This window comes from Kribbella qitaiheensis, from assembly GCF_014217565.1.
GTDB classification, from domain to species: Bacteria; Actinomycetota; Actinomycetes; order Propionibacteriales; family Kribbellaceae; genus Kribbella; species Kribbella qitaiheensis_A.
Map to the genome: position 1 here is coordinate 7,312,463 of NZ_CP043661.1, position 114,440 is coordinate 7,426,902.

At 68.1% G+C, this 114,440-nt stretch carries 106 protein-coding genes and 9 pseudogenes (2 of these 115 running past the window's edge); 66 read left to right on the plus strand and 49 right to left on the minus strand.

Annotated features, from left to right (window positions below):
- Nucleotides 1–1,179, minus strand: a pseudogene (locus tag F1D05_RS42650) (AAA family ATPase); its annotated part reaches 894 nt to the left of the window's first position; the annotation flags it as partial.
- Between the two features lie 385 nt (nt 1,180–1,564).
- Entirely contained in the window at nt 1,565–3,361 is a 1,797-nt protein-coding gene (locus tag F1D05_RS34690) for an AMP-dependent synthetase/ligase (protein WP_185444511.1), read from the minus strand.
- A 575-nt stretch (nt 3,362–3,936) separates the two neighbouring features.
- Here F1D05_RS34690 and F1D05_RS34695 point away from each other — a divergent pair.
- The 6 genes and pseudogenes from F1D05_RS34695 (at nt 3,937) to F1D05_RS34720 (ending at nt 9,001) form a co-directional block, all read left to right on the plus strand.
- Complete coding sequence (locus F1D05_RS34695) at nt 3,937–4,368, plus strand: SRPBCC family protein (protein WP_185444512.1); 432 nt, start codon at nt 3,937–3,939, stop codon at nt 4,366–4,368.
- Nucleotides 4,369–4,373: 5 nt separating this feature from the next.
- Nucleotides 4,374–5,645 (plus strand): ArsA family ATPase, encoded by a 1,272-nt coding sequence (locus tag F1D05_RS34700; RefSeq protein ID WP_185444513.1) that lies wholly within the window; start codon nt 4,374–4,376, stop codon nt 5,643–5,645.
- Nucleotides 5,642–6,127: a hypothetical protein gene (locus F1D05_RS34705; protein WP_185444514.1), complete on the plus strand. Its 486-nt coding sequence runs from the start codon at nt 5,642–5,644 to the stop codon at nt 6,125–6,127. Before F1D05_RS34700 ends, F1D05_RS34705 begins: the two co-directional genes overlap by 4 nt.
- On the plus strand, nt 6,118–7,089 hold the full coding sequence (locus F1D05_RS34710; protein WP_185444515.1) for an ROK family glucokinase: 972 nt from the start codon (nt 6,118–6,120) through the stop codon (nt 7,087–7,089). Before F1D05_RS34705 ends, F1D05_RS34710 begins: the two co-directional genes overlap by 10 nt.
- A 58-nt stretch (nt 7,090–7,147) precedes the next feature.
- Nucleotides 7,148–8,291, plus strand: a pseudogene (locus F1D05_RS34715) (ROK family glucokinase).
- On the plus strand, nt 8,288–9,001 hold the full coding sequence (locus F1D05_RS34720) for an endonuclease/exonuclease/phosphatase family protein (protein ID WP_185444516.1): 714 nt from the start codon (nt 8,288–8,290) through the stop codon (nt 8,999–9,001). Before F1D05_RS34715 ends, F1D05_RS34720 begins: the two are co-directional and overlap by 4 nt.
- Before the next feature lie 12 nt (nt 9,002–9,013).
- On the opposite strand, the gene F1D05_RS34725 is transcribed toward F1D05_RS34720, so the two are convergent.
- The 6 genes and pseudogenes from F1D05_RS34725 to F1D05_RS34745 all read right to left on the minus strand — a co-directional run bounded on the left by F1D05_RS34725 (nt 9,014) and on the right by F1D05_RS34745 (nt 14,367).
- Entirely contained in the window at nt 9,014–9,763 is a 750-nt protein-coding gene (locus tag F1D05_RS34725) for an enoyl-CoA hydratase-related protein (RefSeq protein ID WP_343066548.1), read from the minus strand.
- A 1,193-nt stretch (nt 9,764–10,956) separates the two neighbouring features.
- Complete coding sequence (locus tag F1D05_RS34730; RefSeq protein ID WP_185444518.1) at nt 10,957–11,340, minus strand: VOC family protein; 384 nt, start codon at nt 11,338–11,340, stop codon at nt 10,957–10,959.
- A 155-nt stretch (nt 11,341–11,495) separates the two neighbouring features.
- Nucleotides 11,496–12,038: a hypothetical protein gene (locus F1D05_RS42655; RefSeq protein WP_343066658.1), complete on the minus strand. Its 543-nt coding sequence runs from the start codon at nt 12,036–12,038 to the stop codon at nt 11,496–11,498.
- Between the two features lie 196 nt (nt 12,039–12,234).
- Nucleotides 12,235–12,687, minus strand: a pseudogene (locus F1D05_RS42660) (TIGR00300 family protein); the annotation flags it as partial.
- Complete coding sequence (locus F1D05_RS34740; RefSeq protein ID WP_246486210.1) at nt 12,687–13,595, minus strand: hypothetical protein; 909 nt, start codon at nt 13,593–13,595, stop codon at nt 12,687–12,689. The pseudogene F1D05_RS42660 and the gene F1D05_RS34740, both read right to left, overlap by 1 nt.
- Nucleotides 13,588–14,367: an alpha/beta hydrolase gene (locus F1D05_RS34745; protein ID WP_246486211.1), complete on the minus strand. Its 780-nt coding sequence runs from the start codon at nt 14,365–14,367 to the stop codon at nt 13,588–13,590. Before F1D05_RS34745 ends, F1D05_RS34740 begins: the two co-directional genes overlap by 8 nt.
- A gap of 217 nt (nt 14,368–14,584) precedes the next feature.
- Between F1D05_RS34745 and F1D05_RS34750 the strand changes: the two genes are divergently transcribed.
- The 6 genes and pseudogenes from F1D05_RS34750 (at nt 14,585) to F1D05_RS34770 (ending at nt 19,669) form a co-directional block, all read left to right on the plus strand.
- Nucleotides 14,585–15,361 carry a lysophospholipid acyltransferase family protein gene (locus F1D05_RS34750; protein ID WP_206685961.1) on the plus strand — a complete coding sequence of 259 codons (777 nt, stop codon included), beginning with the start codon at nt 14,585–14,587 and terminating at the stop codon, nt 15,359–15,361.
- A gap of 8 nt (nt 15,362–15,369) precedes the next feature.
- Complete coding sequence (locus F1D05_RS34755) at nt 15,370–15,762, plus strand: DUF2237 family protein (RefSeq protein WP_185444519.1); 393 nt, start codon at nt 15,370–15,372, stop codon at nt 15,760–15,762.
- 58 nt (nt 15,763–15,820) lie between these two features.
- On the plus strand, nt 15,821–17,179 hold the full coding sequence (locus tag F1D05_RS34760) for a class II 3-deoxy-7-phosphoheptulonate synthase (protein ID WP_246486212.1): 1,359 nt from the start codon (nt 15,821–15,823) through the stop codon (nt 17,177–17,179).
- A gap of 59 nt (nt 17,180–17,238) precedes the next feature.
- Nucleotides 17,239–17,388: pseudogene (locus F1D05_RS42400) on the plus strand (beta-eliminating lyase-related protein); the annotation flags it as partial.
- 121 nt (nt 17,389–17,509) lie between these two features.
- Nucleotides 17,510–18,205, plus strand: a complete 696-nt coding sequence (locus F1D05_RS34765) for a beta-eliminating lyase-related protein (protein ID WP_281389000.1) — start codon at nt 17,510–17,512, stop codon at nt 18,203–18,205.
- Nucleotides 18,206–18,691: 486 nt separating this feature from the next.
- Nucleotides 18,692–19,669: a ribose-phosphate diphosphokinase gene (locus tag F1D05_RS34770; RefSeq protein WP_185444520.1), complete on the plus strand. Its 978-nt coding sequence runs from the start codon at nt 18,692–18,694 to the stop codon at nt 19,667–19,669.
- A gap of 269 nt (nt 19,670–19,938) precedes the next feature.
- On the opposite strand, the gene F1D05_RS34775 is transcribed toward F1D05_RS34770, so the two are convergent.
- The gene (locus F1D05_RS34775; protein WP_185444521.1) at nt 19,939–20,571 is read right to left on the minus strand and encodes a TetR/AcrR family transcriptional regulator; all 633 of its coding nucleotides are present in this window, start codon (nt 20,569–20,571) and stop codon (nt 19,939–19,941) included.
- Nucleotides 20,572–20,654: 83 nt separating this feature from the next.
- Between F1D05_RS34775 and F1D05_RS43310 the strand changes: the two are divergent.
- From F1D05_RS43310 to F1D05_RS34785, 3 genes and pseudogenes are all read left to right on the plus strand, one after another.
- Nucleotides 20,655–21,074 (plus strand): annotated as a pseudogene (locus tag F1D05_RS43310) (MFS transporter); the annotation flags it as partial.
- A 4-nt stretch (nt 21,075–21,078) separates the two neighbouring features.
- Nucleotides 21,079–22,077, plus strand: a complete 999-nt coding sequence (locus F1D05_RS34780) for an MFS transporter (protein ID WP_206686437.1) — start codon at nt 21,079–21,081, stop codon at nt 22,075–22,077.
- A gap of 26 nt (nt 22,078–22,103) precedes the next feature.
- On the plus strand, nt 22,104–23,252 hold the full coding sequence (locus F1D05_RS34785; RefSeq protein ID WP_185444522.1) for a flavin-containing monooxygenase: 1,149 nt from the start codon (nt 22,104–22,106) through the stop codon (nt 23,250–23,252).
- A gap of 587 nt (nt 23,253–23,839) precedes the next feature.
- On the opposite strand, the gene F1D05_RS34790 is transcribed toward F1D05_RS34785, so the two are convergent.
- Nucleotides 23,840–24,490 carry a TetR/AcrR family transcriptional regulator gene (locus tag F1D05_RS34790; RefSeq protein WP_206685962.1) on the minus strand — a complete coding sequence of 217 codons (651 nt, stop codon included), beginning with the start codon at nt 24,488–24,490 and terminating at the stop codon, nt 23,840–23,842.
- Nucleotides 24,491–24,519: 29 nt separating this feature from the next.
- Between F1D05_RS34790 and F1D05_RS34795 the strand changes: the two genes are divergently transcribed.
- A complete protein-coding gene (locus F1D05_RS34795) occupies nt 24,520–25,683 on the plus strand; it encodes an FAD-dependent monooxygenase (protein ID WP_185444524.1) in 1,164 nt (387 codons plus the stop codon).
- Between the two features lie 46 nt (nt 25,684–25,729).
- Here the strand turns inward: F1D05_RS34795 and F1D05_RS34800 are convergent, their stop codons facing one another.
- The 4 genes from F1D05_RS34800 to F1D05_RS34815 all read right to left on the minus strand — a co-directional run bounded on the left by F1D05_RS34800 (nt 25,730) and on the right by F1D05_RS34815 (nt 28,049).
- On the minus strand, nt 25,730–26,158 hold the full coding sequence (locus F1D05_RS34800; protein WP_185444525.1) for a hypothetical protein: 429 nt from the start codon (nt 26,156–26,158) through the stop codon (nt 25,730–25,732).
- Nucleotides 26,159–26,234: 76 nt separating this feature from the next.
- Nucleotides 26,235–26,705, minus strand: a complete 471-nt coding sequence (locus tag F1D05_RS34805; RefSeq protein ID WP_206685963.1) for an SRPBCC family protein — start codon at nt 26,703–26,705, stop codon at nt 26,235–26,237.
- 161 nt (nt 26,706–26,866) lie between these two features.
- Entirely contained in the window at nt 26,867–27,175 is a 309-nt protein-coding gene (locus tag F1D05_RS43315) for a zinc-binding dehydrogenase (protein ID WP_185444526.1), read from the minus strand.
- Between the two features lie 427 nt (nt 27,176–27,602).
- Entirely contained in the window at nt 27,603–28,049 is a 447-nt protein-coding gene (locus tag F1D05_RS34815; protein WP_185444527.1) for a hypothetical protein, read from the minus strand.
- Between the two features lie 129 nt (nt 28,050–28,178).
- Between F1D05_RS34815 and F1D05_RS34820 the strand changes: the two genes are divergently transcribed.
- Nucleotides 28,179–28,799: a TetR/AcrR family transcriptional regulator gene (locus F1D05_RS34820; protein WP_185444528.1), complete on the plus strand. Its 621-nt coding sequence runs from the start codon at nt 28,179–28,181 to the stop codon at nt 28,797–28,799.
- A gap of 27 nt (nt 28,800–28,826) precedes the next feature.
- On the opposite strand, the gene F1D05_RS34825 is transcribed toward F1D05_RS34820, so the two are convergent.
- The gene (locus tag F1D05_RS34825) at nt 28,827–29,642 is read right to left on the minus strand and encodes an MBL fold metallo-hydrolase (RefSeq protein ID WP_185444529.1); all 816 of its coding nucleotides are present in this window, start codon (nt 29,640–29,642) and stop codon (nt 28,827–28,829) included.
- A gap of 192 nt (nt 29,643–29,834) precedes the next feature.
- Between F1D05_RS34825 and F1D05_RS34830 the strand changes: the two genes are divergently transcribed.
- Nucleotides 29,835–30,437, plus strand: a complete 603-nt coding sequence (locus F1D05_RS34830; protein ID WP_185444530.1) for a helix-turn-helix domain-containing protein — start codon at nt 29,835–29,837, stop codon at nt 30,435–30,437.
- A 53-nt stretch (nt 30,438–30,490) separates the two neighbouring features.
- Here F1D05_RS34830 and F1D05_RS43320 read toward each other — a convergent pair.
- Nucleotides 30,491–30,634 (minus strand): annotated as a pseudogene (locus tag F1D05_RS43320) (IS1380 family transposase); the annotation flags it as partial.
- 104 nt (nt 30,635–30,738) lie between these two features.
- A complete protein-coding gene (locus F1D05_RS34835) occupies nt 30,739–31,521 on the minus strand; it encodes a GNAT family N-acetyltransferase (protein WP_206685964.1) in 783 nt (260 codons plus the stop codon).
- A 123-nt stretch (nt 31,522–31,644) separates the two neighbouring features.
- On the opposite strand from F1D05_RS34835, the gene F1D05_RS34840 reads away from it, so the two are divergent.
- Nucleotides 31,645–32,199: a hypothetical protein gene (locus F1D05_RS34840; protein ID WP_246486213.1), complete on the plus strand. Its 555-nt coding sequence runs from the start codon at nt 31,645–31,647 to the stop codon at nt 32,197–32,199.
- On the opposite strand, the gene F1D05_RS34845 is transcribed toward F1D05_RS34840, so the two are convergent.
- Both F1D05_RS34845 and F1D05_RS34850 read right to left on the minus strand, forming a co-directional pair.
- On the minus strand, nt 32,196–33,254 hold the full coding sequence (locus F1D05_RS34845; protein WP_185444531.1) for a hypothetical protein: 1,059 nt from the start codon (nt 33,252–33,254) through the stop codon (nt 32,196–32,198). The two genes, F1D05_RS34840 and F1D05_RS34845, sit on opposite strands and share 4 nt — an antisense overlap.
- Complete coding sequence (locus F1D05_RS34850) at nt 33,244–33,759, minus strand: SigE family RNA polymerase sigma factor (RefSeq protein ID WP_185444532.1); 516 nt, start codon at nt 33,757–33,759, stop codon at nt 33,244–33,246. The genes F1D05_RS34845 and F1D05_RS34850 overlap by 11 nt, the downstream gene beginning before the upstream one ends.
- A gap of 148 nt (nt 33,760–33,907) precedes the next feature.
- Here F1D05_RS34850 and F1D05_RS34855 point away from each other — a divergent pair, with 148 nt between their 5' ends.
- Nucleotides 33,908–34,978, plus strand: coding sequence for a glycoside hydrolase family 172 protein (locus tag F1D05_RS34855; RefSeq protein WP_185444533.1), 1,071 nt, complete (start codon nt 33,908–33,910; stop codon nt 34,976–34,978).
- A 549-nt stretch (nt 34,979–35,527) separates the two neighbouring features.
- Here F1D05_RS34855 and F1D05_RS34860 read toward each other — a convergent pair.
- The 8 genes from F1D05_RS34860 to thiO form a co-directional block, all read right to left on the minus strand.
- Nucleotides 35,528–36,721 (minus strand): glucoamylase, encoded by a 1,194-nt coding sequence (locus tag F1D05_RS34860; RefSeq protein ID WP_185444534.1) that lies wholly within the window; start codon nt 36,719–36,721, stop codon nt 35,528–35,530.
- 10 nt (nt 36,722–36,731) lie between these two features.
- Entirely contained in the window at nt 36,732–37,613 is an 882-nt protein-coding gene (locus F1D05_RS34865; protein ID WP_185444535.1) for a DMT family transporter, read from the minus strand.
- 42 nt (nt 37,614–37,655) lie between these two features.
- Complete coding sequence (locus F1D05_RS39280) at nt 37,656–38,381, minus strand: PASTA domain-containing protein (RefSeq protein WP_343066659.1); 726 nt, start codon at nt 38,379–38,381, stop codon at nt 37,656–37,658.
- Nucleotides 38,382–38,388: 7 nt separating this feature from the next.
- Nucleotides 38,389–39,627 (minus strand): protein kinase domain-containing protein, encoded by a 1,239-nt coding sequence (locus tag F1D05_RS39285; RefSeq protein WP_246486215.1) that lies wholly within the window; start codon nt 39,625–39,627, stop codon nt 38,389–38,391.
- A 123-nt stretch (nt 39,628–39,750) separates the two neighbouring features.
- On the minus strand, nt 39,751–40,719 hold the full coding sequence (locus F1D05_RS34875; RefSeq protein ID WP_185444536.1) for a LysM peptidoglycan-binding domain-containing protein: 969 nt from the start codon (nt 40,717–40,719) through the stop codon (nt 39,751–39,753).
- A 263-nt stretch (nt 40,720–40,982) separates the two neighbouring features.
- A complete protein-coding gene (locus tag F1D05_RS34880; protein WP_185444537.1) occupies nt 40,983–41,759 on the minus strand; it encodes a thiazole synthase in 777 nt (258 codons plus the stop codon).
- A gap of 9 nt (nt 41,760–41,768) precedes the next feature.
- Nucleotides 41,769–41,981 carry a sulfur carrier protein ThiS gene (gene thiS, locus F1D05_RS34885; protein WP_246486216.1) on the minus strand — a complete coding sequence of 71 codons (213 nt, stop codon included), beginning with the start codon at nt 41,979–41,981 and terminating at the stop codon, nt 41,769–41,771.
- Nucleotides 41,978–43,144, minus strand: a complete 1,167-nt coding sequence (gene thiO / locus F1D05_RS34890; RefSeq protein WP_185444538.1) for a glycine oxidase ThiO — start codon at nt 43,142–43,144, stop codon at nt 41,978–41,980. Before thiO ends, thiS begins: the two co-directional genes overlap by 4 nt.
- Nucleotides 43,145–43,203: 59 nt before the next feature.
- On the opposite strand from thiO, the gene thiE reads away from it, so the two are divergent.
- The 3 genes from thiE to F1D05_RS34905 are packed head-to-tail and all read left to right on the plus strand — an operon-like array spanning nt 43,204 to nt 44,725.
- Nucleotides 43,204–43,869, plus strand: a complete 666-nt coding sequence (thiE, locus tag F1D05_RS34895; protein WP_185444539.1) for a thiamine phosphate synthase — start codon at nt 43,204–43,206, stop codon at nt 43,867–43,869.
- Complete coding sequence (locus tag F1D05_RS34900; protein ID WP_246486217.1) at nt 43,866–44,297, plus strand: ribonuclease domain-containing protein; 432 nt, start codon at nt 43,866–43,868, stop codon at nt 44,295–44,297. Before thiE ends, F1D05_RS34900 begins: the two co-directional genes overlap by 4 nt.
- Nucleotides 44,294–44,725, plus strand: a complete 432-nt coding sequence (locus F1D05_RS34905; RefSeq protein ID WP_185444540.1) for a barstar family protein — start codon at nt 44,294–44,296, stop codon at nt 44,723–44,725. The genes F1D05_RS34900 and F1D05_RS34905 overlap by 4 nt, the downstream gene beginning before the upstream one ends.
- Here F1D05_RS34905 and F1D05_RS34910 read toward each other — a convergent pair.
- Both F1D05_RS34910 and F1D05_RS34915 read right to left on the minus strand, forming a co-directional pair.
- Nucleotides 44,703–45,458: a YqjF family protein gene (locus F1D05_RS34910; protein WP_185444541.1), complete on the minus strand. Its 756-nt coding sequence runs from the start codon at nt 45,456–45,458 to the stop codon at nt 44,703–44,705. The two genes, F1D05_RS34905 and F1D05_RS34910, sit on opposite strands and share 23 nt — an antisense overlap.
- Before the next feature lie 54 nt (nt 45,459–45,512).
- Entirely contained in the window at nt 45,513–46,583 is a 1,071-nt protein-coding gene (locus tag F1D05_RS34915; RefSeq protein WP_185444542.1) for a polyprenyl synthetase family protein, read from the minus strand.
- Nucleotides 46,584–46,639: 56 nt separating this feature from the next.
- Between F1D05_RS34915 and metF the strand changes: the two genes are divergently transcribed.
- Together metF and F1D05_RS34925 are read left to right on the plus strand one after the other, a co-directional pair.
- A complete protein-coding gene (gene metF / locus F1D05_RS34920; RefSeq protein WP_185444543.1) occupies nt 46,640–47,554 on the plus strand; it encodes a methylenetetrahydrofolate reductase [NAD(P)H] in 915 nt (304 codons plus the stop codon).
- A 27-nt stretch (nt 47,555–47,581) separates the two neighbouring features.
- Nucleotides 47,582–48,112: a SixA phosphatase family protein gene (locus F1D05_RS34925; protein WP_185444544.1), complete on the plus strand. Its 531-nt coding sequence runs from the start codon at nt 47,582–47,584 to the stop codon at nt 48,110–48,112.
- Between the two features lie 36 nt (nt 48,113–48,148).
- Here the strand turns inward: F1D05_RS34925 and F1D05_RS34930 are convergent, their stop codons facing one another.
- The 3 genes from F1D05_RS34930 to F1D05_RS34940 all read right to left on the minus strand — a co-directional run bounded on the left by F1D05_RS34930 (nt 48,149) and on the right by F1D05_RS34940 (nt 52,381).
- A complete protein-coding gene (locus tag F1D05_RS34930) occupies nt 48,149–50,356 on the minus strand; it encodes a HelD family protein (RefSeq protein ID WP_185444545.1) in 2,208 nt (735 codons plus the stop codon).
- Nucleotides 50,357–50,461: 105 nt separating this feature from the next.
- On the minus strand, nt 50,462–51,712 hold the full coding sequence (locus F1D05_RS34935) for a phytoene desaturase family protein (RefSeq protein WP_246486943.1): 1,251 nt from the start codon (nt 51,710–51,712) through the stop codon (nt 50,462–50,464).
- Between the two features lie 57 nt (nt 51,713–51,769).
- Nucleotides 51,770–52,381, minus strand: coding sequence for a DUF4126 domain-containing protein (locus tag F1D05_RS34940; protein ID WP_185444546.1), 612 nt, complete (start codon nt 52,379–52,381; stop codon nt 51,770–51,772).
- Between the two features lie 182 nt (nt 52,382–52,563).
- Here F1D05_RS34940 and F1D05_RS34945 point away from each other — a divergent pair, with 182 nt between their 5' ends.
- Entirely contained in the window at nt 52,564–54,486 is a 1,923-nt protein-coding gene (locus F1D05_RS34945) for an N-acetylmuramoyl-L-alanine amidase (RefSeq protein ID WP_185444547.1), read from the plus strand.
- Between the two features lie 10 nt (nt 54,487–54,496).
- Entirely contained in the window at nt 54,497–55,237 is a 741-nt protein-coding gene (locus F1D05_RS34950; RefSeq protein WP_185444548.1) for a nucleotidyltransferase, read from the plus strand.
- 1 nt (nt 55,238) lies between these two features.
- Here F1D05_RS34950 and F1D05_RS34955 read toward each other — a convergent pair whose 3' ends face one another.
- The 4 genes from F1D05_RS34955 to F1D05_RS34970 form a co-directional block, all read right to left on the minus strand.
- A complete protein-coding gene (locus F1D05_RS34955) occupies nt 55,239–55,517 on the minus strand; it encodes a DUF1905 domain-containing protein (protein WP_185444549.1) in 279 nt (92 codons plus the stop codon).
- A 75-nt stretch (nt 55,518–55,592) separates the two neighbouring features.
- Nucleotides 55,593–56,063, minus strand: a complete 471-nt coding sequence (locus tag F1D05_RS34960) for a YbaK/EbsC family protein (protein ID WP_185444550.1) — start codon at nt 56,061–56,063, stop codon at nt 55,593–55,595.
- 10 nt (nt 56,064–56,073) lie between these two features.
- On the minus strand, nt 56,074–57,108 hold the full coding sequence (locus tag F1D05_RS34965; RefSeq protein WP_246486218.1) for a DUF4037 domain-containing protein: 1,035 nt from the start codon (nt 57,106–57,108) through the stop codon (nt 56,074–56,076).
- Nucleotides 57,109–57,167: 59 nt separating this feature from the next.
- Complete coding sequence (locus F1D05_RS34970; RefSeq protein WP_185444551.1) at nt 57,168–57,749, minus strand: DM13 domain-containing protein; 582 nt, start codon at nt 57,747–57,749, stop codon at nt 57,168–57,170.
- 361 nt (nt 57,750–58,110) lie between these two features.
- On the opposite strand from F1D05_RS34970, the gene F1D05_RS41520 reads away from it, so the two are divergent.
- The 4 genes from F1D05_RS41520 (at nt 58,111) to F1D05_RS34990 (ending at nt 60,529) form a co-directional block, all read left to right on the plus strand.
- Nucleotides 58,111–58,341 carry a DUF6504 family protein gene (locus F1D05_RS41520; RefSeq protein ID WP_246486219.1) on the plus strand — a complete coding sequence of 77 codons (231 nt, stop codon included), beginning with the start codon at nt 58,111–58,113 and terminating at the stop codon, nt 58,339–58,341.
- A gap of 126 nt (nt 58,342–58,467) precedes the next feature.
- Nucleotides 58,468–58,941: an SAV_6107 family HEPN domain-containing protein gene (locus tag F1D05_RS34980; protein WP_185444552.1), complete on the plus strand. Its 474-nt coding sequence runs from the start codon at nt 58,468–58,470 to the stop codon at nt 58,939–58,941.
- Nucleotides 58,942–59,019: 78 nt separating this feature from the next.
- Nucleotides 59,020–59,766: a class I SAM-dependent methyltransferase gene (locus F1D05_RS34985; protein ID WP_185444553.1), complete on the plus strand. Its 747-nt coding sequence runs from the start codon at nt 59,020–59,022 to the stop codon at nt 59,764–59,766.
- A 289-nt stretch (nt 59,767–60,055) separates the two neighbouring features.
- On the plus strand, nt 60,056–60,529 hold the full coding sequence (locus tag F1D05_RS34990; RefSeq protein ID WP_246486220.1) for a DUF3040 domain-containing protein: 474 nt from the start codon (nt 60,056–60,058) through the stop codon (nt 60,527–60,529).
- Nucleotides 60,530–60,768: 239 nt separating this feature from the next.
- Here F1D05_RS34990 and F1D05_RS34995 read toward each other — a convergent pair whose 3' ends face one another.
- From F1D05_RS34995 to F1D05_RS35005, 3 genes are read right to left on the minus strand one after another with little or no spacing between them, the layout of a single operon-like run.
- Complete coding sequence (locus F1D05_RS34995) at nt 60,769–63,132, minus strand: DUF3488 and transglutaminase-like domain-containing protein (protein ID WP_185444555.1); 2,364 nt, start codon at nt 63,130–63,132, stop codon at nt 60,769–60,771.
- A complete protein-coding gene (locus F1D05_RS35000; RefSeq protein ID WP_185444556.1) occupies nt 63,129–64,415 on the minus strand; it encodes a DUF58 domain-containing protein in 1,287 nt (428 codons plus the stop codon). The genes F1D05_RS34995 and F1D05_RS35000 overlap by 4 nt, the downstream gene beginning before the upstream one ends.
- 3 nt (nt 64,416–64,418) lie before the next feature.
- Entirely contained in the window at nt 64,419–65,372 is a 954-nt protein-coding gene (locus F1D05_RS35005; protein WP_185449750.1) for an AAA family ATPase, read from the minus strand.
- Between the two features lie 313 nt (nt 65,373–65,685).
- Between F1D05_RS35005 and mraZ the strand changes: the two genes are divergently transcribed.
- The 14 genes and pseudogenes from mraZ (at nt 65,686) to ftsZ (ending at nt 82,103) form a co-directional block, all read left to right on the plus strand.
- Nucleotides 65,686–66,117, plus strand: a complete 432-nt coding sequence (gene mraZ / locus F1D05_RS35010; protein WP_185444557.1) for a division/cell wall cluster transcriptional repressor MraZ — start codon at nt 65,686–65,688, stop codon at nt 66,115–66,117.
- A gap of 289 nt (nt 66,118–66,406) precedes the next feature.
- Nucleotides 66,407–67,396: a 16S rRNA (cytosine(1402)-N(4))-methyltransferase RsmH gene (gene rsmH / locus F1D05_RS35015; RefSeq protein ID WP_185444558.1), complete on the plus strand. Its 990-nt coding sequence runs from the start codon at nt 66,407–66,409 to the stop codon at nt 67,394–67,396.
- On the plus strand, nt 67,396–68,052 hold the full coding sequence (locus tag F1D05_RS35020) for a hypothetical protein (protein ID WP_185444559.1): 657 nt from the start codon (nt 67,396–67,398) through the stop codon (nt 68,050–68,052). Before rsmH ends, F1D05_RS35020 begins: the two co-directional genes overlap by 1 nt.
- A 136-nt stretch (nt 68,053–68,188) precedes the next feature.
- On the plus strand, nt 68,189–70,261 hold the full coding sequence (locus F1D05_RS35025; RefSeq protein ID WP_246486222.1) for a peptidoglycan D,D-transpeptidase FtsI family protein: 2,073 nt from the start codon (nt 68,189–68,191) through the stop codon (nt 70,259–70,261).
- Nucleotides 70,262–70,350: 89 nt separating this feature from the next.
- On the plus strand, nt 70,351–71,859 hold the full coding sequence (locus F1D05_RS35030; protein ID WP_428995045.1) for a UDP-N-acetylmuramoyl-L-alanyl-D-glutamate--2,6-diaminopimelate ligase: 1,509 nt from the start codon (nt 70,351–70,353) through the stop codon (nt 71,857–71,859).
- The gene (locus F1D05_RS35035; protein WP_185444561.1) at nt 71,856–73,250 is read left to right on the plus strand and encodes a UDP-N-acetylmuramoyl-tripeptide--D-alanyl-D-alanine ligase; all 1,395 of its coding nucleotides are present in this window, start codon (nt 71,856–71,858) and stop codon (nt 73,248–73,250) included. The genes F1D05_RS35030 and F1D05_RS35035 overlap by 4 nt, the downstream gene beginning before the upstream one ends.
- On the plus strand, nt 73,247–74,323 hold the full coding sequence (gene mraY / locus F1D05_RS35040) for a phospho-N-acetylmuramoyl-pentapeptide-transferase (protein ID WP_185444562.1): 1,077 nt from the start codon (nt 73,247–73,249) through the stop codon (nt 74,321–74,323). Before F1D05_RS35035 ends, mraY begins: the two co-directional genes overlap by 4 nt.
- Nucleotides 74,320–75,760: pseudogene (gene murD / locus F1D05_RS35045) on the plus strand (UDP-N-acetylmuramoyl-L-alanine--D-glutamate ligase). Before mraY ends, murD begins: the two are co-directional and overlap by 4 nt.
- Before the next feature lie 15 nt (nt 75,761–75,775).
- Nucleotides 75,776–77,059 carry a putative lipid II flippase FtsW gene (gene ftsW / locus F1D05_RS35050; RefSeq protein ID WP_185444563.1) on the plus strand — a complete coding sequence of 428 codons (1,284 nt, stop codon included), beginning with the start codon at nt 75,776–75,778 and terminating at the stop codon, nt 77,057–77,059.
- A 24-nt stretch (nt 77,060–77,083) separates the two neighbouring features.
- Nucleotides 77,084–78,172, plus strand: coding sequence for an undecaprenyldiphospho-muramoylpentapeptide beta-N-acetylglucosaminyltransferase (gene murG / locus F1D05_RS35055; RefSeq protein ID WP_185444564.1), 1,089 nt, complete (start codon nt 77,084–77,086; stop codon nt 78,170–78,172).
- The gene (gene murC, locus F1D05_RS35060) at nt 78,169–79,608 is read left to right on the plus strand and encodes a UDP-N-acetylmuramate--L-alanine ligase (protein WP_185444565.1); all 1,440 of its coding nucleotides are present in this window, start codon (nt 78,169–78,171) and stop codon (nt 79,606–79,608) included. The genes murG and murC overlap by 4 nt, the downstream gene beginning before the upstream one ends.
- Nucleotides 79,609–79,627: 19 nt before the next feature.
- A pseudogene (locus tag F1D05_RS41525) lies at nt 79,628–79,891 on the plus strand (cell division protein FtsQ/DivIB); the annotation flags it as partial.
- Nucleotides 79,892–79,973: 82 nt separating this feature from the next.
- Nucleotides 79,974–80,369, plus strand: a complete 396-nt coding sequence (locus tag F1D05_RS41530; RefSeq protein ID WP_246486223.1) for a cell division protein FtsQ/DivIB — start codon at nt 79,974–79,976, stop codon at nt 80,367–80,369.
- Nucleotides 80,370–80,639: 270 nt separating this feature from the next.
- Nucleotides 80,640–82,103, plus strand: coding sequence for a cell division protein FtsZ (ftsZ, locus tag F1D05_RS35070; RefSeq protein WP_185444566.1), 1,464 nt, complete (start codon nt 80,640–80,642; stop codon nt 82,101–82,103).
- 53 nt (nt 82,104–82,156) lie between these two features.
- On the opposite strand, the gene F1D05_RS35075 is transcribed toward ftsZ, so the two are convergent.
- A complete protein-coding gene (locus tag F1D05_RS35075) occupies nt 82,157–82,663 on the minus strand; it encodes an ArsR/SmtB family transcription factor (protein ID WP_185444567.1) in 507 nt (168 codons plus the stop codon).
- A 57-nt stretch (nt 82,664–82,720) separates the two neighbouring features.
- Between F1D05_RS35075 and F1D05_RS35080 the strand changes: the two genes are divergently transcribed.
- The 6 genes from F1D05_RS35080 (at nt 82,721) to F1D05_RS35105 (ending at nt 86,993) form a co-directional block, all read left to right on the plus strand.
- Entirely contained in the window at nt 82,721–83,701 is a 981-nt protein-coding gene (locus F1D05_RS35080) for a S41 family peptidase (RefSeq protein WP_185444568.1), read from the plus strand.
- 9 nt (nt 83,702–83,710) lie between these two features.
- On the plus strand, nt 83,711–84,442 hold the full coding sequence (locus F1D05_RS35085; protein WP_185444569.1) for a polyphenol oxidase family protein: 732 nt from the start codon (nt 83,711–83,713) through the stop codon (nt 84,440–84,442).
- Nucleotides 84,439–85,149, plus strand: a complete 711-nt coding sequence (locus F1D05_RS35090) for a YggS family pyridoxal phosphate-dependent enzyme (protein WP_185444570.1) — start codon at nt 84,439–84,441, stop codon at nt 85,147–85,149. The genes F1D05_RS35085 and F1D05_RS35090 overlap by 4 nt, the downstream gene beginning before the upstream one ends.
- Nucleotides 85,150–85,186: 37 nt before the next feature.
- Nucleotides 85,187–85,702, plus strand: a complete 516-nt coding sequence (locus tag F1D05_RS35095; RefSeq protein WP_185444571.1) for a cell division protein SepF — start codon at nt 85,187–85,189, stop codon at nt 85,700–85,702.
- 38 nt (nt 85,703–85,740) lie between these two features.
- Nucleotides 85,741–86,046 (plus strand): YggT family protein, encoded by a 306-nt coding sequence (locus F1D05_RS35100; RefSeq protein WP_185444572.1) that lies wholly within the window; start codon nt 85,741–85,743, stop codon nt 86,044–86,046.
- 176 nt (nt 86,047–86,222) lie between these two features.
- Nucleotides 86,223–86,993, plus strand: coding sequence for a DivIVA domain-containing protein (locus F1D05_RS35105; RefSeq protein WP_185444573.1), 771 nt, complete (start codon nt 86,223–86,225; stop codon nt 86,991–86,993).
- 188 nt (nt 86,994–87,181) lie between these two features.
- On the opposite strand, the pseudogene ileS reads toward F1D05_RS35105, so the two are convergent.
- Nucleotides 87,182–90,335 (minus strand): annotated as a pseudogene (gene ileS / locus F1D05_RS35110) (isoleucine--tRNA ligase).
- A gap of 490 nt (nt 90,336–90,825) precedes the next feature.
- On the opposite strand from ileS, the gene F1D05_RS35115 reads away from it, so the two are divergent.
- The 7 genes from F1D05_RS35115 to F1D05_RS43325 all read left to right on the plus strand — a co-directional run bounded on the left by F1D05_RS35115 (nt 90,826) and on the right by F1D05_RS43325 (nt 99,610).
- A complete protein-coding gene (locus F1D05_RS35115) occupies nt 90,826–91,422 on the plus strand; it encodes a TraR/DksA C4-type zinc finger protein (RefSeq protein WP_185444574.1) in 597 nt (198 codons plus the stop codon).
- A 176-nt stretch (nt 91,423–91,598) separates the two neighbouring features.
- Nucleotides 91,599–92,117 carry a signal peptidase II gene (gene lspA / locus F1D05_RS35120; protein ID WP_246486224.1) on the plus strand — a complete coding sequence of 173 codons (519 nt, stop codon included), beginning with the start codon at nt 91,599–91,601 and terminating at the stop codon, nt 92,115–92,117.
- 20 nt (nt 92,118–92,137) lie between these two features.
- A complete protein-coding gene (locus F1D05_RS35125) occupies nt 92,138–93,046 on the plus strand; it encodes an RluA family pseudouridine synthase (RefSeq protein WP_185449754.1) in 909 nt (302 codons plus the stop codon).
- A 188-nt stretch (nt 93,047–93,234) separates the two neighbouring features.
- On the plus strand, nt 93,235–96,780 hold the full coding sequence (gene dnaE, locus F1D05_RS35130) for a DNA polymerase III subunit alpha (RefSeq protein ID WP_185444576.1): 3,546 nt from the start codon (nt 93,235–93,237) through the stop codon (nt 96,778–96,780).
- A gap of 46 nt (nt 96,781–96,826) precedes the next feature.
- Nucleotides 96,827–97,435, plus strand: a complete 609-nt coding sequence (locus tag F1D05_RS35135) for a hypothetical protein (protein ID WP_246486225.1) — start codon at nt 96,827–96,829, stop codon at nt 97,433–97,435.
- Between the two features lie 48 nt (nt 97,436–97,483).
- Entirely contained in the window at nt 97,484–99,199 is a 1,716-nt protein-coding gene (locus F1D05_RS35140) for a DUF3352 domain-containing protein (protein ID WP_246486226.1), read from the plus strand.
- A 132-nt stretch (nt 99,200–99,331) separates the two neighbouring features.
- Nucleotides 99,332–99,610, plus strand: coding sequence for a hypothetical protein (locus tag F1D05_RS43325; protein ID WP_206685966.1), 279 nt, complete (start codon nt 99,332–99,334; stop codon nt 99,608–99,610).
- 8 nt (nt 99,611–99,618) lie between these two features.
- Here the strand turns inward: F1D05_RS43325 and recQ are convergent, their stop codons facing one another.
- Together recQ and F1D05_RS35155 are read right to left on the minus strand one after the other, a co-directional pair.
- Nucleotides 99,619–101,475: a DNA helicase RecQ gene (recQ, locus tag F1D05_RS35150; protein WP_185444578.1), complete on the minus strand. Its 1,857-nt coding sequence runs from the start codon at nt 101,473–101,475 to the stop codon at nt 99,619–99,621.
- Between the two features lie 138 nt (nt 101,476–101,613).
- Nucleotides 101,614–102,447, minus strand: a complete 834-nt coding sequence (locus F1D05_RS35155) for a helix-turn-helix domain-containing protein (protein WP_185444579.1) — start codon at nt 102,445–102,447, stop codon at nt 101,614–101,616.
- Nucleotides 102,448–102,610: 163 nt separating this feature from the next.
- On the opposite strand from F1D05_RS35155, the gene ilvD reads away from it, so the two are divergent.
- Nucleotides 102,611–104,461 carry a dihydroxy-acid dehydratase gene (gene ilvD, locus F1D05_RS35160; RefSeq protein WP_185444580.1) on the plus strand — a complete coding sequence of 617 codons (1,851 nt, stop codon included), beginning with the start codon at nt 102,611–102,613 and terminating at the stop codon, nt 104,459–104,461.
- A 1-nt stretch (nt 104,462) separates the two neighbouring features.
- On the opposite strand, the gene F1D05_RS35165 is transcribed toward ilvD, so the two are convergent.
- Genes F1D05_RS35165 through F1D05_RS35175 form a run of 3 tightly spaced genes read right to left on the minus strand, consistent with a single transcriptional unit; the run spans nt 104,463 to nt 105,766 of the window.
- Complete coding sequence (locus F1D05_RS35165) at nt 104,463–104,771, minus strand: type II toxin-antitoxin system PemK/MazF family toxin (RefSeq protein ID WP_185444581.1); 309 nt, start codon at nt 104,769–104,771, stop codon at nt 104,463–104,465.
- Nucleotides 104,772–104,775: 4 nt separating this feature from the next.
- Nucleotides 104,776–105,048 (minus strand): ribbon-helix-helix domain-containing protein, encoded by a 273-nt coding sequence (locus F1D05_RS35170; protein WP_185444582.1) that lies wholly within the window; start codon nt 105,046–105,048, stop codon nt 104,776–104,778.
- 49 nt (nt 105,049–105,097) lie between these two features.
- On the minus strand, nt 105,098–105,766 hold the full coding sequence (locus tag F1D05_RS35175; protein WP_185444583.1) for an LON peptidase substrate-binding domain-containing protein: 669 nt from the start codon (nt 105,764–105,766) through the stop codon (nt 105,098–105,100).
- A gap of 91 nt (nt 105,767–105,857) precedes the next feature.
- Between F1D05_RS35175 and hisD the strand changes: the two genes are divergently transcribed.
- The 5 genes from hisD (at nt 105,858) to F1D05_RS35200 (ending at nt 110,539) form a co-directional block, all read left to right on the plus strand.
- On the plus strand, nt 105,858–107,207 hold the full coding sequence (hisD, locus tag F1D05_RS35180) for a histidinol dehydrogenase (protein ID WP_185444584.1): 1,350 nt from the start codon (nt 105,858–105,860) through the stop codon (nt 107,205–107,207).
- Nucleotides 107,200–108,318, plus strand: coding sequence for a histidinol-phosphate transaminase (locus F1D05_RS35185; protein WP_185444585.1), 1,119 nt, complete (start codon nt 107,200–107,202; stop codon nt 108,316–108,318). Before hisD ends, F1D05_RS35185 begins: the two co-directional genes overlap by 8 nt.
- Entirely contained in the window at nt 108,315–108,914 is a 600-nt protein-coding gene (gene hisB / locus F1D05_RS35190) for an imidazoleglycerol-phosphate dehydratase HisB (protein WP_185444586.1), read from the plus strand. Before F1D05_RS35185 ends, hisB begins: the two co-directional genes overlap by 4 nt.
- Nucleotides 108,911–109,552, plus strand: a complete 642-nt coding sequence (gene hisH / locus F1D05_RS35195; protein ID WP_185444587.1) for an imidazole glycerol phosphate synthase subunit HisH — start codon at nt 108,911–108,913, stop codon at nt 109,550–109,552. The genes hisB and hisH overlap by 4 nt, the downstream gene beginning before the upstream one ends.
- A gap of 78 nt (nt 109,553–109,630) precedes the next feature.
- A complete protein-coding gene (locus F1D05_RS35200) occupies nt 109,631–110,539 on the plus strand; it encodes an alkaline phosphatase PhoX (protein ID WP_219732982.1) in 909 nt (302 codons plus the stop codon).
- A 65-nt stretch (nt 110,540–110,604) separates the two neighbouring features.
- On the opposite strand, the gene F1D05_RS35205 is transcribed toward F1D05_RS35200, so the two are convergent.
- Nucleotides 110,605–111,579, minus strand: coding sequence for a helix-turn-helix transcriptional regulator (locus F1D05_RS35205; protein WP_185444588.1), 975 nt, complete (start codon nt 111,577–111,579; stop codon nt 110,605–110,607).
- A gap of 127 nt (nt 111,580–111,706) precedes the next feature.
- Between F1D05_RS35205 and F1D05_RS35210 the strand changes: the two genes are divergently transcribed.
- Together F1D05_RS35210 and F1D05_RS35215 are read left to right on the plus strand one after the other, a co-directional pair.
- Nucleotides 111,707–112,102 (plus strand): RidA family protein, encoded by a 396-nt coding sequence (locus F1D05_RS35210; RefSeq protein ID WP_185449756.1) that lies wholly within the window; start codon nt 111,707–111,709, stop codon nt 112,100–112,102.
- 43 nt (nt 112,103–112,145) lie between these two features.
- Entirely contained in the window at nt 112,146–112,787 is a 642-nt protein-coding gene (locus F1D05_RS35215; protein WP_246486945.1) for a DUF488 domain-containing protein, read from the plus strand.
- 48 nt (nt 112,788–112,835) lie between these two features.
- Here the strand turns inward: F1D05_RS35215 and F1D05_RS35220 are convergent, their stop codons facing one another.
- Nucleotides 112,836–114,074: an ATP-grasp domain-containing protein gene (locus F1D05_RS35220; RefSeq protein ID WP_185444589.1), complete on the minus strand. Its 1,239-nt coding sequence runs from the start codon at nt 114,072–114,074 to the stop codon at nt 112,836–112,838.
- A gap of 9 nt (nt 114,075–114,083) precedes the next feature.
- Nucleotides 114,084–114,440 carry the end of an MFS transporter gene (locus F1D05_RS35225; protein ID WP_185444590.1) on the minus strand. Its footprint extends 939 nt past the window's final position, so 357 of the gene's 1,296 nt are visible here — the last part of the coding sequence; the start codon falls outside the window, past its right edge; it ends in the stop codon at nt 114,084–114,086.

Here is a 114,440-nt window from a genome sequence, read left to right on the forward strand (position 1 = left end):
GGTCACCTTCTCAGGAGCCCGTACGTCGTCGCCCGCTGTCTCGTGTACTTCGTTTGCCGCAGGCATCCGTTCGGAGTCCCGAGCAGGTGGGAGCGGAGCAGCCCGACCGGCCGCCGACCCGAAACGCTGCTGGTCGAGGACCTGGAAGAACGCCCCCAGATCGGGCACCTCCGGCTCCGGCCACGACCCGTTCTCGAGCACGCCGGCCAGGTGAACCGACACGCGCGTCGCCGCAGCCGCCCACGACCGCGCCGACTGCTGCTGCCCCTGCCCAACCGCGCGCTCAAGCCACTCGGCATTGCGCTTCAGCCAACCCTGCGGGTCGAAGCCGTGCCGGATTTCAGCGAGCGCGTGCTCAACGTCCCACCCAGCGATACCGAGGACCTGACCCACGGCCGGCGGTTGGCTCGCGAGACCGGCGACCCGGATCAGCCGAGCCAGCAACTGCGAGAAGTCCCGGCCATCGTCGTACGGAATCACCACGGACAACTCGGCGTGGACATCCCGCAACATGTCGAGCGAGTACCTCAGAGCCGATTGGGCCCCAGCCAACTCCGGCAGTACTGCGCGTTCGGCATCACTCAATACGGTGGTCTGCCAAAACTGGACGATCGTCTCGTAGTCCGCCAGCACATGCATCCGGGTCGCCTCGCGGTCACCCAGCACGCGATCGAACGCGGTCGTCAACGCCCGGGCCCGAGCCGCCATCGGAGGCGCATCCACAAACAGACTCACCGCGTCCCGCGACAGCTGCAACGCCTGCCGCCGCCCAGCCTCGTTGAGCCCCCGCGCCCCACCGACCGCCACCAACGGCCAATCAGTAGAGGCGACCCGTACGACGTACCCGTCGCCCCCGAACCGCACCGGCGCCCGATGAAAGTCCCTCGTCAGCACGGCCGCGATATCGGCGTACTCACCCCGCAGTACGGGAATCCACCCGCCGAGCAGAGGCGCCACCTGATGCACGAACCACACCGCAGCCGGCGTCCCCTCCACAAACTCCGGAAACACCCCCGGCCCGCAACGCCTTGGCATCGTCGGCCCACTCACGAAGCTGTCCGCGAACCCCGGCCACCCACTCATCCGGCACATCCCACGGCTGATCGGCACCAAGTACGTCAAGCACGCGCGGTCCCCGGATGTGGTCAGCCACAGATTTCCTCTCCACCCGTCGGCCATCTGGCCCAGCTACACGGCACACCACCTTGTACGCCCACCACGGCGCCGATCCGGCGGCGTCACAGACTCGACCGCGGCGGCGGCATCACGCCAGCCCACCTTAGTGGGTCGACGGCCCACACCACGCGCTACCTCCGCCTTGTGGTCACGCCGTATCCATCCGACGGATTCCCTGTCAGCATCGCGCTATGGATGCTCGGGTGCCGCTACCAGACCGCGCCCTAGCCCCCCGGTCCAGCTTCATGTAGCTAGCCGGACTCCGCCCACACCTCGCCGTTGTCAGCCGCGACGTAGACATCCCAGGGGTTAAGGGTGTCGAGCGGCGAGCGGCGTGCCCGGGTGGGTGGGTGAGTGACGACGTAGGAGGAGCAAAAGGGCGCCTTACCTACTTGGCGTACAGGGCCTCTACGTCGGCTTCGTGCTTCTTCATCACGATATGCCGGCGGAGGGAGAGTTTCAGGGAGAGTTCGCCGTTTTCCTGGGTCCAGTCGGTGGGGAGGATGGCGAACTTCTTGATCTCCTCCGCCTTGGAGACGGCGCTGTTGGCGTCGTTGATGGCGGTCTGGATCTCGGCGATCAGGTCTTCGTCGTGGATCAAGGACGGGACGTCGGAGGACTTGCCATGCGACTTGGCCCAGGCGCCGATGGTTTCCGGGTCGATCGTCACCAAAGCTGCGATGAAGGGTTTGCCGTCGCCAACGACCATGCACTGGCTGACCAGGGGGTGCAGGCGGATGCGGTCTTCCAGGACGGCGGGGGCGACGTTCTTGCCGCCGGCGGTGACGAGGATTTCCTTCTTGCGGCCGGTGATCCGGATGAAGCCGTCGGCGTCGAATTCGCCGAGATCGCCGGTGTGGAACCAGCCGTCGGAATCGATCGCGGCGGCGGTGGCCTCATCGTCCTTCCAGTAGCCGAGCATGACCTGGCCGCCCTTGAAGCAGAGCTCGCCGTCCGAAGCAACTCCGACGGAGACACCCGGCAGCGGGCGGCCGACAGTGCCGATGCGGATGTCGTCGGGGAGGTTCACGGCGAGGGCAGCGGTGGTTTCGGTCAACCCATAACCCTCGAGCACCGGTACGCCGATGCCGCGGAAGAAGTGGCCGAGACGATCACCGAGTGGCGCGCCACCAGAGACGGCGTACTCGACATTGCCGCCCAACACATCCCGCAGCTTGCCGTAGACGAGCCGATCGAACAAAGCGTGCTTGGCCCGAAGCCCAAAGCCAGGCCCGCCGCCGTCCCGGTTGCCAACCGCGGTGGAGTAAGCGATCGCCGTCTCCGCGGCGGCGTCGAAGATCTTGCCCTTGCCCGAGGCATGCGCGGTCTGGCTGGCCGTGTTGAAGACCTTCTCGAACACCCGCGGCACACTCAAGATGAACGTCGGCTTGAAGGACCCAAGATCCGGCACCAGGTTCTTCACGTCAGCCGTGTGCCCGAGCTTGACCCGCATCATCACGCACCCGACCTGGATGATCCGGGCGAAGACATGAGCCAACGGCAGGAAGAGCAACGTCGAAGCGCCCTCGGCGAACAACCCGTCGAGGATCTTCACCGCCGTGCCCAGTTCGTCCATGAAGTTGGAGTGGGTGATCTTGCAGCCCTTGGGGCGACCGGTGGTTCCCGAGGTGTAGATGAGCGTCGCGAGATCGCCCGGCACCACCGCCGTACGGCGCTTGTCGTACTCCGCGTCGGAGATCTGCTGGCCGAGCACGGTGAGTTCGTCGATGGCGCCTGACTCGATCTGCCAGACCTCCTGCAGCGCTGGGGCCTCGGCGCGAGCCGACTCCACCACGGCGCCGTGGGCCGCGTTCTCGACGATCGTGACGACGGCCTCGGAGTCGGTCAGGATCCACTGGATCTGGGCGGCCGACGAGGTCTCGTAGATCGGGACGGTGGCCGCGCCGATGCTCCAGATCGCGTAGTCGAGCAAGGTCCACTCGTACCGCGTGGCGCTCAGCAGGGCGACCCGGTCGCCGTGCTGGACACCGGCCGCGATCAGGCCCTTCGCCACCCCAGTCACCTGGCGGGCGAACTCGGCCGCGGTGATGTCCAGCCAGCCGCCCTCGACCCGGCGGCTGAAGACGGCGGTGTCAGGATGGGAGGAGGCGTTCGCCCAGACGGGATCGCTCAGGCCACCGGTGGTTGGTGGCTCGATCACAGCTGGAACGGTGTACTCACGCATCCGCGTCTCCTCGTCGGTCACGAATTGTCGACTCCGGCGCACGCTACAGTCACCTACCGGGTAGTAGCCAGACAGATATGACCCAGGGAACTAGGAAACGTATGCCATCGCTCGACATCAGTTGCGACGACTTGGTCGTTGCTGATCCAGCCTACGTTGCACAGAGACTGAGCTCGGACACCCTATGGCGCGAGTGGTGGCCGGAATTCACCTTGACCCCCTCGGAGCGACGGGGCCAGGAAGGTGTGCGCTGGGCGGTCACCGGGGCAGCGATCGGTACCGCGGAGTGGTGGCTGGAGCAGGTTCGCGATGGCGTCGTCGTCCACTGGTACCTCCGGGTGGACCCCGCTGGACGCGGCGGCGCGCGGCGGCTCCGAAAGCTGAAGGAGCGGTACGTCGCGCGGTACCGGAACCAGATCTGGCGCTTCAAGGACGAGGTCGAGTCGGGCCGCGCCGCAGGTATGAGCAGAACCGGCTGGGAACCCGCGATAGTCTCCGGTGTGGGAATCGGGGTGCCAGGATCGGCCCCGGAACCGTCTCGGCAGAACACGTCCCGGCAGCGAAGAGGTGAATCGATGGCAGAGCAGACCACCTCGACCATCATCGTGAGCGCGACTCCGAAGGCGATCATGGCGGTGATCGCGGACTTCGAGGCGTACCCGGAGTGGGCGGACTCGATGCGCGAGACGCAGGTGCTCTCCACCGACGAGGCCGGACGGCCCAAGCAGGTCCGGTTCAAGGTCGACGCCGGGGCGATCTCCGACGAGTACACGCTGAACTACGTCTGGTCCCGCAACGAGGTGACCTGGACGCTGGAGAAGGCGAAGATGGTCAAGGGCATGGACGGCGCGTACGTCCTGCGGGACCTGGGCGAGGAGGGCACCGAGGTGACCTACCGGCTCGCCGTCGACGTGGCCATCCCGATGATCGGGATGCTCAAACGCAAGGCGGAGAAGGTCATCATCGACACGGCCCTGAAGGGGCTCAAGAAGCGCGTCGAGTCCTGATCGCAGTGACTCGGGTACTGCTTTACACAGGGAAAGGCGGCGTGGGTAAGACCACGTCCGCGGCCGGCACGGCCACGCTTGCCGCATTGCGCGGACTTCGCACGCTGGTGTTGTCGACGGATGCCGCGCACTCACTGTCGGATGCGTTCGACAGCGAGGTCGGTGGTGAGCCGACAGAGATCGACGACCTGCTGTTCGTTCAGCAGATCGACGCGCAGCGGCGGTTCGAGCGGGCCTGGGGTGACATCCAGTCGTATCTGCGGTCGGTCCTGCACGAGGTCGGCGTAGACCCCATCGAGGCCGAGGAGCTGACCGTGCTCTCCGGTGCTGAGGAGGTGCTCGCGCTGCTCGAAGTGCGCGACCACGTCCGTTCCGGCAGATGGGACGTGATCGTGGTCGACTGCGCGCCGACCGCCGAGACGCTCCGCCTACTGGCGCTGCCGGAAGCCCTCAACTGGTACATGGACCGGATCCTCAACGTCGAGCGCAAGGTGGCCCGCACGTTCCGGCCGCTGCTCAGCAAGGCGGCCGGGATCCCGATGCCCGACGACAACGTCTTCGACGCGCTGCGCCGCTTGCATGGCGACCTCGCCGACATCCGCGCGTTGCTGGCCGGTCCCGACGCCTCCGTGCGGCTGGTCCTCACGCCCGAGGCCGTGGTGGTCGCGGAGGCGCGTCGCTCGCTCACGACGCTTTCCCTGTACGGGTACCGCGTCGACGGCGTGATCGCGAACAGGGTGTTCCCCGCCGCCGGCGCCGACAACTGGCGACGCCAGTGGGTCGCGGCGCAGCGCGGCATCCTCGAAGAGGTCGCCGACTCGTTCCGTCCGCTGCCGATCTGGGAATCGCCGTACCGCGCGTGCGAGCCGGTCGGCGTCGAGGAGCTCGCTGCTTTCGCTGTCGAGATGTACGGCGGTGACGACCCGTTCGCGCGGGCCACGGACGAGACCTCGCTCTGGGTGGATCGCCACATCGACACCGACGGGCGCACCTACACGCTGACCATGCCGTTGCCGTTGGCATCGGCCAGTGAGCTGGAGCTGGCCCGGCACGGGGACGACCTGATCATCACGGTCGGCTCGTACCGCCGGGTGCTTCCGCTCCCGGCCGCGTTGGCCCGCGCTGTAGTGGCCGGCGCGCGGCTGGACAACGGGCGGCTGCAGGTGCGTTTCGCGCCGCGCGAGCCACTGGCCGGTACTACGGCGCAGGAGCTGGCCCAAGGGATTCGCGAGCAGTACGACGCGGAGCCGGCCGCGATCACGGAGGGCACCAGGTGAGCAAGGAGCCGGTCGGATCGGTCGCGGAGGAGGCCGCCAAGCTGTTCGCGGTACTGCAGCAGGCGACCGCCGAAGCCAAGAGCCAGCACGCAGCGCCCGCCGACGTCGAGGAGCCGGCGGCGTACGACGAACGAGCCGAGCAGGCCGACGCGGAGTACGGCGTACAGGCGGATGAAGCTGAGCCGGAGCACGAGGACGTTACGGCGGATCGCGGTGGGCCGGAGTGTCAGTGGTGTCCCGTCTGCCAGCTGATCGCGAAGGTGCGCACCACGAGCCCGGAGACGATCGAGCAGTTGTCGACCGCGGCGGCCGGCGTACTCGGCTCGCTCAGGTCTTTGCTGGAAGCCGCCGCGGAGGCCGCGCGGCAGGCCCGGGCGGACGCAGAGTCGCGTACGGCGGGGCAGCACGACCCAGAAGATCGGCCAGCTCGGTCCCGGGTGGACCGGATCGATGTGAGTGAGGACCCTGAACCATGGGACTGACGATCGGCATTGACGTCGGCGGTACGAAGATCGCGGCGGGAGTGGTCGGCACCGACGGCAAGATCGGCGCCCGCACCCACCGCGACACCCCGGCGAACTCGGTGGACGACACGGCCGCGGCCATCTGCGACGCGGCGGCGGAACTGATCGCGAAGCACGAGGTGGAGGCGGTCGGGATCGGTGCCGCCGGATTCGTCTCGTCGGACCGTTCGACGGTGCTGTTCGCCCCGAACCTTGCCTGGCGCGACGAGCCGCTCGGCGCGCGAGTAGCCGAAGTGCTGAAGGTCCCGGTCGTGGTCGAGAACGACGCCAACGCAGCGGCCTGGGGCGAGTTCGCCTTCGGTGCCGCGCGGCACGTCGAGCACATGGTCTGCATCACCGTCGGTACCGGCATCGGCGGTGGCGTCGTCATCGGTGGCGCACTGCTGCGCGGCGCGAACGGCGTGGCCGCCGAGCTGGGCCACATGCGCGTAGTACCGGGTGGGCACAGGTGCGGCTGTGGAGCGCGTGGCTGCATCGAGCAGTACGCGTCGGGGAGCGCTCTTGTCCGCGAGGGACGGGAGCAGGCCGAGTCGGGTTCGCTGGCAGCGGCACAGATGCTGAGCGTCTGCGGGATCTCCGATCCGGCCGAGCTGACCGGGCCGATGATCACCAAGGCGGCAGCCGGCGGGGATCCTTGTGCGGTGGAGTTGCTGGACGATCTCGGCCGCTGGCTGGGGGAGGGGCTGGCGAGCATCGCGACGCTCTTCGACCCGGACACGATCGTGATCGGTGGCGGGGTGAGCGCGGCGAAGGACCTGCTGCTGAAGTCGGCGACGGTGGCGTTCGAGAAGAACTTGCCGGCCAAGGCGAACCGGCCGCATCCGACCTTCGGACTGGCCGAACTCGGCAACGACGCGGGCCTCATCGGCGCCGCCGACCTGGCCCGCCGGCCGGCCCCGGTGCCGGAGAAGCAGCGGTGAAAGACTTGTCCAGAGGTGGTTCGCTGGGTGCGGGGGGTTCCATCAGAAGGGTCGTGAGATGGCTCTGACACAGGCGTTGACGATCGGGATCGACATCGGCGGTACGAAGGTGGCCGCCGGGGTGGTCGACCCGGAGGGGAACATCCTGGACCGGCTCCGCCGGGACACCCCGACGAAGGACCCGCGGGAGACCGAGGACGCGATCGCCGAGATCGTCCGCGACCTGGAGTCGCGGCACGACGTGATCGCGGTCGGTATCGGCGCGGCCGGGTTCGTCGACGGGACCCGCTCCTCGGTGCTGTTCGCGCCGCACCTCGCCTGGCGGCACGAGCCGCTGCGGGACGCGGTCGAGCGCCGGCTCGGGTTGCCCGTGGTGGTGGAGAACGACGCGAACGCGGCCGCCTGGTCGGAGTGGCGGTTCGGCGGCGGCCAGGGCGAGAGCCACCTGATCTGTGTCACGCTCGGCACCGGGATCGGCGGCGCGATCCTCAACGACGGAGCATTGCAGCGCGGCAAGTTCGGGATCGCCGGCGAGTTCGGGCACATGCAGGTGGTGCCGGGCGGTCATCGGTGCGAGTGCGGCAACCGCGGCTGCTGGGAGCAGTACGCCTCCGGCAACGCGCTGACCCGGGAGGCCCGCGAGCTCGCGCTCTCCGGCTCACCCGTCGCGCACAATCTGCTCCGCGCGGCCGAGGGCGATCCGCGCCGGATCAACGGTCCGATGGTGACCGAGCTGGCCAAGGACGGCGACCCGGTCGCGATCGAGTTGCTCGAGGACGTCGGCCGCTGGCTGGGCATCGGGCTCGCGAACCTCGCCGCGGCCTTCGACCCGGGCACGTTCGTCATCGGTGGTGGCGTCTCGGATGCGGGGGAGCTGCTGCTGGCGCCCGCGCGGGAGGCGTTCAAACGCACGCTGACCGGTCGGGGGTTCCGCCCCGAGGCGCGGATCGTTCGCGCGGTGCTCGGTCCGGAGGGCCGGCATGGTCGGCGCGGCGGACCTGGCCCGCGAAGAGGCGACCTGGCTGCGCCGGGTCCGGGTGAAGACGACCGCGGTGACGGCGAAGACCGCCGCCCGCAGTGGACGCTCCGCCCGGCTGGAACGGGCCGCGCGCAAGTCGGTCGGCCGCCGTACGGGGATGCGGACGGCGGAGCCCGAGGTTTCGAAGCTGCCCGCCGAGTTGAACGGTGAGCCCGAGGCATGACCGATGGCCCGTCGTTGCGGGTGTTGTCGTACAACGTGCACCGCTGGGGCGATGACCGCGAGGCGCTCGCCCGAGTAGTGCACGCCTGTGCGCCTGATATCGCGCTGATCCAGGAAGCACCGACCTGGTGGGGGACCAGGCGCAAGCGCGAGGCGATGGCGGCGACCTTCGGGCTGTCGTACGTCGCGGCGTCGGCGCGCAACGCGGTACTGATTGCCGACGGCATCGATTTCGGGAATTCCCTGCACTGGCGGGTCAGACGGCCGTTCGTACGCCGGCGGCTGCGGTTCATCGCGACGCAACTCGCCGGTGGCGCGGTCGGTGGACGGACCATCCTTGGCGATGTCGAGTTGGCGCTGATCGTGTGCCATCTCGGCCTGCACATCCTCGGTCGCCAGCACGAGCTGGACCAGGTACTCCGAGGCTGCAAATCCTTCGGCCTGCCCTACCTCTTGGTCGGCGACCTCAACGAAGAACCAGGTGGTCCGGTCTGGGATCGCCTGGCAGCGGAGGGCCTGACCGACCTCGGTGTCGACGCCGGCCCGACCTTCCACTCCGACAACCCGGTCAAACGCATCGACGGCGCACTGCTGTCACCCGAGCTCTCGGGCCGGATCATCCCGCTCGACTCGATCGAAGGCGTCACCCGCGCCGACCTCGCCGCAGGCTCGGACCACCTGCCGATGCTGATCGAACTCAGTCTCCGCTAAATCCTTCCGTAGTTACTTCTTCTTGCGGTTGAGGAAGGCGAGCATTGCTTCCTGGGCCGCGGGGGAGCCGAAGAGCGAGGCTGAGAGCTCGGCCAGTTCGGTGCCCCGGGCATCGATGTCGGCAAGCAGTTCGCGGGTGAGCAGCTTCTTGGTTTCGCGGAGGCCCTGGGGGACGCCCTTCAGGAGCGCGGCCAGGATGCCGTCCAGGGTGGAGTCCAGGTCGGCATCCGGGACGGCTTGGGTGACCAGGCCGAGGCGGGCGGCCTCGGTGCCGTCGAAGGCGTTGCCGGTGAGGAAGGTGAGGGCGGCGGCGCGGTCGGTCAGGCGGGGGAGGACCGTCAGGGAGATCGTCGCGGCCGCGAGTCCGAGGCGCACCTCGGTCAGCGCGTACGTCGAACTCTCGGCAGCCAGACTGATGTCTGCAGCGGCCACGATCCCGATCCCGCCGGCCCGGACCGGACCCGCGACGCGGGCGACGATCGGTTTGGGGTTCGCCACGATGGCGCGCTGGACATCAACCATCCGCTGAGCGCCGACGCCCATCCCGACCGACGTCGCCTCGGACAGGTCGGCGCCCGAACAGAACACGTCCAGTGCCGAACGCACCACCACGACGCGGGCAGCGTCGTCGGACCCGGCGGCCTCCAGGTGGGCCAGCAGTTCACTCGTCAGCTGCTGCGACAGCGCGTTCTTGTTGTGCGGCGAGTCGAGCGTGATCGTCGCGACGCCGTCAGCCAAGGCCAGGTGCACCAGTTCGGTCATGCCCGCCATCCTGCCCTGCTCAGCCCACCCCCGCCGTAACCCGCCCCACAACAAACGCGCCAAAGACCCGACACCTGTGACTGATGTGAGACTGCGCGGGGTGGGGGAGGCAGAGGTGGGGGAGGGGAGGCGAGGGTAGGGAAGGCGGGGGGTGGGGGGAGGCAGAGGTGGGGGAGGCGCGGGGTGGGAAAGGCGCGGGGTGGGGAAGGCGCGGGGTGGGGAAGGCGCGGGCTGGGGAAGGCGCGGGCTGGGGAAGGCGCGGGCTGGGGAAGGCGCGGGGTGGGGAAGGCGCGGGGTGGGGAAGGCGCGGGGGGTGAGAGAAGGGCGGGGTAAGGGAAGGCGGGGTGGGGGAGGCAGTCACCGGGATGGAGGGCCGCCGGATGGGCTGGGGGGTGCGGGATAGTTGTGCTGCCCAGGATGGGAGGCGGTTACGCGGATCCCGGGGGAGTTGTGAGCCGTCCGAAGCGTGGTCGATTAGGTCGGCCGGGTACGGAGAGGCGGTGGACCAAGTTACTCAGGGCAACTATTGATCGGGTGAATCTCGCGCTGGCTGGGAACTTTTCGTGAGCAGGTACGAGTTTGTTTCCACTGAAGCGCCACCCAGCACGATTCGGCGGCGATCGGGCTCGTCGAGGGCGGCTCCCGGCATATTTCGGGGTGGACCGGACGGCCAGCCAGGCAGTGGTCGCCATCCCGCCGCCCAGCAGCCAGCCGAGTACGCTCGATCCGCACCGGTCTCGCCCCGGTTCGGGCCTGGACTCGCCCCCACTCGGGACCACTGCCTGGCTGCAGACACGGGCATGCCCCACCGGCTCCGGCAATCGCTTCACAGAGTCCGGCGAGCGCCACGGCGGTGGTCGGGCGCTACCCGGCGAACACCTCACAGCCCATTCGACGAAAGTGGATCCGGGCTGCCCGGTAGCGGGCTTTTCGTCCGCTGGCGGGCCTTTTTGGCGGTATCGGCAGAAAACCCCGCCAGCCGACCGTGCGTGGCGGCTCGGGCCCGGGGTCGCACACCTGGCTGGGGTTCGGACACCATGTCGGGGGGGTGGGGGTTCGGACACCATGTCGGGGGGGGGTGGGGGTTCGGACACCATGTCGGGGGGTTGGGAGTTCGGACACCATGTCGGGGGTTCGAACAAGCCATTTGGTGACCGCGGCGCCGATTTGGTATGCCCACCCCACCGCCAGGCTCAGTCGCCCAGATATAGGCAGAACGGATGGCCGTCGGGGTCGAGCATTACCCGGACGTCGTCCTGGGGCTGGAAGTCCGGGAGCTCGGCGCCGGACTCGAGGGCGTGGGCGACCGCCTCGTCGAGGTTGTCCACCTCGAGGTCGAGGTGTAGCTGCATCTGCGGCTTCCCCTCCTCGGCCGGCCAGACCGGACGCTCGTACAGCTCCTCCCGCTGGAAGGCCAGGTTGTATCCGGCCTCCTTGGACGGGGCCAGGGTCACCCAGTTCGGCTCGTCGGCGTACAGCGTCCAGCCGAGGAGCCGCTCGTAGAACCGGCCCAGCTTCTGCGGATCCGGCGAGTTGAGCGCGACGCCGAACCAATGAGACTTCGTTCTCAGTGCCATGGACCCACCATGGACCACGCCACCGACAAGTTCACCCCTGCGAGCGGCGTACCGGGCGCCCGGCCCGCAGTACGGGGGCACCCGCGCCCTGCAGTACGGGGGCACCCGCGCCACGCAGTACGGGGGTTGACACCGCCCCGTAGTACGCGGCCGTGTCAGCTGGCCCCGGTGTAGGCCGGATCCAGCTCGCGGGCGAGGTGTTCGATGAAGAGGCCGACGTCGGTGACGATGCCGCGGGCCTGGGACGAGCCGCGGTCGGCCAGCTTGGTGACCGTGGCCGGGTTGATGTCCACGCAGGTCAGCGGGATCGACGCCGGCAGGATGTTGCCGGTAGCAACCGAGTGGAGCATGGTCGCCGCCATCAGGCAGTAGCCGACGTCGGTGAGTTCGGCGCGCATCGCCCGCTGGCCTTCCAGTACGTCGGTGTAGACGTCCGGCAGCGGACCGTCGTCGCGGACAGAACCGACCAGGACGAAGGCGTTCCCCTTCTTCACCATCGCGTGCATCACGCCGGAGGTGAGGACGCCCTGCTTGACCGCATCGGCGATCGAGCCGGCCTTGCGGATCGTGTTGATCGCACGGATGTGGTGCTCGTGCCCGTGCTCGACGCCCCGGCCGCGCGCCAGATCGACGCCCAGCGACGTGCCGTACAGCGACGACTCGATGTCGTGCGTCGCGAGCGCGTTGCCGGCGAACAGGACGTCGACGAACCCGGCCCTCGACGATCGCGACCATGGCCGGCGCGGCGCCGGTGTGCACGATGCCCGGGCCGCCGACCCAGAGCACCTTCTGCCCGTTCGCCTTCGCCTCGCGCATCCCGTCGGCGACCTGCTTGACCAGCACCCGCTGCGGCTTCTCGCTGGACACGTCCGAGTCCATGAAACCGAACGACTCCTCGTCGTGCGAGACGATCGGCGGGGTGACCCGGACGCCCTGGGCGCTGGAGATGATCCGCATCCCGGCTTTCACCTCGGACATCGGGATGGTCCGGACCGACTCGCCCTCGACCAGCAGCCCACAGTCCATCTCCGGGTTGCGCACCAGCACCCAGCGACCGTTCAGCCGGACGCTGGTCGGCAGGTTCGTGGTCGAGTAGAAGCCGTCCGGGAAGACGCCGTCCTGGACCACCTCGGAGATCTCCGGGGTGCCGGGGTTGACGAGGTTGGCGCCCTTGGTCTGGATCCGCATCAGCAGCCGCTGCAGCGATTCCTCGTCCTCGGCTCCGACCGTCATCCGGACCGTTGACGGGTCGTCCTTGTCGTAGCCCAGGTCGAACTTGTCCAGCGTGTACTCACCGCCGTACCCGCGGATGTCGTCCAGGACCCGGGACAGCAGTCCCGTATCCATCAGGTGGCCGGTGATCTCGACGGTCTCGGTGACCTGCACGGGGCTGCCTCCTCTGCAGTGGTCGTCGGATTGTCCGACGATCTGCACTCTAGTGCGCTTAGACGACAGCCCCGTCGTCCGGGGTGTCCTCCGGGGGCAACCGGTCTTTCATCCGGATCACCAGGGTGAGGAATCCGGCGATGAAGCCGACGACCGCGAGTGTCGTGATCCGGCCGGTGCCGAAGTCGAGCAGAGCGGCCAGGATCAGCAGCGTCGGCCCGCCCAGCAGCCCGAGCCAGGCGGCCCCGGCTGATCCAGTCCAGCCGCGGTCCGCGGGGCGGCTCCGGCGGCACGAAGTGGTCGTGCGGGTCGTCCGTACGCCGGGCCGGCGGCTCGTCCGGCGGATCCTCATCGGTGTCACCGACGATCAGCCCGGCCGGTACGTCGATCAGCGGCTCGTACGAGCTCTCGTCCACATCCTCGCTGGCCGGCCACCTGGGCACCGGGGTATCCGAGTGTCCCGGTGCCGAGGGAGCGTTGAACTGCTCGACCAGCGACTTCCACTCGGCGTCCTCGGCACTCCGGTCGATCACACCGCGAGCCTGCTCGGTGGAGTCGGCATCGACGAAGATCTCGTCCAGCCCAGCGGCAAGCTTCTCGGCCGGCTCCGACTTCTCCGGCGCGTCCACGTCGGCCTTCTTCGGTACGTCGACCTCGGCCAGCTCGGCCGACGCCGAGTCGCCGTCGGACTCCTTGACCGGCTCGCTCGCAGCGGCGCCGGATTCGCCCGACGGACCCGGCTCGCCCGGCGTCACGGCGTACGCGGCGATGCCTGCCTCGGCCAAGGCGGCGAGCACCGGCTCGGCGACGAGGGGGTCGATGCCGCCCATCGACGCGTACGCCGAAGCGGTCAGGCCGTTGTCACGCATCAGCGGCCGGCCTCTGCTCGCTCAATCGGCTGATGAACGCGGCCGAGTCCGCGAAGATGCGCGGTGCGTCGTTGTCCAAAGTAGCCACGTGATAGCTGTCCTCGAGCAGGGTCTCGGTCACATCGCGGGACGAGACGGCCGCCAGGATCGCCCGGCCCGAACTCGGCTCCACCACATGATCGACAGTACTGCGGAACAACAGCACCGGCTGAGTGACTTTGGCCAGATCGTCACGGACGACCTGCCAGAGCTGGGACAGCGAGTAGAGCGCCTTGAGCGGCATCCGGTCGTACGCGCCCTCGTCGACGCCGGGCTTCTTGATGTCGTTCGAGATGCCGGGGAACGACGGGACCAGCCGCTGGAGCACCGGGAGCAGCGCGAGCCGCTTGTCGTCGGTGCGGACCGACGGGTTCACCAGGATCACGCCGGAGATGTCCGCGCCGTGCTGCTCGGCGAGCCGCAGTACGAGACAACCGCCCATCGACAGGCCGGCCACGAAGACGCGGTCGTGGTCCTTGCGGAGCCTTTCGAGCTCGTTGTCGAGGACGGCGTACCAGTCCTGCCAGCGGGTCGTGTTCATCTCCCGCCAGTCGGTGCCGTGGCCGGGCAGCCGCGGTACGGCGACGCCGAAGCCCTCGGCGGCGAGGTGCTCGCCGAACGGGCGCATCGAGCGGGGCGACCCGGTGAAGCCGTGGCTCAGCAGGATCCCGGTAGCCGCGTTCGCGCCCGATCCGGGGCTGCGGAACTCCTCCGCGTGGGCTTGCACTGGCACGGCTTCTCCTCGACAAATTCTTGGTACCTGAGACGCTATGGTCGCAGCCAGGAGCCGCCTCGCCCAGTCCGGCTCGGGTGTCGTTCGGGTCTCGTGACCGATCTCGCACCCAGTCTGCAACTGGGTCACAACACTGTCCGCAACCCGGCTATTCCTGGCCGTGACGTTGCTTGAGGAGGAAGCTGGAACGTAGGGTATCGGCCGAGCGACGGAGGTGATGGCGTTGTTGTACCTGTTCCTCAGGCGGTTCTTCGTCGGACCGATTGCCAAGCTGTTCTTCCGCCCGCGGGTCTCGGGGCTGGAGAACGTGCCGGCGTCCGGCCCGGCCTTGCTGGTCAGCAACCACCTGGCCTTCAGCGACTCCGTCTTCCTGCCGGTGGCGGTGCCACGGCAGATCGTCTTCCCGGCCAAGTCGGAGTACTTCACCCAGCCCGGGCTGAAGGGTCGCGTGATGGCGACCTTCTTCCGGTCCATCGGTCAGATCCCGATCGACCGGTCCGGCGGGCGCGCCTCGCTGGCGGCGCTGAACACCGGCCTGGAGATCCTGGCCAAGGGTGAGCTGTTCGGCATCTACCCCGAAGGCACCCGGTCGCCCGACGGGCGGCTGTACAAGGGCAAGACCGGCGTCGCCCGGATGGCGATCGTGGCCGGCGTGCCGGTGATCCCGGTCGCGATGATCGACACCGAGAAGCTGAACCCGCCCGGCACCGTCTGGCCGCAGTGGCTGATCCGTGAGCCGGGTCGCCGGCTGCCGCGCCTGGTCCGTCCCGGCATCGTGATCGGCAAGCCGCTGGACTTCTCCCGGTACGAGGGGATGGAGCGGGACCGGTTCGTCCTCCGCTCGGTCACCGACGAGATCATGTACGCGCTGATGGAGCTGTCCGGCCAGGAGTACGTCGACATGTACGCCGAGAAGGCCAGGGAACTGCTCAAGGCGGGCGAGATCCTGGAGAACCACGTCAAGCCGCGGATAGACGACACGAAGGCCTCCTGACCCACCCGATGGAGAGCGAGCTGAACGTGCTCGGCGGGGCGCTGGAGGAGTGCGGGACCGATCCGCTCACCGGGTTCTTCCGCGACGGCTGCTGCAGCACCGGGCCCGAAGACATCGGCAGCCACACGGTCTGCGCGGTGGTGACGACCGAGTTCCTGGCACACCAGAAGTCCGTCGGCAACGACCTGACCACACCCCGCCCGGAGCTGAGCTTCCCCGGTTTGCAGCCCGGCGACCGCTGGTGCGTCGTGGCCGTCCGCTGGCTCCAGGCGTACCACGCCGGCGCCCCGGCCCCCGTAGTACTGGCTTCCACCCACGCGCGCGCCCTCGACACGATCCCCCTGTCGGTTCTGCGGGCGCATGCCGTCGACGTACCGGCGGACCCCAGCTCACTTGGGTGAGACGGTTACGCAGCGGTTATGCGGGCTGGAATATGGTTCGGGTATGCAATTTGCGACGATGAGTTCTGCGCTGGTGCCTGGGGTTCCGAGTCTGGACGAGTTGCGGGCGCTGAAGCCCCTGCAGCAGCCGGAGTGGCCGAATGCCGAGGCTCTCGAGGACGTCATCGGCCAGCTCAGGAAGCTGCCGCCGCTGGTCTTCGCCGGTGAGTGCGACGACCTGACCACCAAGATCGGCGCCGTCACGCGCGGCGAGGCGTTCCTCCTCCAGGGCGGGGACTGCGCCGAGACCTTCGACGGGGTCACCGCGGAGAACATCCGGGCCAAGCTCCGGGTGCTGCTGCAGATGTCCGTCGTGCTGCAGTACGCCGCGAGCGTGCCGGTGGTGAAGGTCGGCCGGATCGCCGGGCAGTACGCGAAGCCGCGGAGCAGCGGCGACGAGACCCGCGACGGCGTCACGCTGCCGTCGTACCGGGGTGACGCGGTCAACGGGCTCGAGTTCACCGAGAAGTCCCGGATCCCGGACCCGGAGCGGCTCCGCGGGGTCTACAACGCGGCCGCCGCGACGCTGAACCTGACCCGCGCGTTCACCACCGGTGGTTACGCCGACCTGCACCAGGTACACGCCTGGAACACCGACTTCGTGAAGTCCTCGCCGGTCGGGCGTCGCTACGAGCAGTTGGCGTCCGAGATCGAGCGGGCGCTCGCCTTCATGCGCGCCTGCGGTGCCACCGCGGACGAGTTCAAGACGGTCGACTTCTACGCCTCGCACGAGGCGCTGATCCTTGAGTACGAACACGCCCTGACCCGGATCGACTCGCGCACCGAGCAGCCGTACGACGTGTCCGGCCACCTGCTCTGGGTGGGGGAGCGGACCCGTCAGCTGGACGGCGCGCACGTGGAGTTCCTGGCGTCGCTGAGTAACCCGCTCGGCGTGAAGATCGGGCCGACCACGACCCCGGAGTACATCCGGGCCCTGATCGACAAGCTGAACCCGAAGGGCATCGAGGGCCGGCTGACCTTCATCACCCGGATGGGGGCGGGCAAGATCCGCGCCGGGCTGCCGCCGCTGCTGGAGGCGGTCCGCGATCACGGTTCGCCGATCGCGTGGGTCTGCGACCCGATGCACGGCAACACCTACGAGACGCCGAACGGCTACAAGACGCGCAACTTCGACGACGTGATCGACGAGGTGCAGGGCTTCTTCGACGCCCACGAGCAGGTCGGCACCTGGCCGGGCGGCATGCACATCGAGCTCACCGGTGACGACGTCACCGAGTGTCTGGGCGGTGGCGAGGCGCTCGTCGCAGAGGACCTGGTCAACCGCTACGAGACGGCCTGCGACCCCCGCCTCAACCGGCACCAGTCGCTGGAGCTCGCCTTCCTGGTGGCCGAGCGCCTGCGCGCCGCCAAGGCGTGACCATGATCGACCTGCGCTCGGACACCGTCACCAAGCCGTCGGCGGGGATGCTTGCCGCGATGACGAGCGCGCCGCTCGGCGACGACGTGTACGGCGAGGACCCGACCGTCATCGAGCTAGAGGAGACCGTCGCTGGGCTGCTCGGACACGAGGCCGGGCTGTTCACGGTCAGCGGGTCGCTGGCGAATATCCTCGGCGTACGGGCGCTAGCCGCTCCCGGCACCGAGGTGCTCTGCGAAGCGAGCGCGCACATCGCCCGGGCCGAACTGGGGCGCGCACGCCGCGATCAGCGGCATCACCACCCGCACGTGGAGCGCGCCGAGCGGGCAGATCGACCTGGAGCAGATCCGCGCCCTGATCGCCCCGGACCTCGGCCCGTACTTCGTGACGACGGCCGCGGTCTCGGTCGAGAACACCCACAACTTCGGCGGCGGCACGATCCAGACGTCGTACGACGCGCTGGCGGACGAGCTGGACGCGATCGGCCTGCCGCTGCACCTCGACGGCGCGCGACTCTGGAACGCCTCGGTGGCGTCCGGCGTGCCGATGTCCGCCTTCGGATCACGGGCCGCCGCGGCGAGCGTGTGCCTGTCGAAGGGACTGGGCGCTCCGATCGGGTCCGTGCTGGTCGGATCGGAGGAGCTGATCAAGGAGGCCCGCGTCTGGCGCAAGCGTCTGGGTGCCGGCTGGCGACAGGCCGGCGTACTGGCTGGTGCCGGTCTCTATGCGATCCGCAACCACGTCGAGCGGCTGGCCGAGGACCACGCGCATGCCCGGCAGATCGCCGAGATCCTCGCGGACGCCGCGCCCGGTTCGGTCAAGCCTGACCAAGTGGACACGAACATCGTCGTAGCCGACCTCGCCGCCGCCGGCAAGACGGTCGCCGAGGTCGTCGCGGGTGCCAAGGCTGAAGGCATTCTGGTCGGGGGTGTGGGCGCCACCCAACTCCGCCTGGTCACCCACCTCGACGCATCGAGCGCCAACTGCCGCACCGCTGCGGAAACCATCGCCCGCCTTCTCCGCTAGACCGCCCGTCTTCACCGGTGTACCCGGCCGGTTAGATGCGACCTCCGGCCGATTGCCCGGCATGCGGGGGCACCCGGCCGCCCACGGCAGCCGCGATCCACGCTCGGCCGCAACCGTCCACTCGCTCGGGGATGTTGTCGCACGACATCACCGTGAACGGCGGCGTTCCCTCCGTACGCCGGCAGCCGTCCGACCACCCAGGCAAGCAGTGGCCGCCCCGCGCCCTGCGCACGGTCGGTGAGATCGGACGCCTGGTCCACTTCCCGGGGGGACTGCCTGGCTGGGGACCAGTCCGGCCCGAAGCCCCCGCAGAGACGGTCGGGGCTTCCCGGGCCCCGGAGCCCGCAAGCTGGCTGGGGCTGTAGCACGGTGGGCCAGTTCTCCGGCGAGGTGCGGCGGTGTCCGCAGATCGCTGGCTGGTGGCGTGGGGGAGGCGGATGGACGGGTAGGCTCGGCGCTGTCGGGTCACAGCATTCGGGGAGAGCCGTGCGAGAGATCGTCGTGTTCAGCGGTAGTGCCCATACCGGTCTTGCCGACCGGATCTGCGCCGATCTCGGCGTCGGGTTGTCGCCGGTGGAGATCCATCGGTTCAGCAACGACTGCTTACAGGTGCAGTTGCAGGTGAACTGCCGCCAGCGCGATGTGTACATCGTGCAGCCGCTGGTGCCGCCGACGCAGGAGCACCTGATGGAGCTGCTGCTGATGATCGACGCGGCCAGGGGTGCGTCCGCGGCTCAGATCACGGCGGTGATGCCGCACTACGCGTACGCGCGGTCCGACAAGAAGGACGCCTCGCGGATCTCGATCGGTGGCCGGCTCGTGGCCGACCTGCTGGTAGCCGCCGGTGTCGACCGGGTGCTGACGATGGCGCTGCACGCTCCGCAGGTGCACGGGTTCTTCTCGGTGCCGGTGGACCACCTGACGGCGATCGGCGTACTGGCCGATCACTTCCGCGCCACCGACCTGACCAACACGGTCGTGGTCAGCCCGGACCTGGGCAACGCGAAGACCGCGACCCAGTTCGCGCGGCTGCTCGGCCTGCCGGTCGCCGCTGGTAGCAAGCAGAGGCTGTCGGACGACCGGGTGGTGATCGACGCGATCGTCGGCGACGTCGCCGGCAAGCGGGCGATCATCCTCGACGACGAGATCGCGACCGGCGGTTCGATCATCGAGCTCCTCGATCGCCTGAAGGACATCGGCTGCACCGAAGCCGCGGTCGCCACGACTCACGGCCTGTTCGCCGGCAAGGCGGTTGAGCGGCTCCGCTCACACCCGTCGATCACCGAGGTCATCAGCACCGACACCGTGCCCCGCCCCGACGGCTTCCCCGAACTCCAGGTCAGCTCGGTCTCCGGCCTCTTCGCCGCCGCCATCCAGCGCATCCACGACGGTGAATCCGTCAGCAGCCTCTTCGACGGCGTAGACCCAACCCACGCCCCACCCCAACCCAAACTGCCTTTCTAAATTCAGCACGTACGGCGGGAGCACGTCCCGACCGACAGGTAATGGCCGGTCTCAGCTCTCGTCCTCAGGCTCAGCTCAGCTTGATTTCCCCCCGCCTTGAGGACTATTACCTGTCCGTCGGGACGCGCGGGGGGCTAGTACGGCAGCCGTAGCTCGCCGGCAGTCATGTGCCAACTACATCGGTAAGTTGGAACGGGGCCTGATCCGGAGCCCGCAGGCTGACTATCGAGCCGCGTTGAGGGCCATTATTGACTAGAGTGTTCAACTAGTCATTCGCGTTGTGCTAGGAGCATGCCTATCAGGGTCTCGCCCGCCCACTCAGCCCAGGCCTGGCCAGTCCAGCCCTGCTGGTGAGTAAGCAGGTGGTAGGTCTCCGGCGCCAGGACGGCCAGGGCCATGTCGGCGGCGCGTACGGCGTTCAGGCCGGGGTGCAGCGCATGCTTGGCGGCCAGCGCGCCGGTGAACACGGCCAGCACGGTGTGTCGTTGGGAGATGTTGGTGCGCCACAGGTCGGCGATCTCCGGGTCGGTTGCGGCAGCTGAGCGGACGACCTCCAGCAGTGGTTCCACCCGGGCATGAATGTCGGCGGTGATGATGCCCAGCCGACGCAGCAGTTCAGGGGGTGGTGCGGCGAGGGCCTCGGCGATCCCGGGGCGGTCGAGGGTCCCGACCGGGGCGTCGTCGCCTGCGACATCGAGGTCCAGCAGCTCCTTGAGGATCGCTCGCTTTGTCTCGAAGGTGAAGTACAGCGTCTGCACGGCTACGCCGGCCTGGGTCGCGATGGCCTGCATGCTCGTGGCGATATAGCCACGTTCGATGAACAGCTCGCGAGCGGCGGCGAGCATGCGGGCTCGGGTCTGGGCCGCCTTGGCGGCGCGCGCCCCTGGCATGGGCGGTGTCATCAGTGACCTCCTTCGCGGTTGACTGTAGGGCCACTCTAGTGCAATGGTGACTGTAGTGACACTCTAGCGAGAGGAAGGGGCAGATGAATATCCGCACCGTTACCCGTGGCACGGCCGCACTTTTCCTGATCACTGCGGTCGAGCTGGTGATCTTCCTGGACACCACGGTCGTGAACGTCGCTCTGCCGAGCATCGGCGCCGAGCTGCGTCTTGGCGAGGCCGGTCTGGCCTGGGTCACCAACGCGTACCTGCTGGCTTTCGGCGGCTGCATGCTGGTCGGAGGCCGCGCGGCGGACCTGCTCGGCGCCCGGCGGGTCTTCGCCTTCGGGCTGGCTCTGTTCACCTTCGCCTCGGCGCTGGCCGGATTGGCGAGCTCGCACTGGTTGCTCGTGGCGGCGCGCGCGGTGCAGGGCATCGCCGCTGCCGTGACGGTGCCCGCGCAACTGGCGCTGCTGACACGGACGTTCACCGAGCCGGCCGCCCGCCGGCGGGCGTTCGGAGTGTGGGCTGGGATGGGCGCGGGCCGGCGCCGCCATCGGCACGTCGGCCGGAGGGCTGCTCACCGAAGGGCTCGGCTGGCGATCAATCTTCCTGATCAATCTGCCGGTAGGCGTGCTCGCGTTGTTGCTGGTCGGGAAGCTGCTGCCCGCCGACACCCCGCAGGGTGTGCGATCCGTCAGGCGGCTGGACTTACCCGGCGCCGTCCTGGGTACGAGCGGCTTGCTGCTGCTCGGGTACGCCGTCGGCGCGATCGCCGAGCCGGCGATGCGGACCTCGGCCACGATCGCGCTGGTGCTCGCGCTGGTGCTGCTTGCCGGCTTCGTCGTAGTCGAGACCCGCAGCGCGGCGCCGCTGATGCCCCTGCGACTGTTCCGCATCCGCGAGGTCGCCGGCTCCGCTGTCGTCAACGCGCTGGTGGGCGCGGCCCACGTGCCTGCCTTCGCGCTGCTGGCCCTCTACCTGCAAAACACCCAGCACTACGGTCCTACGCAGTCGGGCCTGGCCGTCCTGCCGGTCGCCGCGGCCGGGCTGATCAGTTCCCGCACCGTCATTCCCGCCGCTACCAAGCGCTTCGGCACTCACACGTTGCTGTGGGTCGGCCTCGCGTTGCAGGCGATCGCGTTGGCCTGGTTCGCCACACTGCCCGCCACCGTGAATTACCTGAGCGACGTACTGCCCGCCGCGCTGATCCTCGGTGTCGGTCTGCCCGCCTCGTTCGTCGGAGTCACCGTTCCCGCCGTCACCGCAGTGGACCAGGCCGATGCCGGAGTGACCGTCGGCGTCGTGAATACCGCCCAACGCATCGGATCCGGGCTCGGCGTGACCGCCATCCTGGTTCTGGCCTCCACCGTGACCGGCACGGCCGGTTACTTGGCCGGACTGCAAGTCGGCTTCGCTGCCGCAGCGGCCTTCGCGCTCCTTGGCTGCCTGCTCACCCTGGCCCTGTTGCGACCGAAGGCGACGGCGACACCGCTGCCGCAGCCCGCTGAAGCGGCCCACCGATGAACAGCGACGCACTTCCGAGGGGCGTCATGACCCCCGGCGTCACCATCATCGGAGCGGGCCCGGCAGGTCTGGCGGCAGCCGCCGCCCTACGGCAGCGCAAGATCAATCCGGTCATCCTCGAACAGGGTGATGCGGTCGGCACCTCCTGGCGAAACCGCCACGAAGATCTGCGCCTGAACACCATCCGCTGGCTCTCCGACCTGCCCGGCCTAGCTATCCCTCGACGGGCCGGCCGGTGGGTCAGCAAGGACGACTACATCGACTACCTCGAACGCTTCACCCGGCACATGCAGCTCCAGGTGCACTCCGGCGTCCAGGTCCACCGGGTCGACTCCGTGGCCGGCGGCTGGCGGGTCCTTACGAACAACGGGGACTACCGCAGCCAGCACGTAATTGTTGCCACCGGCCACGACCGCGTCCCCAAAATGCCTCACTGGCCCGGACAAGCAGGCTTTCTCCCGCCGATCCAGCACGTCTCCACCCTGCGTCGCGCCGCCGACCTCGCCGGCCAGCGAGTCCTCCTGGTCGGCGCCGGCAACTCCGGCGTCGAGATCGCCGGCCACCTCGTCAACGCGGGCGTAAAGGATCTCTGGGTGTCGGTCCGCACCCCGCCGACCATCCTGCCCCGGCAGCTGTACGGCGTGCCCTTACACCCCCTCACCCTCGCCCTGGGAATCCTGCCTGAACGGATCCGGGACCGCCTCGTCCGCACGGCGGCGCAGCGGATCTTCGGAGATCTGGGTGCCTACGGACTGCCCAGCCCGCGACAAGGCCCGTTCGAACGCATGCGCACCACCGGCGTCACAGTCGCGATCGACCAAGGCTTCGTTGCGGCTCTCGTCGCCGGCCGACTGCGCGTCGTCAGCGCCATCGACCATCTGGACGGTCACGATGTCGCGTTGAAAGACGGCACCCGACTGCGACCCGACGTCGTGCTGACCGCCACCGGCTACGATCCCGGCCTCACACAGTTGGTCGGACACCTCGACGTCCTTGACGCCGATGGACGCCCCCATTGCGATGCGAGCCAACCGGGATTGTGGTTCATCGGCTACCAGGCGGCGATCGAAGGCACCCTGCGCCGGCACCCCATCGAAGCGCGGCAGATCGCCCAAGCGATCGTCAACGCCCGCATGACAGCCTTGCAGCCTCTAGGCAATCCCGACCGGGTCTAGTCGTCTAGGAAGACTCTGGCCGCGGCAACGAAACCTTCGAACTCACCGCGGTAGCCGAGCACAGATCTGGATAACAGCGTGCACTACGCTCCGTGCAATCGGCGCAGGTCCCACGAACTGGTGATCAGGGCAGGGAGACGGCGGCGAGAGCGACGGCGGAGCCGGCGAAGGCCTCGGTGTTTCGGATGTAGGTCTGGGTACGGACCCAGCGGGGAAGGCGTTCTCGGCGGCTTTGAGGAAGAGGCGACCTCGACGCGGGCGGCGATGCCCTCTATGGTGTCGGCCGCCGTTGCGGTGGTCAGGCCAAGTGCGTCGAGGTCTCGGTGTAACGCGAACCATCGTTCGCGGACACCCCTCGTCAGCCGGTCCCATCAGGGCCGGGGCCACCAGATCCACGCCAAGCAGAAACACAGGACGAGCGGTTCCGCATCCTGGGGTGACGCTGGGTGGGCGGTTGGAGGGTACGCCGGAGTGTGCGGCTCGAGGAGCGGTCGGCGGTTGCCAAGGCGACCACGAATAGCGCCGCCGCCACGGTCGACCTCAGTCGATGAGTCTTCGACCACATCAGTGCCGCTGTCGACTCACGGTCACGGCGCTGTCGGGCGGTCCTGAACGGTGGAGGTGAGGCTGGCTGGGGTGGGATGGAGGCCGTCGAGCACGACAGTGAGGTAGGCGTCGACAAGTGCCTGGGACGGCGGTTGAGAACGAGCGACCGCCAGGGCGGTCTGCCCGATCAAGGTGGTGATGATCCCGGTGGTGATGTCGGTGCGGACCGTGCCGTCGCGACGAGCCCCGTCGACCATCTTCTCGACGACGCTGACGAGATCGACGCGCAGGGCCGTGGTGGCAGGCAGGTCCAGGCCGCCCAGTTGGTCGTTGATGGCGTGGTGCGAGGTCTGAAAGGCGATCAGTTCGCGGAGGAAGATCCGCAGGGCCTCGGTAGGTGTGGTCTCGCCGAGCAGGTCGTGGGCGCGCTGCACCACCGGCTGGAGGAGCCCAGAAACGGCGGCGTCCAGGAGTGCGTCTTTGCCGCCGAAGGCACGTACGACGGTCGCCGCGCCCAATCCCGCCTTCTTGGCGATGGTCTCAACGGTGAGAGAGACACCCGGCTCGGCCAAGAGCTGCATGGCCGCGTCGAGGGCGAGCCGGCGGTTGCGGACGGCGTCGGCCCGGCGCGGGGGTTCGGTGGGTATTGACAACTGGAACGCTCCTTCCACATAATCAACTGGAATCTGCATTCCAGTTATCCTACCGTGAAGGACACCCCATGAACGAGCGGATCCTGATCTCCGGCGCGAGCATCGCCGGTCTGACCCTGGCCCACTGGCTGGCCCGGCACGGTTTCAAGCCCACCGTGGTCGAGCGTGCCCCCATGCTTCGCGGCGGCGGCAACGGCGTGGACGTGCGTGACAACGCCGTCGAGGTGGTAGAGCGGATGGGAATCATGCCCCGGATCCGCGAGCTCGCCGCCGACGTCCAGGGCATGAAGTTCGTCGACGCCGCCGACCGCGCGGTCGCCCGGATCGACATCCAGGACCCGGCCTCCGTCGAGGTGATGCGCGGCGACCTGGTTGCGCTGCTGCACGAGGCGACCGACGTGGAGATCCTGTTCGGCGACTCCATCGTGGGCCTGGAACAGGACGACGACGGCGTGACGGTCACCTTCGACCATGCGCCCGTCCGCCGCTTCGAGCTGGTCGTCGGCGCCGACGGCATGCACTCCAACGTCCGCCGGCTCGCCTTCGGCCCCGAAGAGCAGTTCATCCAGTTCAAGGATCACTACTTCGCCTTCGCCAACACCGACGCCTCGCTCGGCGAGGACCGCTGGGTGACCATGTTCAACACGCCGGGCAAGATGACCGGGATCTACCGGTCCGGCGCCCACTCGCAGGCCAAGGCGTACTTCATGTTCCGCTCCGCGCCACTGGAATACGACCGCCGGAACGTCGCCGCGCACAAGCAGCTGATCAGCGACGTGTTCGGGGACGACACCTCCTGGCAGACCAAAAAGTTGCTGCATGCCGCCCTCGCCGACCCCGACTTCTACTTCGACGCCCTCGGCCAGGTGCAGATGGACTCCTGGTCCAACGGCCGCATCGCGCTCGTAGGCGACGCCGCCTGGTGCGCATCCCCCGCCTCCGGCGCGGGCGCGGAACTGGCCCTGGTCGGCGCCTACCGCCTCGCTGGAGAACTCGCCGCCGCAAGCGGTGACCACCGCATCGCCTTCGCACGCTACGACATCGCGCACCGTCCGCTGGTCGACAAGAAGCAGCAGATCGGCCCCAATGTCCGCCTGATGGTGCCTAAGACCGAAGGTGGCCGATGCGTCCGCGACGTCGTCGCCCGCTCGCCGCTGATGAAGGCCCTCAGCGCGCTTGAGCGCCGCATGCAGGCCAGGAACGCCCGACCACTGCCAGAGTATGTCCGCTAGACCCTGAACTGGCCGAACTTCTTCCCGACGTACTCGGCCATGCTGGTCAGCGAGCCCGCGCCAGATCTGATGAGCTCGACGCGAAGAGGACCGTGTCGGCACGGGTGATGAGGAGGGGGCCGACGTTGCCGCGCCCCTGGAGTGGCTCGTGCGCCTCGGCCGCGCGTTTCCAGCGGGAAGGTGCATGGACGGGCACGAGTTGGCCGGCGGCGGCGGCCTTCGAGGCCGCCGCGCTGTTCCTCGACGGGCTTTGGTGAAGGTGATGCCGAGGGGCGCCGGCCACGGTGATACCGAGGCGCCCGGTCTGGTGCGCGTCCAACTCGACCCAGCTGCCCGAGATGAAGCCGAGGGCTTCTGAACGCGGTGTGCTGACGGCGTCAAATGAGCTGTGCGAGACCGCTGTGCAGCGCGCTGCGGTGATCGGCCGCCTGCTAGCGCGGTTAGTGTCTTCGAACAGGATCCGCCATGACGGCATCTATTCAGCGGTGCCACGTGGCGGCCTGCGCTTCGGTCGGCTCCGTTAGAGCCCACCGCGCCAGCACGACCAACGCCTAGTGCCGTCCTGGAGCATTTGCTGCGACGGATTCGGCGAGGTTCTTCAGCGTCGCGAGCACGGGGTTTTCTTCATCGTTGTCGCCTGTATCTTCACCCGTGATTTCGCGGGGATCTTCCAGTGTGATTGTCAAGTTTGTTTTACCAGCGGCGTCCTCGAGGGTATAGCCCATCGTGAAGTAGTTTTCCGGCTTGTCTTCGAGGTCGGGGCGGGGGGCGAACATGGAGTACCGCAGTTGTGCGGGAGCATCGACGAGGAGCACAGTTCCCCATTGCTCGAACGTGTTGCCTTCCCAGTCGTTGGCGAAACGAATCGGGGAATCTACGGACCAGTCGGTGCTCAGGACACTGCCGTATTGCCATTGCTTGACGTATGCGTGGTCGGTGAGTACTGCCCACACAATTTCTCGGGACGCTTCGATACGGATACTTGATGTGGTTACACGCATGGTTGGGATTTTTCCAATCACTTCTGCTGATGGTTGCTGGCGAGGTGGAGTCGACGATGCCCGTTATTTAGCGGCGCAGTAAGTAGGTGTTTCCATTGCCGGAAGAAAGTTCAGATGGGACAGGGCCTCGAAGGCGTGCGACGAGGGGTCAAGGTTGCTGGACCTCTAGTCATTGCCGACGGTCAGCACGGCCTTACCTCGTACAGTGCGTTCCAGGCCTGAGCGTGGCCGAAGAAGTCCGAGAGCTTCAATTCTGCTACACCCCCGACGTTTCCGTACCATGCGAGGTGGCCGCCTGGAGCCATGCGTCGGATCGCCTGCGCGAGTAGAGGTCCGCCGATGCCGTCGAGGACGAGGTGGAACGGTCCCACCGACTCCTCCTCCAAGGACGTGATCACGCGGTGTGCACCCAGCTCATACGCCTCCTCGATACGGCCGCTGCCACTGACCTGCGCGGTGACCCGAGCACCCGACGCGACAGCTAGTTGCACGGCGAACTGGCCCCACGCCGCCGGTCGCTCCGGTCACCAGGACCTTCCGGCCGAGCAGGGCACCACCCACACGGATCGCGCGCAGCGCGGTCACGCCGGCGATCGGTAACGTCGCGGCCTGTGCGAAGGTGACATTGCCGGGCAACACTGCCGCCCGCCGCACCGGGACCGGCACCCGCTGGGCCCAACCCTCCCAATCGATGTAGCAGACCACGCGCTCATTGACCACTGGGCCGGTCCTGGGCCGGCGGCCCAGCGACGGGCGAGGGCGACGGCGCAGGTTACGGCGGCCCGGAGCATTCGGTGCATATCTTCCCCGATACTGTTGCCTTCGTAACCTGCGGTGCAGCCCACTCGAAGGCCGCTTCTCCGGTGCGGCCTGGTCTCCGTCGATGGTCACCAGCAGATCGATGGTCGTGATTCCGGTTCAGGCGCGGGCCAATTCCTCCGCCATGCGGGCGGTGATGGTGGCCAGCACGCGCGCCGCAGTGGCCAGATCCGCGGGTGCGACCGCGCCGTAGGCTGCCGCCACGATCACGCCGGACTCGGTACGCACCTTGCCGGCCAGGGTCTTGCCCGCTTCGGTGACCTCGACCTGGCTGCCGGACTCGGCTCGCAGCAGGCCGCTGTCGAGCAGGGCGGCCAGGGCGGTGTCGACGTCCGCGGGATTCCACTGGGTCATTCCCGCGATGCGAGCGATCTGTGCGCTCCGCTCGACCGGCTCACCCGCGGCCAGCGTCTGGTTCAAGGTGATCCACTGCTTCTCATCGAGCGTGGTGCCGGCTAGTGCGCGGGTCAGGACCGCGGTGTGATGCTTTTCGGCCTGGCCGATGATCGACGGGGTCAGGGTGGCCGGGCCGGTGGTCGTGGTCATGTCGATCTCCTCGATCAGGGGGGTGTGTTTGACACCCGAATCATGACACTAAGTTCCATTCGTGCGCAAGTCCTAATTGATACTTAGTGTCTTTCGTGACTGAGGTTCGTCTCGCGCTAGGATTCTGGTATGCCTATCGACGACCGCGCCCTGCCGCTGCGCGAACGCAAACGGATCCGCACCCGCCGTGTCCTCGCCGACGCCGCCCTGCGGCTGTTCACCGAGAAGGGCTTCGCCACCACCACCGTGGAGGAACTGGTCGACGCGGCCGAGGTCTCCCGCAGTACCTTCTTCCGAGCCTTCCCCACCAAGGAGGCCGTGGCCATCGAGGCCGAAAACGAGCTCTGGACGGGCTACCTCGACGCCCTGGCAGACCGCGAACTCACCGGGCCGGTCCTGACCGCGCTACGCGACATCCTCACCGACACCGTCACCGCGCTACCGCAGGACTGGGCCCAGCGCTACATCGCCACCCGACGGCTGATACTCACCGCGCCCAGCCTGCTCGGCCACGTCGACTACATCAGGTCCGGGGTGAAGACACAGGTCGCCAAGCAGCTCACCGACAAACTCGCCCTACCCGAAGGCGACCTGCGCCCGCGGATCCTCGCCGAGCTGGCCACCACCGCCTGGGCCATCGCCGGCCGCGGCTGGGTCACCACCAACGGAACCGGTGGCCGCACCAATCTCCTCGAACGACTGCACGAAGCTTTCGCCGCCGTCCCCGACGCGCTGCAGCTGTCGACGTAGCCATACGCATGGTGGGTCCTTCGGTCGTCATGAGATGGACTGGGCGAGGTACTCCAGCGCGTAGCTGCCGCCGGCACGCGTCACGCGGGCGACACCGGGCGAGTCCAGATGCGCGCCGGCCACGAAGTGGTCCGGCTCGGTGAGCTGTTCCAACAGGGTGGCTCGCGCCTCACGCGCCTGAGATTGGTCGCCGTCGAGTTCCCACGACACGTGCGGCTGGTCGAACTGCAGGGACGGGACGTGCACAGTGTCGCCCCATACGAGGAGATGTCCGGTGCTGCTCTGGACGTCGTAGACGGTGTGACCGGGCGTGTGGCCCGCAGTCGGGACAGCTGTGACCCAGTCGTTGATGCCGACCTTGCCGTCGATCGGCATGACGCGGTCACGGACCGGCTCCAGCCGGCCGGTGAACACCGACATGTCGTCGGCTCCGATCCACACACGCTGAAGTCGGGGGAACGCCTCTGAACCGTCCGGTGCGATTAGTCCGTTGACGTGGTCCCCGTGATTGTGGGTGATGGCGACGTCGGTGATGTCGTCGCGCTCGATGCCGGCCTCGGCCAGGGCCTCGTAGAGCGATCCCATCGTGGAGTGCAAGGCGTTGGATGCGCCGGTGTCGATGAGCACCGACCGCGTGCCGTCGCTGATGTAGAAGGCGTTGACCGACAGACGCAAGTTGCCCTCGGCAAGCGGGACGCTGTCCGGGAGCGCGTCGAGCGGGCTCCCGCTCTCGTCGCGCAGCCGCGTCGGTGGCATGTCGATGTAGCCGTCTCGCAGGGAAAGAACCTGCAGGTCGCCGAATTCGAAGAGGGCATGATGCTGACCGCCCGAGATGAAACGCATGGAAGCCTCCACTGCCTGGTCGTGGTCGCCCGGCGTCGCTTGAGGTGCCCCTCAGCAGCTTGCCTGCGCTTTCGCCTGCTCGCGGTCGCCGCCGAGATCTCTAATAGAAGACACGCAATCTAACATAGAAGAAACATCAAGGCGGACCTAAACTGACCCAGGCAAGGTTGGTCCGACTGGTCAGGAGCAGGTGTGGCTGAGAAGTTCGTCGACGGCAGCGAACCGAATCAGGGCGAGGACGTGGCCAGCGGTTTCGGCAGCCGCGCGCGGCAACGCCGCGAGGAAGCCGGCCTGACGCTGGAGCAGCTGTCGAAACGATCCGCGGTCAGCCGCGCGATGCTGTCCAAGGTGGAGCGCGGAGAGAAAAGTCCCACGATCGGCGTAGCCACCAAGATCGCTCACGCACTCGACACATCGCTGTCAGACCTGGTCGGCGCGCCCGCAGCCTCCGGCGTCGCTGTCGTGATGCGCAGGAGTGATCGTCCGATCTTCCGCGACCCGGAGACCGGCTTCGAACGCCACATCGTGTCAGCCGCCCCCGGCGCAGGACGCACCGAGATGGTCTGCCACTACCTCCCGGCGCATGTCTCGACCGGGCCCCTGCCCGGCTACCCTCCCGGCACCGAGAAACAGCTCGTGGTCATCAAAGGCACCCTGACCGTGGCAGTCGACGGGGTCAGCGAGCGCCTGGGCACCGGCGACTCGCTCTTCTTCCGAGCCGACGCAGTGATCGAGTTCGCCAACCGCGCGAACACGCCCTGCGAATACATCATGGTCATCTCACGCAGAGCCTGAGCCAGTCCACGGCGCCAGCCTGCCTCTGTTCGGTGTTGGTCAGGTGAGCGGCCGGGGGCTGCGCGGAATCGGCCGAACGCGGCGGTGAGTTCGGTGGTCCAGGGCCAGTCGGTGTCGAGTTTGAGGTGCCAGTCGCGGGCGGTGTGGACCAGCCGGGCAGTGGTGTGGAGGATCTGGTAGCGGAAGGTGGCTGGTCCGGGCATGCAAACCTCATGGTCGGTGAACGGGCGGGTACACCAAGTCGGCCTCAAGGTATGAATAAGTGTTGATTACTGCAGATCTCGGGCAGAAATGTCCGAAGCTAGCCGAGTTCGAGGCTGGTGTTACCGAAGATGCCGCTCAGCTCGACCTCCGGGTCCGGGCCTGTGTACATCCGGGCGCACTCGAACGTCGGCTCGAGACCGAGCCGTTCGACCAGCTTCACGGCCGAGTGGTTGGCATCCGGAACGTCGATGGCGACGGTCGCGCCAGGAGTGCTCAGCCCCGCCACGAGCGCGTGCCCGATCTCGTCCGACGCCGCGAAGATCGGCCCGATACGCGAGCCCGAGCGAGCTTCCCGCAGTACGGCGAAACCTTCCAGCCGGCCGTCGCGCACAGCGGCGAGCGACCGTCGCCCGGGCAGGCTCACCCAGAGAGCGAGGAAGGAACTGCGGTCGGCCGGGAAGAACCGGCGGTCGTACGCCGCCAGTTGGTCGAACGGCACTGACCGACCATCGACCAGATCAATCCCGCGAACACCTGTAGGTCGAACGCGGACGGGGTCGACGGCCGGAACGCCCTCGTAGCGGACGTGGTTGTAGGCGTGCCGGAACCCCGACTTGTGGTAGCTGTCCTGCTGGTCGACGACGCCGTCCAGCGCGACGTTGCGCCCTGCCAGCCGATCCATCCCCGCCCGCCAGAGCTGGATGCCGAATCCCTTACCGCAGAACTCCGGACGAACGATGTAGAAGCCGATGAACCCGTACTCCGACCCGTAACGAATCGCCGAGATCGACGCGATCGCCTGCCCTTCAAGCCGGCCCACCAGGAAGCCCGCCGGGTCGGACGCGGTGAAGGCGAGCAGGTCGAATGGCCCGGATTCCACTGCTCCTCGGCCGCCCACTCGCTGAACTTCGCCAACTCCGCCGCGCTCGCTGGACCGATCTCGAGATCCGCCATACCCACCTCCACGTGTCGGCAGAACTCTGCCACCCCTATCGTCAGCGCCATGAAATCCGTCTCTCCCCGTGTCCTCGGCGCCGCGACTGCCTTTGGCTGCCTGGTGATCGCAGTGGTCGCCGCGTTCGCAGTGGACGGCCGGCTGGACCGGCAGTGGGTGATGCGGGGGATCACGCTGTTGCTCGCGTTCGGCTGTGCCGCGGTGATCGCGGGTTCGGGCGCGCGGCGAACCCGCCGCATCATCGGGCTGGTCGGTGCCTTGATGTTCGGCCTGGTCTTCCCGACCACCGCGACTACGTGGTCGAAGCCGCCCGAGATCGCCTTCGCGCTCAAGGTCGCCGACGATGCCAATGCCGCCGCGACCAAGGCGGCCCGCAGTACGGTCACGGTCGAGGACGTCCGTACTGCGGCGCAGGCGCGCGGCGGCGCAGTCGGTAGCCTCAAGACGGCGAAGTCGCCGGATGTCCGCGGCGCCGACGCCTTCCCCCTCATCCTCCGCGCCAAGCCCGACCAGGGGCCGCCCCCGAGCCTGCCTGTCCTACACCGGCCTCGACGCAAGAATCCGCCCCTGCTGAAGAAGCCAGGGGCGGATCGGTCGGGCTAGGGAATGGCGACGGCTGCGTCGAACCAGGCGCGCAGGTCGTGCGGGTTGGCCGTGAGATCCATACCCTTGGCGATCTTGATCAGCTCGCCGCGCTCGTTCGGGACCGTGCCGCCCAGCTCGATGCGGACCTGGAATCCTTCGCCTTTGATGGCGAGGACATTGGGTCCTTCGTCCGTGCCGAGGTAGGCAGTCCGTCCGTTGATGGTGAGTTGTTCCGCGTTCTTCGGCAGGTGGGTCGCGGTCGCGGAATCCGCAGTCAGGTAGGTGATCTGCGCATGCGGCAGCTGCCCGGTCGACGGATTCTCCGCCTCGTCCTGGTCGGTGCCCAGATAGGCGATGAAGTCCTGCTCGGCCTCGCTGGTCGCGCTGCTGTGCGGAATCACCGACAACGATGTGACGTTGAGCCCAGCCGGTACGTACCCGATCCGGTATGGCGCGGGCAGCCGCTGTTCGGAGAGATCGGCCACCTTCGCCAGAGCGACTGCGCCAGCGGGGTCGACCTTGTGGCTCCGCTGGCAATATGTGGTCATCCAGGTGTTCGGAGCCGGTTCCCAGACGGCCCACTTCACCTTGGGGGCTTGGGGACTGAACGGATCAGCCAGTACGGCGACGTATCCGAGAGTGCCGTTGATCTTGATCCGCTGGCTACCGGGCGGGATGCTGCCGGCGTCGAACGCACCCTTCGCATAGGCGTTCACCACACAGGTCGAAGTCTCGCTGGTCAGGATCACGCCTTGGCTGTGGCGTCCGAAAGCGCTGCTGTCGAAGTACGGCAGGTTGGCCGGCTGGGGAAAATTCAGCCGATCCCGCCAACTGTCATTGGCGGGCCGCGTCGGTGGTTGGGTCGCAGGCTGAACTGTCTGCTGCTTGTTGTGGTTGACGATGACAGGCACCGCCACGACAGCGGCAGTGGTGGCCAGGACAGCGCCGAGGACCAGCGGCGTGCGGCTCCGGCGTACCGGCTTGGGCTCTTGGGCGGCCAGGATGTTCGACGGGTCCGGTGCCGAGTCGGCCAAGTGGTCGAAGGCATTGCGGAGGTCTTCTTCAGTGCGCATGATTCACTCCGGTACGGCGGGAGGTGGGAAGTGTGGGGGATGGGGCGAACTCGATCCGGAGGGTCGCCAGCGCGCGGGATGCGTAGCCGCGGACCGTGCCCGCCGAGCAGCCGAGGGTCTCGGCGATCTCCGGATCCGACAGACCGCCGTAGAAGCGCAACACCAGTACTGCGCGTTGCCGCCTCGGTAGCTTGGCCAGTTCGGCGATGAGCTGGTCGCGATCGGCGTACTGGACCGCATGATCGGGTGCCGCGGAGTACGGATCGACCTGTGGACGCGGGACGAATCGCGACCACTTGCGGCGCCAGGACAGATACTCGTTGACCACCATCTTGCGCAGGTAGGAGTCCGGCCGGTCGGCTTGCTGGATCCGGTCCCAGTTCCGCTGGGCCTTGATCACCGCCTCCTGGACCATGTCCTCGGCGAGGTGACCGTCGCCGCACAGAACGGTGGCGAACCGGAGCAGCTTCGGCACGCCCTGCCGGGTCCATTCTTCGAACGTCACGCTGCCTCCTCGTGCGGACCGGGCCGGCGCCGGTCTGTCCTACTAAAGACGGGCGGGAGGTCCGATCTGCTGTGCAGCAAATGTTCAGAGTGTGAGAAATCGATTTCCAATCCTTCGGCCAAGCCGTCCCGGAGCCTAGGGTCGCAGTATGACTCTTCCGAACCTGTCCGGAATCAGCGCGGTCGTCGATGTCGAGACCCGCTCCATCAGCGCGGAGAACCCGACCGGCGAGCGCGGCCAGGGCGGTCGGCGTACGGAGGGGACAGGGGCGCACGCGGCCCGTGACCTCGGCGTCGGCTGGAAGGTGTCGCCGTCGATCGAGATCGCGGCGGGGGAGACCGTCACGCTCGCCGACATCACCGGCTCCGGTGCGATCACTCACATCTGGCTGACCACCCACAGCGACAACTGGCGCCGACTCGTACTGCGCGCCCACTGGGACGGCGACGAAGCGCCCGCGATCGAGGCGCCGGTCGGAGACTTTTTCTGCTCGGGCTGGGGTCGGTTCGCGCAGGTGAACTCGCTGCCGGTCTCGGTAAACCCGAACGGCGGCTTCAACAGCTACTGGGAGATGCCGTTCCGCTCGCAGGCCCAGCTGACGATCGAGAACACCCACGACGAGGCCGTGATCGTGTACTTCCAGGTGGACTACTGGCTCGGCGCGGTGGCCGACGGAGCGGCGTACCTGCATGCGCAGTGGCGGCGCAGCAACCCGCTACAGGCCGAGACCGTGCACACGCTGCTCGACGGCGTGGACGGCCCGGGGCACTACGTTGGGACCTACCTCGCGTGGGGCGTGAACAGCAGCGGTTGGTGGGGCGAGGGCGAGGTGAAGTTCTACCTCGACGACGAGGAGTTCCCGACGATCTGCGGCACCGGGACCGAGGACTACTTCGGCGGCGCCTGGAACTTCGACCTCGGCGAGACCCGCGGCGGCTACGCCGAGTTCAGTACGCCGTACTTGGGGATGCCGCAGGTGATCCGCCCGGACGGCCAATACCAGAGCCAGCAGCGGTTCGGCATGTACCGCTTCCACCTACCAGACCCGATCCGCTTCCGCTCCAAGTTGCGGGTAGACGTCCAAGCCCTCGGCTGGCGCTCAGGCGGCCGCTACCTCCCCCTCCAGGACGACATCGCCTCAACGGCCTTCTTCTACTCGACAGCCACCACCACGACGCGCCCCGCCGCACCAACCCACGACACCATGGAGATCTGCTAGCGCCACTTGCTTCTGAAGGTCGCTGCATAAGTCCAGGGTGGGTCGCCGAATGCCGAGTTGCCGTTGAGCTGGAGCGCTGGGCGTCGCAGGTGCTGGCGTCGCGGTCACGGATCATCCACTCCGAACCCGCACCTATTCGAGCCCGTCGTACCGCCAGCCAGGCAGTGCATCCTGACCCTCGCTCGAATCACCCCGCCGACGACAGGTTTGACCGCGATCCCCGCTGAGTAAGGCCCGATCGTCCCTAGACAGTTCAACCACTGCCTGGCTGGCGTCCGACTGCACTCCAGATCGGCCCGAGCCAGGCTGACTTCCCCGTCTGAAACAAACTTGCCTCTGCCGATAAGAGGTCTGCAACTAGCGGCAACCGGTCCTTCCCGTGTCCCGAACGACAGGTAATGGTCCGTCCGAGCGCCCCCGATGCCGCCTGGTTGAGCGGGGAACCCGGGTCGGCAGCCACCCATTACCTGTCGTTAGGGACACAGACCCACGCATCGACGGCGAGGAGCACTTCAACCAACCAAAGCAGCGAACTTCCGCCGTGGACCATTAAGCGGCGGGGCGGGGGAGGGGGCCGTCTAGGGCTGCGGTGGTGAGGATTGTTAGGGCGGAGGTCCAGGCTAGGGGGGCCTCGCCGGCGGGTTGTAGGTCTCGGTTGACTTTTTCTGGGAGGGCGCCGGTGCGGGTGCGGTGGGTGTCCAGCCAGGTGAGGAGGGATTCGGCTGTTTCGCGGTCGCCTCGGGCGGCTGCGCTGAGGGCGAAGAGGGCGGTTTGTGGGGTCCAGGCGACGCCGTCGGCGCGCCAGGCCTCGCCGGGGGTTACGCCGCCGTTGGGCTGGGTGAGGAGGTCGTGGGCGTGGTCGATGGCGTCTGCGACGTCGGCTCGTGGTGGGGCGAAGGGGGGACCGAGGACCGTGATGATCGCGTCGGCCCCACCGCCCTTGGTCCGCGGATATGACGGGCCGAAGACACGATCTGTTGCTGCTGACAACCGGTCCAGGGCGCCTTGCCAGGAAGGGACTTCGTGGCCCAGCACTGAGGCGATCGCCAGGCCTGCGCGCAAGCCAGCCTGCAGGGGCGCGACTGTGCCGAGGGTGACCTTGGACTCGGGGCGTTCCCAGTAGTCGGGGGAGGCGGCGGGGAGACCGTCGGGGCCGAGTTCGGCGACGATCTGGTCGCCGGACTCGCGCAGCATCGGCCAGTAGGTGGAGAGGTCGAGCCCGGACGAGCAGAACCAAGTTGCCCAGAGCACCCATCCCGATCCGTCCAGTTGCGCCTCTCGCCCGTCCTGGGGCACCAAGCCATCCACACCGTACCGAGCGGCCCAGCGGCCCGACGTCGGTCGCACCCGGTTCAGGAACGACAGCACCTCACCTGCTTTGGCGTACTGGCCGACCGAGCAGCGCGCCGCTGCGACGAACGACGCGTCGCGCGGCCAGACGAACCGCCAAGGGCCGTCCCATCCGGCCAGGGTCGCGCCGGTCGGCAGCGTCAGGGCATCCAGGTCGGCGAGGGCCTGCCGGACCATTCCGCCGTACTGCGAGGGCAAGCGCGCGCTAGTCGTCGACGGCACACTAGGGGTGACAGAAGCCGAGCTGCCCACCCCGGGGATGCCTTCGGAGACGAGACCTGGTTGCGGATTCCGTTGCAGGTTGGAAGCCGTCCCGGCGGCGAGGAACGCCAGCAGTACCGCGATCACCGCTACGGGGAAGAACCGGATCCGTCGCGCGCTGTTGTCCCGCACTGCCGCCCCCTCACTGCGCTAGGTGCTGAACCTCTGCCTCGATCTTGCGCCGCGGTGCCAGCTCGACCAGGTACATCGCGGACATCACCAGGGCGCCGCCGATCAGCATCCGCCCGGTCACACTCTCAGTTCCGAAGAGTACGGCGAACAGTGAGGCGAACACCGGCTCCATCGTCATCGCGATCGCGGCCCGGGTCGGCGTGAGATGCGCCTGGGCCCAGGTCTGCACGATCAGCGCCACGGCCCCGGCCACCAGAGCCATGTAGATCACGGCGACCCAATCACCCCCGCCGCTCGGCAACGTGAAGCCACCCGGGATCGCGCCGATCCCGCAGACGACTGTGATCACCAGCATCTGCAGGGCGGAAAGCCCAAATGCATTCGACGGTGTCGACCAAGCGCCGAGCCCGATGATGTGCAGCGCGTAGAGCCCGGCCGAGGCCAGTGTCAGCAGCTCGCCCGTGCCCAGGCTGAAATCGCGCAGGGACAGTACGCCGAGGCCGACCGTCGCCAGCACCACCGCGACCCAGGCCCAGCGGCCGATCTTGTGCCGCAGGATGACCGCGGCGAGCAGCGGCGTGAACACGACGTACATGCCGGTGACGAAGCCGGAAACGCTCGCGGAGGTATGGCGCAGGCCCTCGGTCTGCACGAGCTGCGCGACGCCGTACGTGATGCCCAGGGCAACACCCCGGCCGCGGTCCAGCCGGTTGAGCCGCCCGATCGCCGGCGGGTGGATCGCGATCAGCGCGACCGAGGCGATCGCGAACCGCAACGCCAGGTAGTCGGCGACGTCCATCCTGGTCAGCAGGTCCTTGGTCAGGAAGAACGTCGATCCCCAGGCCGCGGCCACAGCGAGCAGTGCCAGTACGGCGATCCGGGAGCGATTCACGGGCAAAGCTTGTCAGACACCTGACATGCCAACCAAAACGTCTCAGACGATGGTGACGATCACGGTGCTGCCGGGCTGAGCCATCTTCCCGGCGGCCGGATTCTGGCCGGCGACCAGGTTGAGACCGAGGTGGAAGGGCGCGAGCTCGACCTTCACCTTGAACCCGGCCTCGGTGAGGATCCTCTGCGCGTCGGCCAGCTTCTTGCTCCGGACGTTCGGCACCGCGACCATCGGCGGGCCCTTGGAGACGACGAGCTTGACCTTGTCCTTGCCGAACAGCGTGCCGTTGTTCGGCGTCTGGCTGACCACCTTGCCCTCGGGCACGGTGGCGTCGAACTGGTCGGTCCGCTCGACCGTGAAACCGGCCTTCCGCAGCGCCTTGGTGGCGTCCTTCACCGGTTTACCGGTCATGTTCGGCACCGGGATCGGCTTCCTGCCCAGGCTGACCCACAGGTCGACCGGCGTACCGGGCTTCTGCGTCGTGTCGAACTTGGGACTGAAGATGATCACCCGGCCGGCCGGGAAGGCGTCGCTGTAGGCATTTGTCTGCTTGCCGACGACCAGCTGGACCGATTCGAGTGCCCGAGTGGCCGCGTCGACGTCGAGCCCGGCCAGCTGCGGCACCTGGTAGCGCTCCGGCCCCTTGGAGACGATGAGACCGACGTCACCCTTCTTCCGGATTCGGTCACCCGGCCCCGGGTCGGTGTTCATGACCTGGCCCGCCGGCACGTCCTCGGAGAACTCCGGGTCGAGCAGCTTGGTCCCCAGCCCCGCCTTACCGGCTTCGGTTGCCGCGGCGGGCCGGCGCCATCCTCAGCAGCAACGGCGTCGAGGTGTAGCGGTGGACGCCGTAGAACCAGGCGGCTGTACCCACGCCCAGCGCCAAGGCCAGCACTGTGATGACGGCGATCAGCCCATGGCCGCGCGACCGAGGTGGCGCCGGCCGAGAGCCCGCATTGGTGAGTCGCGGCCGCTCCTCGGGCGGCACATTCGCGAACGGACGGCCTTCGAACGGTACGACGATGGTGTCGTTGCGTGGCGGCTCGCCCTGGTAGTCCCGGCTGTAGCCGTCGTCGTACCCGTTGTCCTGGCGCATCTGCTGGATCGGGATGGTGAGGTCGCCGGTCAGCTCCGGGTCGTCCGGCAGCCCTTCCTCCAGCGCACTGCGGACCCTGCGCACCTGGCGGCTCAGCACCCGGGCGTCGGCAGGCCGGATGTCGCGGTCGCGTGCGGTCGCTCGCTGCACCAGCGCATCGACGTACGGCGGGATGCCGGGCTGGATCTCGGACGGTGGCGGCACATCCGCGTGGACGTGGGCGTACGCGACCTGGATCGGGCTGTCGCCGCTGTGGGGTTTCATGCCGGTGAGCAGCTCGTACAGGACGATGCCGGCCGAGTACACGTCCGACCGGGCGTCGGCACTGCCGTCAGTGACAAGCTCGGGTGCCAGGTACGACACAGTGCCCATCAGGAGGCCCTGAGTCGCGGTCTGCCCGCTCGTGGTGACAGCACGGGCCAGTCCGAAGTCGGCGACCTTCACCGTGCCGTCGTCCGCGATCAGCACATTCTCCGGCTTGATGTCGCGGTGCACGATGCCGGCGTCATGCGCGGCGGACAGCGCTGACAGCACAGGGGAGAGCAGGTCCAGCGCCCTGGCGGGCGGCATCGGAGCCTGCTGCCGTACTACGTCGCGCAGCGTCCGGCCCGGCACGTACTCCATCGCGAGGAAGAGCGTGCCGTTGTCGTCCCCCTGGTCGAAGACGGCCACCACGTTCGGGTGGGACAGCTTCGCGGCGGCCCGGGCCTCGGCTACGAACCGGCGGCCGAACTCGGCGTCGTCGCCCAGCCCGAGGTGCATGATCTTGAGCGCGACGATCCGGTCCAGCCGCATGTCAAGCGCCTTGTAAACGGTGGCCATGCCACCCTTGGCGACCCGCGCACCCACCCGGTACCGCCCGTCGAGCAGACGCCCGACGAGGGGATCACTGACCTGGGTGTGTACGTCGTCCGTCACGTGCGGGGAGCCGCCTCTCGAAGCCTGTCTGCTCTGAGAGTGTAAATAAGGCGTCCGGCAGCAGCTTCCCCGCCGCGCCGGACTGCGCTTACCGTGCGTCCACCAGCACGCTCCGGGAGCGCCTTATCGGGGGTTCCAGCCGTTCTCCAGCTGGGCCTTGATCCGCAGCACGCTCGTCACGTAGAGCTTGGTATCGGGATACATCCCGTTACGCCGTACGCCGCCCAGGCCCTGGTAGTAGCCCGCGACGGCGATGTCGAGCTTGGCCGCGGCGGTCAGCCGGTCGAGCAGGACGACCCCGGCGGTGACGTTGTCGAGCGGCTTCAGCAGATCCAGGTTGCGGCCGACGATGCTGGACGCGAACCGGCCGGTCGAGGGGATCACCTGCATCGCGCCGATGGCGTTCGCGGGGGAGACCACCCGCTGCTTCCAGCCGGACTCCTGCCAGGAGACAGCGAGCGCCAACTCCGGATCGACGCCGTACTTGTGCGCGGTGGAGACGATCAGTGCCCGCATCTGGGCGCGGGTCGGCAGCTTGCGCTTGGCCAGGGTCGCCCTGTTCTTGTCCGCCTGGGCGACGATGTGGTCGGCGTACGTCCGGCCGGCGAAGGTGTTGTTCTTCTTCTTACCGACCGGCTTTGCCTTTGCCTTGGGCACCGGTACCGGGACGCGCAGCGGCTTGCCGGCGTAGATGTGCGAGGACGGCTTCAGGCCGTTCACCGACAGCAGGTAACCCTGCGTCACGCGGTACCGCTTGGCGATCTTGTCGATCGTGTCGCCGGACTTGACGATGTAGATGATCTGGCCGGCCTTCGGCTGCGTCGGCCTGCCCTGCCTGGGCTGGGTCTGCTGGGCCGGTTTGCCGGGCAGGCTGAGCACGGCACCGGCGTAGATCGCGTTGCCGTTGCCCGGGAGGTTGTTCAGGGCAACCAGTGTCTTGACGGTGGTTCCGTACCGGGTGGCGATCTGACTGAGCGTGTCGCCGCTTTTTACCTTGTAGTGCCCGAAGCCGGGTGAACCGGCGGTGATCACTCCAGCAGCCAGCAGCGGGACCGCGATCCCGGTCAAGATTCGTACGACCTTGTGACGCATATCCGTCTCCCCGTGTCAACGTTCCTTGACGGTAAGTGCAGGTACGGATGTGACAACAGGTGCGCATGGGTCACTTGTTACGGCTGTTACTCAATGTTTACAGTTTATGCCTGAACTACATTGATGTGGTTCACAATCGATCGACGCGTCGAAGTGTTCCGATCACCGAAAGCGTGTACCGCCAAGCGTCCCGATCGAGGCGATTGCTCCCGGCAACAGGGTGCCGAGGGCACCTATCGGCAGCTCCGGTCGGTGACTGAGCGTCAGTACGACAGGCGGCCGTCGACCGGCGAGGACGCCTGGGCCGAATGCCAGCGGCGGGGGATCCGCCCGGCCAGCCGCGCGCTACGTCCCGCGGTGACGGCGTCGCGCATCGCGGCGGCCATCAGGGCGGGCCGTTCGGCGCGGGTGACCGCGGTGGCGAGCAGGACCGCGTCGCAGCCGAGTTCCATCGCCAGCGCGGCGTCACTCGCTGTGCCGATCCCGGCATCCAGTACTACGGGGACGTTGGCGGCCTCGACGATCATGGCGATGTTGTGCGGGTTCCGGATGCCCAGACCCGAGCCGATCGGCGAACCCAACGGCATCACCGCCACGCACCCGGCCTGCTCGAGCCGGCGAGCCAGGATCGGGTCGTCGTTCGTGTAGGCGAACACGGAGAACCCGTCCGCGGCCAGCGTCTCGGCCGCGTCCAGCAGCTCCACCGGATCGGGCAGCAGGGTGTGGTCGTCCGCGACCACCTCAAGCTTGATCAGGTTCGTCTCCAGCGCCTCTCGGGCCAGCCGGGCGGTGAGGACTGCCTCGCCGGCGGTGAAGCAGCCAGCGGTGTTAGGGAGGACAGCGATGCCGTGCTTACGCAGTACGTCGAGCACTGAGCCCTGCTGGCTCGGGTCGAGCCGCCGGAGCGCCACTGTGGTGAGCTCCGTCCCAGACGCGACCAGAGCCTCCTCCAGTACTTCGAGGCTCGGTGCGCCGCCGGTACCCATCACCAGCCGCGAGGTCAGCTCGTGCCCGGCGATCGTCAGGGTGTCGTCACTCATGGTTCCTCCTCAACCGCCTTGGACCGCAGTGAGGATCTCCACCCGGTCACCCTCGGCCAGTGTCGTACCTGTCCACTCGGCCCGGGTCACAACTGCCTCGTTCACCGCCACAGCCACGCCGATGGGGCTACGCGCCCAGCGGTCGACGACGTCGGCGACCGTGGTCCCTGCTGCGATCTCTTCGGCGCTGCCGTTCACGTGCACCTTCATAGCCTCACTCACCTCGCTACCTTAGGCATGACCTCACCTGTGGCGAACCGACTGACCAGGAATGGCGCCGCAAGGTCAGGGACCGTCCCTGTCTGGACGGTCTCGGCTATGAGCGAGGCGGTGACCGGCGTCAGCAGTACTCCGTTGCGATAGTGACCGGTTGCCCAGAGCAGTCCGTCGAGCCCGGACGGTCCCAGGATCGGCGCGTTGTCAGGTGTTGCGGGCCGCAGTCCCGCGACCGTCTCGACCAGCTCCAGCTCGTCGGTGATCGGCAAGACCATTCGTGCGTCGCGCAGCAAGGAGAACACGCCCCCTGCGAGTACACGCGTGTCGTAGCCGAGCTCGCTTGTCGTCGCGCCCACCACCAGCTCGCCGCCGGGCCGGGGGACCAGGTAGACCGAGAACCCCCGGGTAGTGGCTCGGACGGTGTGGTGCAGGGCCGGGCGGTAGGCCTCTGGGACTCGCAGTCGGAGGACCTCGCCCTTGACCGGCCTGACCGGCGGCCGCAGCTCCTCGGGGATCCCCTTCAGTTGTGCGGACCACGGGCCGGTTGCCGCCACGATCTGGCTGGACCTGATCGTGCTGCCGTCCTCCAGCTCCACGCCGACTGCCGTAGTACCGGCTGTGAGGACCCGGGCGACCTGCTGTCGCTCCAGCTGTACGCCGGTGAGCTCGGTCGCGCGCAGGAGGGCTGACACCGCCTGGCGGTTGTCCACCGAGTGGTCGCCGGGCACCCAGACACCGCCGGAGACGCCTGCTGCGAGCAGTGGTTCGCGCTTGCGGGCCTCGCGGCCGGAGAGCTCCTCGACGTCGAGTCCGAGCCGGCGCTGGTAGTCCGCGAGGCGACGGAGCGCGGCGGCGTCGTCCACGTCGTACGCGACCGAGAGAGTTCCAGTGCGATTGAGCCCGGCCGACTGGCCTGTCAGGGATTCCAGCTCCGCGGCGAAATCGGGCCAGGCGGCGACGCTGGCCAGGTTGAGGGCCAATAGTTCGTCTTCGCCGTACTCGACCTCGGTGACCGGCGCGAGCATGCCGGCCGCGACGGCGGAGGTGCGGCTGCCGGGTGTCGGATCACATACGGTCACCTGGATACCGTCTGCCGCGAGTCGCCAAGCGATCGCCAGGCCGATCAGTCCGCCGCCGATGACGACGACTTCCGAAGTTCGCTCAGCCATGGCAGTAAGGGTACGACGCCTGAATACATTGCAGGAGGGCCACATGGCAGGCTGGGCCTGTGACTGAGCACACCGCTGACGCCGTACTGCGCGAACGACTCGCCGATGCCCGCCTCTACCTCTGCGTGGATGCGCGGGAGAAGCAGGGCGACCTGCAGCAGTTCCTGGACGCCGCCCTCGCTGGTGGCGTCGACATCGTGCAGCTCCGCCAGAAGGACCTTGAGGCGGCTGACGAGCTTGCGGCCCTGGAGGTGTTCGCAGACGCCTGCAAGCGGCACGGCAAGCTGCTGGCGGTCAACGACCGGGCAGATATCGCCTTCGCAGCAGGTGCCGATGTGCTGCACCTAGGTCAGCGGGACCTGCCTGTGCACGCAGCACGAGCCATCACTGGACAGGAGCCGTTGATAGGCCGCTCCACTCATACCTTCAGCCAAGTGAATGCAGCAGTTACTGAACATGGCTCGGACTACTTCTGCGTCGGCCCTGTCTGGGCGACTCCCACCAAGCCCGGCAGAAGCGCCGCCGGACTGGAGCTGGTCTCGTACGCCGCCAGTAGGCAGTCCGTGAAGCCGTGGTTCGCCATCGGCGGCATCGACCTCGCCAGGCTGGACGAGGTCGTCGAGGCCGGCGCCGAGCGAGTGGTCGTCGTACGGGCGATCGCTGAAGCCGATGACCCGGCTGCTGCGGCATCGGAGTTCAGCAGGCGGTTGCGGGGTACCGGGTGATCAACAATCCGAAGACGGCCCGGATCATCGCCGCAGTGGTGATCGCCATGCTGGTGATCACGCTGGCTGCCTCACTACTCGGCTGCAGCGCGGACAAGGCGGCCGGGCAGCCGCAGAAGGACCCGGACAGCGGGCTGGTCTTCGTCGCCGTCGTGGACCTGCCCAAGGAAGCGCAGCAGACGCTGAAGCTCATCGACAAGGGCGGCCCGTATCCGTACAGCCGGGACGGCATCGTGTACAGCAACTTCGAGAAGATCCTGCCGAAGGAAGCCGGCGGGTACTACCACGAGTACACGGTGAAGACGCCGGGGGAGAAGGACCGAGGCGCCCGCCGGATCGTGACCGGGAAGAACAGTGAGCGTTATTACACCGACGATCACTACCAGTCGTTCCGCCGGATCAGGGCGGACGGGGGGACCGACGGATGACCGATCTGCACACCTTGCTGGCGAACGGGCTGCGGCCTGGGGTGTACCGCTGGCACGCTCACAAGCTCACTGCCGACCACGTACGCCGTACCGTGACCGCGGCGGGCTGGAGCTTCGTCCTGCTGGACACGACGCAGGTGTCCGACAAGGCGGGCTTCCTGGACGTCTGCAAGACCACCTTCGACCTACCGCGCTGGTTCGGACGGAACTGGGACGCACTGGCCGACTCGCTGAGTGACAGGTCGACAGGCGAGCCCGAGGTGGTGCTGTGGGAGGGGTGGCGAGAGCTGCTCGACCACGACCACGACACGGTCGACGTGGCGCTGCAGATCTTCGGCGAAGACGCGAAGGAGTCCGGCCAACTGCGGTTCCTGCTCCGCGAGGCTCACGACGTACCGGATCTGGTCAACGACCTGCCGGTGGTCTAGGAGTACTGGCCAGGGTCGGTCGTCTGAAGCGCGCTGGTACGCCGTGGCTGAAGGAGACGTGGTCCGGTGGGCGGCCGCTGAGCTCCTGGAGACCTACGGACGCGAGCAGACCGTGTTCCTCGAAGGCGGTGAGCTCGGCGGTTCGTAGTACCCAGGCGGGGTGCTCGTTGGGCAGGTGCCACGTGCGGCCTGCTCGGGCGACATGCAGGCCCCAGCGGGCGGTCAGGAAGTGCTCCAGCGGCCCAGGGGTGAGCGTGTCGCCGAGCTGGACTCGGATGGTGCTGCTGGCGCTCGTCCCCGGCCACCGCAGGCTGGAGCTGTAGGTGTGGGTGTCGCCGTGGACCTGGTGGCGCATCCGGGCCCAGCGGTAGGGGAGGCCGAAGACGCTCCGCGCTGTCGCGACCACTGCGGCACGATCCGCGTCGAGGCTCAGGAAGACCACACCGCGCCGACCGGTCGCGTCGACGGAATACAGCCTGATGTTGGTCTCCAGGAAGGTTCCCAGCCACGGCACGGCAGGTCCATGCGGCAGTCCCGTCCCTGTCATGCGGAAGGGGACCAGGCCGACATAGCTCTTGCCCTCGTACGTGTCCGGCTCAGTGCCCGGCGGGTAGAAGCGTCGCAGACTCGCCGGCTCCACGGCCCAATGGAGGAAGACCAGATCGCGCCAGTTCTGCCTGACGATCTGCGGTCGCCGGAGTGGTGGCGCCTCGACCTGCACCGGCTCTGCCATAGGGGCCTGTTTCTAGGGAGTTCTAACGATTTCTAGGGAAATCTAAGGAGCTCGTCACAGGTGCCGGGAGGTTGCTGCGACCGCCAGGTCGGCGAGTGCCTTGCGGGCGGTCTCGTCGTCGATGGGGGCCCGATCCAGCGCCGCCAGGGCGTCCTCGGTCTTGTCGGTGATCAGGTCCTCACAGGCCTGGACCGCGCGGCTGTCCTGCAGGATCTCGCGCAGCAACTGGACCTCGTCGTCGTCGAGATCCGGCCGCCCGAACAGCCGGTCGAACTCGCCCAGCTGCACCTCGGAGGCGTGATCCACGGCGTACGCGGTCAGCACTGTCCGCTTGCCCTCCCGCAGATCGTCGCCGGCCGGCTTCCCGGTCACCGTCGGGTCGCCGAACACTCCGAGCAGGTCGTCCCGCAGCTGGAACGCCTCGCCGAGCGGCAGCCCGTACGACGAGAGCGCGTCGATCAGATGCTGGCCGGCTCCACCGAGCGCGGCTCCGATGTGCAGCGGCCGCTCGACGGTGTAGGTCGCGGCCTTGTACCGCAGTACGCGCAGGGCACGGTCCATGTCGGCCTCGCCACTGGCCTGGGCGACGAGGTCCAGGTACTGGCCGGCCGTCACCTCGACCCGGACCGCGTCGAAGAACTTGGACGACCGGGCCAAAGCGGCCGCGTCGAAGCCGGACGTGTGCAGCATCTCGTCGGCCCAGATCAGGCAGAGATCGCCGAGCAGGATGGCCGCGCCGACACCGAAGCCGACCGGGTCGCCGCCACGTCCACTCGCTTCGGTTCGAGCCCGCTGCAGCGCCTCGAACCGCCTGTGCGCGGCGGGTGCGCCCCGGCGTACGTCGGACGAATCCATCACGTCGTCGTGGACCAGCGCGCTGACATGCAGCATTTCCAGGCTCGCCGCGGCCTTGAGGATCGGCTGGTCGGTGTCGCCTCCCGCGGCCCGGAAACCCGAGTAGCAAAAGGAAGGACGCAATCGTTTGCCGCCGCTGGTGGCGTCCCGGGCGGCTTGGACGAGCTCGGCCAGTTCGGGCCCGATCTCGGCGAGCCGTTCCTGCTGGATGTCCAGGAAGCTGGTCAGGGCTCGCTGGACGTCGGTCGGGATGTCTGCTTCGGCATACACGTCTCGGAGGGTAGTCGGTCCGCCCGCGCGAGCCCACGCCCCGGTAGCCTTGGACAATGGCAAACGGTCTCCCCTCGAAGCTTCCCGGCAGCACGCCGACGATCCGCGAGCTGCTGGCGACCGGCGAGCGGTCCTTCTCGTTCGAGTTCTTCCCGCCGAAGACCCCCGAGGCCGAGGAAGTGCTCTGGCAGTCGATCCGCGAGATCGAGCAACTCCGGCCGACCTTCGTCTCGATCACGTACGGCGCCGGCGGGACGACCCGCGACGGCACGATCCGGGTCACCGAGCGGGTCGCCCAGGACACCTCGCTGACGCCGCTGGGGCACCTGACCTGTGTCGCACACTCCAAGGACGAGCTGCGGTCGGTGATCGGCGCGTACGCCGGGTCCGGGGTCCGCAACGTACTGGCCCTGCGCGGCGACCCGCAGGGCGGCCCGAACCAGCCTTGGGTGGCGCATCCGGAGGGTATGAACCACGCGATCGAGCTGGTGTCGCTGGTTCGTGAGCTCGGCGATTTCTGTGTTGGCGTCGCGGCGTTCCCGGACAAGCACCCGGAGGCGTCCTCCTTCGACGCCGACGCGCGGGTGCTAGCGGCGAAGGCTGCTGCGGGGGCGGACTACGCGATCACCCAGATGTTCTTCGGCGCGGACGACTACTTCCGCCTGGTCGACCGGGCGGCGGCACTCGGCTGCGACATCCCGATCCTGCCCGGCATCATGCCGGTGACGAACATCAAGCAGATCCACCGGATGGCAGAGCTGACCGGTATGGCGCTGCCCACGGCGGTGACGGACCGCCTGCACGCGGTGGAGGACGACCCGAAGGCGGTCCGCGCGGTCGGCATCGAAATCGCCAGCGAACTCTGCGACCAGCTCCTCGCCGGCGGCGCCCCCGGCATCCACTTCATCACCCTCAACCGCTCCACCGCCACCCGCCAGGTCTACAAAAACCTCCAGTCGACCCCGGTCTGACGCGGGCGGACGCTCTATCCTGAGCGGGTGGCTGACCCGTCCGATCTGCTGATGGACCGCACGCTCGTGTTGCTCCGACACGCCAAGGCGGTGCCGCCCGAGTCGATGCCCGACCTCGAGCGCCCCCTGGCGGACCGCGGCCGCGCCGACGCCGCCGCGGCCGGCCGCTACCTCGTTGCCCAAGGCATCGATGCCGAGCTGGTGGTCTGCTCGCCCTCGACCCGCACCCGCGAGACCTGGCAGTACGCCACCGAGGCAGGCGCGACCGCAACGGACGTCTGGTACGACCGCCGCGTCTACAGCGCCGGCACCGACGAACTCCTGGACGTCCTGCACGACATCCCCGCCGACACCCGCACCGTCATCCTGGTCGGCCACGCCCCCGGAATCCCTTGGCTGGCAGACGAACTGGCCCTCGACGGCACCAGCCCGTCCCGCGTAGAACTCACCCAGAAATACCCCACCAGCGGCCTGACAGTCCTCCACCTGACCACCCGCTGGTCCGACCTCAGCTCCGACGACGCCGACCTGGTCGACTACGTCATCCCCCGCGGCTGACCCCCGCCCGCCGCCGAGATAGGACCAGCAGGTCGGCTACGGCAGCCAGTGGGTGGTGCTGTTGATGGTGATCATTCGTTGGGTGGCTCGGGTGAGTACGACGTACAGGGCGCGGATGCCGCCGAGGGTGTCGCTGACGATGCGGTCGGGTTCGACCACGATGACCGCGTCGTACTCGAGGCCCTTCGAGTCCAGGGGGCTGAGGGCGACGACCCGCGGGTCGCCGATCTCGGTGACGACGGCGTCGATGCCGGGGCGGAGTGCGGGCGAGACGATGACCCCGACCGTGCCCTCGACGAGCTGGAGCAGTTCGACCGCCGCGTCACCGGCGGCCTCGGCGACCTTGCCGGCGTCGAAGACGCGGTGTTCCGGCTCCACGCCCGTACGGCGTACCGCGTCCGGCAGGTCCGCGTCCGGGATCTGGCGCCGGATGACCTCGCCGGCGAAGGAGTAGATCTCGGCCGAGTTCCGGTAGTTGGTCGACAGCCGGAACGAGTGCCGCTGCAGGTGGGACAGCATCGAGTCCATCGCGGCCCGCGCTTCGGCCGGGTCCGACCAGGAGCTCTGCGCGGTGTCGCCGACGACCGTCCAGCTCGCCTGCGGCCCGCGACGCGTCACCATCCGCCACTGCATCGGCGAGAGGTCCTGCGCCTCGTCGACCAGCACGTGCGCGTACTCCTCCGGCTCCTCCGCCTCGGCAGCAGCGATGCTCCGGGCGCGGCGCTCCGACGTCGTGAGCACCTCGTTCACCCCGTCCGAGAGCCCTTCGAGCCAGTCGAACTCCTCGTCGCGCCCGGCTTCCTGGATCGGCGGCCGGCCGAGCAGGGTGCCGAGCTCGTCGAGCAACGCCACGTCGGCGATGGTGAATTCGTCCGTACTACGAATCGCCTTCGCCAGGTCATCGACCTCGACAGGGCTGAACTCACCACGTGCCCAGCGAGACACGCGCCGGGCGTCACCGAGCCAGCGCAGTACGACGCCTGGGGTGAGCACCGGCCACCAGGCAGCGAAGAACGTCTTGTACGCCGGGGTGTCGGTGACCCGGTCGCCAAAGGCCTCGCGGTCGCCGAACACCCCGTTGCGCAGGTCGTCCGGGAACCTGTTCCACAGCGCGGCCACGAGTCCCTTGCGGGCCTCGGAAGCAGCACGGTTGCGCGGCGTACGGCGGAGTGCGTTGCGGCGGACGTTGTCCAGCTGGTTCGCGTCCAGCTCGACCGTCGCCCCACCGATGAACACGCGCAGCGTCGTCGGAGCATCCGGCACCCTGTCACGCGCAGCGCGGGACAGCAGCCCGCACATCCGCAGCGAGCCCTTGACAGCAGCCGCACCCGCATCGTCGACAGCAGTCGCGCGGACCCCGTCGACGAGCTCACCGACCGCGCGGAGCGACACAGTGTTCTCGCCGAGCGACGGCAGCACACGCTCGATGTACGCCATGAACGCAGCCGACGGCCCGACCACCAGCACGCCACCGCGCTCGAAGCGCCGACGGTCGGAGTACAGCAGGTACGCAGCGCGGTGCAGTGCGACGACAGTCTTGCCCGTACCAGGACCGCCGCCGATGACCGTGACGCCGCGGGCCGGTGCCCGGATCGCCTCGTCCTGCTCGGCCTGGATGGTCGCGACGATGTCCCGCATCGTGTGGCCGCGAGCCCGCGACAGCGACGCCATCAGCGCACCCTCACCGAGCACCGGCAGGTCCTCGGGGGAGCGGTCGGGCGCCAGCAGGTCGTCCTCGAGCCCGACGATCCGCGGACCCTTGTTCCGCAACACGCGACGCCGTACTACGCGCAGCCGGTCGGTCGAGGTCGCCCGGTAGAACGGCTCGGCCGCGGGCGCGCGCCAGTCGATCACCAGCGGCTCGTACTCCGCGTCGCGGACGCCGATCCGGCCGACGTACAGCTTCTCCAGGTCCTTGGCGGCCGCGGCGGGCTCGGTCTCGTCGCCGGAGTCGGAGTCGAGCCGGCCGAAGACCAGCCCCTCGTGCTCCGCGTCCAGCTCGGCGATCCGGCGGGCGGCGGCGAACACCAGTACATCCCGCTCGTAGAGGCCGGTCTGCTCCTCGTCGCGGACCCGCCCGACATTCTGGGCCTGACCGCGTTGGTGCCCTTCGACCGCGATCCGGGAAGCGGACCGGGCGGCCTCCTCGACCCGGGTGTACACCCGGTCGACGTGTGCCTGCTCTGAATCCAGCTCAGCCCGTTCGACGTTTTCCAGATCGGTCGACGTGGGGGATTGATCCACCGGGGTCCTCTCTACTGCCGGGCGATTTACCCGACATGGAACACATGAACGATCAATCTTAGTGTGCTGTTCCCAAGCACCACAGCGGAGGGCCCTAGGCCGGTCTCAGGCTTTCCCGATCGCGTCCGCGACGATCGCCGCGCCGAGGGTCGTCGCCGGGACGCCTGTGCCGGGGTGAGCGCCTGCGCCGACGCAGTACAGGCCCTTGATCGGGGAGACGTTCGCGGCGCGTTTGCGGGCCGTCCGGAAGCCTTCCCAGGCCACTCCGGCCAGCCAGGACGACGAGGCCTGGCGGGAGACCACCTTGTCCCGGATGTGGAGGCCGCGGGCGACCAAGAGGTCCAGTACGTCGTCTGCCGGGTAGCCATGGACCAGTACGGACCAGGCCTTGTGCCCGGCGGGTGCTACTCCACCCGTGCGGACGACTACCGTCGGGCTCCCGTGCAGCACCGTTTCGAACGGCAGGTCTGGGACAGGGTCCTGCAGCCCCAGGTGCACTACGTACGCCGCCTGGGCCTGGTGTGTCGACATCACCTTGCGCCGCACCTTCTTGGCGGCCGGGTCGTCGACCAGTTGGCCGTACAGCTCGCGTGGGTCGACGTCGCTGACCACGATGTCGGCAGGCAGTTCGGTCCCGTCAGCCAGCCGGACCCCGGTCACGGCGCCGCCCTTGGAGGTGACGGCGACCACCTCGGCCTCGGTGCGGACGTCGATCTTGCGCTCGCTGGTCCGCTGGGCCAGTGCGTCGGCGACGGCTCCGAAGCCGCCTGCGACGGTCCAGCGGCCGAAGGTGCGTTCGAGGTAGGACCAGACGCCGACATAGCCGGGCGTGGCCTTGGGGTCAGAGCCGTGCTGGATTGCGTAGTACCGCAGTACTGCGCGGGCGCGGTCGTCGTCGAGCCTGCGGTCGGCCACCCGGTCGAGGGACTGCCAGGGCTTCAACGCGCGGATCGCGTTCCAGGGCAGGCGGTCCATCAAGGGTGGCTCGAGCGAGGTCTTCCGGAGTACCTGCCAGGTCTCGCCGTAGCTGTCGACCAGGTCCGTCCAGCGCCGAGCGGTCTTCGCGCCGGCCAGGTCGGTCCACGCGTCGAGCTGGCCGGGCCGATCGCCGACAGGCAGGTCGAGCACGGAGCCGTCGCCGAAGAGATGCCGGCGCGGCTCGGTGATCGGATCCAGCTGGACCAGGCTCTCGATCGGCCGGCCCGACTTGCGGAACAGGTCGCGGAGGGCGGCGGGCAACGTAGTACTGGCTGCTCCCGCGTCCCAGCTGAAGCCGTCGGCGTCGACCCGGCCCAACGCGCCGCCGAGACGCGCGTCCTGCTCACAGACGGTGACCTGATGGCCGAGCTTGGCCAGCCGTACGGCGCTGGCGAGACCGGCGAGGGCCGGCCCCGATGACGATCACCCGAGCCATCAGGCGGCACTGCTCCCGGCCGCCGGACTGCTTCGTCTGTCTCGCCAGGCCCGGAATCTGACCAGGCCGCGGCGGATCGCCCGGAACGCGAAGTAGACCGAGACGAGCCCGATCAGCAGCAGGATGCCGGCGATGATCAGCGCCGCGGTCGGGTGGAACGCGGCCAGCGAGACCACGCCGGCGACCGCGACGTCCTCGCCCGAGGAGGCGGCGATGTTCGTCACCGGTTCGGGGGAGGTGTTGATCGCCAGCCGCAGACTCGACTTCACGAAGTGGGAGAGCAGCGCGGTCACGCCGCCGGTGGTCGCGATGATGGCCTGGTGCAGGTCACTGGCCTGGCCGGCCACCAGGGCCGCGACGATCGTGCCGATGGTCGGCCGGATCACCGTGGAGATCGCGTCCCAGGCCGAATCGATGTACGGGATCTTGTCGGCGACGAACTCGAAGGCGAACAGCACGGCGGCCGCGATCAGCACCCCGTTGCCGGTCAGTCCTTCGGGGACGCTGTCGACCTCGGCGAACCGGCCGAGCAGCCCCAGGACAAGGACGCACGCGTAGGCGTTGATCCCGCTCGCCCAACCCGTCGTGAACGCCAACGGCAACGCTTCCATGATCGGTACTCCGTAACCCTGAGTTGCAACCCGTCGGACGATACGCGTGGTCAGTATCGAACCTTACGATCCGAGTTTTGGTTAACCGTTGACATCGGCTTGTTTGCGACCCAAAGTGAACAGGCTGCTGGTCTGTGTGACTATCAGCCCGGCCACCCCCAGATGGGTCAGGGAGATCAATCATGCTTCGTCGTCCGAAGATTCTCGCCGCATTGGCAGCGGTAGCGCTGCCCATATCCGTGATCGGCGTGTCGTCCGGCGGTCCACCAGCGGCCGCAGCGGCCGCCCCCGGACCGTCGGCACAGGCTGCCGCGTCCGCGTTCCACGCCGCGTCCCAGCAGTACGGCGTACCGGAGTCGGTGCTGCTTGCTGTGTCGTACGCCGAGACTCGGTGGGACGACCACGGGGGCAAGCCGAGCACGTCAGGCGGCTATGGGCTGATGCACCTCACCGCAGTCGACGCTGGTGAGCGTGAGGAGCGGTCCGGCGGCGCAGAGTTGGCGAAGGCCGACTCGCTGCGCACGCTGGACAAGGCGTCCACACTGACGGGACTGGACCCCGTTGCACTCCGCAACGACCCCGCAGCGAACATCGCCGGTGGCGCCGCGCTGCTTGCCGACTACCAGCGCACGCTGGAGCTTCCGGTAGGAGCTGGGACGTCCGCTGCCGACTGGTACGGCGCTATCAGCTCGTACGCCGGTGCGTCGGACCAGCGGACCGCCGCTGACTTCGCGGACGACGTCTACGCGACGCTTGCCCGCGGTGCAGCCCGTACTACGAACACCGGCCAGCAGATCGCCATGCCGGCTCTGAAGGTCACGCCTGCCAAGTCGCAGTTGGCCAAGACAGGTTTGCGCGCGGCTCCTGCAGCCACAGGTGCTACCGAGTGCCCAGCGCAGCTCGGCTGCGAGTGGCTCCCGGCGCCGTACTCGCAGTACGGCCCTGGTGCTGGTGACTACGGCAACCACGACCTGGCGAACCGGCCGAAGACCGGCAAGATCGACTACATCGTCATCCACGACACCGAGGGCAGCTGGCAGGGGACGCTCAACCTGATCCAGGACCCGAAATACGTGAGCTGGCAGTACACGATGCGGTCGTCCGACGGTCACGTCTGGCAGCACGTGGATGCCAAGGACGTCGCCTGGCATGCGGGCAACTGGTACGTGAACATGCACGCCATCGGCATCGAGCACGAGGGCTTCGCAGCTCAGGGCGCGACCTGGTACACCGACGTGCTCTACCGCAACTCGGCCCGGCTGGTCCGCTACCTGGCGCAGAAGAACGACATCCCGCTGGACCGCGCGCACATCATCGGCCACGACCAGGTGCCCGGCACGGTCCCGGCGAATGTGGCCGGCATGCACTGGGATCCGGGACCGTACTGGGACTGGGAGCACTACTTCGACCTGCTGGGCGCGCCGATCTACGGTCACAGCATCTTCCCGGTCAAGGCCGGCACGATCGTCACCGTGAAGCCCGGCTTCGCCGGCAACGAGCAGGTCGTCACCGGTTGCAACACCGACGGCACCTGCGCGCCGCAGGGCACCAACTTCGTCTACCTGCGCCAGGCGCCGGACGACGCGGCACCGCTGGTCAAGGACCTGGGCAACCGCCCGAACGGCGCTGACAGCACCACGCAGGTGTCCGACATCGGGGCGCGCGCCGCTGCTGGTTCGCAGTACGTGGTGGCTGAGCGGTCGGGTGACTGGGTAGCGATCTGGTACCTGGGTGCCAAGGCCTGGTTCAAGAGCCCCACTTCGGCACCGGACGCGTTTGCCAAGCCAGGGCTCGTGGTGAAGCCGAAGGCCGGGCTGGCGACGGTGCCGGTGTACGGACGGGCCTACCCGGAGAAGGCGGCTTACCCGGCAGGGATTCCGTACCAGGTGGTCACGCCGCTGCAGTACACGATCGGCGCGGGTCAGGCGTACCCCGTCGGTGACGCGGACATCGAGACCGACTACTACCGGGCCACGACGTTCGCCGGTGTGCCGCCGACGGACCACGTCCAGGTGCTCGGCACGGACCGCTACTACCAGATCTGGTTCGGCCACCGGATGGCATACGTCCGGGCAGCCGATGTGGACCTGAAGCTGGCCCACTAGCCTGCAGTACATGTCAGACGAAGCCGTCCAGTCGCTACTGGGCGGCTTCGTCTCTTCTATCCGCGCGGTGCTGCCGGTGCGTGCTGTGTGGGTCCACGGCTCGCTCGCACTCGGCGACTTCGTCCTGGGGCGCAGCGACTTCGACCTGGTCGCAGTACTGGAGTCGCCGGTCGTGGATCCGGCTCCGCTGACTGCAGTCCATCGAGACCTCATCAAGGCGTCGCCACTGGCCGCGAAGCTGCACTGCACCTATGTGCCGGTCGAGACCCTCGACGATCCCTCGCTGCGGCATCCAACCTTCGCCCAGGGCCGGTACTTCGACCGGCCGGTCTCACCGGTCGCCCGGCGTGAGTTGTCCCTCGGAGACCTGTCCCTCTTCGGCCCGCCGCCCTCAGAGTTGCTCCCGGCAACTACCGATCTCGCCCTGGCCGAGTTCATCCGGAAAGACCTCCGAGACTTCTGGTATCCGACGACGGCCAAGCGAACGCGCTGGTACACCGACATCTGGGTCGACCTCGGCATGGTCACCGTGGCCCGGGCCGCCACCACCTTGCGCGACGGCCGGTTGATCACCAAACAAGCCGCCCTCAGGGAACTTCCAGCTCTGGGTGCGCCGCTCGACGTAGTACAAGACATCGTGAAGCGCCGGTACGACGGTGCCGGCTCGTCACCTTGGTCTCCCTGGCGTCTGCGCCGCGGCAAGCAGACCCGCACCTACATCCGCACCACCATCGACAGCCTCCTCGCCTGACTCAGCTGAGTCTGCGCTGGAGGTGGACGGTCACCTCTTCGCCTGCCTGGCTCTTGCCGATGAGCTTGCAGACCGCGATCCTCAACGGGAGCCAATGCGGACCGTCGCCGGACGGCATCAGCGTCGCAGCGAACGGGTGACCGTCGATCGTCCCGCTCACCTTGACCGCGCGCCGGGTTCCGAGCAGCTCAGCGGAATCCGGCATCGTCAGGTAGGTGGCGAACGCGCCGTCCTTCTCGATCGCTGCTTTGAAGGTCGTGTCGAGTGGCTGGTCGATCATCTCTGCTCCTGTCCGAGGTGGGTCGTCAGGAGATGAGACTGCCGTCGTACGCCGAACTCATCGCCCGGCCGTGAATCAGTTGACGGTGACCGGGGCGCCGTTGGTGAGGTTGAGCAGTTCGGCGTAGCTGGTCGGGAAGACCGAGTGCGGGATCCCGGCCGCCGCCCACACCTCGGAGTACTCGTCGAGCGTCGTGTCGACCAGCGTCCGCACCGGTGCGGGGTGACCGACCGGTGCGACCCCGCCGATCGCCTGACCGGTGTGCTCCTTGACGAACTCCGGGGTCGCGCGGCGCAGCTTGGCGATGCCGAGCTCCGCCGCGATCTTGGCGGTGTCGACGCGATGCGCGCCCGAGGTGAGGATCAGCACCGGCGAGCCGTCGCCGTCGAAGATCAGGCTGTTCGCGATCGCGCCGACCTCGCAGCCGAGCTCGGCTGCCGCGGCAGCCGCCGTCGGCACCGCTTCGTCGAGGATCCGGATCACGCCGGTCGCGCCGGCCGCCGCCAGGGCGTCCTCGACCAGTTGCACGTTGGGATGAGTACTCACAGACAAAACCCTACTTCCGGTACATCGTGGCCAGTCGCCGATAGGCGGCCGGATTGCTCAGCAGATCGGTGCTGTCGGTGAACTGGTCGATGCTGCCCACCAGTTCGAGCCCGCGAAGCCACGGGTCCTCGACCGTCGCCAGACAGGCCTCGGTGAAACGCCCGGCGGCTAGGACCATCGCGGGCCGATCGAAGTACGGCCTCGGCGTGGGATCGACGTACTCCGTGATGCCCAGCTCGTTGTGCCGTCGCGCCACCTTCTCGTACGCCGTGGTCAGCGCTTCCTCGCGCTCCTTCGACGTGGCGGCGTTCAAGACGTCGGCCAGATCGCGGTCGAGCCCGTCGGGATGGCCGAGCCGCGCGAACGCCGTACCGAGCCATTTCATGTACGGCGCGTAGGTGCGCGCCATCAGCAACGCGAGGCGCATCAGGTCGCGGGTCAGGCGGGCGGCGACGATTCGGGAGCCGAGGTCGTCGCCGACCTCCGCGGTGCGCTGGACGAACGCCTCTTCCTGGGCGATCCGGGTCCATTGGCACGCGAGCAGCCAGCGCCAGACCTCATCCGGATACCAGGTCAAGGCCTCGCGGACCCGTTGCAGCCGGCCGTCATCGGCGTACACCGGACCGGCGACGACGCCCAGCAACTCCTGCTGCGGCGTGACCAGCCAGTCCTCGGTGGTCATGCCGTCGCCGACATCGCGGCCGAGCTGACCGGTGAGCCAGTCGCCGACGGTCTTCACGCCGATGTGATTGACCGGCTCCTGGGCATCCCACCCGAACCTGACGTCATGACCCCGGTACTGCGTGGGGAGGTGGCCGTCGATCAGCTCGCGGACCCGCTCGACCTCGGTCGCATCCACCAGCACCTGCAGCCGGGGACCCCAGCCATGATCCGTGGAGCGCTCGGTGTCATACCCGAGTACGTCCGAGCCCCAGCCCAACAACCCTGCTGCGTAAGGGATCTCGCCCAGCAGCGGCCGGATCACGTCGTCGTGGAAGCCGGCACTCAGCTCCCTGGCCGAGATGAAGCCCTTCGCCATCACCATGCCCGCGACCCTAGCCCGGCCGCACCGTCCGCCACCTCTTGATTTCCCTGCGACGGCTCTCAGGCCGGCGTGAGCGCCGCGGCGCCGAAGGAGACGTTGAAGCGGTTGCACCAGATCGAGACGCTGCTGAAGTTCTTCAGGTCGACGTCGGCCGGGATCGGATAGTTCTGATTGCCTTGGTTGCCCTTGAGCCGGCCGAGGCTCAAATAGCGGCCGTCGTCGAAGACATGCCAGCCGGCCTTGCCCTTGACCACCTCGGCATCACTGAGCCAGACCTCCAGATCCGGTCCGTCGGACGTGGCGAGCTGCTCCAGCCGCAGGATGCGGGAACCGTCGGGCAGCCGGACGATCGCCGCGCTGCCTGAGGTGCCGTGCTCATGGGTGATGAATCGGCCGACCGCCAATTGCACGGCAGCCGAGGGCGGGCCGGCCGTGGGGGACGGGGCGCTGTCGCGGCCGTCAGAAATTGTCGGTGGCGCCGGTGAGGATGAAGTCATGGACACCGGAGCAGCGCCAGGGAGCGCTTCGTCGACGACCTTGTCGGTGAAGAGCCGCCAGGGCTGGAAGAGCGGCAGCGCTATCGCGAGGACGGCTACTGCCGCCAGCGCGGTGCCGATGGCGATGGTGCGACGCGACTTCATCCGGCTCCCCGGCTCCGTTCACTCCTGGTCCGACAGCGGCGGGTCGCCGGCTGTCGTTCCAGTGTGTCCGGCCCAGCGGCCGCGGAGAGCCGTCGCGGCCTTACGGCCCGTTGACGATTGTCGGCGGGCGGCGCTACAGTTTCAGTGTTCGAACAGATGTTCGATTGACCCCGTCCCCGGCTCGTCGGGAGACCGGCCGGGATCGATCGGGACAACTGGACGACTCCGGTGCGGAGTTGCGGCCGCATCGGTAACCGGTGGTCCCGGTGGGCCGGGCGCCGTGGTGGACCTCGACCCCCACCTGGCGCCCACCCACCGGGCCGCTGCCCAGGGGAAGTTGGCACACAGGAGGCGATGGAGCATGTGGGAGTTCGACGAAGCCGTTGAGGTGCGTTCAGGCGTCGTGGACGGCATCGAGACTCCAGAGCAGTTCCTGTGGCGTGGCCGGCTCTGGCGGGTCTGTGCCGTCGAGGCCCAGTGGGTGGAGACCGCCGCCTGGTGGGAGCGCGGCGTGATCGGCTCAGGGGTCGGAGTGGCGACCGCCACCGCGGTAGCGGGATCGTCCGCGGGCCGTCGGAGTGTTGGACGCTGACTGGGGGCCGCAACGGGCGGTCTTCCGGGTAGAGGCGGGGTGCGGCCGGCACGGTCGTCGCGAGATGTTCGATCTCGCGCACGACCCGGACTCCGGCCGCTGGCAACTGGAGAGGGTGACGGACCGATGACAGTTTCACCGGTTTCACCGGCAGCCGCTGGTTCGGCAAGCCGCGACCTGTCCCGCGCTCGTGCTGCGCTGGCAGAGGCTCGCGAGTCCGCCGACCACCTGCTGAAGTACTCGAGCGCTCACGTGGCAGCCCTTCGGGTCGCCGCGGCCGTGCTCGCCGTCCGGGCCCGCCCGGTGCGTTCCGGTCCCCGGCGACGCGTCCAGCGCAACGCCTGGGTGCTGCTCGCCGAGGTCGCCCCGGAGTTCGGCGAGTGGGCCAGCTTCTTCGCGGCCGGCGCGACCCAGCGAGCGGCAGCGGAGGCCGGCCTGGAGCGAGCCGTCACGACCCGCGAGGCCGACGACCTGGTCCGAGCCGCGGAGACGTTCTACAACCTCGTCGAATCCAGCCTGCACATCGCGACCCAGTCGTCCCTGTCCGACACCTTCGCCCCGGAATCAGTGCTGGCCCAGCCCTGGATGCAGGCCAGCTGACCTCGGTCGACTGGCGTTGGTGGGGTGGGAAGTAGGGTGTTGCCCGCAGCGGGTTCGTAGCCGAGGAGGGCATTCACGATGGTCGACCGACGTCGCCGCTCGGTACGTACGGCGCTGGTCGCCGAGGCCCTGCGAGTAGCACTGGCCGGCCGAGCACGGATCGATCCCGGAACCGGGTTGGACATTGTCGACCTCGGCGGCGGTACTGGCGGATTCGCCGTACCGCTGGCCGTCGAAGGGCACCGGGTGACGGTTGTCGACCCGAGCCCCGATGCGTTGGCCTCGCTCGAACGCCGGGCCAGTGATGAGGGTGTCAGCAAGCTCGTGCATGGCGTGCAAGGTGATGCCGCCGAGCTGCCTGGGCTCGCGGGGGAGTCGAGCGCGGATGCCGTGCTCTGCCACGGTGTGCTCGAGGTCGTCGACGATCCCGCTCAGGCATTGCAGGCGATGGCTTCGGTCCTTCGTGAGGGTGGCGTGCTCAGCCTGTTGGTTGCCCAGCGCAACGCTGTCGTCCTGGCTCGCGCCCTCGCCGGACACCTCGCCGAGGCGAAGCTCGCGTTGCAGGGTGCGGACGGCCGCTGGGGTCCGTCGGACCCGATGCCCCGCCGCTTCGACGAAGCCGGTATCACAGCACTACTTGCTGAAGCAGGCTTCATGGTGCACACGATCCATGGCGTACGGACGTTCACGGACCTGGTCCCGTCCGCCTTCGTCGACTCCGAACCAGGCGCCGCCGAAGCCCTCGCCGACCTGGAACGCTCCGCCAGCCAGCACCCAGCCTTCCGCGCCATAGCCACCCAACTCCACATCCTCGCCACCCGCTGACCCGCCCCGGCCTCCGCCTTCGCTGGTGCTTGGTGGGCTGGTCTTGGTGACTTGGTGTGTTTGGGGTGGGGGAGGGCGGGTGTTGGTGGGGTGGGCAGTGTCGGGAGTGGTGGCGTGTCGGCTACTGGGAGTGGTGGGTGGGGTGTGAGAAAGGCCGCTGGGATTGGAGTGGATTACGGGGTAGTGACGGTGGAATGTCGGGGGTTTGAGGGGGGAAGGGAGGGAAAACGGGTTGATTACGGTGTGGAGTTGCCGGACCGTGACGCGCGGGAGGGGCAGTCAGGGTTTCGTGGACCGCACCGGCGGCCTAGACTGGACTCGGCCTATCGAGATCGCGCTCACCATGGAGGGATCGACGGTGCCCCTCTCGGAAGAAGAGCAGCGCCAGTTCGAGCAGCTCGAACGCGCCCTCGCAGCGGAAGACCCCAAGTTCGTCTCCGCCATGCGAGGAACCAATGTGCGCTTGTACTACAAGCGCCGGGCAATTCTTGCCGGCGTCGGATTCGTGCTGGGCATCGTGATTCTGATGGCCGGCGCGATCATCCCCAACACCATCATCGGAGTCTTCGGCTTCATCGTGATGGTCGCCTGCCTCTACATCGCCGCGCTGAGCATGAAGCGCATCAGCAACGCCGGCGACGCGGACGACCTCCCGCCGCCTCCGCCGCAGTCCAAACGGCACCGGACAAAACATGACTCGTCCGGCAGCTTCATGGAGCGGATGGAAGACCGCTGGCGTCGCCGCCGCGACGAGGATCTCTGACGCCCCGACCGGCCCCGCAGGGCTGACCGACACCCGAACCACACCCACGCCTAGGCGCCGGGTGTGGTTTTGCCCAAGAGCACACCTCCCTGCCCGTACTACGCCCGTCGGCGTCCGCACTTGCTTGTGGGATGCGCCAAGCACTGACGTTCGAAGGACCGGAGGGATGCCCCCGGTCCTTCGAACGTGTGCGTGAACTTTGCCGAGCTCGACCAACCCGCGCCAGCGCGGCGGGATGGCTAGTTGGCGTGCCGGCCGCGACCGGGAAGTAGGAACGAGCGAAGGCGAGCCAACGCCAGGTCGAACTCGTCGAGGAGGTCGGAGGCCTCGCTGCTGCCCCGGTTGAGATACCAGCGCCACGACGGCGGGAGCAGTCTCGCCCGCCATCGACGGACGAATTTCGCTTGACCCCACAAGGCCTTGCGGACAGTGCGGGCTTCCGCGCGCAGGTCCACCTGCAAGTCGGTGAGCCCGGCGTACCGGACCGCTTCGAGCCCGCGGGCCAGTCGCACCGCTGCCGGGTGGGCGTCCGCGGGCAGTTCGGAGACCAGCCAGTCGCCAATTTGCCGTGGAGTCGCCGTATCCGACCAGTCGAGGCCGAGATCGCGCGTGGTGTCACGAATCTCTGCCCACAGACCTTCGACCCCAGCACGTCCCGGTGCGCGAGCGAATCGCTTGCGCCTGGTCAGCACGCGGATCAGCCAAGGGATACAGAGCAACAGCAGGACGCCGAGCATCAGCCCGATCGCCTTGCCGCCGCCGTTGGTGAACCAGTTGCCGGCGTCGATCGGCCCGGCGCCCGCGGTGTCCGGCACGTCTTTCGGGTTCTTCGGCTTGCTGATGTCGGGGGACTCCCCATCGCCCGGCGTGGAGGGTGCCGACGTGGGTGCGGTGGTCGGCGTATTGATGGCCGCGCCGGCAGAATCGGTCCAACTCGGCGTGGTCGCGGCGCGGGTCGGCGGCGTCGGCTCGAACCGCACCCAGCCGACGCCCTGGAAGTACAGCTCCGGCCACGCGTGCATGTCGTGCATCCGGACGATGTGCTGGCCGTCCTTGCCGGCCTGTCCCGGCAGGAACCCGATCCCGACCCGGGCCGGAATGCCCAGCGTGCGGGCCATCAGCGCCATCCCGGTGGCGAACTGCTCGCAGTACCCGGACTTGTTCTTCAGCAGGAAGTCGCTCAGCGCGCGCATCCCGCTGCCGTGGCCGTTCTCGGTGCTGTAGACGTAGTCGCCGTCGGTACGGAACCACTTCTGCAGCAGCGCGGCCTCTTCGAACATGTTGCCCTTGGCACCGGCCGTGACCTGCTTGGCGAGATCCTTGATCTTCGGGTCCGTGCGGGACGGCACGTCGCTGGTGTACTGGTCCGGCTCGCCGCCGGGCGTGCTGTCGAACAGTTGCTGCGCCGTGGGCCGCATGTCGTACGACGTGAGGTTGTAGTTCTGACCGCCGACGACCTGACCGTTCGACGAGACCACGTCGAGGGCGCTGGCGTCGTACTTCCACCGGTTCTTCAACGAGATCGAGTGCAGCGGATACGGCACCGGCGCGAATTGGGACCGGAAGGTGCGGGACACGTCGATCTGCATCTTCGTGGTCTGCACTTTGCTCAGGTCGCCGGTGTAGCCGGGCGGTCCGCTCAGATCACCGGAGATCTTGCGGCCACTCTGTCGGGGCGAGATCCGCCAGGTGTTGCCGTCGAACAGGTCGAGTGCGGTGAGCCGGAGGTAGGTACCGGCGGAGGGGCCGCCCGTGTAGGTCAGTGCGGTGACGTTGTCGCCGCGCTTGAGGTTCTTGCCCATGTCGAGCATCGGGTCGGTCGCCGAGATCGACGCGCCGACTCCGTTGCCGGCCCCGGAGCCGGCCAGACCGTTGCCGATGACACCTTCCGGCAGGGCGGGCAGCAACGCGGGGAGCAGGGCTGCGAGTGCGACGACACTCAGCCCGATCCGGCGACCGGCCTGTCCCAGCGCCGAAGCCTCAACCGGTTCGGCGGCGTCCAGATGCGAGACACCGGAGATCCGGCGGCCCCATCTGCTCAGCCTGGTGCGTCCCTCGGCCGACAGCAGAACGATGTAGCCGATGGCCGGCGGGATGAACAGCAATGCGGGCAGTCCACCGTGCACAGTCGCCGCCGGCACGGTGTACATGGTCAGAAGCAACAGCCCTGCCCACGCGGCCTGCTTCAGCTGTACTGCGATCAGGTGGATCAGCAGGCCGGTCACGGAGATCACCGAAACGGCGAACAGGGTCAGGTGCGAGTCGGGCGGCAGCGGTGCGCTGAAGCGATTGATCGAGTCCATCGCGTTCACCAGCTGCTGGTTGTACTCGACGACCGTCTGCTTCCACGGCACCAGCCCGAACCGCAACGTGTCGCGGAGGAAGAAGAACGCGATCAGCTCGACCAGCACGACGAGCTGCACGACCGGTACGACGAACCGTGGCACGCGCAGGTTCTGCAGGCCGATCCCGACGCCGGTGACGGCAGCGCAGAAGAACGCACTGATGAAGAGGAAAGGCCCGGAGAACACCGGGGTCAGCACGAGCGAGCCGAGGACGGTGGCTCCCCAGGCGGCGAAGGAGATCCTCACGTGACCGGTCATGCGATCCTTCCGCTCCGCAGTCCGAGGGTGGACCACACGGTCGGGAGATGGTCACCGCGCTGCACTCTGGCTACCCGCCAGCCGTTGCGGCGCAGTTCGTTCTCGGTGGCATCAGTGGCGGCGGTCAGCCGGGCGGACTTCTCAGTGCCTTCCGCGCCTACCGACCAGCTTGCCGCATCGAGCAAGAGCGCCACCCCGGTCGCCTGGCTGGTGCGCCACCGGTTCAGCGAGGTGATGTCCTCGGAGCTACAGGCGCCGACGATCGCGACCACCAGACTCGGCTCCTGGATGTGCCGGTCGACCGTCAGCAGCGGGCCGATCTCGGCGTACTTGTGTTCCTCGACGGTCGCGCACTCAGTCAGCAACTGCTGGCTGTTCAGCGGCTGGTGCACCGCGGTCGAACTGCGATGGCTGATCGCGGACAGCGTGGTCGGCCCGCCCAGCAGTGTGGTCACGTAGCCGCGCCGGATCCGGTCGGTGCCGACCGAAGCGGCAGCGCTGACTGCCCATTCGAGACTGGACGACGGGCCGTGTCCGTGGTGCGAAACGGTGCGTGCGTCCAGGAAGATCGCGCAGCGGCTCTGCCACGGCTGCTCCTCGCGGCGGACCATCAGCGACCCACGCCGTGCGGTGGAACGCCAGTGCACCCGCCGCAGGTCGTCGCCGTCGCGGTACTCGCGAACGGTGGCGTCCTCCTCACCGGCGGACGCGATCGCGCGCGGACGGTTCTCGCCGGAGCCCGCCCGGTCCGCACCGAGCCGGACCTCGGGCAGTCTGTACACCCGGGGTGTCACCAGCAGGTGCTGGCTCCGGGTGAACGTCCGGCTGGTCTCCACCAGCCCGAACGGGTCGGCGACGGTCAGCATCAGGGGGCCGACCTGGAACAGTCCCCGGACATCCGACTTCACCGGGTAGGTGACAGTACGCCGCCAGTTCGGGCTGACGCGGTCCACGACGAACCGCGGCCGGTGCCCAAGGACATAAGGAATACGGTCCTCGAGCAGGAGCAGCCCTGCAGGCATCCGTCCCTGGTTGGTCAGGGTCAGCTCCACCGTCGCCTGTGTGCCGACCGGGACCTGGTCCGGCGCCAGGCTGCGCCGCACTTGCAGGCGCAGCCGGGTCCGGCCTACTACCAACGCTGCCACGATCGGCAGCGCCACCAGGAGGATGCCGACGCGGAGTAGATCCTTCTGGCCAAGTAGCAACGCACAAAGAGAAGCAGTGATCCCGGCTGCGACGAAGGCCCGCCCCCTGGTGGTCAGCCCGCGCAGTGCCTGCCGCATGTCTCAGTCCCGACGGTTGCGGGGGAGCGGCACGGACGCCACCAGCCCGGAGATGATGTCTGCGGCTCCACGTCCACCGAGGTGAGCCTCGGCGGCCGGCAGCACCCGGTGCGAGAGCACTGGTACGGCGAGCTCCTGGATGTCGTCCGGCAGCACGAACTCGCGGGCGTCGAGTGCGGCAGCGGCGCGGGCGGCGCGGACCAGGTGCAGGGTGGCTCGCGGGCTGGCGCCCAGCCGGAGCTCCTGCGACCGGCGAGTGGCGCCGACCAGAGCCACGGCGTACTCCTTCACCGACTCCGACACGTGCACCGAGTGCACTGTCTTCACCAGGCGCAGGATCTGCTGGCCGTCCGTCACCGGCTGCAGCGTCAGCAGTGGCTCGGCGGCAGCGTGCCCGTCGAGCATCCGCAGCTCCGCGGCCGGCTCCGGGTAGCCCATCGAGAGCCGGGCCATGAAGCGGTCGCGCTGTGCTTCCGGAAGGGGATAGGTCCCCTCCATCTCGATCGGGTTCTGCGTCGCGATCACCATGAACGGCGCTTCCAGCTGGTACGTCGTGGTGTCGACGGTGACCTGACGCTCCTCCATCGACTCCAGCAGCGCTGCCTGGGTCTTCGGTGAGGCACGGTTGATCTCGTCGCCGACGACGATGTTCGCGAACACCGCGCCGGGCTTGAACTCGAAGTCGCGGACCTCCTGGTTGAACACCGAGACACCGGTGATGTCCGACGGCAGTAGGTCCGGGGTGAACTGAATCCGGCGCACGGTGCAGTCGATCGACCTGGCCAGCGCCTTCGCGAGCATCGTCTTACCGACGCCCGGTACGTCCTCGATGAGTAGATGTCCTTCGGCGAGCAGCACGGTGATTGCTACTTCGACCACATCGGGTTTGCCTTCGATCACAGTCTCGATGGCTCGGCGGACCCGTCCCGCCACCTCTGTCAGCTCGTCGAAATCCATGGCCGAGCTGGTCGCGGTGGTGCTCACCCTTGGTCCTCCCCTTTGGTTGATGGCCGACTCATTCTGACCCGGGGTAGGGGTCGGGCCTAGATCCCCGTGCGTTTCGTTACCAGTCGTTTCGGAGTTCATCGAAATGGCCCTCACCCGCAGTTGCCGATCCGTGACCTCCAGCGTACGGCGCGCCGAAACGAGGGCGGAGTGGGGCGTAGTTGGTTGACGGTGGGGCAAAGTGGAGTAAGGTGGAGCGCAGTGGTACTGAAATGGTGGAGATAGCTCGACCTGAGACGGAGAGACCGCAACGGGGAGGTGGAGCGTGTTCCTTGGAACGCACTTCCCCAAGCTCGACGACAAGGGCCGACTGTTCCTGCCGGCGAAGTTCCGGGACGAGCTTTCGGAGGGCCTGGTGATCACTCGTGGACAAGAGCGGTCGCTGTCCGTGTGGCCCGAAGCAGAGTTCGTCCAACTGACAGAGCAGTTGAAGCAGGCTCCGATCACCAACAAAGGTGCCCGGGACTACCTGCGGATGTTGTTCGCCGGTGCCTCGAACGAGGTGCCGGACAAACAAGGCAGGGTCACCATCCCGCCGATGCTGCGCGATTACGCGGGACTTGATCGCGACTGTGTCGTCATCGGGGCGATGAACAGGGTGGAGATCTGGAACACGGAGAGCTGGAACCGGTACTCCGAGGAGCAGGAGCAGGCATTCGCCGATCTGTCCGAGGAGGTCCTGCCCGGCATCTTCTGAGCATCCCGACGACAACCGCGGCAACCGGAGCACAGACCGTCCGGTGAGATCACGGGTCCGACTTCCGACCTCGGTGTTGACGCCACTTCCCCGGCGCCAAGACAAGAGGTACTTCCCCGGAGGGCGAACCCGCGATCTGACCGGACGAAACTCCACCCGCACTTCCGCCCCAGCAGGACGGCACGGCAAGGCAGTCAAAACCTGCGGGGGCAGGGTCGCTCCCGCTGCTATCGAAGGGTCGAGATGAGCGGCGTTGAGCGCGGTGTGCAGGGATCGGTGGGCTGACGCCATGCCGCCTTCCCAGCCGACACCAGCCGAGCCTTCCTCGCGCCACGTCCCCGTCATGCTCGACCGCGTCGTCGCCCTGCTGGCGCCAGCGCTGTCGCACCCCGGTGCCGTTCTCGTCGACGCCACCCTCGGCCTCGGCGGCCACTCCGAGGCGTTCCTGCGGGCCTGCCCGGAAGCTCGCCTGGTCGGGCTGGATCGCGATCCGGAAGCATTGCGGCTCGCCGGCGAACGGCTCGCGCCGTACGCCGATCGCAGCACGCTCGTGCACGCCGTGTACGACGAACTGCCGCAGGTGCTGGCCGACCTCGACATCCCCGCGATCGACGGGATCCTGTTCGACCTGGGTGTTTCCTCGATGCAACTGGACGAGGCCGAGCGTGGTTTCGCCTACGCCCAGGACGCGCCGCTGGACATGCGGATGGACAACACCGCGCCCACCACGGCCGCGGACATCCTGAACACCTACAGCTCGGCCGACCTGGCCCGGATCCTGTTCCAGTACGGCGAGGAGAAGTTCTCTCGCCGGATCGCGGACCGGATCGTCAAGGCCCGTGAGACCGAGCCGTTCACCAACAGCGCCCGGCTGTCCGAGCTGGTCCGCGACTCGATCCCGCAGGCGGCCCGCCGGACCGGGGGACACCCGGCCAAGCGGACCTTTCAGGCCTTGCGGATCGAGGTCAACGGCGAGCTCGAGGTACTGCGTCGCGCGCTGCCCTCGGCGGTCGCGGCGCTCGCGCTGCACGGCCGGATCGTGGTGATGAGCTATCACTCGCTGGAGGACCGGATCGCCAAGCAGACGCTGGCGGCCGCGACCAAGACCGACGTGCCCGACGACCTGCCGGTGATTCCGGCCGGTCACGAGCCGTACCTGAAGTTGCTGACCCGAGGCGCCGAGCGGCCGACCGAGGAGGAGCTCGCGGCGAACCCGCGGGCGACCTCTGTTCGCGTGCGGGCGGCCGAACGCGTCCGGGAGAAGGGGCTGGTTGCCTGATGAGTACTGTCTTCAGCCCGTCGAAGGCCCGCGTCACACCGGCCCCGGCGACCAAGCAGGAGCCGAAGCTGCGGGTTGTCTACGGCGCGCCGTTCCGGCCGCCGCGGATGCCGTTCGTCATCTTCGTGGTGGCGTTGCTCGCAGCCGGCCTGGTGGGTCTTCTGCTGCTCAACACCGAGTTGCAGCGAGGCACCTTTCAGGTCACCGACCTGAACCAGCAGGCCGACCAGCTCCGGGACCAGCAGGAGCAGCTGGAACGTCAGGTGCGCACGCTGGAGTCGCCGCAGAACCTTGCGGACCGGGCCCTGCTGATGGGCATGGTGCCGAACCAGAACCCGGTGTTCCTGCGGCTGTCCGACGGCCGCGTCCTCGGCGTACCGGCGGAGGCGAAGGCGGGGACCGGGAAGGCGATGTTCAGCCCGGACGCGCTGCCCAAGCCGCCGGTGACCGCCACGCCGCCGGTGACCGCCACGACAACGCCGCCGGTCACCACCACCAAGCCACCCGCCAACACCACGAAGCCGCCGGTCGGCACCACGACCGGCAGTACGGGAACCGGCACCGCCAACAAGCCGTCCACGAACACGAACAAGCCGCCGGCCAGTACGACCAAGCCGCCGGGAACGACAGGGAACACCACGACCACCGGGGGATGATCGGATGACGGAGCGACGGGGTAGTGAACCGCCACGCAGACGTGGCGGTGAACCGGAGCGGGGTAACCCGCCCCGCAAGGCTCCGTCCCGCCGTCCGTCCGCTACAGACAGCGCCCGCACTGGCGCGGAGCGTCCCGTGCGCAGGCAGCAGGGCGACGACCCGCGCCGCGCCGTTCCCAAGAAGACAGTAGCGAAGAAGGCCGTTGCCAGGAAGGCTGTCGCGAGGAATGCAGTCGCCAAGAAGGCGGTGGCCAAGAAGGCGGTGGCCAAGAAGGCCGCACCCAACCGGCCGCGGAAGACTGCCGAGGCTCGCCCGGCCCCGCGCCGTCCAGGTCCGGACGGTCGACCGCTGCGACCAGTAGGTAAGAAGGTCGCGCCGCCGCGGAAGCGGCCGCCGCAGAGCCGGCGCCCACCGGCGCCGCGCAAGCCGAAGCCGAAACGTCCACCGCGCACGCTCAAGCTTGGTCGTCCCACGCTGCGGCTGCGGGTGACGCTCGGCGTGATGGCGTTCGTCCTGTCGCTGTTCGCCGGCCGGCTGATCCTGCTGCAGGGTGTCGACCCGGACTCGTACGCGCTCGCCGCGACGAAGGAGAACACCAAGCCCTTCGTCCTGCACGCCTCCCGCGGCGACATCGTGGACCGCAACGGCGCCCCGCTGTCGGTGTCGGAGGACGCGGTGGCGATCACCGCCGACCCGTCGCTGACCAGCAAGGTCGCGCCCGAACTGGCGGCGATCCTGTCGCCGAAGCTGTCCGGCACGACCTACGACGAATTGCTGCAGGCAATGACCAAGAAGGGCCGGTTCACCTACCTGGCCCACCAGGTGAGCCCGCAGGCCTGGACCCAGATCGCCGCCTCGATCAAGTTGCAGAACAAGGATCGGGCGAAGGCCAAGCAGCCGCTGCTGACTGGCCTCTACACCGAGGCGGACCCGATCCGGAACCACCCGAACGGCACCATCGCCGCGAACGTGGTCGGCGTGGTCGGTGCCGACGGCAAGGGACTGTCCGGACTCGAGTACGGACTGAACGACAAGCTGTCCGGTACCGACGGCAAGGCGATGTACGAAGTCGATGCCAAGGGCAACAAGATCCCGAACGCGGACCACACCGTGGAGGAGCCGAAGTCCGGTACCGGCGCGCAGCTGACCCTGGACGCGGACCTGGAATGGTTCGCGGAGAAGCGGATCGAGCAGGCCGTCAAGCAGTACAAGGCCGAGTCCGGCACGGTGGTGACCATCGACCTGAAGAACCACGAGATCCTGACGATGGCCAACTACCCGACCTTCGACCCGAACAAGCCGGTCAAGTCGGGCGCGCTGAAGAACCCCGCGCTGGAGCAGGTCTACGAGCCGGGCAGCGTGCAGAAGGTGATGACGATGGCCGCGCTGGCCGACGCCGGGCTGATCTCGATGGACACCAAGCTGCAGGTGCCCGGGTCGTACACGGTCCAGCGCCGCACCATCAAGGACCACTTCGACCACGGCCTGCTGAACCTGACCATCTCCGGGGTGGTGGCGAAGTCGTCGAACGTCGGCACGATCATGGCGTCGCAGCAGATGCCGATCCAGCAGTTCGTGCACTACCTGAAGAACTTCGGCTTCGGCGACCCGACCGGGCTGAACTTCCCGGGCGAGAGTCGTGGCCTGATGCCGCCAGGGGACGAGTGGAGCGAGCTGACCCGGTCGAACGTGGCGTTCGGCCAGGGCCTGTCCGCGAACGCCGTCCAGATGACCGCCGCGGTGGCCGCCGTCGCCGACGGCGGTGTCTTCACGCCGCCCAAGCTGGTGAAGAACTACCTCGGCCCCAATGGCGAGGTGATCCCGAACCCGACGGCGCCGTCGCACCGGGTGGTGAGCGAGACCGCAGCCAGGGAGGTCGGGCTGATGATGGAGTCCGTCGTCGGCAAAGGCGGTAGTGCGACCCAGGCGCAGATCCCCGGCTACCGCGTGGCCGGCAAGACCGGTACGGCGCAAGAGGTCGACTCCGCTTGCAGCTGCTACCGCAAGTGGGCCACTTCTTTCGTCGGATTCGCTCCCGCGGACAACCCGCGCTTCGTCACCTACGTCGTACTGCAGAACCCGACGAACGGGCGAGGCGGCGGTTTCCAGGGAGGCCCGGTGTTCCGCGACGTGATGAGTTACGCGCTGCAGAAGTACGCCGTACCGCCCACCGGTGCGAAGGCGCCCGTCATTCCGCTCACCTGGTGACGCAGGGTCAGGTAGGTGTGACCGGGCCCGGAGCGGTAGCCTCTGGGCCCGTGTCCACCCCTTCCGCCGCAGGCGGCGCCGTAGCCGCGATCAGGCCGCGGCACACAGTCCCGATCAGCCTCGCCGAGCTCGCCGCAACCGCCGGGGCACGCATCCCTGCGACCGATGCGGAGGTGACCGGCGTATCGCTGGACTCCCGCTCGATCCTCCCTGGTGACCTGTACGCCGCCCTGCCGGGCGCGGTCACCCACGGTGCGGCTTTCGTCGAAGGAGCACGAGCCGCCGGCGCTGTCGCGGTACTGACCGACCCGGCCGGTGAGGACCGTGCAATCGCCGCCGGCCTGCCGACGCTCGTAGTCGGCAAACCACGCGAGGTGCTCGGCGCTGTCGCCGCCCAGATCTACGGTGAGCCCACCAAGGGCCTCCGGCTGCTCGGCGTGACCGGTACCAACGGCAAGACCACCACCAGCTACCTGCTCGACGCCGTACTGCGGAACGTCGGCCAAGCGGCCCTGATCGGCACGATCGAGACCCGGATCGGCAGCGGCGCCGATGCGGAGGTCGTCAAGAGCGTCCGGACGACGCCGGAAGCCACCGACCTGCAGGCCTTGTTCGCCGTGATGCGCGAGCAGGCCGTCGCCTGGTGCGCGATGGAGGTGTCGAGCCACGCGCTGGCGATGGGCCGGGTCGACGGGGCGCGGTACGCCGTCGCCGGGTTCACCAATCTGACCCAGGATCACCTCGACTTCCACAAGACGTTCGAGGAGTACTTCGCGGCGAAGGCCTCTCTGTTCACGCCCGAACTGTGCGATCTGGCAGTGGTGAACATCGATGACGAATACGGCCGCCGGCTCGCCGCGCAGACCGTCGTACCGCTGGTGACGGTCTCTACGACCGGCGAGGCGGACTGGACCGTGGCGGCCAAGCACCTGTCCGAGCACGGCACCACGGTGCTGGACATCCAGGGCCCAGGCGAGACGCTCACGGTCGAGATCCGGCTGCCCGGTGACTTCAACGTGGCGAACGCGCTGCTGGCTGTCGCGATGCTCCGGCAGGTCGACGTACCGGCCGAGGCGATTGCGGCGGGACTGCAGACGGCCGCAGTACCGGGGCGGATGGAGACCTTCACGCGTGGCGACGGCCTGGCCGTGATCGTCGACTACGCGCACACGCCGGATGCCGTCGCGCTGGCCCTGCAGGCGGCTCGTGGCGCGACCAAGGGCCGGCTGTTCGCCGTTGTCGGCTGCGGTGGTGACCGGGATGCCGGCAAGCGGCCCGCGATGGGCGCTGCGGCAGCACGGACAGCAGACGTGGTGATCGTGACCGACGACAACCCTCGCAGCGAGGACCCGGCGACGATCCGCGCCGCGGCGATCGAGGGCGCGCGAGCCGCAGTACCGGGGTTTGAGCTGCGCGAGGTGGGGGACCGGCGCGAGGCGATCGCCACCGCGATAGGACTGGCCGGCCCGGGGGATACCGTCGTGGTGCTCGGCAAGGGCCATGAGACAGGTCAGGACGTGGGCGGCGTGATCCACCCGTTCGACGACCGCGAGACCGTGCGCGAACTGATCGCGGCGACCCAGGAGACAGCACTGTGATCCCAGTCAGTTGCGGCCAGATCGCGGAAGCGGTCGGCGGTGAACTCTTCGGGGTGGACCCCGCGGCCGTCGTCGACGCCGCCGTCGTGATCGACTCCCGCAAGGTCGAGCCGGGCGGCCTGTTCGTCGCCTTCGACGGCGAGAACGTGGACGGGCACGACTACGTCGCCGCGGTGACCGCCGCCGGCGCGACCGCCTCCATCACCACCCGCGCGATCGCGGGCAGCCCCTGCATCGTCGTACCGAATGCACAGACCGCACTCGGCGAGTTGGCCCGGCTGGTGATCTCCCAGCTGCCGAATCTCACCGTGGTCGGGCTGACCGGCTCGCAGGGCAAGACCAGTACGAAGGACCTGATCGCCCAGCTGCTCGCGCCGTACGGCGAGACGGTGGCGCCGTACGGGTCGTTCAACAATGAGCTCGGGCACCCGCTGACCGCCTTGCAGACGAACGAGCAGACCCGGTTCCTGGTCGCGGAGATGGGCGCCCGGCACGTCGGCGACATCACCTACCTGTGCCGGATCACGCCGCCGAAGATCGGCATGGTGCTGAACGTCGGCCACTCCCACATCGGTGAGTTCGGCAGCCGGGACGCGATCGCGCAGGGCAAGGGCGAGCTGATCGAGGCCGTCCTGCCGGGCGGGACCGCCATCCTCAACGCCGACGATCCGCGGGTCGCCGCGATGACCGCCCGGACCAAGGAGTCCGTGGTCACCTTCGGTGAAGGGCCCGACGCGGATGTCCGGGCTACGGATGTCGTCCTCGACGCGGATGGCCGGCCTGGGTTCACCCTGCACGTCGGAGGCACCGAGCACGCCGTACAGCTCCAGCTGGTCGGCGAGCATCAGGTCCCGAACGCGCTGGCCGCCGCTGCCGCCGTACAGGCTGCTGGGCTGACGCCGGAGCAGATCGCCGCCGGGCTGAACACGGCGAGCACGAAGTCGAAGTGGCGGATGGAGGTCACCGAGCGCGCCGACGGCGTGACGGTGATCAACGACGCCTACAACGCCAATCCCGATTCGGTCCGGGCCGCCCTCAAGGCGCTGGTCGCGATCGGCCGGGCCAGAGGAGCCCGGACCTGGGCGGTGCTCGGCCCGATGGGCGAACTGGGCGACACCTCGCTGGAGGAGCACGACGGGATCGGCCGGCTGGCGGTCCGGCTGGACGTCAACCGGCTGGTCGCGGTCGGCGAGGCGGCCCGCCCGATCCACCTCGGCGCCTCCCTGGAAGGATCGTGGGGCAACGAGTCGGCGTACGTCGACAGCTCGGACGAAGCACTCGAGTTGCTTCGCAAGGAATTGCGGCAGGGAGATGTGGTGCTGGTGAAGGCGTCCCGGTTCGTCGGGCTCGACCGGCTGGCCACGGCCCTGATCGAGGAGGCTTCGCAGTGATCTCGATCCTGCTCGCGGGCGCCGTGTCGATGGCGCTCACGCTGCTCGGCACCCGGCTGGCGATCAACGTGCTGGCCAACCGCGGCTACGGCCAGGAGATCCGCGACGACGGACCGACGTCGCACCACACCAAGCGCGGGACGCCGACGATGGGCGGCACCGTCTTCATCACCGCGACCATCGTCGGGTACTTCGTGGCGAAGCTGTTCACGATGACCCAGCCGAGCGCGTCGGCGCTGCTGGTGCTGTTCATGTTCGCCGGGATGGGCGCGGTCGGCTTCCTGGACGACTTCATCAAGATCGTCCGGCAGCGCAGCCTCGGCCTGCGCAGCAAGGCGAAGCTGGCCGGGCAGACGCTGGTCGCGGTGGCGTTCGCCGTCCTCGCGCTGCAGTTCCCCGACGATCGCGGCCAGCGGCCAGCGTCGCCGTTCATCTCCTTCATCCGCGACATCAGCTGGCTGCACCTGGCGCCGATCCTGGTCGTGATCTGGATCCTGCTGCTGATCGCCGGGATGTCGAACGGCGTGAACCTGGCCGACGGCCTGGACGGGCTGGCGACCGGAGCCTCGATGATGGTGTTCGGCGCGTACACGCTGATCTGCATCTGGCAGTTCAACCAGAGCTGCGGGACCACGCCGGGCTCGCGGTGTTACGAGGTACGAGATCCGCACGACCTCGCCGTCGTCGCCGCGGCCCTGACGGGTGCCCTGTTCGGGTTCCTGTGGTGGAACGCGTCGCCGGCCAAGATCTTCATGGGTGACACGGGTTCGCTGTCGCTGGGTGGCGCGGTGGCCGGCCTGGCAGTGATGACCCGGACCGAACTGCTGGTGCTGCTGCTCGGCGGGCTGTTCGTCATCATCACCGCCTCGGTGATCCTGCAGGTCAGCTGGTTCAAGATCACCAAACGCACCGGCGGCGTCGGCAAACGGCTCTTCCGGATGGCGCCGCTGCAGCACCACTTCGAGATGCTCGGCTGGGAACAGGTCAACGTGGTGATCCGGTTCTGGATCATCTCCGGCCTCTGCGTCGCCACCGGGCTCGGCTTGTTCTACGCGGAATGGGTGGCCGGATGAGTCTGTCGACACGGACCGACGAAGGCTGGGCGGCGACCCGTTTCGTCGTCCTCGGCTTCGGTACCGCGGGCTACGCCTGCGCCGACTCGCTGTTGCAGGCAGGGGCCGAGAACGTCGTGGTGCTGGACGACCGCGACACCGAGGCGCTCCGGGAGAAGGCGCAGATCCTCGAGACTCTCGGTGCCACCATCAAGCTTGGTGCGGGCAGCACCGCTGAGTTGCCGGCCGACGTGGAGATCGTCGTCACCTCGCCCGGCATCCCGCCGCACGCACCGCTGCTGGCCGCCGCGGCGGCTCGCGACGTCCCGATCTGGAGCGAGATCGAGCTGGCCTGGCGGCTGCGCGATCCCGCGAACGCCGCGCCCTGGCTCTGTGTCACCGGCACCAACGGCAAGACCACGACGGTCCAGATGCTGACCTCGATCCTGACCGCGGCCGGCCACCGTGCCGTTGCCGCCGGCAACGTCGGGCTGCCGCTGCTCGAAGCCGTGATGGACCCGGAACCGTTCGACGTGATCGCGGTCGAGCTGTCCAGCTACCAGCTGCACTTCACCCAGTCGATGTCCCCGCACTCCGCGGCGGTGCTGAACATCGCACCGGACCATGTCGACTGGCACGGATCGATGGAGGGCCTACACCGCCGACAAGGGCCGGATCTACGAGAACTGCCAGATCGCCTGCGTCTACAACGTCGCCGACCCGGTGACCGAACAGCTCGTGGTCGACGCGGACGTGATCGAGGGCTGCCGCGCGGTCGGTTTCACCCTCGGTATGCCGGCGATCTCGATGGTCGGCCTGGTCGAGGACCTGATCGTCGACCGTGCGTTCGTGGAACAGCGCGCATCGTCGGCGCTGGAGATCGCGGCCGTGGCCGACGTCAACCCGCCCGCGCCGCACAACGTGGCCAATGCGCTTGCCGCTGCCGCGCTGGCTCGCGCGTTCGGCGTACCGGCGAGCGCAGTACGGGACGGGTTGCGGAAGTTCCGGCCGGACGCGCACCGGATCGCGCACGTCGCGGAAGTTGCCGGGGTCAACTATGTGGACGATTCCAAGGCGACCAACCCACATGCGGCGCAGGCTTCACTGTCCGCCTACGAGCATGTCGTGTGGATCGCCGGCGGTCAGGCCAAGGGCGCTACCTTCGACGATCTGGTCCTTGCCGCGAAGGACCGGTTGCGGGCCGTAGTCCTGCTCGGCCAGGACAAGCAGGTGATCGCCGAAGCACTTGCCCGACACGCGCCAGATGTCCCGACGATCACAGTCGAGTCAACGGAGACTGGTGCTATGGAGACCGTGGTGGGGGAGGCTGCGAAGCTCGCACAGGTGGGAGACACCGTGCTGCTCGCACCCGGCTGCGCTTCCTGGGACATGTTCGCCAACTATGGAGCCCGCGGAGACGCCTTCGCCGAAGCCGTACTGCGGCTGGGCGACAGCTGATCCGGGGGTGATCGCATGACGACGATCACTGACCGTCCGGACGACAAGGCTGCGCCTTCCTCGTCCTCATCCCCGGCGAACGAGCGGCGCTGGGTGTCCGCGGTCAAGGACGTGCTGGACCGGCCGCTCACGTCGTACCACATCCTGCTCGGCGCCACCGGCCTGTTGCTGGTGCTCGGGCTGTTGATGGTGCTGTCGGCGTCCAGCGTCCTGTCGTACAACGTCAACCACGGCAACCAGTACGCGATCTTCTACCGCCAGCTGATCTGGGTCGGCGTCGGCCTGCCGATGGCGTACGTCGCCTCGCGGATGACGCCACGGCACTTCCGGATGCTCGCGTACGTCGCGTTGCTGGGCTCGGTGTTCCTGCTCGTGCTCACCTACGTGCCGGGTCTGGGCAAGAACGTCAACGGCAACACGAACTGGATCTCCTTCGGCGGTCCCCTGCAGATCCAGCCGAGCGAGTTCGCCAAGCTGGCGCTGGTGCTGTGGTGCGCGGATCTCTACGCCCGCAAGCAGAAGCTGCTCACCCAGTGGAAGCATCTGCTGGTCCCGATGGTGCCGGTCTGCGGTCTGGTGATCGCGCTCATCATCGGCCAGCACGACCTGGGTACCTCGCTGGTGCTGATGGCCGTGATGGTCGGGATGATCTGGGTCGTCGGCGCACCGACCAGACTGTTCGTCGCGATGCTGGCCGTGGTCGGCACGATCGGCGGCTTCTTCGTCAGCCAGGAGAGCTACCGGATGGCCCGGGTGGCGCAGTTCATGGATCCGTTCGCGGATCCGAGCGGCGTCGGCTGGCAGGCGTACCACGCGTTCTACGCGCTCTCCACCGGTGGCTGGTGGGGCGTCGGGATCGGCAACAGCCGGCAGAAGTGGGGCAACCTGCCCGAGGCGCACACCGACTTCATCTTCGCGGTGATCGGCGAGGAGCTCGGGCTGATCGGGTCACTGACCGTGCTCGCGCTGTTCCTCACCCTGGCGTACGCCGGTGTCCGGATTGCGACCAGGACCGCCGAGCCGTTCATCCGCTACGCCGCGGCCGGAATCACGGTCTGGATCATGGCCCAGACGCTGGTCAACCTGGGTGCCGTGATCGGACTGCTACCCATCGTGGGTATCCCGCTCCCGCTTTTGTCGTACGGTGGGTCCGCACTGCTGCCGACGCTGATCGCGATCGGCATGCTGTTGTCCTTCGCGAAGGCCGAGCCCGGCGCGCAGGGCCGCCTTGAAGGAACACCGGCGGCCGTTGTTCGGGTGGATGTCGTCGTGGCGTACACCTGGCCGCACTGGCCGTGAGAACACGCGGGAGCGTTGAAAGCTGTGCCGAGTATCGTTCTGGCCGGTGGTGGTACCGCCGGCCATACTTCCCCCCTGATCGCCACCGCCGACGCCCTGCGCCGGATCGACCCGACCGTCGAGATCCTCGCGCTCGGGACCGAGCGCGGGATCGAGGTCCGCGTCATCCCCGAGGCCGGCTACCGGCTCGAGCTGATCCCGCCCGTCCCGTTGCCGCGCAAGCCCACGCCGGCGCTGTTCGCCGTACCGGGCAAGATGCTCAGCTCGGTGAACGCCGCCCGCAAGATCCTCGACGAGGCCAAGGCCGACGTCCTGGTCGGCTTCGGCGGTTACGTCTCCACCCCGGCGTACGTCGCGGCCTGGCGTCGCAAGACCCCGATCGTCGTGCACGAAGGCAACGCGATGCCGGGGATCGCGAACAAGTTCGCGGCCCGCTACTGCACCGAGACCGTGGCGACCTCGTTCCCGGGCACCGAGTTGCCGCACGCCAACTATGTCGGGCTGCCGATCCGCCGGGCGATCTCGACGATGGACCGGGCGGCGCTCCGGGCGGAGGCGCGTGCGTTCTTCGGGCTGGACCCGGACGCGCCGACGGTGTTCGTGACCGGCGGTTCGACCGGCGCCCAGCGGCTCAACGAGGGCTTCGGCGGCGCCGCGGCCGATCTGCAGGCCGCCGGTGTGCAGGTGCTGCACGCGATCGGGTCCAAGAACACCCTGGAGATCGAGCAGACCGGCCGGTACCCGTACCGCGTGCTCAACTACATCGACCGGATGGAGCTCGCCTACGCCGCGGCCGACCTGGTCGTCTGCCGTGCGGGTGCGAACACGGTCACCGAGGTTTCCGGTATCGGGCTGCCTGCCATCTACGTTCCGCTGCCGATCGGTAACGGTGAGCAGCGAGTCAACGCCAAGGCGGTCGTGGACGCCGGTGGCGCGTTCCTGGTCGACAACGCCGAGGTGACGCCGGACTGGGTCCGCGCGACCGTTCCGCAACTTGTGCACGACCAGGTGCGTCTACAGAGCATGTCCACCGCTGCGCAGGGTCTGATCCGTCTCGACGCCGACGACCGGTTGGCGCGGATCATCCTCGATGTGGTGAGGTCTGCTTCGTGATCGTCACCGCCCCTGATACCCACCTGCCCGCCGAGAAGCTGGGCCGGGTGCACTTCGTCGGAATCGGCGGCGCCGGCATGTCCGGTATCGCCCGCATCATGGCCTCCCGCGGGATCGAGGTCTCCGGATCCGACGCCAAGGACGGCCGTGTGCTTGCCGCGCTGCGCGCCCTGGGCGCCACCTGCTGGGTCGGTCACGCCGCCGAGCACGTCGCGGCCGTGGACACCGTCGTGGTCTCCACCGCGATCCGGGAGACCAACCCCGAGGTGGTCGCCGCCCGGGCTGCCGGTATCCCGATCCTGCCGCGGGCAGCCGCGCTCGCCTCGGTGATGGTCGGCCGCCGCACGATCGCGGTCGCCGGGACGCATGGCAAGACCACCACCACGTCGATGCTGACGGTCGCGCTGCAGCACTGCGCCGCCGACCCGTCGTACGCGATCGGTGGCAACCTGAACGAGTCCGGCTCGAACGCGCACGACGGCAGCGGTGAGCTGTTCGTCGCCGAGGCCGACGAGTCCGACAAGTCGTTCCTGACCTACAGCCCCGAGGTGTCGATCGTCACGTCGGTCGAGCCGGACCACCTGGACAACTACGGCGACGAGGCCAGTTACCGGCTCGCGTTCGAGCAGTTCTGTGATCGGGTCGTCCCCGGCGGATTCATGGTGATCTGTGTCGACGACGCCGGTGCCCGCCGGTTGGCCGAGTTCGCCCGCGCCCGCGGCATCGACGTACGGACGTACGGCGAAGCGGAGGACGCGGACACCCGGGTGACCGAACTCACCGCGACCGGTGCGGTCCAGTCGTTCGTGCCGGTGTTCCGCGGCCGCAAGCTGCCGATCGTGCATCTGCAGCAGGCCGGCAAGCACAACGCGCTGAACGCGGCGGCCGCCCTCACCGTCGGCCTCGGGCTGCACTTCTCCGCCGCGGACCTGGCCGAGGGGCTCGCTTCCTTCACCGGGACCGGCCGCCGGTTCGAGTTCAAGGGCCAGGAGGACGGCGTCCGCGTCTTCGACTCCTACGCCCACCACCCGACCGAGCTGACGGTGGACCTGATCGCCGCCCGGCAGGTCGCGGGGGAGGGCCGCGTGATCGCGTGCTTCCAGCCGCACCTGTTCAGCCGGACCAGGATCTTCGCGACCGAGTTCTCCGTGGCGCTGGGGCTGGCCGACGAGGTCGTCGTGATGGACATCTTCGCCGCGCGGGAGGACCCCGAGCCCGGGGTCACCGGCGCGCTGATCGCGAACCATGTGCCGCTGAAGCCGGACCAGGTCCGGTTCGAGCCGTCCTGGTCGGCCGTTCCGCGAGTGGTCGCCGACCTCGCCGTACCGGGTGACCTGGTGGTCACCCTCGGCGCCGGCGACGTCACGCTGATCGGGCCCGAGGTGGTCGGGCTACTGGCCGAACGTGCGGCGCTGACCGCCGCGACGATCGAGTGATCGCGATGGTGTCGAAGGGATGAGTCAAAGCACTGACCTTGCCCGGGCACAACAGCGCTTCGCGCGCCGGCAACGGTTGGTGCGGTGGAAGGGCTGGTTGCCCTGGGCGGTCGGCGGCTTCTTGCTGCTGCTCGCCGGCGTGGTGGTCTGGATCTTCTACTTCTCGTCGCTGCTCGCGGTCACCGGGGTCCGGGTGACCGGGATCGACACGGTGCCGGAGGCAACGATCATCGAGGTGGCCGCGGCCCCGATCGGGCAACCCCTTGCCAAGGTGGATCTGGCCGCGATCGCGGATCGGGTCCGGACCGTGCAGGCGGTCGCCGACGCGCAGGTGACCAGGGGCCTGGCCGAACCGGCTGGAGATCGTGGTTACCGAGCGGGTACCGGTGGTCGTCGTCACCGACGGCAAGAAGTTCGAGCTGGTCGACGCGACCGGGGTGTCCTTCAAGAGCGTGCCGAACAGGCCGGACGGGCTGCCCGAAGCGCTGGTGGTCGGTGCCCGACGCGATGTCACGATCCGTTCGGTGGTGACGGTTTCGGCTGCCCTGCCGATCGCGTTGCGGGCCGAGGTGGCGTCGATCTCGGCGGCCTCGCCGGACTCGATCACCCTCAACCTCGGGTCCGGGGTGACGGTTGTCTGGGGCAGTTCCGATGACAGTGCGCGCAAGGCCGAAGTACTCAGCGTGCTGATGAAGCGCCAGGCGAAGACCTACGACGTGTCGGCGCCCGATCTTCCTGTCACCAAAGGGGAAAAGAAGTAACGCGTCACATCCTGATACGCGGCGGCGAGGCGCGTGGACTTTGCCGGATAGGCTCCGTAGCGTCGGGCGTAATCTAAAGTTGACACAACTCTAACCATCTACTTCAGGTTGAACCCCAAAATTCTACTTCAGGTCGAACCCCTGGTTTTTCTGGAGGTTCAGGCTCGGCTGGATCGAGTGGGGCCCGGTGCGCAACGGCGTTCGGGGAGCAGGCGCAGCTCGGAGGCCAACCGGCCATAACGGGAACAGAACGAGGCGAGAGGCGCGGACGTGGCGGCACCGCAGAACTATTTGGCACTCATCAAGGTTGTCGGCATCGGCGGAGGCGGCGTCAATGCCGTGAACCGGATGATCGAACACGGCCTGAAGGGCGTTGAGTTCATCGCCATCAACACGGACGCGCAAGCGCTGTTGATGAGCGACGCGGACGTCAAGCTCGACATCGGCCGGGAGGAGACCCGGGGCCTCGGCGCCGGCGCGAACCCGGCGATCGGGCAGAAGGCCGCCGAGGACCACGCGGAGGAGATCGAGGAGGCGCTGAAGGGTGCCGACATGGTCTTCGTCACCGCGGGTGAGGGCGGCGGCACCGGCACCGGCGGCGCGCCGGTGGTGTCGCGGATCGCGCGCTCCCTCGGGGCGCTGACGATCGGTGTGGTGACGCGGCCGTTCTCCTTCGAGGGCAAGCGCCGCGCGACCCAGGCGGAGGACGGCATCGCCGCGCTCCGTGAAGAGGTCGACACCCTGATAGTCATTCCGAATGACCGCCTCCTGACCATCTCCGACCGCGCCGTCTCGGTGCTGGACGCCTTCAAGCAGGCCGATCAGGTGCTGCTGCAGGGTGTCTCGGGGATCACCGACCTGATCACCACCCCCGGCCTGATCAACGTGGACTTCGCCGACGTGAAGGCGGTGATGTCCAACGCCGGCTCGGCGCTGATGGGCATCGGCTCGTCCCGCGGTGAGGACCGCGCGGTCGCGGCGGCCGAGGCGGCCATCTCCTCGCCGTTGCTGGAGGCAAGCATCGAGGGTGCGCACGGGGTGCTGCTCTCGATCGCGGGTGGCTCCGACCTCGGCCTGTTCGAGATCAACGAGGCCGCCCAGCTGGTCTCGGAGTCCGCGCACACCGACGCGAACATCATCTTCGGCGCGGTCATCGACGACGCACTCGGCGACGAGGTGCGGGTGACCGTGATCGCGGCCGGCTTCGACGGCGGGATGCCGAAGCGCCGCGAGCAGGCGATGAACAGCGCCCGCCCGCAGAACCGGCTGCCCGCCGCGGGTGGCGACGTCGCCACCCAGGGCACGCCGCGGCCGGCTGTCGACCAGAACCAGCCGCAGCAGCAGGCCGCGCCGCAGAACCAGGCGCCGTACAGCGCGCCGATGCCCACCCCGCAGGGCCAGCCGGATGCCGGTCAGCCTGCTCAGCAGAACCAGTCGCCGGTTCCCCAGGTTCCGGCGGGGACGCCGACGGACGACACCGTGCCGGTGCCCGCCACGGACCAGGGCCGGCCCGGCTCCGGTACGACGCACTCGGCGCGCCCGCAGGCCGGTGAGCCGGTCCGGACGGCACACCAGCCCGGCACCAACCAGCCGCCGGCGCCGGCGCAGCACTCCTGGCCGACCACCGGCCCGAGCAACTCGCCGGCCACGCACCAGCCGCCGCCGCCCCAGCGCCAGCCGCGTAAGCCGGACAACGACGAAGACGATCTGGACATCCCGGATTTCCTGAAATAGTCCACCAGCACGTGCGAAACGGGAGCCTTCGGGCTCCCGTTTTCATTGGCCCTTCATTGGCGCGGCCGGTACACCGACGCGATCACGCCGTACCGGGCCTCGTCCCGGCCGGCGTCCTGCAGGGAGTCGACCAGCTCGCCGAGCCGCTCCATCAACTCTTCGGCCTGGCGCTCGGTCAGCCGGATGTTCCGCAGCGTCAGCATCGGCTCGCCCGACGAGCCCTCCAGCTCGGCAGCCACTGCTTGCAGGGCGACCGTGGTGTTCGCCCGTCGTCCGTCGCCGGTGAAGTCGAACATCTTCGCGGCCCGGCGGTAGTACTGCTCGGTGCCGCCACGAACCTGTCGCGTCTCGGCCAGCTGGACCAGCCCGGCATCCCGCAGTACGCCGAGGTGGTGGGCGACGTTGCCCTTGCCGACAGCGAGCGAGGCCGCCAGTTGGCTGATCGTCGCGGCCTCCTGCCCGAGAGCGAACAGCAGCCGGTGCCGGAGCGGGTGGCCGAGGGCCTTGAACTGCGCGGCCGACGAGATCTCCAGCCGGTCGGCCGGTTCGGAGGTGGTCATGAATCAAGCGTCAAGAATTCTTGACACTTTGTCAAGAACGGTGCTTCACTCGTCGGCATGCGGACGGATGAGATCAAGACGGTGACCGAGCGCCTCGCGGTGCTGGTCGAGCAGAAGTACGTGTTCCCCGAGGTCGGCGCCGAGGTGGCCGCCCGGCTCCGGCAGGCGGCGGCCGCCGGCCGGTACGACGAGCTGACGGACCCCGAGCAGTTGGGCGCCCAGGTGACGGCAGATCTGCAGGCCGGCAACCAGGACAAGCATCTGCGGCTCAAGTACCACCTGGACGAGGTGGTGGACGAGACCGACCCGGTCGCCGAAGAGGCCGCCTGGATGGCCAGGTCCGAGTTGACCGGCGGCGGGATGGCGCGGGTCGAGCGCCTGCCGGGCAACGTCGGCCTGCTCGAGATCCGGCCGTTGCTGTTCGATCCGGCGCACGCCGGCCGGCAGGTGAGCGCGGCCTTGTCGTTGCTGGCAGCAACCGATGCGCTGGTGATCGACCTGCGCCGCTGCCTGGGCGGCTCACCGGAGATGGTGACCTTCCTGTGCAGTCATCTGTTCGACGGCGAGCCGGTGCACCTGAACGATCTGGTCACTCCGGCCGAAGGCACCCGGCGCCAGTTCTGGACGGTGCCGCTCCTGCCCGGCCCGCGCTTCGGCGGCAGCAAGCCGATCTGGGTGCTGACCAGTTCCGCCACCTTCTCCGGCGGCGAAGAGCTCGCCTACGACCTGCAGCAACTCGGCCGGGCGACGGTCGTCGGCGAGCGGACCGGCGGCGGCGCGCATCCTCGCGAGGGCTTCAAGCTGCACCCGCGGCTGGAGGCGACCGTCCCGATCATGCGCGCGGAGAATCCGGTGTCCGGGACGAACTGGGAGGGCGTCGGCGTCATTCCCGACCTCGAGCTCGCGGCCGCGGACGCGTTCGACGAGGCGTACCGGTTGGCGCTGCGTCATGTCGTCGAGCTGCCGGCCGGGCCGGAACGGCGCAGTGTGACCGACGAGGCGAGCGAAGTGCTCGGTTCGCTGCCGGTTGCTGGATAGCCTTTGCTCGTGTTCGGCTATGACGAGGTCCTCGACGGTGTCCGGTTCGCTTTCACCGACCGATTCGGAGGGGCCAGCCAATCGCCGTACGGCGAATTGAACCTCGGCAGCCCGGCCGGGGAGGGCGAGGCGCCGATCGCGGAGAACTACCGGCGGATCGCCGCGGAGTTCGGAGTCGTCCCGGACGGCGTGGTGCGAGTCAGCCAGGTGCACGGGCGGGATGTCGTCGTGATCCGGCCTGGTGACGAGTTGCCGCTGCGGCCGATGCCGCACGCCGACGCGTTGGTGACCACCCGGACCGATGTGGCGCTGTGCGTCCGGGCCGCCGATTGCCTGCCGGTCCTGCTGGCCGATCGGGTCAACGGTGTCGTCGGTGCCGCTCATTGCGGTCGCCGCGGGATGCACGCCGGCGTAGTACCGGCCGCTGTGGAGGCGATGCGCGAGCTCGGCGCGGGCCGGATCACCGCAGTACTCGGGCCTTATGCGTGCGGCAAGTGCTACGAGGTGCCGGCGGAGATGCGAGCCGAAGTCGCCGAGCGGGTGCCCGCGTCGTACGCCGAGACGAGCTGGGGGACACCGTCGATCGACGTGGCCGCCGGGGTCGTCGCGCAGTTGGCCGAGCTGGACTGTGAGGTGGTCGACGTGACCAGCTGCACGATCGAGTCCGCGAACCTGTACAGCTACCGTCGCGAGGGCGCGGTCAGTGGCCGGATGGCCGGACTGGTCCGGTTGCTGCCGTGAGCCGCGAGGACGAGCTCCGGGAGAACCTCCGGTTGGTCCGTGAACGGATCCAGGAGGCCTGTCAGGCGGCCGGGAGGCCCGAGGGGTCGGTGACCCTCGTGGGGATCACCAAAACCTTCCCAGTCAGCGATGTGCGGGCTCTCGCGGACCTGGGCGTGACCGAGGTGGGGGAGAACCGCGAGCAGGAGCTCAAGGCGAAGGCGCCCGAGTGCCCGGACCTGCACTGGCACTTCGTCGGTCAGCTGCAGTCGAAGAAGGCCCGCTCGGTCGTCCGGAACGCCCAGGTCGTCCACTCGGTCGACCGGTCCTCGCTGGTGTCGGCCTTGTCGAAGGCCGCCGTGGAGGAAGGCCGCGTACTGCGGTGCCTGCTGCAGGTGAGCCTGGCGTCGTACGGATCGGCGGATGCCGCCACCGGAGTCAGCCGCGGCGGCGTCGAGCCGGCCGACGTACCGGCTCTCGCGGCGGAGGTCGCCGCCGCGGACGGGCTCGAGCTCGGCGGAGTGATGGCGGTCGCCCCGTTGGGGTCCGACCCCGACGAGGCGTTCGGCGGCCTTGCCGTAGTAGCCTCCCGGTTACGCTCCGAACATCCGGGAGCCGACTGGATCTCGGCCGGCATGACCGGCGATCTGGAAGCCGCGATCAGGCATGGGGCGACACACGTTCGCCTCGGGCGCGCATTACTCGGAACCCGTACTCCTCTGGGCTAGTGTCGACATCGATACTCGACAGAAGGGCTGGAGGGCCATGAGCGGCGCGTTGCGCAAGATGGGTGTGTACCTCGGCTTGGTCGAGGACGGCGAGCGCTACAACACGCGCTACGACGACGGCTACGACGAGTACGCGGACGAGGCCGTCGACGGGGAATCCCACGAGCCCGAGCCGGTCCCGGCAGTTCGCGAGTCAGCTCGTGACGAGCAGGTCGGCACGGTCAGCAAGTTCCCAGATCGGCGTGGCGCATCACCTTCCCCGGAGGTTACCGAGTTGGCCCGCATCACCACCGTGCACCCGCGCAGCTACAACGAGGCCCGGGTGATCGGTGAGCACTTCCGCGACGGCACGCCCGTCATCATGAACCTGACCGAGATGGACCACGCCGACGCCAAGCGGCTGGTGGACTTCGCGGCCGGCCTGATCTTCTGCTGCCGCGGCTCGATCGAGCGGATCACCACCAAGGTGTTCCTGGTCTGCCCGCCGAACGTGACGGTGGCCGCCGAGGAGAAGGAAAAGATTGCCGCCGACGGGTTCTACAACCAGAGCTGACGTCCGGTTACCCCCGGTCTTCTACACTCTTTGCTGACATGGTTGCTCTCGGGTTCGTCCTCAGTGTTCTCAGCTGGGTGTTGCTCGCCTTCTTCTTGATGTTGGTGGCGCGCTTCGTCTTCAGCTTGATCCTCATGTTCGCCCCGCAGTGGCACCCGAAAGGGCCGCTGCTGCTGCTGGTCGAACTGATCTACTCCGTCAGCGATCCGATCCTTCGGCCGCTGCGGCGGATCCTGCCCCCGATCGGAGCCGGCGGTATCCGGATCGACCTGTCGATGCTGATGCTGTTCGTGCTCGTCTCGGTGGCGATGTCGATCAATTCGACCGCGATCAACTCGCTGTGAACCCGCGAACAGCCACGATGGGAGTTGGGTAAGAAGGCCCCGACCCGGATGCGTCGGGGAACGTTATCGCCCGCCCGGATTCCGCCAGAACACAACGAAGCGATAACGTGATCTACTGAGTCGCCGAGGTGCAGACCACGGGGACTCCGCCAAGACACAGACAAACGAGGTGAAAGATGCCGCTGACGCCGGATGACGTCCGCTCGAAGCAGTTCACGCCCGTCCGATTGCGGGAGGGCTACGACGTCACAGAGGTCGACTCCTTCCTCGACGAGGTGGAGGCCGAGCTCGAGCGACTTCTCGCCGAGAACGAGGAGCTGCGGGCCAAGCTGGCCGCTGCCCAGCGCGCCGGATCGGGGCAGGAGCGCCCGGTGGTCGACCAGACCGCCGCGCTGCCGCCTGTGGTCCAGCAGCCCAAGCCCGCTCCGGTCGTGGTCGAGAAGCCCGAGGAGAAGCCACCACCAGTCGTCGCTCCCGCTGTAGCGGCCGCGGGGGCTGCTGCGGCAGCCGGAACCGTCGGCGACGCCTCCAGCTCGGCCGTACGGCTGCTGGAGATGGCGACCAAGCACTCCGACGACCTGGTCCAGGAGGCGAAGGACACCGCCGACAAGATCATCGGCGAGGCCCGCGCCAAGGCCGAGCGGTTGGAGAACGAGGCTCGTGGCAAGGCCGACCGGATGACCGGCGAGGCTCGTGCCCGCGCCGAGAAGCTGGACGGCGAGATCGCTGAGCGCCGCGCCCAGATGCTGGGCACGCTGGAGAAGCAGAAGGGTCAGCTCGAGCGCACCATCGACGACCTGCACGCTTACGAGCGCGAGTACCGCAGCCGGCTGAAGACGTACTTCACCGAGCAGCTGAAGGCACTCGGCAACGGCGATGACACGCTGAGCCCGCGCAACGGCTTCCGCCCGGAGGCCCGCGCCCAGGCTCACGGTCACGGCGTCTAAAAACACCTGACTCAGGGGCGGTGCTAATCCGGCAGCACCGCCTCTTCGTCATGTCTGGATACTTCTGACTGACGGTCGCCTGACGGTGACGGTGCGCATTTCAGCCGGACCCCGCTGAACGCTTGCGTCCGAAGAGGTGAGGGTCTTGCCCCTCACTTCTTCGGACGCAAGCTCGTGGAGTTGACGATTCAGGCCTTGGCCAGCCAGTAGGTCAGGCCGAGGTCCTCGTCGGAGCCGGTGGCCAGGCCGGTTGTTGCCGAGGGCGCCGATGGGGTCAGCTCGGTGGCGAGCACCTCGCGGGCGATCAGGTCGGCGTGCTTGCCCAGGGCCTCGGCCAGTTCGGTATCCGTCGCGGCGAGCCAGACCACGATCCGGTCCGAGACCTCGAGGCCGGTGTTCTTCCTGGCCTCCTGCAGGGTCCGGACCACCTCGCGGGCGAGCCCGGCCAGCTTCAGCTCCGGCGTCACCTCCAGATCGAGCGCGACGGTCTCACCCTGCTCGTTCACGACCGACCAGCCCTCACGCGGCCGCTCCGACAGCAGCACCTCGGCCGCGCTGACCTCGACGTTCTCGCCGTCGACCACCACGGTCGCCGTACCGGATGCCTTGATGGAGGCGGCCAGGGCCGGCGGCGTCGGCCGCCGCGATCGCGGCCGCGACCACCGGCGTCTGCTTGGCGAAGCGCTTGCCGAGCTCGCGGAAGTTGCCCTTCGCGGAGAACTCGACCAGGTCCGCGCCCGCCGACGACAGCGGCTCCACCGAACCGACGTTCAGCTCCTCGGCGATCTCGGCGAGCAACTCGTCGTCCAGCTCCGCGATCGCGGCCGAGCCGACCAGCGCCCGGCTGAGCGGCTGCCGGGTCCGGACCTTCGCCTCGGCCCGGGCGGACCGGCCCAGCTCGACGACCCGGCGCGCCATCGACACGTGGGTCGCGAGCGCGTCGTCGATCAGCGTCTCGTCGTACTGCGGGAAAGCGGTCAGGTGCACCGAGTCGGCGAGATGGGGCGTGACCGGGCGGAACACGTCCTGCCAGACCCGCTCGGTGACGAACGGCGTGAGCGGCGCCATCAGCCGGGTGAGCACCTCGAGCGTCTCGTGCAGCGTGGCCAGCGCGCCGGCGTCGCCGGCCCAGAACCGGCGGCGCGAACGGCGTACGTACCAGTTGGAGAGCACGTCGATGAAGCCGCTGATCTGGGCGCCGAGCTTCTGCGTGTCGTAGGTCGCATAGGCGACATCGGTCTCCCGGACCAGCCGGTTCGTCTCGCTGACCAGCCAGCGGTCCAGCACCGAACGCTCGGCGACCGGCGGCACCTCGGCCGTCGGCGACCAGTCGGCCAGCCGGGCGTAGAGCGCGTGGAAGGCGACCGTGTTCCAGTACGTCAGCAGCACCTTGCGGACGATCTCGTTCAGGACGTTCGGGCCGATGCCGCGCGCTTTCCACGGCGAGCCGGAGCAGGCCATGAACCAGCGGACCGCGTCCGCGCTGTGGTTGTCCATCAGCGGGATCGGCTCGAGGATGTTGCCCAGGTGCTTGGACATCTTCCGGCCGTCCTCGGCCATGATGTGCCCCAGGCAGACGACATCGCGGTACGACGACTCGTCGAACACCAGCGTGCCGATCGCCATCAGCGTGTAGAACCAGCCCCGGGTCTGGTCGATCGCCTCGGCGATGAAGTCCGCCGGGTAGGCCTGGTCGAACTTCTCCTTCGACCCTTCCGCCCACGGGTAGCCCCACTGGGCGAACGGCATCGAGCCCGAGTCGTACCAGGCGTCGATCACCTCGGCGACGCGGGTCGACTCCTCGCCACAGGTCGGGCAGGCGAAGGTGATGTCGTCGACGTACGGCCGGTGCGGGTCGGTCGCGGACAGGTCGCGCCCGGCCAGCTCGCCCAGCTCGGCCAGTGAGCCGACGCAGACCTGGTGGTCCTCGCCGCAGCGCCAGATCGGCAGCGGCGTACCCCAATAGCGGGAGCGGGAGACGGCCCAGTCGATGTTGTTCCGCAGCCAGTCGCCGTACCGGCCCCACTTGACCGAGTCGGGGAACCAGTTGGTCTTCTCGTTCTCGCGGAGCAGCGCGTCCTTCACCTGCGTAGTACGGATGTACCAGGACGGCAGTGCGTAGTACATGACCGGCGTGTGGCAGCGCCAGCAGTGCGGGTACGGGTGCTCGTACGGAACGTGCCTGAACAGGACGCCGCGCTCCTGCAGGTCCTTGACCAGGTCGGAGTCGGCCTTCTTGAAGAACTGGCCGCCGACCAGCGGCACGTCGGCGCCGAAGCGTCCGTCGGACTCCACCGGGTTCACCACCGGCAGGTTGTAGGCCCGCGCGACCAGCAGGTCGTCTGCGCCGAAGGCGGGGGACTGGTGCACGAGACCCGTGCCGTCCTCTGTAGTCACGTACTCAGCCAGTACTACGTAGTGCGCCGGCTCGGGGAACTCCACCAGCTCGAACGGGCGCTGGTAGGTCCAGTGCTCCATGTCGCGGCCGTTGTAGCGCTCTGTGACCGTCCAGCCCTCGCCCAGCGCCGACAGCAGCGGCTCCGCGACGACCAGCGACTCGTTGCCGTCTGTAGCGACCACATAGTCGACATCGGGGTGTACGGCGACGGCCGTGTTGGAGACCAGCGTCCAGGGGGTCGTCGTCCAGACCAGCAGCGACGCCTTGCTCGCCAGCGGGCCCGAGGTGAGCGGGAAACGGACGTAGACCGAGGGGTCGACGACCGTCTCGTAGCCCTGGGCGAGCTCGTGGTCGGACAGTCCGGTGCCACAGCGCGGGCAGTAGGGCGTGATGCGGTAGTCCTCGACCAGCAGGCCCTTGTCGTGGATCTGCTTCAGCGACCACCAGACGGACTGGACGTACTCCGGGTCCATCGTCTTGTACGGGTGCTCCAGATCGACCCAGTAGCCCATCCGGTTGGTCAGCTCGTTGAAGGCGCCGACGTTGCGCAGGACCGACTCACGGCACTTCGCGTTGAACTCGGCGATGCCGTACGCCTCGATGTCCTTCTTGCCGTTGAAGCCGAGTTCCTTCTCGACGGCGACCTCGACCGGCAGGCCGTGGCAGTCCCAGCCCGCCTTGCGCTCGACCGAGAACCCCTTCATCGTCCGGTAGCGGGGGAACACGTCCTTGAAGACGCGCGCCTCGATGTGGTGCGTACCGGGCATGCCGTTCGCGGTCGGCGGGCCCTCGTAGAAGGTCCAGGGCAGGCCGTCGGCGGTCTGCTCGAGGCTCCGGGCGAAGGTGTCCTGCTCGTCCCAGTGCTTGAGCACGTCACGCTCGATCGCGGGCAGGTCGACCTGGGCCGGGACCTGCTGCCAACCGGTGCTGGGGTGTTCCGCCATCTCTTCGTCCTTCGTCACGAGCCTGCTGCTTCGGCGACGAAGGGACGAGGCGCCGGCGCTGTCGCCGGGCTCCGCGGTACCACCCTCCTTGGTGACCTGAAGTCACCCACTTCGTTTCGCTCCGCTGCCGGTTCTAGTGAGCCCTCTCAGGCCGTTCTTCCGGCGGCTCCGGGGTGATGGCCCCATCACAGCCTCGCGGTCGCGTGTGAAGTGTACGACTTCGATCTACTCCGCTACGAATCGTTAATGACTGGTCAACCGGGATTTCCTTCGTGACAATTCTGTTGCGGTGACCGCCGGGTGAAGCAAGTGATTGCCTGAACGGGCGTCCGCACTGTGGCCGTGACGCGCGGAACATCGAGCGGACTTGAAGAACCGACTACCGTATGTCCACGGTCTGCGCGTCGGGCTGGCACGTAGCGGTTGCGTGTCCTACTGTCTTGCGACCAGTCCGCTTCAGTCTCCGACGAAGGCAGGGGGTAGTCGAACCATGGCTACATCGGCTCCGAAGAAGTCCGCCCCCCAACGCAAGCCCGCGGCCAAGCAGAGCGCCGCGACGACCACCGAGCCGGCCACGAAGGCTCCGGCCAAGAAGACCCCTGCCAAGCAGACACCTACGAAGAGGGTGGCCATGAAGACGAACGAGAACAGAACCCCGGCGACCGCGCCGGCCAAGTCACCCACGAAGTCGCCCACATCGTTCCGGGTCAAGGACGGCGAGGAGCCGTGGACCGCGGCCGAGGTGGAGGAGCTGCGAGGCGAGCTTGTCGCCGACGCCGCGCACCTGAAGGAAGAGATCCGCGACGCCGAGCAGGAGATCGTCGGACTGCTCCGCGACGGTGGTGACGGGGCCGGCAACGACCAGGCCGACGTCGGTTCGACCACCCTCGAGCGGGACCACGAGATGTCGCTGGCGAACAACGCCCGTGACATGGTGGACCAGATCGAGCGGGCGCTGTCGCGGATGGACGACGGAACGTACGGGGTCTGCGAGAGCTGCGGCCAGGCGATCGGCAAAGGTCGGTTGCAGGCGTTCCCGCGTGCGACACTGTGCGTGTCATGCAAAGAACGCGAAGAACGCCGCTGAGCGGATCAGACCCGTCCCCCCTGCCAGGGGACGCCACAGCTGAAAACCAGACGGAACCGGCCGACCTCGAGTCGGCCGGTTCTCCGTCGTCTCCAGAGCCCGCCCCGACCACACAGGGTGCCGAGCCCGGTACTGCAGACGATGCGCCGCCGTCAGCCGGTGGGCGGTTCAAGTTGGTGGTGTTGTTCGGGGCTGTTGGGTTGCTGGTGCTCGGGCTGGACCAGCTGACCAAGGCTCTGGCGCTGCAGCATCTGACGCCGGGGGAGCCGGTCAACGTGGTGGGCTCGCTGCTCAAGTTCAACCTGATCCGCAACCCGGGCGCCGCGTTCAGTCTCGGCACCAGCTACACGCCGGTGATCAGCGCGATCCAGATCGTCGTCGCGGTCGGCGTGGTCTGGCTGTCGCGCCGGCTCGGCTCGGTCGGCTGGACGATCGCCTTCGGCTTCCTGTTCGGCGGCGCGGTCGGCAACATCGTGGACCGGATCTTCCGCGAGCCGTCGCCGTTCCACGGTCACGTGGTCGACTTCCTGCAGACGCCGCACTGGGCGATCTTCAACGTCGCCGACATGGCCGTCACCTCGGCGGCGATCCTGCTGGTGATCCAGACTCTGCGCGGAATCAAGCTGGACGGCACCAAGGACGTCGGCAAAGCCGGTTCCACGGACGCCGCTACTGCAGAGCAGGCGGACAAGTGAGCGGCGATTCGCGGACGGTGATGGTGCCGGACGGCCTCGCCGGTGAGCGCTTGGACGCGGCTCTGTCACGCTTGTTCGGGGTCTCCCGGACGAAGGCGGCCGAGCTGATCGAGTCCGGCCTGGTCCAGGTCGACGGCGCGGCGGCGATGAAGTCCACCCGCGTGTCGGCCGGGGTGATGCTCGACGTCGAGCTGCCCGCGCCGCCGGGGGAGATCAGGGTCGTACCGGAGACCGTCGAGAACCTGAGGATCGTTCACGACGACGACGAGATCGTGGTCGTCGACAAGCCGGTCGGCGTCGCGGCTCACCCGTCGCCGGGCTGGACCGGACCGACCGTGATCGGGCACCTGGCCGGAGCGGGCTTCAACATCTCCACGAGCGGTGCCGCCGAGCGCAAGGGCATCGTGCACCGGCTCGACGTCGGTACCTCGGGGCTGATGGTGGTGGCGAAGACGGAGTACAGCTACACCGCGCTCAAGCGCGCCTTCAAGGAGCGCACGGTCAAGAAGATCTACCACGCGCTCGTCCAGGGCCACCCGGACCCTTTCACCGGGACCATCGACGCGCCGATCGACCGGCACCCGAACCACGACTACAAGTTCGGCGTCGTGGCCGGTGGCAAGCCGAGCGTGACCCACTACGAGACGCTCGAGGCGTTCCGCTTCGCGACGTTGCTCGAGATCACCCTGGAGACCGGCCGGACGCATCAGATCCGCGTCCACATGGCCGCGATCGGGCACCCGTGCTGTGGGGATCTCACATACGGCGCGGACCCGGTGCTGACCGACCGGCTCAAGCTCAAGCGCCAATGGCTGCACGCCATGCGCCTCGGGTTCGCCCATCCGGGATCGGGCGAGTACGTCGAGTACACCTCGGCGTACCCCGAGGACCTCGACAGCGCCCTCGACCAACTCGCCGACGCGCAGTAGTTCCGGCGTCACAGCGCACCCGTCCGGCCCTCGCCGGACGGGTCGAACTGGTGTGGAAGTGGTGTCGTCCACGACCGGATACCGGGCGGCCTCAGAGCGGCTCGGTGAGGCGATTCAGAGACTGTCCATGGCCCCGCATAGTCTGTCTCCGACCCGCTCACTCACGCCTCTGGGAGGTCTGCGAAGACATGGCGTCCAGCGACAGTTTCGTGCATCTACACGTGCACACCGAGTACTCCATGCTGGACGGCGCCGCCCGGATCGACGAGTTGTTCAAAACCGCCCAGGAGATGGGCCAGCCCGCCATCGCGACCACGGACCACGGCTTCGTGTTCGGGGCGTACGAGTTCTGGAAGACCGCGCAGAAGTACGACGTGAAGCCGATCATCGGCGTCGAGGCGTACCTGACCCCGCACACGCACCGCAGCGAGCGGAAGCGGGTCAAGTGGGGCGACGCGAACAGCGGCCGCGACGACGTATCGGGTAGCGGCGCGTACACGCACATGACGCTGCTGGCGAAGAACACCAGCGGCATGCACAACCTGTTCAGGATGTCGTCGCTGGCCAGTCTCGAGGGCTACTACTTCAAGCCCCGGATGGACCGCGAGCTGCTGCAGACCTACGGCCAGGGCCTGATCGCGACCACCGGCTGTCCGTCCGGTGAGGTGCAGACCCGGCTGCGGCTGGGGCAGTACAAGGAGGCCATCGCGGCGGCCGCCGAGTTCCGCGACATCTTCGGCGCGGAGAACTACTACTGCGAGCTGATGGACCACGGGCTCGGCATCGAGCGGAACGTCCAGGGTGACCTGCTGAAGCTGGCCAAGGAGCTCGGCCTGCCGCTGGTCGCGACGAACGACCTGCACTACACCAAGCCCGAGGACTCGATCGCGCACGCGGCGCTGCTCTGCGTGCAGTCCGGCTCGACGCTGTCCGACCCGAACCGGTTCAAGTTCGACGCGAACGAGTTCTACGTGAAGACCGCGGCCGAGATGCGCGAGGTCTGGAAGGACTACCCGGAGGCCTGCGACAACACGCTGCTGATCGCCGAGCAGTGCGATGTGAGCTTCACCGAGGGCGAGGGCCGGTTCATGCCGCGCTTCCCCTGCCCGGAGGGTCACAACGAGGAGTCCTGGTTCGTCGCCGAGGTCGAGACCGGCCTGCACAAGCGCTATCCCGAAGGGGTGCCCGACCACGTCCGCAAGCAGGCGGAGTACGAGATCGAGGTCATCACCTCGAAGGGGTACGCGGGCTACTTCCTGGTCGTCGCCGACTTCATCAACTGGGCCAAGGCCAACGGCATCCGGGTCGGCCCGGGCCGTGGTTCCGGCGCCGGTTCGATGTGCGCGTACGCGATGCGGATCACCGACCTCGACCCGCTGCGGCACGGCCTGATCTTCGAGCGCTTCCTGAACCCGGAACGTATGTCGATGCCCGACTTCGACATCGACTTCGACGACCGTCGCCGGCCCGAGGTGATCCGCTACGTCACCGAGAAGTACGGCGACGACCGGGTCGCGATGATCGTGACCTACGGCACGATCAAGGCCAAACAGGCGATCAAGGACGCCGGCCGGGTGCTGGACTACCCGTTCGCGATGGGCGACCGGATCACCAAGGCGATGCCGCCCGCGGTGATGGGCAAGGACGTGCCGCTGGCCGGCATCTTCGACCCGCAGCACAAGCGGTACTCCGAGGCCGGCGAGTTCCGCCAGCTGTACGAGTCGGACCAGGATGTCCGCAAGATCGTCGACACCGCCCGCGGCCTGGAGAACCTGAAGCGCCAGTGGGGTGTGCACGCGGCCGGCGTGATCATGTCCAGCGAGCCGCTGATCGACCTGATCCCGATCATGCGCCGCGATCAGGACGGCCAGATCATCACCCAGTTCGACTACCCGAGCTGCGAGACGCTCGGCCTGGTCAAGATGGACTTCCTGGGTCTGCGCAACCTGACGATCATGGACGACGCGGTCAAGAACATCGAGGCCGTGCACGGCTTCACGGTCGACCTCGACGGACTCGGCAACACCCTCGACGACAAGCCCACCTTCGAGCTGCTGGGCCGGGGTGACACCCTCGGCGTCTTCCAGTTCGACGGCGGTCCGATGCGGGCGCTGCTGCGGTTGATGAAGCCGGACAGCTTCGAGGACATCTCCGCGGTCGGCGCGCTGTACCGGCCGGGTCCGATGGGTGCGAACTCGCACACCAACTACGCGCTGCGCAAGAACGGTCAGCAGGAGGTCAGCTACCCGCACCCGGAGCTGGCGCAGGCGCTGGAGCCGATCCTCGGCCCGACGTACGGGCTGATCGTCTACCAGGAGCAGGTGCTCAAGATCGCCCAGGAGCTGGCGGGTTACAGCCTGGGCAAGGCGGACCTGCTCCGTAAGGCGATGGGTAAGAAGAAGAAGGAGGTCCTCGACGCCGAGTACGTCGGCTTCGAGGCCGGCATGATCGACCACGGCTTCAGCGCCGCCTCGATCAAGGCGCTCTGGGATGTCCTGGTCCCGTTCTCCGACTATGCGTTCAACAAGGCGCACTCGGCGGCGTACGGGCTGGTCTCGTACTGGACCGCCTACCTGAAGGCCAACTACCCCGCGGAGTACATGGCCGCTGTCCTGACGTCGGTGAAGGACGACAAGGACAAGATGGCCATCTACCTGAACGAGTGCCGCCGGATGGGCATCAAGGTGCTGCCGCCGGACGTGAACGAGTCCGACTCGAACTTCACCCCGATCGGCACCGACATCCGGTTCGGCCTGTCCGGGATCCGCAACGTCGGCGTCAACGTGGTGGCCGAGATCGTCGCCGCCCGCGAGTCCGAGGGCCGGTTCACCGACTTCGTCGACTTCATCGACAAGGTGTCGCTGCCGGTCTGCAACAAGCGCGTCATCGAGTCGCTGGCCAAGGCCGGTTCGTTCGACTCGATGAACCACGCCCGGCGTGCGGTGGTCGCGGTGCACGAGCAGGCCGTCGACGAGGCGATCGACCTCAAGCGGAACGAGGCGCACGGCCAGTTCGACCTGTTCAGCATGGGCGACGACGATCAGGAAGCCGACGGGAACAGCCGGCTGACGGTGCGGGTGCCGGAGATCGAGGAGTGGGACAAGGCGACCAAGCTCGCGCACGAGCGCGACATGCTCGGTCTGTACGTCTCGGACCACCCGCTGTTCGGCGTCGAGCACGTGCTCACCAACGGCACCGACTGCTCGATCGGTCAGTTGCTCGCCGACGAGGACCGCCCGGACGGCACCCAGGTGACGATCGGTGGTCTGGTCACGGCGGTCCAGCGCAAGGTGAACAAGCGCGGCGACATCTACGCGATCGTCACCATCGAGGACCTCGAAGGTTCGATCGAGGTGATGATGTTCTCCTCGGCGTACCAGCTGTCCGCGCATCTACTCGCCAACGACGCGATCATCTTGATGAAGGGCCGGATCCGGCGGCGCGAGGACCGGGTCGAGCTGAGCGGCTCCGAGGTCTCGGTGCCCGACCTGACCGAGGGGCCGAGTGGTCCGGTGGTGATCACGATGCCGATCAACCGGTGTACGCCGCCGGTCGTCGACCAGTTGCGCGACGTGCTCAAGTCGCATCCGGGGATGACCGAGGTCCAGCTCCGGCTGCAGGCCAGCCGCAAGACGACGGTGATGCGGATCGGCGACCGGTTCCGGGTCACGCCCACCTCGTCGCTGATGGCTGACCTGAAGGCGCTGCTCGGTCCTTCGTGTCTGGCCGGCTGAGCGGGTCGGTCAGCCGGGGTTGGTGGGGATGAGCCACACTGGGCCAGTGAGTCAGCCAGATCAGCCGCAGCCGTATCAGTCTTTCGGTACTCCGTTCGGGGTGCCCCCGGAGCCCGAGCCAGGGCTGCCGTGGGCGAAGGCGATCGCGGTCACCGTGGCGGCGTTCCTGGTCGTCGGTGCGATCGCGGGCTGGGCGTGGCAGCGGTTCGCGCCGCTCGCGCAGTACGCCGTGGACGAGCGTGGTGGGTCACTCGGCGAGGAGCAGATGACCAAGGTCTTCGGACCGGACGGCACCTTCACCGCGATCGGCTTCCTGACCGCGCTGGTTCTCGGCGGCGCCCTGTTCTGGTGGCTGCGCAACTACGGTCCGTGGGCAGTCGGCGTGGTCGCGATCGGGTCTGTACTGGGTGGCGGTGTCGCCTGGGGCGTCGGAATGCTGCTCGGTCACGACCCGCTGCAGCCGCGGCTGGAGAACGCGAAGCCGGGCGACATGCTGGACGCGCCGCTCGAGCTGCACACCTGGACGCCGATCGCGGCCTGGCTGGTCGGTGCCGCGCTGGCGGCGGCCATCATCGCCGCCGCGAGCTGGCGCAGTGAACCGGTTGCAACCACATCGTTGCCTGCCGCGTCAGAAGGGTCGCCGCAGGTGCAATAGCCTGTCTCGGCCCGGTGGTGAGGCCACCGGCGATGTGAGGGGGGACGAATGTCTGACAACACCAACCCGCCGCAGGGTGGTCCGAACCACCCGTACGGCGGTCCGCAGGGCCCGTACCAGGGGCAGCAAGGCCAGCCAGGCTACGGACCTCAGCAGGGCCAGCCAGGTTATGGACCGCAGCCGGGCTATGGGCCGCAGGGGCAGCCTGGGTATGGGCAGCAGCCGGTGCAGGGGAACCCCGGGTCTCTTTGGCCCCAGCAGGGTGCTCCTGACTACCCGCGAGACCCGCAGTACGGACAGGGCGGGCAGCCGCCGTTCGGTGGGCAGCCGCATGTGCAGCAGTGGCAGCCGGAGCCGAAGAAGAAGCGCACCAAGCTGATCCCGCTGGTCGCAGGCGTGGCCGTGGTCGCCGTGATCGCGGGCGGCGGCATCTTCGCCTACGCGAAGCTCACCGGTGGTGACCAGCCGGCCGGCGTGCTGCCGGCCAACTCGGTCGCCTACGCGCGGATCGATCTGAACCCGTCGGCCGGCCAGCGGGTCGCAGCACTGCGGTTCCTGATGAAGTTCCCGTCCGCGAAGGAGCAGATCGGGCTCACCAGCGACCAGGACGACCTGCGGCAGAAGCTGTTCGACCTGATCAAGAAGGACGGCGGCGAGGACCTGGCCGACGTCGACTTCGAGAAGGACATCAAGCCCTGGCTCGGCGATCGCGCCGGCGTGGCCGCCGTCCCGTTCGATGACAAGGTCGAGCCGGTGGTCGCGGTCGAGGTCAAGGACGAGGGCAAGGCCACCAAGGGTCTGGACAAGCTGTTCGCCGACCAGGAGGACGCGCCGAAGCGTGCCTTCGCCGGCGGCTACGTGCTGCTGTCCGACGAGCAGGCCACGCTCGACTCGGCTGTTGCCGCCAGCAAGGGAAATTCGCTGCAGGACAACGACAAGTTCGAGAAGGACATGTCCGCGCTCGGCGAGCAGGGCTTCGCCTCCTTCTGGGCGGACACCAAGGGCCTCGCACTCGCGGCCGGCAAGAAACTGACCGACCAGCAGCGCTCCGCGTTGCCCGAGGGAAGTGCCGCCGCCGTTCTGCGGTTCGACTCGCAGTACGTCGAACTGAAGGGCGTCGTGCACGGCGACCAGAGTCTGAAGGTCAGCAACAAGGACGCCGGCGACGTGATCGGCAAGCTGCCGGACACCACCGCCGGCGCGCTGGCGCTGTCCGACGGCGCGAACCTGGTCAGCACGATCTGGACCCAGCTCGAGAAGTCGTCCGGTCAGGCCGGGATCAACCTCGGTGACCTGACCAAGGACTTCACCGACGAGTACGGCATCGCGCTGCCGGACGACCTGAAGCCGTTGCTGGGCAAGAACCTGGCGATCGCGATCGACAAGGGCTCGGCCGACGCCCCGAAGATCGCGGCCCGGATGGAGACCGACCCGGGTAAGGCCGAGGAGGTCGTCGACAAACTGCTGAACCTGATGCGCAGCAAGACCCCGATGGACATCCCGGTCAAGCGGGCCAAGGACGACGACACCCTGGTGATCGCGACCGACCAGGGCCTACGCCGACGAGGTGCTGAAGGGCGGCAACCTCGGCCAGACCGAGAAGTTCAAGCAGGCGGTGCCGGACACGAAGGGCGCGGTACTCGTGGGGTACGTCGACTTCGAGGCCGTCGGCTCGCTGAGCGGCAAGATCAGCTCCGACAAGAACTACGCCGCACTGAGCTCCGCCGGTTTCAGCACCCGCGTCACCGGCGACGGCGAGGCTGACTTCACCCTCCGAGTCGTAGCCAAGTAACTCCAATCGTTCGATCGGAAGGCCCGGCCGAAGTTGGCCGGGCCTTCCTTGTTGTGCAGTCGCCGGGTAACACCCTGGGGGTATCAGGAGGTGGCGCTCAGCCGGTGTTGTCGCGGCAGATCCGGGCGCGCGAGGACGAACTCAAGGTGCAGTTGTTCGTCCGGGACAAGCGGGCCACTGAGCTGACCTCGGGGTGGAAGACAGTTGCTGGAGGACGCGAGGCCGTTGCTCGCCTCGGCAGGAGCCGCGCAGCGACGGGTCGTGCAGGCGGCGCGCGGTCGCGGATATTCACGATCGGCTTCGGTCGAGTTGCGCGACGGGACCGCCGGCCGGGTGCAGATCGAGGACATCGGCCCGAACCAGGTCTGTCTGGCTGGACCTGACCCAGCCGCTACTCGGCCGCTAGGGCTTCGAGCACTCCTTCGCCGTACTTCGCGAGCTTGTTCTCGCCGACGCCGCTGATCTTGCCGAGTTCGGCGAGGGTGCCGGGGAGGTCGGTGGCGATCTGCCGGAGGGTCGCGTCGTGGAAGATCACGTACGCCGGCACACCCTGCTCCTTGGCGGTCGCGCCGCGCCAGGTGCGGAGGCGTTCGAACACCTCGGTCGCCTCGGGGGAGAGGTCGGCGACGGCCGCCTTCTTCTTGCTCGCGGACGAGGAGCGCGACGACCTGCCGACGCGTTCGGGCTCGCGGCGCATCATCACCTCGCGGCGACGGCTGAGCACCTCGGTGCTGTCGTCGGTGAGTAGCAGGGTGCCGTAGTCACCTTCGACCGTGAGCAGTCGCTGCGCGAGAAGCTGGCGGATCACGCCCCGCCACTCGGTGTCCTTCAGTTCGGTGCCGATACCGAAGACGGTCAGGTCCTCGTGGCGGAACTGCTTCACCTTCTCGGTGGTCTTGCCGAGCAGGATGTCGATCACCTGGCCGGCCCCGAACTTCTGGTTCCGCTCGTGTTGCAGTCGGTAGACGGTGGAGAGCAGTTTCTGCGCGGGGATCGTGCCGTCCCACGACTCGGGTGGCGTCATACAGGTGTCGCAGTTCCCGCAGACCTCGCCGGACTGGCCGAAGTACGCGAGAAGCTGGGTGCGGCGGCACTGGACCGTTTCGCAGAGGGCGAGCATCGCGTCGAGATGGGTGCCGAGGCGGCGGCGATGGGCCGCGTCGCCCTCGGAGGTGTCGATCATCTTGCGTTGCTGGACGACGTCCTGGAGCCCATAGGCCAGCCAGGCTGTCGAAGGAAGCCCGTCGCGGCCGGCTCGGCCGGTCTCCTGGTAGTAGCCCTCGACCGATTTCGGCAGGTCCAGGTGCGCGACGAAACGCACGTCCGGTTTGTCGATGCCCATCCCGAAAGCGATCGTCGCGACCACCACCAGGCCGTCCTCGCGAAGGAAGCGGGACTGGTTCTTCGCGCGGATCCGGCTGTCGAGACCCGCGTGGTACGGAACGGCCTCGATGCCGTTCTGGGTCAGGAACGTCGCGGTCTTCTCCACGCTGTTGCGCGACAGGCAGTAGACGATGCCCGCGTCGCCCGCGTGCTCAGTACGGAGCAGGTCGAGGAGTTGTCGCTGCGGGCTGTCCTTGGAGACGATCCGGTACTGGATGTTCGGCCGGTCGAAGCTGGCGACGAAGTGCTTCGCCTCGGTGAGATTCAGGCGGGTCGCGATCTCGCGGTGGGTGGCCTCGGTCGCGGTGGCCGTCAACGCGATCCGCGGGACGTCCGGCCAGCGCTCGTGCAACTCCGACAGCATCAGGTAGTCCGGCCGGAAATCGTGCCCCCATTGGGACACACAGTGCGCCTCGTCGATCGCGAACAACGAGATCTTGCCCTGGTCGAGCAGTCGCGTCGTCGCCTCGACCCGGAGCCGCTCGGGCGCCAGGTAGAGCAGATCGAGCTCGCCGGACAGGAAGGCCTGCTCGACCTCGCGACGCTGCTCGTAGTCCTGGGTGGAGTTGAGGAATCCGGCTCGTACGCCGAGGGCCGTCAACGCGTCGACCTGGTCCTGCATCAGCGCGATCAGCGGCGAGATCACCACGCCGACACCGGATCGAACCAGAGCCGGGATCTGGTAACACAGCGACTTGCCACCACCGGTGGGCATCAGGACGAGCGCGTCTCCACCGGCGACAACAGTGTCGATGATCTCCTGCTGCTCGCCGCGGAACGTGTCGTACCCGAAGACTCTGTGCAGCACCTGCGCAGCTTCACTCGCAGGGTTGGCAGAATCTTCCGGGAACTCAGCAGCAGCCACCCAGCGATTCTACGGAAGTCGCGACCTCACTGTTGGGCCCCTGTGGATGACTCGCCGCTACAGGTGCCGACACTCCACAGATTCCCCTCCGAATCGGCGACCGTGAACCCCCGCGACCCGTAGCCGCCTCCATGGCCCTTAGCCTGCCGCCGAGGTGAGTTCCTGGTCTTGAACGAATGGGAGTTCCTCGGCCATCCATTGCCGCGGCGAACACCCGGCCAGGGCCTGCCACTCGCGCGTGAGGTGCGCCTGATCGGCGTACCCGAGCTCGGCCGCGAGGTCGGCCAGCCTGGTTCGTGGTCTTCGCTTCAGCAGCGAGACCGCTTGCTCGAACCGCAGGATCCGGGCCGCGACCTTGGGTGGCAGCCCGTACTCCGCGCGGAACCGCTCGCTCAGATGCCGCCGGCTCCACCCGACTTCCCGCGCCAACTCCTGTACGCCGACGCCGCCGGCCGTCTCGCACAACCGCCGCCAGGCCCAGCTGAGCTCGGCGCGTGGCTCCGGTGCAGGCTCGTCGCTCCACGCCTCGAGGAACAGCTGCTCCAAGATGTCGAACCGCTGCTCCCAGTCCGATACGGACCGAAGGCGGTCGCTGAGCTCGAGCGCCGTACGGCCGACAAGCTCGTCGAGGTTGACGGTGGTCGCCGCAAGCTCGCCGGCCGGAAGGCCGAACAGGGCGCGCGATCCGGCCGGGGTGAGCGCGAGTTGCATCCCCGAGCGGTTCGGCGAGCCGCCGATCCGGACTGCGCTGGAATGCAGCCCGCTGGCCAGCGAGCTGAACTTCTCCACCGGCTCGTCGGCGAAGGCGAGACCCAGCGGCTCGTCCAGAGTGATCACGATCGTCAGGTACTGCGATGGCAGACCGCGATGCAGCTCCGGCGGCTCACCCAGGTACGCATACCCGATGAGGTCGCCGAGGTACCCGCGCAAGGCAGGGTGCGCCCGCCGCTCGTGATACTCGAACCCCACCATCTGCCCAGGCTAGATCGCCCGGCCGACAATTGACCTCAGCACGGCTGCGGGGCCCAGGTGGACGACTTCGGCGAACCAGCATCCGGGACCGGCGTTTCGGCATCTGGACGATCGGTGGCACCATACAAGGAGCTTTTTCGATCAGACTTCTGGAGAGATCGCCGTGCCCGAACTGAGGTCCCGTACCGTCACCCATGGCCGCAACATGGCGGGCGCCCGCGCACTTATGCAGGCTTCCGGCGTCGCCAGAGAGGACTTCGGCAAGCCGATCATCGCCGTAGCGAACAGCTTCACCGAGTTCGTTCCCGGTCATACGCATCTGCAGCCGGTCGGCCGGATCGTGTCCGAGGCGGTTCACGCGGCCGGTGGGATCCCGCGCGAGTTCAACACGATCGCGGTCGACGACGGCATCGCGATGGGCCACGGCGGGATGCTCTACAGCCTGCCGTCGCGCGACCTGATCGCCGACTCGGTCGAGTACATGGTCCAGGCGCACTGCGCCGACGCGCTGGTCTGCATCTCGAACTGCGACAAGATCACCCCGGGCATGCTGATGGCGGCGCTCCGGCTGAACATCCCGACCGTGTTCGTCTCCGGCGGCCCGATGGAGGCCGGCCGGGCGACCTTGGTCGACGGGACCGTACGCAAGCTCGACCTGATCGACGCGATGTCCGAGGCCGTCAACGAGAACGTCTCCGATGCGGACATCCTGCGGATCGAGGAGAACGCCTGTCCGACCTGCGGTTCGTGCTCGGGCATGTTCACCGCGAACTCGATGAACTGCCTGGCCGAGGCGATCGGCTTGGCGCTGCCCGGCAACGGCTCGGTGCTCGCGACCCACACCGCCCGCAAGGCCCTGTACGAGAATGCCGGCCGGACGGTCGTGGACATCACCAAGCGGTACTACGACCAGGACGACGAGACCGTGTTGCCGCGGACCGTCGCCTCCCGCGCCGCGTTCGAGAACGCGATGGCGCTCGACATCGCGATGGGCGGCTCGACGAACACGATCCTGCACCTGCTGGCCGCGGCCCAGGAGGCGGAGGTCGACTTCGACCTGGACGACATCAACGCCGTCTCCCGGCGGGTCCCGTGTCTGGCGAAGGTCGCGCCGAACGTGGCCCCGGGCGGCACGTACTACATGGAGGACGTCCACCGGGCAGGCGGCATCCCTGCGATCCTGGGTGAGCTGTACCGAGCCGGCCTGCTGAACGAGGACATCTACACGGTGCACAGCGGCTCGATCGACGAGTGGCTGAAGAACTGGGACGTGCGCAGTGGGTCGCCGTCGGCCGAGGCCGTTGAGCTGTGGCACGCGGCACCCGGCTGTCAGCGTTCGGCGACCGCGTTCTCGCAGTCCGAGCGCTGGGACACCCTCGACACGGACGCGGCCGGCGGTTGCATTCGCGACCTCGAGCACGCGTACTCCGTGGACGGCGGACTCGCGGTGCTGAAGGGCAACCTGGCCGTTGATGGGTGTGTGGTGAAGACAGCCGGTGTCGACGAGTCGATCTGGACCTTCGAGGGACCGGCTGTCGTGTGTGAGTCGCAGGAAGAGGCGGTGGAGAAGATCCTCGCCAAGGCGGTCAAGCCGGGCGACGTCGTCGTGATCCGTTACGAAGGGCCGAAGGGTGGGCCGGGGATGCAGGAGATGCTCTACCCGACCTCGTTCCTGAAGGGTCGCGGGCTGGGCAAGGTCTGCGCGCTGGTGACCGACGGGCGATTCTCTGGCGGTACGTCGGGGCTGTCGATCGGTCACGCGTCACCGGAAGCGGCTTCGGGCGGGACCATCGCGCTGGTCGAGGACGGCGACCGGATCCGGATCGACATCCCGGGCCGCTCGATCGAACTGCTGGTCTCCGAGGAGGAACTGGCGGCCCGGCGTACGGCGCTGGATGGCGTCTACAAGCCGAAGGCTCGCGAGCGGCAGGTTTCCCAGGCCCTCCGCGCGTATGCGGCGATGGCGACCAGCGCCGACAAGGGCGCAGTACGGGATGTCAGCCTCCTCGGCTGATCTACTGCTCGGCTTCGAGGTCGAAGGCGAGGGTGATCGCCTCGGCCAGGGCTGGTTCCTGGTCGGGGAAGAGGTAGCCGATCAGGCGGCCGAGCTGGACCTTCGGGATGGTCTGGATGTTGTCGCAGCTGACCGCGCTGGGATGGTCGAGCCCGTTGCGGGTGCCGACCAGCACCTCGGTGGACAGGCCGCGAATCGTGCTGGTGATCGGCGCGACGGTCACGTTGGTGAGGCGCGGGCGGATCAGTTCGCGAGTGAGTACGACCACCGGCCGCGGCTTGTCCAGCCGGGCGATGTGGATGGGACGCATCGATTCAGTCGAGGTCCGAGAGCACCGTCGTACCGGCTGGTCGCTCGAGATCCGACAAGGCTGTCCCGGCAGCGGCGTCGGCGAGACCCTCTAGATCGGGGTAGTCCCCGTGCTCGCTGAGAATCGCCAGATCACGTGCGGCCAACTCCCGGCGCCGCTCACGCTCCATCGCCCGAGCGACCACCGACGCCCGGCTCGCAGCCTTGTTGTCCCCGACGAGCTGGTCCATGAACTCCACCAACTCATCCGGCAACCGCACAGTGATCTGCTTACTCATACCAAAACCATACCACTACGGGATTCACCCCAAACCCTCGTTCACCGGGCTAGTTGGGCGACATGTCGGACCAGGCCAGGTCTATGGCCGGGATGGACGGGAGCGCCTTTATCGCAGCCATCTCCGTGTCCAGCAGGCCGACCAGTTGGGCCAACCGCGTGGTGGTGTCTTCGGCTTCCAGGAGCTTCTGGCGGTCGGGCGTCATCAGGGTCATGGCGGCCGACATCAGGTACGACAGGGTGCTCGGGTCGTCCGGCAAGGCGCCGATGTGCAGGCCGGGCTGGCTGATGTCGGTGATGGCCGCGGCGTACCGGCGGAAGCGCTGGACCGCGATGTTCGCCGTACCGAGGGGGTCGTCGCCCGGCTCCTCGGCGAGCCACTCGACGTCGGCGACCAGGTAGTCGCCCTCGGTGTCCAGCTCGGCGACCTTGAAGCGGCGGTTGCCGGTCAGGGTGATCTCGACCGGGCCGTCGTCGTCGGCGTCCAGGGTGATCTCGGAGATGGTCGCGGCGCAGCCGGTGCCGTAGAGCGAGCGGAAGACCCGGTCGCCGAGCTCGTAGCCGTCCCGTACCGCGACCGCGCCGCAGACGAGTTCGCCGCCGTTCTCGACCAGGTCGCGGATCACCGCGCGGCCCTGGACGTCGGTCACGGGGATGGGAAGCACCAGCCCGGGAAAGATCACCGTATCGACGGTGAGGAGGGGCAGGCGGGAATCCATACAGCGAGCCTAATGGCAACAGCAGAGAGCCGTGGTCCGCGCAGTAGACGGCGCGCGGGGGAGCGCGGGGGCGACCACTAGACTGGGGCCCATGATTCGCCGCGTCGACCTGCGGGGCCGAGTGGCAGCCGGAGAGGTTCTCGACCTCCAAGCCGTCCACGAGCTAGTCCCCCGAGCCCTACTGGACGTCGAGGCCGCCCTCGACGTCGTCCGACCGATCTGCCTGGACGTCCGTCATCGGGGTCTGGAAGCGATCAAGGAGTACGGCGAGAAGTTCGACCATGTGCGGGTGGAAGACCTGCGGGTCCCGGCCGAGGCGCTGAAGACCGCGCTGGAGGAGCTCGACCCGGCCGTGCGGTCGGCGTTCGAGGAATCGATCCGCCGGGTTCGCGAGGTGAGCGAGGACGAGCGCGGTGCCGATGTCGTGTCGGAGCCGGCGCCGGGTGGTCGCGTCACGCAACGGCTGGTGCCGGTGCAGCGCGTCGGGCTGTACGTGCCGGGTGGGCGTGCGCCGCTCGCCTCCAGCGTCGTGATGAACGTCGTACCGGCGCAGGTGGCCGGCGTCCAGTCGCTTGCTGTTGCCTCGCCGCCGCAAAAGGACTTCGGGGGCCTTCCGCACCCGACTGTGCTCGCCGTCTGCGCGATGCTCGGGATCGAGGAGGTGTACGCGATGGGCGGCTCGCAGGCGATCGCCGGGTTCGCGTACGGCTTCGAGGGCTGCCGCAAGGTCAACCTGATCACCGGTCCGGGCAACATCTACGTGGTCGCGGCCAAGCGGTTCGTGCAGAGCGAGGTCGGGATCGACTCCGAGGCCGGCCCGACCGAGATCGCCGTACTGGCTGATGACACCGCGGACGCCGCTCACGTCGCGGCCGACCTGATCAGCCAGGCCGAGCACGACCCGATGGCTGCCAGCGTGCTGGTGACTCCGAGCGAGGCGCTGGCGACAGCCGTCGAGGCCGAGTTGCCGAAGCAGGTCGCGAAGACCAAGCACCGGGAGCGGGTCGAGGAAGCACTCGGCGGGCAGCAGTCGGCCGTAGTACTGGTCGATGATCTTGATCAGGGCACTGCTGTGGTGGACGCGTACGCCGCCGAGCACCTGGAGATCCAGACGGTCGATGCCGAGGAGCGGGCCGCGTTGATCAGCAACGCCGGCGCGATCTTCGTCGGCGGTTGGTCGCCGGTCTCGCTGGGCGACTACTGCGCGGGGTCGAACCACGTCCTGCCCACGGCCGGTTGCGCGTGCCACTCGTCCGGTCTTTCTGTCCGTAGCTTCCTGAAGGCTGTGCACGTGATCAACTACAGCCGGCAGGCGCTCGCCGAGGTCGCCCAGCACGTCGTGAACCTCGCGCACGCGGAGGACCTGCCGGGTCACGCCGCCGCCGTCACCGCCCGCTTCCCAGAAGCGCCGGCCGCGACCTCGGAGCCGGCCAATGGCTGACTTCGACGGGTTGCCGATCCGGGACGAGCTGAAGAGCTTCGAGCCGTACGGCGCGCCGCAACTCGACGTACCGATCCTCCTCAACGTCAACGAGAACCCGTACCCGCCGAGCGAGGCGACCGTCGCGGACATCACCGCGTCGGTGGCCGAGGCAGCACGCGGGCTCAACCGCTACCCGGACCGCGAGTTCCTCGCCCTGCGCGCCGACCTCGCGGCGTACCTGGGCCGTGAGTCCGGAGCGCGACTGGTCGCCGAGCAGGTGTGGGCGGCCAACGGCTCCAACGAGGTGATGCTGCACCTGCTGCAGGCGTTCGGGGGACCAGGCCGTACCGCGTTGTCGTTCGCGCCCACCTACTCGATGTACCCGGAGTACGCGCGGGACACGAACACCGGCTGGGTCGTCGGGCGCCGGTCGCACGACTTCACGCTCGACCCGAGCAAGGCGCTCGCCGCGATCTCGCGGCACCGGCCGTCCGTAGTACTGCTCGCATCGCCGAACAACCCGACCGGTACGGCGTTGCCGATCGACCTGGTGGAGGCGGTGGCCGCCCGGACGAAGGCGATCGGTTCGGTCCTGGTGGTGGACGAGGCGTATGCGGAGTTCCGCCGGGCCGGTACGCCGAGCGCGGTCACGTTGCTGCCGTCGTACGGGAATCTGGCGGTCGCCCGGACGATGTCGAAGGCGTTCGCCCTGGCCGGCGGGCGCGTCGGTTATCTTGCCGCTAGCAAGCAATTGGTGGACGCGTTGCGGATCGTGCGGCTGCCGTATCACCTGTCCGCGGTGACCCAGGCGGTCGCGCGGGCGGCGCTGCGGCACTCGGACGAGCTGCTCGGCCGGGTCGACCAGCTCCGGGTGGAGCGGGACGAGACGGTGGAATGGCTGCGGGCGCAGGGTTTGCGCGCGGTCGATTCCGACGCGAACTTCGTGCTGTTCGGCACCTTCGCCGACCGGCACGCGGTCTGGCAGTCGCTGCTGGACGACGGTGTGCTGATCCGGGAGACCGGACCGGACGGCTGGCTGCGGGTGTCGATCGGCACCGGCGCTGAGATGGCCGCGTTCCGGGCGTCGCTGGAGAAGGTACTCAAGACAGAGGCAGGAAGGGTTTCATGAGCAGGACAGCCCGGATCGATCGGGAGACGAGCGAGTCGAAGGTGCTCGTCGAGCTCGACCTGGACGGCACCGGCCGCGCCGACATCACCACCGGCGTCGGCTTCTACGACCACATGCTGAACGCGCTGGCCAAGCACGCGCTGCTGGACCTGCACGTGAACACGGTCGGCGATCTCGAGATCGACGCGCACCACACCGTCGAGGACACTGCGATCGGCATCGGCCAGGCACTGAAGGAGGCGCTCGGCGACAAGCGCGGCATCCGGCGCTTCGGCGACGCGACCGTGCCGCTGGACGAGGCGCTCGTGCACTGCACGGTCGACCTGTCCGGCCGTCCGTACTGCGTGCACACCGGCGAGCCCGACGGCCAGGTGTACGCGATCATCGGTGGCGACTACGCCGGATCGCTGACCCAGCACGTCTTCGAGACGCTCGCGTTCAACGCGGCCATCTGCATCCACATCCGGGTGCTGTCCGGGCGCGACCCGCACCACATCGTCGAGGCGCAGTTCAAGGCCTTCGCGCGGGCGCTGCGGGACGCGGCCGAGCTGGATCCGCGTCAGCCGGGCATCCCGTCGACCAAGGGCGCTCTGTGAGCCCGAAGGTCGTCCTGCTCGACTACGGCTCCGGCAACATCCGCTCGGGGGAGCGCGCCCTGCAACGCGTCGGCGCCGACGTGACGGTCACGTCGTCCTTCGACGAGGCCGTGAACGCCGACGGCCTGCTGGTGCCGGGCGTCGGCGCTTTCGAGGCCTGTATGACGGGTCTGCGCGCCGTCCGAGGCGACGTCATCGTCGATCGCAGGCTCACCGCCAGCCGCCCGGTGCTCGGGATCTGCGTGGGCATGCAGATTCTGTTCTCCCGCGGAATCGAGCACGGCGTCGAGACCGAAGGCTGCGACCAATGGCCTGGTGTCGTCGAGCGGCTCCAGCCCGCGGGCGGCGAGCCGGTCCCGCACATGGGCTGGAACACGGTGGACGTGCCGTCGGGGAGCGCGCTCTTCGACGGCATCGAGAAGGAACGCTTCTACTTCGTCCACTCGTACGGCGTCCGCGAATGGGAACTGGTCGAGACCCGCGCCTCGGTGACCCCGGCCGTCACCTGGACGACCTACGGCTCGGACCGCTTCGTCGCAGCAGTCGAGAACGGCCCCCTCACCGCAACCCAGTTCCACCCCGAGAAGTCCGGCGATGCCGGCGCAGAACTCCTCTCCAACTGGGTCCGCTCGCTCTAGGCACCAACCCGCAGTACGGGCGGTTTCTGACACTCGTTCTCTTGCCGTGCTGCCGCTGCTGGGGTCGCAGTCAGCGTGGTGGGTTCCGTCGAGGCCCTCTTCACAGCGGAGCCGGCGCTCGGTACGTCCGGTCCGAAGGTCGGCTACGGCCCGATGATCCCCGACCCGGCCGGCATGCTCGACCTGCCGCATGGATTCAGCTACAAGATTGTCTCCAGGGAGGGCGTCGTTCGTCCTGACGGTCTGCAGACGCCGTCCCGGTTCGACGGGATGGGCACCTTCCCCGACCGCCATGGCGGTAACCGCCTGGTCCGCAACCACGAGTGCAGCCCGACCGCGACGATCAAGGTGGTCGCGCGGAAACCGAGCTCAGGGCCGGCGACAGCGGCTACACCAAGGATCACGGCTTCATCTTCGAGGTCGACCCGTACGACGACCGCCGCAACAATCACCCGACCCGCTGACGGCGATGGGCAGGTTCCAGCACGAGGCGGTTACAAACTCGAAGGCTGCTGGTGGGGCCAGTTGGACCGCTGCGTGTACTTCGTGTCGTCGTTCGCGCGCACCGAACTCGGCCCGAAGGTCGACCACGACGGCCAGGTCTGGCGCTTCGACCCGCGCGAGAAGACGCTGAAGCAGATGGTCATCTTCACCCGGCCGAAGCCCGGCTCGGACGACCCCGAGTTCGATGCCCCTGACAACATCACCATGTCGCCGTACGGCGGGCTGATGATGTGCGAGGACGGTCTCGGCGAACAGCACATCCTCGGCACCACCGAGGACGGCCAGGTCTTCAAATTCGCCGCAACCGGGTCAACAACGGGACCCCCGAAGACCCGGAGTACGGCGAACTGGCGGGCGCCGGCTTCTCCGCCGACGGCCGCACCATGTTCTTCAACGTCTACACGCCAGGTATCACCTACGCCGTCACCGGTCCCTGGCGCCGCCGCCGCTAGTACTACTTCCTCACCTCGGGCCCAAGCCTGAGGTGAGGAAGCCTCCGTGCTCATCGCGGTAGGAGCTGTCTACCGCGCTCCGCCGTGCGGCGGCTCTCAGGACGAGGCTTCGTAGCGGGTGGCGATCTCGGCAGCGCGGTTGCGCAGGGAGGTGCGCAACCATTGCGGGGCCAGGGCTTCTGCGCTCGTGGCGAGCTGCCATAGCGCCCATTCGGCGTGCCGTGAGTCCTGGAAGGTCACCTCCATCCGCAGCCAGCCGTCTGCGTCGACCTCCTCGGAGCGGACGGCCAGCGCAGTACCCATCAGGTCTTCCCGTCGCGCCGGGTTCAGTCGTACGAGCACGGCGACCTGGTCGTCGCCGGCCCGGAACCGCGTACTGCGTTCCTGCCAGGCCCTATCCAGATCGACCTGGTCCGGTCGCTGCGCGGGTTCGTCAAGTTCCTCGGCCGCCAGTACCCGCGACAATCGGTACGTCCGGTCCTCGCCAGATCTCGTGGCCAGCAAATAGCCCTGGTCGCGAACGATGACCAGGCCGATCGGGTCCACCGTGCGCCACTTCGGGGTCTGGTCCACAGCCGCGTAGTGGATCCGCAGCTTGTGTCCGGCGAAGACTGCGCTCCGGACCTGGGCCACTACGGCGCTGGGTGCCTCGTCGGCGACGACGCGGCGCGAGAGGAGGTCAGTCTCCGGGTCGATGAGCAGTCGCTGCACCGCGCCGGCCGCGGTGTCCCGATTGCCTTCGGGGAGTGCGTCGACCACCTTGAGCATGGCCGAAGCGAGCGCCGAGCCGAGGCCGAACGCCTGCGCACCGCGCCGCGATCCGGCAACCAGCAGCGCGAGCGCCTCGTCATGGTTCAGACCGGTGAGCTCTGTCTGGAATCCGGGCAGCAATGCGAACCCGCCGTGCCGGCCGCGTTCGGCGTAAACCGGGACGCCGGCTGCGGACAACGCTTCTATGTCGCGCAGCACGGTGCGGGTGGACACCTCCAGCTCGCGGGCCAGGGTGTCCGAGGACAGCTGACCGCGCTGGCGCAACAGCAGTACCAGCGAGACCAACCGGTCGGCGCGCATACGAAAACTCTACTGGAATACACGACACAGGGTGTCGTGATTCGTTGGCAGGCTGTTCGCGAGGAGCGGCTACCAAGCCGATGGATGTATGTACTTGTCGACGAATCGGATGGAGCTTGCTGTGGCAATGGAGCGAACGACGGTCAACCCGTGGACGTGGTCGGTGGAGCTGGGCTACAACCAGGGCGAGATCGTCTCCGGCCAGACCCGGACCCTGTACTGCGCCGGCCAGACCGCGATGAACGGCGAGGGCAAGCCCGAGCATGACGGTGACATGGCGGCCCAGTTGGCGCTGAGCCTAGACAACCTGGAGGCCATCCTCGGCGAGGCAGGCATGTCCCTCGCGAACCTCGTCCGGCTCAACGTCTACACCACCGACGTCGATCTACTCTTCCAGCACTATGGCGTACCGGCCTCACGCTTGGGCGCCGCCGGAGTGGCCCCGACCAGCACGATGCTCGGGGTGACCCGGCTGGCGATCCCCACCCTGATGGTCGAACTCGAGGGCACAGCCGTCGCATGATGCGCCCGAGCAGCAGGCAGACAGGTGATCTCCGGTGCTGAGGATGGTGACGATCGGCGTCTACGACTGCGACCCCGACTCGTTCCTGCAGGCGCTGCGGGACGCCGACGTCCGCCTGCTGCTCGACATACGCCAGCGCCGGGGCGTGCGCGGATCGGAGTACGCCTGGGCTAACTCCCGCCGGCTGCAGTCGGCGCTCGCCGATGCGGGGATCGCCTATGAACACCACCCGGAACTCGCCCCGACCACTGAGTTGCGCGAGGTCCAGTACGTCGAGGACGACCGCCAGGGCGTCGGCAAGCGCACGCGTCGCGAGCTTGCGGCCGAATTCACCCGCCGCTACACCACGGAGATCCTCGACCGCGCCGACCTCACACCGATCGTGTCGGCGCTGACGAGCAGTGGAACTGCAGCGCTGCTCCTGCGTCGAACGCGACCCCGAGGCTTGCCACCGCTCGCTGATCGCTCAGCGACTAGCCGAGCAGCACCACGTCACGATCGAGCACCTGCGCCCGTTGTGACGCATAGCGGTGGGCCGCACCGCCAGCACTCACCAAGCACTGTACGGCGGCGGATCTCCCGCCTGAGAGGACCCGGCCGCCTGACGGTGGGCGGTTTGGTGAGTGCTGGCGGTCCGCGCCAACTCGGTCGCGGCGATCGGAGGCTTCCGCGAAGCGGGTCGTAGTACACCCCGGGCACGGACGTTCGGGGGAACGTCCGTGCCCGGGACGGATCAGGGGGTGTCGATGACTATTGCGGCCTCCATTTCGAGGACTCGTTGGTAGTCGTCGTCGAGGGTGGCTGCGTCGCTGTGGATGAGGATCACCCAGGCCAGGCAGGTGAAGAGGTCGACCGTTTCGGGGACGATCGCGTCCTCTTCGTGCAGGATCTTCATCCAGTGGAAGGATTTCAGCGACTCGACGTCGGCGAAGACCTCGCGGTTGCGGAAGTAGCCTTCCCGTACGGCGGAGATGAAGATGCCGCGCAGGTGTTGCACCAGATCGAAGCTGTCTCGCACCTCACCCCGCACCCGATGCGCGACCGTCCGCTTGATGTGGTTGTCCCCGGTAGCCAACTCGCTGACCATCTGGTGACCACCACCGGCCGGCCGGGCCGCGACCTCGATCAGCCGGGGCCCATCGGCCGTCATCATCACCTCGGAGTGACCACAGCCGACGCGAATACCAACGGCATCCAATACCTGCTGCGTATAAGGCCACAACGCCAGTACTTCGGGGTCGTCCGCCGCGAGGAAGTCGATCCGGTGATAGATGCCGATCTTGTCGCCGCGACTCACCTTCGTGTAGCGGCAGACGTCGACGAGCGAGTGCACCCCGTCAACCGAATAGCTGTCGACCAGATACTCGGTACCGTCGGCATACTCCTGGATCAGGACCGCGTCGTTGGTGAGACCCATCTTGTTGGTCCGGCCGAGTACCTGGTCGAAGCGTTCCCGCCAGTTGCCGCCTTCGAAGACGATGTAGACCTCGTCGCCGGCGGCGCTCTTCGGCGGCTTGATCACCAGCCGTTTGCCGAGCAGGTCGTTCTCCTTCAGCCAGGTCTCGGCCTCGGCCGGGTCCGACGTCAGGAACTGCCGGAGCCGCGGAACACCTGCGGCAGAAAGCGCCTGGGCCATCTGCCACTTGTCGCGCCGCGCTGAGGCCAGCGAAGGAACGTTGCCGGTGCCGGGCACCAAAATCTCGGTGAGCTGGTCACAGAGCTCGACCCCACTCTCCGCCCCCGCCACCAAGTACTCCGGCGAGTAGACCCGCAACTCCGAAGCCAGTGCCTCGACGTCACCGGTGAAATAGTGCACGTGCTCGAAGTCGTCCGGGTGCCAGCTGGTCGTGTAGGCCGGTGGTGGTTCCAGGCCACTCAGTACTGCGACCGGCACCTGCCCGGCCTCCTTGAAGGCTGCCGGATATTCCTGCCCCGTGGACAACGGGTCCACGATGATCGTGTAGTTCGACATGAGGTCCTCCTACGAGCTCTCGCTCGGCAACGGCTCGCTGGCCGGGGTGATGTCCACTGCTGGTTCCTCTGCGGCTGTGGCTGCTCCGCTGGACATCCCGAAGTACGCGAAGACGATGCCGATCGCGCCGGCCACGCCGCACCAGACCCAGACCCGGGTACCGGCGTTGTTCCAGACCCACACACCGAGAAAAGGTCCCAGCGCGGAACCGAGGCCGAACATGGCATGCGCGGATCCGACGTACCGGCCGAGCAGTTTCGGGCGTTCTGCTGCGGCCATGCCCGGGTAGGCGAACATGGTCGGCCCGGCGATGATCTCCGCCAGCGTCCACAACAGCGTGCCGATCACGAAGATCGCGATGCCGCC

Bases quoted from the DNA above. Each gene is read 5' to 3' on its own strand.
- F1D05_RS35220 (WP_185444589.1), bottom strand. From the start codon at position 114,074: ATGTCGAACTACACGATCATCGTGGACCCGTTGTCCACGGGGCAGGAA.
- F1D05_RS35210 (WP_185449756.1), top strand. From the start codon at position 111,707: ATGGAGCGAACGACGGTCAACCCGTGGACGTGGTCGGTGGAGCTGGGC.
- hisB (WP_185444586.1), top strand. From the start codon at position 108,315: ATGAGCAGGACAGCCCGGATCGATCGGGAGACGAGCGAGTCGAAGGTG.
- F1D05_RS34845 (WP_185444531.1), bottom strand. From the start codon at position 33,254: ATGCGCACTGAAGAAGACCTCCGCAATGCCTTCGACCACTTGGCCGAC.
- F1D05_RS34720 (WP_185444516.1), top strand. From the start codon at position 8,288: ATGACCGATGGCCCGTCGTTGCGGGTGTTGTCGTACAACGTGCACCGC.
- F1D05_RS34690 (WP_185444511.1), bottom strand. From the start codon at position 3,361: ATGCGTGAGTACACCGTTCCAGCTGTGATCGAGCCACCAACCACCGGT.
- F1D05_RS34815 (WP_185444527.1), bottom strand. From the start codon at position 28,049: ATGACCACGACCACCGGCCCGGCCACCCTGACCCCGTCGATCATCGGC.
- F1D05_RS34795 (WP_185444524.1), top strand. From the start codon at position 24,520: ATGAACGAGCGGATCCTGATCTCCGGCGCGAGCATCGCCGGTCTGACC.
- F1D05_RS34880 (WP_185444537.1), bottom strand. From the start codon at position 41,759: ATGAGTGACGACACCCTGACGATCGCCGGGCACGAGCTGACCTCGCGG.
- F1D05_RS35005 (WP_185449750.1), bottom strand. From the start codon at position 65,372: ATGGATTTCGACGAGCTGACAGAGGTGGCGGGACGGGTCCGCCGAGCC.
- F1D05_RS34905 (WP_185444540.1), top strand. From the start codon at position 44,294: ATGACCGATCTGCACACCTTGCTGGCGAACGGGCTGCGGCCTGGGGTG.
- hisD (WP_185444584.1), top strand. From the start codon at position 105,858: ATGATTCGCCGCGTCGACCTGCGGGGCCGAGTGGCAGCCGGAGAGGTT.
- F1D05_RS35215 (WP_246486945.1), top strand. From the start codon at position 112,146: ATGGTGACGATCGGCGTCTACGACTGCGACCCCGACTCGTTCCTGCAG.
- F1D05_RS35165 (WP_185444581.1), bottom strand. From the start codon at position 104,771: ATGCGTCCCATCCACATCGCCCGGCTGGACAAGCCGCGGCCGGTGGTC.
- F1D05_RS34755 (WP_185444519.1), top strand. From the start codon at position 15,370: ATGGAGAGCGAGCTGAACGTGCTCGGCGGGGCGCTGGAGGAGTGCGGG.
- F1D05_RS34825 (WP_185444529.1), bottom strand. From the start codon at position 29,642: ATGCGTTTCATCTCGGGCGGTCAGCATCATGCCCTCTTCGAATTCGGC.
- F1D05_RS35100 (WP_185444572.1), top strand. From the start codon at position 85,741: ATGGTTGCTCTCGGGTTCGTCCTCAGTGTTCTCAGCTGGGTGTTGCTC.
- F1D05_RS34820 (WP_185444528.1), top strand. From the start codon at position 28,179: ATGCCTATCGACGACCGCGCCCTGCCGCTGCGCGAACGCAAACGGATC.
- F1D05_RS35205 (WP_185444588.1), bottom strand. From the start codon at position 111,579: ATGCGCGCCGACCGGTTGGTCTCGCTGGTACTGCTGTTGCGCCAGCGC.
- F1D05_RS35125 (WP_185449754.1), top strand. From the start codon at position 92,138: ATGGTGCCGGACGGCCTCGCCGGTGAGCGCTTGGACGCGGCTCTGTCA.
- F1D05_RS34945 (WP_185444547.1), top strand. From the start codon at position 52,564: ATGCTTCGTCGTCCGAAGATTCTCGCCGCATTGGCAGCGGTAGCGCTG.
- F1D05_RS41520 (WP_246486219.1), top strand. From the start codon at position 58,111: ATGTGGGAGTTCGACGAAGCCGTTGAGGTGCGTTCAGGCGTCGTGGAC.
- F1D05_RS34800 (WP_185444525.1), bottom strand. From the start codon at position 26,158: ATGCCGTCATGGCGGATCCTGTTCGAAGACACTAACCGCGCTAGCAGG.
- F1D05_RS35000 (WP_185444556.1), bottom strand. From the start codon at position 64,415: ATGCGGCAGGCACTGCGCGGGCTGACCACCAGGGGGCGGGCCTTCGTC.
- F1D05_RS34760 (WP_246486212.1), top strand. From the start codon at position 15,821: ATGAGTTCTGCGCTGGTGCCTGGGGTTCCGAGTCTGGACGAGTTGCGG.
- dnaE (WP_185444576.1), top strand. From the start codon at position 93,235: ATGGCGTCCAGCGACAGTTTCGTGCATCTACACGTGCACACCGAGTAC.
- F1D05_RS34995 (WP_185444555.1), bottom strand. From the start codon at position 63,132: ATGACCGGTCACGTGAGGATCTCCTTCGCCGCCTGGGGAGCCACCGTC.
- F1D05_RS35105 (WP_185444573.1), top strand. From the start codon at position 86,223: ATGCCGCTGACGCCGGATGACGTCCGCTCGAAGCAGTTCACGCCCGTC.
- thiO (WP_185444538.1), bottom strand. From the start codon at position 43,144: ATGGCTGAGCGAACTTCGGAAGTCGTCGTCATCGGCGGCGGACTGATC.
- F1D05_RS34950 (WP_185444548.1), top strand. From the start codon at position 54,497: ATGTCAGACGAAGCCGTCCAGTCGCTACTGGGCGGCTTCGTCTCTTCT.
- F1D05_RS35140 (WP_246486226.1), top strand. From the start codon at position 97,484: ATGTCTGACAACACCAACCCGCCGCAGGGTGGTCCGAACCACCCGTAC.
- F1D05_RS34910 (WP_185444541.1), bottom strand. From the start codon at position 45,458: ATGGCAGAGCCGGTGCAGGTCGAGGCGCCACCACTCCGGCGACCGCAG.
- rsmH (WP_185444558.1), top strand. From the start codon at position 66,407: ATGCCGCCTTCCCAGCCGACACCAGCCGAGCCTTCCTCGCGCCACGTC.
- ftsW (WP_185444563.1), top strand. From the start codon at position 75,776: ATGACGACGATCACTGACCGTCCGGACGACAAGGCTGCGCCTTCCTCG.
- F1D05_RS34855 (WP_185444533.1), top strand. From the start codon at position 33,908: ATGACTCTTCCGAACCTGTCCGGAATCAGCGCGGTCGTCGATGTCGAG.
- F1D05_RS34965 (WP_246486218.1), bottom strand. From the start codon at position 57,108: ATGGTGATGGCGAAGGGCTTCATCTCGGCCAGGGAGCTGAGTGCCGGC.
- F1D05_RS34875 (WP_185444536.1), bottom strand. From the start codon at position 40,719: ATGCGTCACAAGGTCGTACGAATCTTGACCGGGATCGCGGTCCCGCTG.
- F1D05_RS34730 (WP_185444518.1), bottom strand. From the start codon at position 11,340: ATGGCACTGAGAACGAAGTCTCATTGGTTCGGCGTCGCGCTCAACTCG.
- F1D05_RS34740 (WP_246486210.1), bottom strand. From the start codon at position 13,595: ATGCGTGACAACGGCCTGACCGCTTCGGCGTACGCGTCGATGGGCGGC.
- F1D05_RS35080 (WP_185444568.1), top strand. From the start codon at position 82,721: ATGCGGACGGATGAGATCAAGACGGTGACCGAGCGCCTCGCGGTGCTG.
- F1D05_RS35175 (WP_185444583.1), bottom strand. From the start codon at position 105,766: ATGGATTCCCGCCTGCCCCTCCTCACCGTCGATACGGTGATCTTTCCC.
- F1D05_RS34940 (WP_185444546.1), bottom strand. From the start codon at position 52,381: ATGGAAGCGTTGCCGTTGGCGTTCACGACGGGTTGGGCGAGCGGGATC.
- F1D05_RS35170 (WP_185444582.1), bottom strand. From the start codon at position 105,048: ATGAGTAAGCAGATCACTGTGCGGTTGCCGGATGAGTTGGTGGAGTTC.
- F1D05_RS34980 (WP_185444552.1), top strand. From the start codon at position 58,468: ATGACAGTTTCACCGGTTTCACCGGCAGCCGCTGGTTCGGCAAGCCGC.
- metF (WP_185444543.1), top strand. From the start codon at position 46,640: ATGGCAAACGGTCTCCCCTCGAAGCTTCCCGGCAGCACGCCGACGATC.
- F1D05_RS34785 (WP_185444522.1), top strand. From the start codon at position 22,104: ATGACCCCCGGCGTCACCATCATCGGAGCGGGCCCGGCAGGTCTGGCG.
- F1D05_RS34775 (WP_185444521.1), bottom strand. From the start codon at position 20,571: ATGACACCGCCCATGCCAGGGGCGCGCGCCGCCAAGGCGGCCCAGACC.
- F1D05_RS34955 (WP_185444549.1), bottom strand. From the start codon at position 55,517: ATGATCGACCAGCCACTCGACACGACCTTCAAAGCAGCGATCGAGAAG.
- F1D05_RS35185 (WP_185444585.1), top strand. From the start codon at position 107,200: ATGGCTGACTTCGACGGGTTGCCGATCCGGGACGAGCTGAAGAGCTTC.
- F1D05_RS34710 (WP_185444515.1), top strand. From the start codon at position 6,118: ATGGGACTGACGATCGGCATTGACGTCGGCGGTACGAAGATCGCGGCG.
- F1D05_RS34985 (WP_185444553.1), top strand. From the start codon at position 59,020: ATGGTCGACCGACGTCGCCGCTCGGTACGTACGGCGCTGGTCGCCGAG.
- F1D05_RS34750 (WP_206685961.1), top strand. From the start codon at position 14,585: ATGGCGTTGTTGTACCTGTTCCTCAGGCGGTTCTTCGTCGGACCGATT.
- F1D05_RS35155 (WP_185444579.1), bottom strand. From the start codon at position 102,447: ATGGTGGGGTTCGAGTATCACGAGCGGCGGGCGCACCCTGCCTTGCGC.
- F1D05_RS34970 (WP_185444551.1), bottom strand. From the start codon at position 57,749: ATGAAGTCGCGTCGCACCATCGCCATCGGCACCGCGCTGGCGGCAGTA.
- F1D05_RS34840 (WP_246486213.1), top strand. From the start codon at position 31,645: ATGAAATCCGTCTCTCCCCGTGTCCTCGGCGCCGCGACTGCCTTTGGC.
- F1D05_RS35115 (WP_185444574.1), top strand. From the start codon at position 90,826: ATGGCTACATCGGCTCCGAAGAAGTCCGCCCCCCAACGCAAGCCCGCG.
- F1D05_RS34790 (WP_206685962.1), bottom strand. From the start codon at position 24,490: ATGCAGATTCCAGTTGATTATGTGGAAGGAGCGTTCCAGTTGTCAATA.
- F1D05_RS34695 (WP_185444512.1), top strand. From the start codon at position 3,937: ATGGCAGAGCAGACCACCTCGACCATCATCGTGAGCGCGACTCCGAAG.
- F1D05_RS34725 (WP_343066548.1), bottom strand. From the start codon at position 9,763: ATGACCGAACTGGTGCACCTGGCCTTGGCTGACGGCGTCGCGACGATC.
- F1D05_RS35095 (WP_185444571.1), top strand. From the start codon at position 85,187: ATGAGCGGCGCGTTGCGCAAGATGGGTGTGTACCTCGGCTTGGTCGAG.
- F1D05_RS35075 (WP_185444567.1), bottom strand. From the start codon at position 82,663: ATGACCACCTCCGAACCGGCCGACCGGCTGGAGATCTCGTCGGCCGCG.
- F1D05_RS35020 (WP_185444559.1), top strand. From the start codon at position 67,396: ATGAGTACTGTCTTCAGCCCGTCGAAGGCCCGCGTCACACCGGCCCCG.